Origin of the sequence: Undibacterium paludis, from assembly GCF_022568815.1 — a bacterium.
Classification (GTDB): domain Bacteria; phylum Pseudomonadota; class Gammaproteobacteria; order Burkholderiales; family Burkholderiaceae_D; genus Undibacterium.
Window position 1 is genome coordinate 346,029 of record NZ_JAKZHX010000001.1, and the last position, 115,343, is coordinate 461,371.

Genomic DNA, 115,343 nt, shown 5'->3' on the forward strand with positions numbered 1-115,343 from the left:
GTGCCTGGCATTGCCGATTTACGGGCAATCATGGCGGCGCTGGGCACAAGGGATGTACAAAGCATCCTGCGTAGCAATGAAGACGAATACAGCAGCCTGCAGTTACAGGATGCAGACATGGCAACTGCCCTGGCCGCCATCGTTTCTCACCCGCGTTTGCTGCAAAGACCAATAGTCACTTATCAGAACAAAGCGGCAATCGGACGTCCGCCAGAACACGTCCTTACCCTGTTCAAGAAAGACTGAGCCGCCATGTCAGAATTTAAACTTGCCGCTGGCAGCCATATCAAATTCGGCTGTATCTCCAGCCAGCTTTACCCCATCCTGCGCCAGGGTTTGGCACAAGACATACCGCGCCAGGGCTTTGAAGAAGAAAGCAAGTTACCCGCAAAAGGCATCATGGTCGGCGAGCTGATGGCGTATTTTTCTGCCTGTGCCGCCTTTTGCAAAGCAACCAGCAGCCTGCACCAGGAACACCAGCAAGTGCTGGCAGAATTCGTCAACGCCCTGCAAACCCAGTTGGGCGAAAAACCGCAAATGCCGGAACTGGAAAGCATTGCCGTAGCGGCCGGTTTGCCAGTGATACTCGAGATTGAACTGGCAGAAGATTGCACACTGCTTGCTGACAGCCACTTTGTCACTGACAGCGAGGCCGAAAAAAGCTGGAAGCTGTGGCGTAGCGGCGCTCTGCTACGCGAAGGTGGTATACCGGCATCCTGGATCAAGAAATTCTATTTCCCGCGCTTGCTTGATTATCGAGATGTCAGCAATTCCAGAAGCCAGCGCTCACTGGAGCAAACCACTGATACGGCACTGATGGTCGGTGGCCTCATGCAATCCTGGCACAAGGACACACCTGCCGACCTGCTGCATGCCTTCCGCAAGCAATATGGCAGAATCAATTTCTCCCAGCACAGCAGTTTTGATGAAACTGCGCTTGAACGTTTCTTCAATCTGAATCCCATGCTGGATCCGGCCACTCGCCTGCTCAATCAAATGACGATATGGCAAGATATTGACGCCCTGGCCAAGAAGCAGCAGATACCACTGACTTAGAACCTGTTGACGCTCTTACTGCGTTGGAGTGATCGTGGTTCATGCACAGCTCAACATTTATGTTACCCCGAATGTTACCTTGCCACCACTGACGCAAGTTGGCGACAGGTCATGAACAGGTTATTGGTTGTTTATGTCAGGAGCGCAATTGAAAACACCGCCAGGCAGGCGGTGTTTTTTCTATGTGATGCTGCTTTCAGTACATTTCGGTAAATTAATTCGCCGGGCTACGCTTGACAAAGAACAGGGCTGTACCTATCGCCATCAGAATGCCCCCAAAAAAGCGGTTCTGGCTCTTCAGCCATTTTGGGTCGCGAAAGTAGCGCTGCATGCTGGAAGCTGCAAAGGCATAACCATGCATGACCACCAGGTCAACAGCGCACATGGTGACGCCGAGTATCAATAACTGCGGCAACAAGGGGGCATCATGGGAAATAAACTGGGGTAACACGGCAACCATGAAGATGATTCCCTTTGGATTGGTGGCGTTCGTCATGAAACCGGTCAGAAAACGTCGTGACATCGCCGGCGCCTGGGTCGCTGCAGCAGTTGAGGTTTCCGCAGAGCTCACTACCTCGACCCTGGCACGCCACTGATTGATGCCAAGATAAATCAGGTACAGAGCGCCTATCGTCTTGACGACGCCAAATGCAAATTCTGATGCCATCAATATCGACCCCACACCCGCACCGGCGACAGCCAGTATCAGCAATAAACCAGCCTGCAAGCCCAAGATGGTGCCAGTCGTTTTTTTCAAGCCATAGTTCAGGCCATGGGACATCGACAGGACAGCACCCGAACCGGGTGAAACGGCAATCACACAGGCCGCAAAGAAGAAGGTAAGCCAGGTAGTAAAGTGCATACGTCACGCCTCCGTAAAAAGAGAATGAGGCATTGTAACCCGTCAGTTTAAAACCTGCCGTCAGTAGAATCCGCAATGACCTGCCATCAACAGAGGGCAAACAATAAACATTCAGCTGCGCATCATGGCAGCCAGCAACTGGCTCTTGAGGGTCTTGATGAGGGCAGTTTCATCAGGCGGCACACCTTCATCGGCATTAACAACGCGATCCGCATAAAACAGGCCCAGTGATTTCTTTTGTATCACCAGAGGCAGGATGATGAAGCTGCGGGCATCCGGCAAGATGGTTTTATGCCACTCTGGCAACAGATTTTTTATCTTGGGCACAGTGGCGTCAGAAATCATCAGGTCAACATTATTCGTCATCGCCAGATGAAACAGCGTTTGGTCAGGCTTACCGCTAAAAGCAAAGCCCTTTTGCCTTTCAGCATAGTTTTCACCGATTGCCAGTCTGGCGACATAGCGCACGGTTTGCAAATCACGCAAACAGACCGTCGCAAAGCGAAAGCCCATGCTGCTGTACAGGGTTTCGAGCACCAGCAGGATCAGGTCATTGAGCTTTAAGTTGTCGGAAGCCAGCATTTGGGTGACATCCTGCACACCTGCCAACAGCAAGTCACGGGCATGCTTGGGCTTGCCGCTGGGATGCCGTTCATCACCCTGAATTTCGCCAGCCTCATAATTCTTCAGCAAAAGCTCGTTTAACACGCCATCTGTACTATTGGGGTCTGTCTCACCGATATGGATGTCCGACATGGCGATATCCATGCTCTTGGCCAATTGCCTGGTCTCGGTCTCGACCCTGAGCAGCATGGCGTCAAGTACTGGCTGATCAAGGTCGAGCGCCTTGCCGTAGCGTTGCAATAGTGACTTGGATTTTTCGCTTAAATTACCGCCCCCTGAATTCATGATCATGGACGCCATCGCATCACTGAAACTGGCCACTTGTCGCAACCATTCTGCACGGGTATTGACTTTCTTTAACTCACCCGCTGGCAACGGAGCCAGGGACTGTATGATGGTGTCCGGGATCTTCCACTCCGTCAAGGCCATTTCCCCAAAACGCTCATAGCTACAGCCTAGCAGAGTGGAGCTGGCATCCTGGATGGTGGTCTGGCCGGTCTGCAGCATGCTTTGTATGCGCGAGTACAAGGAGTGATCAAAAGAAGCGACCAGTACCTTGCCTACATTTTTGAATAACGCAGCTACAGCCGCCTCTTCACCATCCTGGAAACGTCCCCGCTGCGCCATTTCTCGTCCGACTATACTGGCGCTCAATGCCTGTACAAGTTCGCGCCTGACACTGTTGGCATGACTTTTATCCTTGAAACAATCAACCAGGAGCATCGCCATGGCGCTGGTTTTGATACTGTTGAAGCCAAGCAGGAAAATCGCCCTGGAAATTGTCGTCACCGGCGCACCAGAACTGGTACGGTAATGAATGGTATTCGAGAGACGTAATATTTTTTGCGTCAGCGCCACATCCGCCAGTACAAAATGGGCCAGCTTGGCAACCGGGTCTTCACTCGATGACGTAATCTCCACCACCTTGGTAATCGACACCCCCAGCGTTGGCAAGCTGCTTTCTTCAGTAATCTGTTTCAGCAGCCGGTCGCGTGGCAATTCAGGTGCATGTTCATCTAAATGGACAGAAGGTTGGGTTGCCATGATCTCCGCGACTGATTATTTTGCTGCCATTCGCCCACCGGGAAACAGGCTAAGACTGATTTATTTTGCGACACGCATTGTATTGATACCGTACTTTTTCTGCAGTTCATCATACAGGCCACGGATCGCTTTCAAGCGCGGATTCATGGGATCAAGGCGACGGGCTGAATCGATCAACTGGCGCGCCAGTTCGCCGGTAGCATGATCCCAGCCCATGTTTTCCAGGCATTTCAGCGCTGCCAGGGCGGCATTCAGGACAACCTGGGGATTATCCGGTGACTTGCGTGCCGCTGCGGACATCAACTCAACTGAACCACGGAAATCGCCAGCCTTGGCTTTTTGCACGCCAAGCGCGACCAGGTCCATGACCTCTTTCTGGCTGCGTTGCGCCAGTTCTTTGGCGATATGCCCTTTGCCCGCACTTTCAAACACCCCCATGGCTTTGGTCATGACCTGCTGGTTGCTGGCGTTCTTCATGACGTCAAGAATGATCTCGGAGGCACTGCCTTCCTGGTCATTCTCTAGGCAGCTTTTTGCCAGGCCCAGCTTGGCGTCGGTAGACAAGCCTATATCTTCACGCGATGCGGCAACGGCATTTTCCAGTTCCGTGCTTAACCTGGTATCACCGGTCTTGGCATGCACCATGGCAGCAGAAATCGCCCTGACCGCTTCTGTCTTCTTCAGGCCAGACATATTCTTTTCGAGATCCCGTATCACCGACTTCGCCTGTTCGGTGTCACCTTTTTTGACCAGGGCATCCACCAGGTTCATGTGATCTTCAGGGTCGCGGAATTCAGAAAATTTGGCTTTACTGACAACTTTTTTAAACACATTCTCTGCAGTCTCGATATCACCGGTTTCCAATGAAATTTTACCAAGTTTCCGCAGGCGGCGAACCGCGTGCGGGGATACGCTGACAGCGACATCAAGCACTTCTTTTGCTTCGGGCAATTCACCAACGACTTCATGTGTCTTGGCAAGCCAGTCATAGGCATCCATGTACTTGCTATTTTCTGCAACCAGGTTTTTCAGTATGTCTTCTGCTTCCTGGTACTTGCCCTGCATGAACAGGGTCTTGGCCAGGCCCAGACGTGCCCAGGCAACTGCCTTTAATTCGAATAAATATTTATACAGTTCTTCCGCCTCGGCAGCCTCACCCTGTATTACATGCAGTTCTGCGCGCAGGCGCATGAAGTCGATCGCATACTTGGGATAATCGCGTTCACCATGATGGCAGGCCATGATAGCTTCCGGGATGGCGCCCTGTTCCATCAGATTGTAGACCTCCACGAAGGCCTTGCGTTTTTCCAGGGCACGAATGACACGCTCAAGCAGCATGTCGGCAGTAAACGGTTTGAGCAGGTAATCAGAAGGTGCAAGTTCGGCAGCACTGACAACCTTGGCATAAGAGCGCTCTGCCGTCACCATGATAAAGATGGTTGATAGTGGCGCCAGTTTGTGGTGACGTATGTCTTCCAGCAATTGCTGACCATCCTGGCCGACACCAAGATCATATTCACACAGGATCAGATCAAAGACCTTTGACTGGATGGTGCGAACTGCCGTACCTGCGGACAGCCCGTGTTCAATTTTGTTGATGCCACATAGATTAAGCATATTGTGCAAACTGACCCGCATGCCTGCATGCGGTTCAACGAGCAATGCCCGGATGTCGCTGAGTTCGCTCATGTTGACCTTTAGCCTAATTATTGTTGATCTCGCTACCAGCCAGGCTGACTTTTCTCCAGGGTCGGCATGGCCTTATCTGCCCAGACAGACAATTTCATTATATAAAGTGACGGCGTGATGATGTGAAAACTTTACCCCCAAGCAGCATCAATGTTGCAAGGCTTTAACAAATTTAACGCTTTATTTGAATATTCTGGACAGGACGAGAACGAATAAAGAGATCAATATCGTAGAAGCGAAGGGAAAAGAAAAGCTGCGACCAAACAATTTGAAGCGTAAATCCCCGGGTAACCGGCCTATGCCAAGCTTTTCCAGCCAGGGCAGCGCACTGGAAAAAACCACTACAACCAGAAAAATCGTTAATACCCAACGAAACAAAGTTTACTCCCGGATTCTTAGAACCTGTTTGCGATCTTACTGTAGTTGCGTAGCCGGGTTTACACGGCGCTCATGCGCTGCTCAACATGCTCATGTACTCAATTCCAGCTTTCAGGCTGCATTTTATGCGGTCCTGACAAAGTTGACGCACGCTCGCTACAAATTAAACAGGTTCTTGCGCCATTAAATTGCCCGGATGCAATTTCCTATGATGGTCACCCGGATACCTGGCCATCATAAGCGATGGCTGCGATCCAGTCGCAATAAATCTTCCGGCAGGTCCAACTGCTTGCCAACTATCAACACTTTGAATAACTCCCCCATCTCTGCCGGCGACACCAGTTTTTGCAGGGCATTTGCCTGCGGCAGGTAATGCATGACCTGCTCGGCAGAAGTCCGCGCCAGCAGGTCAGCTATGCCAGCCGACATCAGAAAGCTGGCCTGGCTGGTATAGGCCAGCAATTCCAGCCCCCCAAGCAGGGCAGCCCTTGCCATTGCCGTAAAATCAACATGAGCCGTAATATCCTGCAAGCCGGGCAGGTAAAAAGGATCAGGATGGGCATGATGGCGATAATGGCACATCAGGCTGCCTTGCAGGCGTTGCGGGTGATAATATTCGGCAGCCGGAAAGCCATAATCGATCAGGATAGCGGCCCCCGCCTGTGGCCCGGCCTGCAGCATGCTCGCCAGGCTGTGCATGAAGGCACTGGCTACCGCATGCACTTCTGTCATATAACCGACCGGCAAATCCTCATGCTGCGGGATTTGCGCAATCTTATCAGGATTACAATCAACACCGGTCTGTTCGCGATAAAGCAGCCTCGGTCCAGCCTCATCTTCCACAACTGCCACACCGATCTCACGCCAGCCCTCGGTGGTCTTGATCACCAGGTCCACGGGCATGGCGTCAAGTACTTCATTTCCCAGCACCAGACCGGAAAAAGATGCCGGCATGGCATCCAGCCAGCTCACCTGCGGGAAGTCTTTCAGCAATTCTTCCTGACGTGCACGCAATTCTCCGGACAATTCCACGATAAAATAGCGGTCCAGAGTGATTCCGGAAAATGTACATTCCGACAAAAAGTCATAGGCAAGCCGGCCTGTTCCCGCACCGAACTCCATGACCTGGGGTACAGTTTGACGCAACAACTGACTTGCCGTCCTCGCCAGGGTGGCGCCAAATAAGGGCGACATTTCGGGTGCGGTTGTAAAATCACCGTCTTTGCCTAATTTTGTGGCACCGCCGCTGTAGTAACCAAGATCAGGTGCATACAGAGCCAGTTCCATGTAGCGTGAAAACGGTATCCAGCCCTGTTGCCTGCGGATATCGTCGATGATCAGTTGCTGTAGCGTCGTGGAAGCGGCCAGCGCATCATCGCCCGGCACAGGTAGAGATAATTTATGCATAGCTGCATTGTATTAAAAACGCACTAACTTCTGTTAAGAATTTCCATGACCGATCTTATTGACAACAATCACAGTTCATCACCACCAGCGCGGATTGCGCTGGTCACCGGTGCCGCCAGGCGCATAGGGCGGCATATCGCCCTGTACATGGCGCAGCAGGGCTGGGATATAGTTGTCCATTATGGCACTTCAGCCCTGGAAGCAGACCAGGTCGTTGCTGACATCATCAAACTGGGACGCCGGGCCACGGCCTTGCAATGCAACCTCGCTGACGAACGAGCCACGCGTCAGTTATTGCCGGCCGCGCTTGCTGCTTTGGGCAGGGTTGATTGCATCGTCAACAATGCATCGCTGTTCGCCGAAGATGATGTCAAGAGCTTCAGTCAGCATAGCCTGGACGCCCACATGCATGCCAACCTGGCCGCGCCTGTCATCCTGGCGCAAGCCCTGCATGAAGCAACACCAGAGGGCCGACAAGCCTGCGTCATTAACCTGCTTGACCAGAAGCTGTACAACCTCAACCCCGATTTTTTGTCTTACACCCTGTCCAAGGCGGCCTTGCAATGCGCCACCACTACCCTGGCGCAAGCACTGGCGCCCAAGGTCCGGGTAGTCGGTGTGGCCCCCGGCATTACCATGGTCTCTGGCCATCAAAGCACGGCCGATTTTGCGCAGGCGCATCAGGTGACACCGCTGGGCCGTTCCAGCACACCTGAAGACATCGCACGCACCATCTGTTTTCTGGCTGACAGCCGCGCCGTGACAGGCACGACGGTATTGGTTGACGGTGGCCAGCATCTAGTTCCAACGCAGCGCGACATCATGTTTCTGGCGACTGCAAACGTATCCACTTCTTTTTAATGAATCAGGTCCACTATGTTATCCATCCTGCACCATCCCCAGCTCGCTGACTGCCGCCGCCTGTTTTTGCGCAACTACGAAATCTCCATCAATATTGGCGTGCATGAATTCGAGAAAAAAGGCGAACAGCGGGTATTGATCAATGTCGACCTGTATATACCGCTGGCGTTGTCCACGCCAAAAGAGGATCATCTCAATGAAGTCGTTGATTATGACTTCATGCGCTGCACGATTGCCGACCGCATCGCCCAGGGCCATGTGCACTTGCAGGAAACCCTGTGCGACGATGTCGCCCGCATCATGCTGGCGCACCCCCGTGTGCGTGCTGTACGCGTATCCACCATGAAACCGGATGTCTATCCCGATTGCGAAGGCGTGGGTGTAGAAGTATTCCAGATCAAAAACGAAATCTAAATCCTGAGCACGAATTAAAAGCATATCATGCAAGCACTGAATGAAACACTGATGGAGGCAACACCGGCCATCGCGACCTCAAAGCAGGACAGCCCAGGCAAGTCGCAAGAAAAAATCACTTATGAAAACAATAAGCTGCACAAGCGCCTGTGTCGCCTGGTCGGCCAGGCCATAGGTGATTTCAATATGATAGAAGAAGGCGACAAGGTGATGGTCTGCCTGTCAGGCGGCAAAGACAGCTATGCCCTGCTCGACATATTGATGACCTTGCGTGAACGGGCGCCGATCAATTTTGACATCATTGCCGTCAACCTTGACCAGAAGCAGCCCAACTTCCCGGACCATGTACTGCCAGCTTACCTGGAAAAACTGGGGATTCCCTATCACATCGAGAACCAGGATACCTATAGCATCGTCAAGCGCCTGATCCCGGAAGGGAAAACCACCTGCTCACTGTGTTCGCGCCTGCGTCGCGGCATCCTGTACCGGGTTGCCGATGAACTTGGCGCCACCAAGATTGCCCTTGGCCATCATCGTGACGACATTCTGGAAACTTTCTTCTTGAACATGTTCTTTGGTGGCAAGCTCAAGGGCATGCCCGCCAAATTGCAATCAGACGATGGCAGGCACATCGTCATCCGCCCTTTGGCCTATGTGAAAGAAAGCGATACGGGGCGCTATGCCGAGGTCAAGCAATTCCCCATCATCCCCTGTGATCTTTGCGGCTCACAAGAGAATTTGCAGCGCAAGCAAATCAAGGGGCTGATGCGTGAATGGGAGAAGAAATTCCCCGGGCGTGTGGACAATATTTTTGCATCATTGTCCACCGTTGCACCATCACATCTGATGGACAGGAATTTGTTCAATTTCACTGATTTACAGATCAGCGGCGAGGCCAATCCCAATGGTGATATCGCCTTTGATGATGAACCTTGTGCGACACCTGCGGCAGGTGTCATTTCCCTGCATCTGGATCAGGATTAAACCATATACTGCAAAGCAAAGGCTGCCAACGAGCAGCCTTTGCCTTATTCACATTTTACCCGAAGCAGTCAGGCAATCTGCACGCCCGCCTTCCAGACACCAAGCACCACCGGTATTCCCTGCACCACACGTACCCGCAAGAAGTCCGCACGCAAACCAACAGCCAGTTCGCCCCTGTCATGCAAGCCTATCATGCGGGCCGGATTACGGCTAACGGTTGCCATGGCCTTGGGCAGGTCGAAACCCTGATCCTGCAGCAGGAAAGCAGCATGCAAAAGACTGGCCGGCACATAATCGGATGACAAGACGTCAAGCAAGTCTGCCCTGGCCAGTTCAGCTGCCGAGACATTGCCGGAATGCGAACCGCCACGCACCATATTCGGCGCCCCCATGATGATGCCCAACTGCTGTTCGCGTGCAGCGCGAGCGGCAGCAACCGTGGTCGGGAATTCGGAGATCGTTACGCCATCACCGACACCTTCACTCACATGTTCTATGGTTGTGTCATCATGAGTTGCTAGCGGTACCGGTCTATCAAGATTGCGACAACTGGCAACGATGCTGCGGCGGTTGGCTGCAGCATAGGTTTGCTGGCGCACCAGCAAACGCTCCAGCATGGATTCAACCTTGTCTTCACTCCAGCCACGCTTGCCCGACACATAAGTACGGTAATGGGTCAGGTCTGTCCACTGCCTTTGCCCCGGCGTATGGTCCATCAGCGAGACCAGTTTCAGTCTGTCGTCATTGAGGTATGGGGCAAACATGTCGAGCAGGTTTTCTTCTGCCAGTTCAAGTCGCATGTGCAAAAAATGGTCAGCGCGCAAGATGCCAGATTCTGCTGCCAGCCGCAAGCCTTGCGTGCAGGCCTCCAGCGTGTCATTGCGCATGCTGTCTGAATCAATATCACCGACAGAAATCGCATCAAGCACGGTCGTGATGCCGGATGCAGCGACCTGGGCGTCATGCGCCATGATGGCCGGCAAGGTGGGCCAGTTGACCTTGGGCCTGGGCATCAGATGTTTTTCAAGATTGTCAGTATGCAGTTCCACCATGCCGGGCAAGAGGTAATCACCATTCCAGTCATCGCCGCCAGGCAGGCTGGCAGGCGCACCAAGTGTAGCTATTGCACCGTTCTCTACAGTCATCTCACCTTGCAGGACCTGATCGGCCAGCACCAGTTGTGCATTCTTTATTCTGTTCATCATGCTGCCACCAGGTTAACGGATTGCGCTGCGGGTATGGAAAAAATCCGGGTCGCCAGAGCCTGGCGTACTGCTTCATCATGAAAGATGCCGACAATGGCTGCGCCACGCTCTCGCGCAGCATTGATCATGTTGATGACTGTGGCGCGGTTGGCTTCATCAAGCGAAGCAGTGGGTTCATCAAGCAAAAGTATGGGATAGTCATAGATCATGGTACGGGCGATATTGACACGCTGCTGCTCCCCGCCGGAAAAAGTCGCCGGCGGGATGTGCCACAGACGTTTTGGGATGCGCAGGTGCACCAGCAATTCTTCTGCTCTTTCATCTGCCTGCTGTTTTTCTACACCACGCATCACCAAGGGTTCTGCCACCAGGTCCACAGTGGAAATGCGCGGTATCACACGCAGGAACTGTGTGACAAAACCGAGTGTATCATGGCGTACTGCCAGCACCTGTTGTGCTGCTGCCGATTGCACGTCCACCCAGGCGTTGTCATGCCAGATATTGACGCTGCCGCTGCTGGCACGGTAGTTGGCGTACAGACAGCGCAGCAATGTCGATTTGCCTGCACCGGACGGCGCATGGATAACCACGCATTCGCCGGCATCCACCTGCATGTCTATGTTCTGCAAGATGGACATTTCCTGCCCGCCTTGCAGGTGCAGGGTAAAGTCCTTGGACAGGCCCTGTACTTCTATACGTCGCAACATAATCTTTCCTCAAGCCTGCAATACTGATGAGACCAGCAACTGTGTGTAAGGATGCTGAGGATCATCAAGCACCTGGTCCGTCAAGCCCTCTTCCACCACCTGTCCCTGGCGCATCACCATCAGACGGTGAGCCAGCAGACGCGCCACTGCCAGGTCATGGGTGACGATGATCGCCGCCACCTGCAATTGAGACACCAGTTGACGCAACAGGTCGAGCAGACGCGCCTGTACCGACACATCAAGACTGGCAGTCGGTTCATCCATAAAAATCAGGCGTGGCCTGGTGACCAGGTTACGTGCTATCTGCAAGCGCTGCTGCATGCCGCCGGAAAAATCACGCGGCAGGTCGTCGATACGGGCAATGTCAATTTCCACTCTTTGCAGCCAGTCAGATGCTTCTGCACGTATCTGCCCATAATGACGGGCGCCGACAGCCATCAGGCGTTCACCAACGTTAGCGCCAGCCGATACGTCACTGCGCAGACCATCCCTGGCGCTTTGATGGACAAAACCCCAGTCTGTACGTGACAGCAGGCGGCGGCGCGCCTCACTGATACTGAACAGATTTACCACGCCTTCATTGCGGGTGTGGAACAAGACCTCGCCCTGCTCTGGCACCAGTTGCCCGGCCAGGCAATTGAGCAGGGTCGATTTGCCGGACCCCGATTCGCCGACGATGCCCAGCACTTCACCCGGATACAGGCTGAGATTAACATTGCCGCAGGCGACTTTGCCGCCATATATCTTGCTGACATTGCGCGCTTCCAGCAAAGGCTGCGAAACTTGCTGATCTTGAGCACTCATGCATCCGCCTTCTGTTCCTGTTCGTCCCTCCGGGTACGGCAATAGTCCGTATCACTGCATACATACATCCGTGATCCCTGGTCATCAACGATCACTTCATCAAGGAAACTGTGGGCGGCATCACACATTGCGCAACGGTGGTCCCATTGTTCTATCTCGAAGGGGTGATCTTCAAAATCCAGGCTTTTGACCCGCGTATAAGGTGGCACGGCATAAATGCGCTTTTCACGCCCGGCACCGAATAATTGCAAGGCCGGGTTCATGTTCATCTTGGGATTATCGAATTTGGGAATAGGTGAAGGACGCATCAGGTAGCGCTCATTGACAATCACCGGATAATCGTAGGATGTTTCTATCTTGCCCAGGCGCGCGATGTCTTCATAGAGCTTGACGCTCATCAGGCCATAATCTGCCATCGCATGGTATTTGCGAGTCTCCGTCTCGCTGGGTTCCAGCCAGCGCAATGGCTCCGGGATGGGTACCTGATACACCATGATCTGTCCGGCAGACAAGGGAGTTTCAGGAATGCGATGACGTGTCTGTATCACCGTTGCCTGCGTGGTTCTTTCTGTCGTCGCCACACCGGTGGTGCGGCGGAAGAAGCGGCGTATGTTGACCGCATTGGTGGTATCGTCTGAGCCCTGGTCAATGACTTTCAATACATCATCCTGCCCGATGATGGCAGCAGTCACCTGTATGCCGCCCGTACCCCAGCCATACGGCAGAGGCATTTCACGCCCGCCAAACGGCACCTGATAACCGGGTATGGCAACAGCCTTCAGGATAGAGCGGCGTATCATGCGCTTGGTCTGCTCATCAAGATAGGCAAAGTTATAACCTGCTTCAGGTTGTGCAGTATGCTTCTGTGTTGCCTGTTGCAATTCTGCCGGCCTGGCAAGATCGGAGTTCGCTTCCATCATCACGCTGCCTTTTGACTGGTTGGTTCTGCGGCCTTTTCTTCCGCTCCGGTTTCGTTGCCCTGCTCTTCCAGCCTGGCATTGATGGCTGTGCGCAGGCTGCGCAAGACATTCAATTCTGACTGGAAGTCAACATAGTGCGGTAATTTCAGATGTTGCACAAAACCTGATGCCTCGACATTGTCGGCATGGTAGAGAACGAATTCTTCCATTTGCGCCGGTGCGGTAATTTCCTCCTTCAGCTCCGGCGCACGCAGCGCGCGATCAACGATGCCCATGGCCATGGCCTTGCGTTCACCATGACCAAAGCTCAGTCCATAGCCGCGGGTAAATTTCGGCGCTTCGGTTTGCGAACCGATAAACTGGTTAACCATCTGGCATTCAGTCAGTTCTATCTCGCCTATGTCGATGGCAAAACCAAGCTCTTCCGGCACGACTTCGACAGCCACCTTGCCATAACGGATTTCGCCTGCAAAAGGATGGTTGCGGGCATAGCCGCGCTGGGTCGAATACGCCAGCGCCAGCAGGAAGCCTTCATCGCCACGGGCCAGGCTTTGCAGCCGCAGGGCGCGACTGGCAGGGAATTGCAGAGGTTCGCGGGTCAGGTCGAAAGGCTCAGGATCGCCTTCCGGTATCAGCTCATGTTCGATCAAACCTTCCTGGTTAAGAAAATCCAGCACACGCGGGCAGGTTTCTGCCTCTTTACCATCGACGACCGACGCTGGCATGGATTCGGCCACATTCGTCATCGCCTGCGCCGCCAGGGAGAAATCGAGCAGGCGCTGGGTATAGTCATACGTGGCGCCAAGCACCTGACCACCTGGCACGTCCTTGAAAGTGGCTGAAATACGTCTTTGTATCAGCATTTTCGACGTATCGACAGGTACGGTCGCCAGCAGGCGCGGCAAAGTAGTGCGGTAAGCACGCAGCAAGAAAATCGCTTCTATCAAGTCACCACTGGCCTGCTTGATGGCGAGGGCAGCCAGGTCCTTGTCATACAGCGATGCCTCACTCATCACGCGGGCAACGGCCAGCGACATCTGTTCACGGATCTGGGCTATGCTCAATTCTGGTATACCGGTATCACCACGACGCATTTTTGCCAGCGCCAGATAGGATGCGGCGATCGCTTTTTCACCACCTTTTACAGCTACATACATAGAGGCTCCTGCACTTTTCCAGCCCGCAGTTCTTCCTGCAGGCGGCTGGTACGAGGCAAGCCGAGTACCCTGTCACCACAGCAGAAAATCACATCAACGCCTTGAGGGAAAGACTGGTGATTCTGGCGCCATTTGCTGACAAAGTCTGCCGGCAGGCCGCTCACACGAAAACTGGTTTTATCCTTGATACCGGGACCACTGAGCCAGCATTGCGGGCCATTATCCAGGTCATCGACCTGTATCAGCAAAGTCGCTGACTTGTCGGGGTAAGTCATGCTGCCCTGGGCGTAGACATCCAGGTCAAGGTGTTCAGGCATGCCGCGCAAGACAGCAAAATTCGCCTGTGACTTATCTCCCACCAGAGGCAAGCCACAATGGAAGCGCAGATAGGAACGTACCGCATCATTGTCGAGTTCGGGCGCCAGCCATGCCGTGGTTTCAAAGTCCATCAGGGCAAGACAACTGGCAGCCGTTGCCATATGCAGAGGGGGAGGCGCTTTCAGCTCAACCATAAGGCGTTGTATGCTACCCGGTTCAGACAAGGCCTTGAGCAAACTGCGAAACACCAGTTGCGCATCCTGCACAGTGTCGTTCCAGGCGGGTAACATATTTTTCAATCCCTGATCATGGGGGAAACTCATGTATCTTCTCCTCTTACCATGGTCATGAATTCGACCCTGGTCGCTTGTGCCTGTGCTCTTGAATAAGCTTCTTGCCTGTCCAGAAATTCTTTCAGCGGCTTGATGATTTTTTCTTCCACTCTTGCCCTGGCGTCGCCCTGCATCAAGGCATCAAAAATGGCTGCCCATTCAGCATGACGGGCGTCACGGCCCGCTACATAGGCAACACCGGTTTCACCGGTATCAAGCCGTAATGCACAACGTGTCAGCGACATTTCTCCAAGATTGAACTGGGCGCCGCTGCCACCAGCTCTCGCCCTGACCATGGCCAAGCCGGTTTCTGGTTTTCTCAACCACAGGTAACCTGGCAAATCACCAAACTCCTGCACACTGGCTGCCAGGTTTGCGGAAGGGATTTTAGCCAGGACAGACATCCAGCCAGCCCTTTCCTGCTGAGCGGGATTGGTGTCTTGAGTGGCACTTGACTTCGGACTTTGATCTGCGTTCATGGTGCAACATTACAGCAGCATTAAATGAAGTCTTGATGACATCCTTGTTGACATCAGGTGAAGTTTTCAACATGTCAATTTCCAGTCATATTTACTGTTTAAGATGAACTGACATCATCAGGAAAGCCGACAATGGAAACGCATATTTCAATTCAGGGTGGCAAACACTTGCGGCAAGACAGTCATGCGCTTCCATACTGGGCTGAAGACAGCATGCATCTGCACGCTGATGGCATCACCCATACCGGCAAGGCTGGTTTCTTGCACGCTGGCAAGAACCCGGTATTCGATGCCGAAGGTTTGCTGGTGTTGCCTGGCCTGGTTGATATCCATGGCGATGCCTTTGAGCGTCAGTTACAGCCGCGTCCAGCCACCAGCTTTGCCTATGATATTGCGTTTGCCGATACAGACAGGCAATTGATAACCAATGGCATTACCACCGCTTGCCATGGTCTGACATTTTCCTGGGAAGGCGGTTTGCGTGGCCGTGAAGCAGCACTGTCCACCATAGAACAGGTGGCAAGGCAAAAAGCCAGTGTACATGCTGATCACCGTATCCATCTGCGTTTTGAAAATCATCATATCGATGGTTTGCATGATGCCCTTTCCTGGATAGAGTCTGGCATCGTTGATTTTTTCGCCTTCAATGAGCACTTGCCATCGATATTGAAAAAAAGCACTGTGCCTGAGAAACTGGCCAGCTATGCTGAACGCGCCCGTTGCGATGTTGCCAGTTTTCTCGAGCGTCTGCACAGGGCACAGGCGCGCTCCACCAAAGTTGCGCAGGCAATCACACAACTGGCAGCTGCCTGCCGTACGCATGGCATCGCCATGGCTTCGCATGATGATGAAAGCCGTACTGACCGTGAACGCTTCCAGTCCCTGGGGGTCGATGTCAGTGAATTTCCCAAGACAGAGGAAGCATTGCAAGCCGCCGAAGCCCTGGGTAATCATGTGATCATGGGCGCGCCAAATATCCTGCTTGGTGGCAGCCATTGCGGTGGCTTGTCAGCCAGCGATGCCGTGCGCCGCGGCCTGTGCGACATACTGGCTTCAGATTACTACTACCCGGCAATGTTGCATGCGCCGTTTCGCCTGGAACAGGACGCTGTCTGCAGCCTGGAGCGCGCCTGGCAGCTGGTGTCTTATAACCCGGCACAGGTATTGGGTCTGCATGATCGCGGGCAGCTTGCCAGCAACCTGCGTGCCGATCTGATCATGGTGGAAAGACAAACCGATGGCAGCCCACGCCTGATTGCCACCATCGCTGCCGGTAAACTGGTATTTTGCGCTGAACCTGAGCGTTTGCGCTACATGCCACACCTGGAAATGGCTGCATAATGCGTTATGCCCTGTATTTCTCCCCCGCGCCCGATAGTCCATGGTGGCAAGCTGGCGCCAGCTGGCTGGGCCGCGACCCCATGCATGCCGGCAAAATCCAGCAGGGCCATATCCCCGGTGTGCCTGATATCCTGTTATCCGGGCTGACGGCTGAAGCGCGTCGTTATGGCTTCCATGCCACCCTGAAAGCACCATTCAATTTGCTCGAAGGTTTTCACGAAGCAGATCTGATCAGCATGGCGAATGCCTTTGCCAGACTCCAGCCTGTCATCAGCATCTCTGAATTGCAGATACGCATGATGGGTGATTTCCTGGCCTTGCGGCCACATGGCAATGAAGCTGAAATCAATGCCCTGGCCATGCGCTGCGTCAGCTTTTTTGACATGCTGCGCAGCGCCCCTGATGCTGCCTATCTGGCAAAGCGCCGCCATGCAGGCCTTAGCGCCAGACAGGAAAGCCTGTTGCAACAATGGGGTTACCCTTACACTGAAGAAGAATACCGCTTCCACCTGACGCTGAGCGACGACCTGAGCGACACCGATGCCGATCTGCACTATGCCTTGCGCAAGGCTGCCGAACATCAATTTGGCAAATTGATGGAAGTCGCACCATTGGCGATCGATGCATTGACGATATTCAGGGAAGAGCGTCCAGGCCTGCCATTCAATTTCTGGATGCGCTTCCCTTTCCAGGCAAAATTCCAGCAAAAGACCTTGCCTGCCAGCGGCCGCCTGTTCTTCGTGGTTGGCCCTTCCGGCGCCGGCAAGGATACGCTCTTGCAATGGGTCAGGGATAATCTGCCTGCCAATGCCGAACTGGACTTTGCGCAAAGGACAATTACCCGCCCTGCCCATGACAGCGAGGGACATGAAGCACTGAGCCAGGAAGCCTACTGGCAGGCCGCAGCCGCCGGTCATTTTTGCATGCAATGGCAGGCCAATGGGCTGTGTTACGGCATACGCCGGCATATCGAGGTCAAGCTGAAATGCGGCCATGATGTCATCGTCAATGGTTCACGCGAATACCTGCCCCAGTTGAAACAATTATTCCCTGACGCGAAAATCATCTGGATCATGGCAGACCCGGAACAGATCAGGCAAAGGATGGAAAAACGCCAGCGCGAATCGGGCGCCGCCTTACTGAATCGCATAGACAGGGGTTTGAAATTCTCTGTTCCTGAAGACCAGAACATCATCTGCATAGACAATAGCGGGGCAATCCATATAGCCGGCCAGAAACTGCTGAAGATACTGACTCAGGATTAAGCCGTTTTCCGACGTGTGGGAATGACTTCTCTCAAATAGCCTGGCTCTGGGCAATCTGAATTTGAATTAAATGTCACGCAGCTGCGGACTGTTCCGAGCGCACATGCCGGCTATATTTTTCCATCAAGGCAATCAGTGTATCAAGTGCTGGCATCTCTGCATCGACCAGTTTTGCAGCATCATCCCACAGACGCAGGCGTACGGCGTCTTCTGCATAATGCTGCTCCATGAATTCTGTTGCCTGTGCGACAGAGTAAGGGCCACCCTGCCAGATCAGGCTGCGCTGCGATGCCGGTGACAGACCTGACCAGTACAGGGGATCTGCCGCACACAGATAACGCTTGGCGTCCACATGCAGGCGTATTGGGCCGGTCACATCATGATCAAACAGGTCTGCCAGCAATTCTGCAGCGAATTCACCATGCGGGAAAGTCTCATCGGTCTCGCCATCCGCCAGATGCGCTATATCGTGCAGCAGGGCTGCAATGATCATGGCATCGGATGCCTGCTCTGCCATGGCCAGACCGGCGCATTGCAGGGCATGTTCAAGCTGGGTGATCGTTTCACCGCCATAACAACCGCCAGCCCGGGTTTGCAACCAGTCGATGACGGTAGGCAGATCAAGGCGCTGGACAGGATGGCGAGTATGCATGGCGATGTATTCAATAAAGATAATGATGAACTCAAATGAAGATTTTCCTGAGTCGGGAAGACAAGACGTCGATGATACTGACGGTCACGACTATCATCAACAAGACGGCGCAGGTTTGCGCATATTGGAAAGCGCGTATGACTTCCCACAGGATGACACCTATGCCGCCCGCACCGACCATGCCAACCACGGTAGCCGAGCGCACATTTGATTCGAAACGATACAGGGTGAAAGATATCCACAAAGGCATCACTTGTGGCAATACTCCATAGACAATTTCTTCCAGCGCATGGGCGCCGGTGGCGCGTATGCCTTCCACAGGCTGCGGGTCTATGGCCTCTACCGCTTCGGAAAACAATTTCGACAAAATGCCTGTAGTATGCACGAACAGGGCGAGCACACCGGCAAATGGCCCCAGGCCCACCGCCACCACGAACAGCATGGCAAACACCATTTCATTGATGGCACGAGCAGCATCCATCAGGCGACGCACAGGCTGACTGACCCAGGCTGGTGCGATATTGGAAGAACTGAGCAAACCCAGGGGGATCGCGCAAACCACCGCCAGGGCAGTACCCCAGGCGGCGATCTGCAAGGTCACCAGCAGCTCTTGCAGGTAAATACGCCATTCGTGGAAGTCTGGCGGAAAAAAGCTGGCCACATAAGTCACCATATTGCCGCTGTCACGTAACAATTCAAGAGGGCGCATATCTGCTCCCGTCCATGACATGGCGAGTATAGCCAGGACGATGCCCCAGACCAGTAATTTGCCGGTATCACGCCCGGGTGCTGCAGGCAAGTTCATGACGGTTTGCGGACGAGTTGCTGGTGTACTGTTCATGCTGTCAGGACTTGCCAATATCGTTCAGCTTGCGATTGATGTCGTCAAGCCTGGCTTTCTTTTCGTCAGCGTTCAAAGCCACATCTGCCTCGATCTTGATTTTTTCCTTGAACAATTCGAGCTGGCGTATCGGTTTTAACTGTGCATTGGAAGATTCCTGGAAACCACCCAAGGTCAGTTTTGCCAACTGCGTTTTTTCACGTGCGGCATCGGTGCCATTCTTGCCATAGCTGACAAAGAAATCCTTGATCTTGTTTTTCACGTCGGCAGGCAAGTCCTTGCGCCACACCAGTGGGTCAGCCGCGATCAGGGGAGATTTCCAGACCTGACGCAATTGGCTCGCCATTTCCGGCTGGCGTGCCTTGATGCGGTCAAGCACGTCAGAACTGTGCACCGCGGCGTCGACTTGTTTGTTGGCAACGGCCAGTATATTTGCCTCATGGTTGGCGCCACGAACTGTCTTGAAAGCAGTCTTGGGATTGATATTGTTTTGTGCAAACACATAATAACTGGGCACCAGGAAGCCAGATGTGGAGTTAGGATCGCCTATGCCAAAATTGAGATTCCTGGCATTTTTCAAAACGTCGTCCAGTGTCTGATAAGGACTATCTTTATGCACAGAGATCATGCTGTAGTAACCAAGCGTGCCATCCGCATTAACGGTTTGTGCAAATACTTCTGCACTGGAACGGTCAACAGCTTCAATGGCTGATTTGTTACCTACCCAGGCGAATTGCACTTTGTTGAAGCGCATGCCTTCGATCACGCCGGCATAGTCAGGGGCAAAGAAGGCATTGATCTTGATGCCGAGCTTTTTGCTCATGTCGTCGAGCACGGGCTGCCAGTCCTGTTTCAGGTTTTGTGATGATTCCGTGGAGATAATGCCAAAGTTCAGCGTCTTGACTGCCTCATCTGCCGTCACGCTTGCAGCAGATGCCGCCATCGCCAGACCCAGTGAGAAATTGAGCATGAATTGTCGAAACATGGGAATACTCCTGATGCGAAAAGAAAACTCAGGCGGCAGCCGCAAGAGTGGGGAGGGAAATGGTCTCGGCGGCAATGCTGTCGTGACCGGTTTTTACAGGTGCCGGGCTCAGTAGTTCTTCTGCTTCAGCACCATACAAGTCGCGCAGCATGGGTATGCTCAGTTCGCTGGACGGACCGTCATACACGACGCGCCCACGCGACAAGGCCACGGTACGCGGGCAAAAACGCAGGGCGATATCAACCTGGTGCAATGACACCAGTACTGTCGTACCATCCTGTCGGTTCAAATCAGCCAGGGTCTGCATGACACGACGTGCAGATTCAGGATCCAGCGAAGCGATCGGCTCATCCGCCAGTATCACCCTGGCTTGCTGGACGATGGTGCGGGCAATCGCCGCCCTTTGCTGCTGGCCGCCAGACAAGGCAGATGCACGTTTGTAGGCATGCTCGGCAATACCTACCCGTGCCAGTGCCGCCATGCCCAGGGCTTTTTCTTCACGGGTAAAAATGCGCAGGCAACTGCGCCACAGGGGGATGCGGGCGATGCCGCCTGTCAACACATTGGTCAGGACAGGCAGGCGTCCGACCAGGTTGAATTGCTGGAAAACAAAACCAATTTGCGAACGCAAGCGACGTATATGCTTGCCGGCAACACCGTTTGCCTGCACGATCTGTTCACCCACCCTGATGTCATTCTTATTGTTGTCTGCCGTGATCAGGGCAGAGATATGGCGCAACAGGGTAGATTTGCCAGAACCGGAAGCACCGATAAGGGCCACCATTTCACCGGGTGCAAACTGCAACTCAATATTGTCGAGCGCCTGATAGCCGCCTTTGAAGGTTTTGGAAATGCCATTGATTTCTATCTTCATTGCCTGCGCCCCATTTGTCCAGGATTGAACTCATCCACGGGAGTATTAGGCAGGAATATGTCAGGCGTATGAAAGCCAGATTACAGGATGATGAAACAGCATGTAAAGTTGAAATGGCGGGCAATCGTCTGACCGGTCCGCCATTTCTTTTCAAAACTTGATGATAAAAATCAACTCAGGCTTTTCTGCCATCGAGGCTCCAGCCACCGCTGCCATGTATCAATACATACAAAAGACCACCGGCCATGGAGATATTTTTCATGAAATGTATCATCTGGTTTTGCGCCTGCTCGGCAGGTACGCCCCAGAAATGATGAAAGATAAGAGCCGCAGCCAGGGTGAACAGGATCATGGCTGCAGCGGCCCAGCGTGCCCGCCAGCCAATAATCACCATGATGCCACCGCCTAGTTCAACCGCGATGGCGGCAATGGCTGCCAGCGCCGGCAATGGCAAACCCTTGCTGGCGATATAGCCTACCGTCTGTTCAAAACCGGCAATTTTGCCGGCACCGGATGCCACGAAGATCAGGGCGATCAGTACACGGGCGATGAAGGAGCCGAAGACGGGCCCTATGGTTTCTGCTTGTTTCATTTTGTCCCTCAAATGTAAATTTTGATTCTGCTTAATCGACATGCTCTTGTGATCGCTGAATGCGTGTGGCGAGCGACGCCAGTTTGAGACAGGACACGCAGTCGTACTGTAAGTACGACGAACATCGCAGGCTCAAAACCGCGCCGCGCAGCAACTCAATCAGCACTCACCAGCTTGCCTTCACGAAAATCGCTGATGGCCTTGAATATCTCTGCCTGGCTATTCATGACAAAGGGCCCGTACTGGACGATGGTTTCATTCAGGGGTTGACCGGCAATCAGCAGCAACCTGCTGTCTTTTACTGCATTGATGAACACACCATCGGCATCTGAGGCTTTTTTCAAGATCGCCATTCTCTGCTCCGGCACGGCACGTTCTGCAATCTGCACCTCACCCTCATAGACATAGGTGAAAGCATTCATGCTGGATGCCAGTTGCTGCGAGAAACTGCTGCCCGCCGGCATATGTACGTCCAGATACAGCGGTTCAGTCACCTGGCGCTGCACCGCACCGTCCACGCCATGACTGTGGCCAGCAATCACACGAACCTTGACGCCGGCATCAGTCACAAACTCGGGTATGGACTCGCTTTGTATATCGCGGTACCAGGGTTCTGTCATCTTGTCTTTGGCCGGCAGGTTCAGCCACAGCTGGAAACCTGCCATACGGCCTTCCTGTTGCTCGGGCATTTCGGAATGGATCACACCACGTCCGGCTGTCATCCATTGCACACCACCGTTTTGCAGCAAACCTTCGTTACCGGCACTGTCACGATGACGCATGCGGCCTGCCAGCATATAAGTGATGGTTTCAAAGCCACGATGCGGATGGCTGGGGAAGCCGGCAATATAATCACTGGCCTCATCACTGCCAAAAGCATCAAGCATGAGAAAAGGGTCCAGCCGGTATTGCAGTGGCTGCGTCAATACCCGCGTCAGCTTGACACCGGCACCGTCTGAAGTTGGCTGCCCTGCCACCAATTGCTCGACGACTCGTGATTGTGTGACGCTGTCAGTTGCCTGCGTCTGGACTTGAAGCAAAACTGTGTCTGTGGTTTCCATGATCCTCATTCCTGGTGATTTTCAAACTACTCCAATATCAGGCTGGCAATAAGTCATTCATTTGCTGATATGCTGAAGCCAGCGATGCTTTTTCAGCATCAGGGCCCATGGCCAGGCCTTCAGCATAGACAAACTCAACGTCAGTCATACCCAGAAAGCCAAAGAAAGTTTTCAGGTAAGGCATTTGCGTGTCATTTGGCGTATTGCGATACAGGCCTCCGCGTGTCAGCACCACATAGACCTTCTTGCCGGTCAGCAAACCTTCAGGACCATTGGCGGTATAACGGAAAGTCACCTGGGCGCGCGAAATCGCATCTATCCAGTTTTTGAGCTGTGCAGAAATACCAAAGTTGTACATCGGAGCACCGAGTACCACGACATTGGCAGCCTGGATCTCGGCAATCAGGGCATCGTCAAGAGCGACACGGGCTTGCTGTTCGGCATTGCGCTGGTCGGCCGGGGTAAACAGTGCCTGCAATGCTGTTTCATCAAGTATGGGATGTGGATTGCGGCCCAGGTCGCGTACCTTGACTTCAGCGCCAGAGGTGGTTTCGAGCAGGCGTTGCACCAGGGTGTTGGCCAGTTGAGTGGAATGGGAACCTTCGGCACGGGCGCTGGAGTTGATTTGCAGGATGTTCATTTTGAGTCCTTTTCAAAAAAGTGTTGATGGACGTACTTTAATCATTCCACAATCGATACAGAAGCCCATAAAATGGATATCATTGTTCCAAATTTGGAAAAATAAAACCAAGAAAGTTATCATGAGCATGGAAGCCAATGACTTGTTGCTATTTGCCCGTGTGGTGGAAGAAGGCAGCTTCAGCAAGGCGGCTGAACGCCTGGGCGTACCCAAGTCCACGCTGTCGCGCCGCATCTCTGCCCTGGAGGCCGAGCTCGGTGAGCGTCTGATCTTGCGTACGACGCGCAAGCTGAGCGTGACTGACCTGGGCCAGAATGTCTTGCTGCATGCCCAGCATGTGCAGGAAGAAGTCAATGCCGCCCTGGCCCTGACCCAGCACCGACAGGCAGAGCCGAATGGCCGTCTCAAGGTATCGATGCCGGCTGACTTTGCCAATCATGAAATGGCAGAGTTGCTGGCCAACTTCATCGCCCGCTACCCGGCGGTCAACCTGGAGCTCGACCTGTCGCCGAGACGGGTGGACTTGATAGGGGAAAATTTTGATGTCGCCATCCGCGTCGGTGATTTGCCCGACGATGCCTCGCTGGCTGCCCGCCGGCTGGTACGCTTCACCATAGGTCTGTATGCCTCACCTGCCTATCTGCAAAGCCACGGCCTGCCTGCTGAACCAGAAGCACTGATGGACCATGACTGCCTGCGCCTGCTGGCGCGCAACGGTGAAGCCTCACTGTGGCGCCTGCAAAAAGACGAGGCGGTGTGGGAAGGCATACCGCCGGGCAGGGCCAGTGCCAATTCACCGGAAATGCTGACCAGGCTGGCCGTGCACGGGCGTGGCATCATCATGCTGTCAGATCATTTTGCCGACCACCATGTCGCCAGCGGCGAATTGCTGCCGATACTGGAAGACTGGAAAATACCAGACATTGATGTCTGGGCAGTGTTCCCCGGCCGTCGCCTGATGCCGGCGCGCACCCGGGCCTTCCTCGACGCCTTGCAGGCTGAATTCAATCAATCACGCTGTGAAACGATCAAGGACCGGATCAATGCGACCAAAGCGGGAATGCTGAAGAAATAAAACAGGTTCTTACGACCCGGTCTCTGTACTGACCTTGTCCCAGTCATCTTCCTCTTCATACTGGCAGATCCAATTGACCGCCTGATGCCATTCACGCACAGCCACTGCATACAGGTTGCCAGGTGCTTCACGTGCGGTCAGGTGAGCATGGCGCACCGCCCAGTGCAGGCGATACAGGAGGTCAGACCAGTCCAGCAGTTCTGACTTGCGGCGCATTTTCAGGGCCGCCTGCAGGCGTTGCGGTGGCTCCATACCCTGCGGGAAGAGTTTCAGGCCCTGCTTCAGATTGGCCGCCTGGGTGGGCACCGCCAGCTTGTCCAGCAAGCCTGCAGCCCAGCACAGGAAATACAGGGACTCGGTGCGGTCTGTAAATGGCTGGCGCATCTCATCGCTGACTTCATCCGCATACAAAAACAGATGCTCCTGTGCAGACAGACAGGCTGTCAGCCCATGCGCATCGAGATAGGCACGATAATGTGCTGCATCGCCACCGGCGGCCACAGTGCTGACAGTCCACAGGGCCAGTAGGCGCTGCAATAATTGTTCAGGTGTTCGTAACACCACTTCGTCATCTGATTCAATCACATGCAATTGCACATTGATGCGTATGCCACGCTTGTGCAATATCAATTCCGATGCTTCCTTGCGCTGCTCTGGGCTCATTATTCTATTCAATCTTGTTAATCAAACTACGCGAGACTGCTCTTTCCTGTCGAGCAGATGGATTATCCCAGATTTCCCGGTCAGCAGGCGAATGAAGACACCAGGTAAGGTGTGGCATTAAAATGTCTGTCTGCTGGCTATAGTTAATTTTTTATGTCCGAACCTGTACCTTTCCCTTCACTCGAAACTGCAAGCTATCGACTGCGCCGCATCGTCGCTGCCGATATGCCCGCCATTTTTTCCGGTCTGTCCGACCCGCGTGTCACTGAGTACTACGGCATCAGTTATGACACGCTGGAATCGACCCAGGCACAAATGGATTATTACGAACTGGTCTGGCAAACCGGCATAGGCATATGGTGGGGCATATGCAGCAAAGAGAATCCGGACCAGCTGATAGGTAGTTGCGGCCTGCATGAATGGGAACAGGAACATCATTGCGCCGAAACCGGTTTCTGGATTTCCCCAGAATATTGGGGCAAAGCCGTCATGCGCGAATGCCTGGCTGTCATGTTTGCCCATTGCTTCGGTCACCTGGGCCTGCACCGGCTGCAAGCCATGGTAGAGCCAGAAAATATTCCCAGTTGGCGTCTGCTGGAAAAAATGGGCTTCCGGCTCGAAGGCGTATTACGCGAATGCGAATACAAGCATGGCCGTTATGTCGACCTTAAGTGTTATTCCATGCTGGCGACAGAATTTTGACTTTGCAAGAACGGCAGGCCACCAAGGCACGGGGAGTGAACATTGATGGCCCGCCGGTTTGCAAAAACGATCAGTGGACTATCACAGTGGAATCGAGAGTGAAAAACATGTGCACGGCGCATCAGGGCAAGGCAAGGTGTTGACAAATAAACACAGCGATAGCGGGACTATCGCGAGTATTTGCAACGCAGCCATGATCGTCGCGCACATGGCAGGCGCTCCGATTTTCACTGTGACAGTCCACCAGGATGTGAAGCCGCTAAGACTTCCCTCTCAAGCGCCCGACTATCCCCGTCGGGAAAAAATAAATCGACACCACAAATAATACCCCCAGCCACAGCATCCATCTGTCTTCGTGAAAAGCATTGGCCAGCAGGGGGATGCCAGACAATGAAGATGACGTTGCCGCCATCAGGGTCTTCAGGTAATTCTGCGCCAGCACAAACAGGGTTGCGCCAACAACAGCGCCATACATGGTTCCCATGCCGCCTATCACGACGATCAGCAAAATATCGGTCATGACTTCAAAACTCAACATGGTCTTGGGCCCGACATAGCGCAACCACAGGGCCATCAGGGCGCCAGCCAAAGCAGCCACCAGGGCAGCGATACAGTTTGCCAATATGCGGTAATGCACAGTGCGGTAACCCAGCGCTTCTGCACGAAAATCATTTTCACGGATGGCCTGCAAGACCCGGCCAAATGGAGAATTGACTACACGCAGCATGAACAGGAATAACAGCACACTTCCTGCAAAAACCAGGTAGTAAGTGATGATCTTGCCATCAACTACACGACCAAAAATCTCTGATTCAAACAGGCGGTAAGCTGGTGAAAGCAGAGCCGGCACACTGAAAGTCTTGCCATCTTCACCGCCGGTCAGGTCAGACATCTGCGAAGCCAGTACGGCAAAAGAAGATGCCACGGCCAGAGTGATCATGGCGTAAAAGATGGCGCGGACACGCAGGGCAAACAGGCCGACAACCAGGGCCAGCACCAACGTCAGTAACAGCGCGAGCAACAAGCCGGTGATCGCCACCCACCAGGATGGCGAGGCGCTGGCCAGTGACAAACCTATGCCATAGGCGCCTATGCCGAAGAACATGGTATGGGCAAATGAAACGATGCCGGTATAGCCAAGCAATAAATCATAGGAGGCGACCAGCACCACATAGACGCAGATGGTCGCCGCCGTATTCAGGGGGCGTGCGCCACTGGTGATGAAGGGTGCACCCGCCAGTCCAAGAAGAATCACCATCAGCATCAGCGCCAGCCAGCGGTTGCGTGGCAGGTCGTCTGATAATATCTGTTTCAGTAAGCTCATGATTGACTTGTCCTATCAGCGTCTGACTACGGTGTACAAACCTGTCGGCCGCCACAGCAATACGGCTATCATCAGCAGGATATTTGACACCAGGGCCAGCTTGGGCGCCAGGAAACCGGCATAGTTGGCCACCAGGGCCATCAGCAGGGCGCCGATAAAGCAGCCGCCGACAGAGCCAAGACCGCCAATGATGATGACGATAAACACCATCACCATGATGTCGCCACCCATGGCGGCAGTCAGGCTTTCCTTGTACAAACCCCACATGACACCACCCAGTCCAGCCAGGGCGGAACCGGCAGCAAATACCATGATGAACAGGCGGCGTATGCGATAGCCCAGGGCTTCCACCATTTCACCGTTTTCCACACCGGCGCGTATCAGCAAACCAATTTTTGTACGGTTCAGGATAAGGAACATGGCGACGAATACCAGCATCCCGACGACAACTGCAATCAGGCGGTATTTTTCTATGGCAGCGTCGCCCAGCAGGATAGAGCCACGCAGACTGGTCGGCAGCGGCAGCGGTATCTGTTCTGCCCCCCAGATCACGTTGATCATTTGTTCTGCGACGATCATGCCGCCCATGGTGATCAGGATTTGCTTCAGGTGCTGACCATATACCGGCATGATAATAAGGCGCTCAAAAGCCCAGCCCAGCAGGCCGGTTGCCAGCATGGCCAGGGCAACGGCCAAGCCAAGTACCGCCAGGTTCATCAGTAGAGAGTCAGCTTCCAGCCAGCCATGCATGGGCAGCAACACCAGGGTAGCGACGAAAGCACCGACAGAGACAAAAGCACCATGACCGAAATTGAGTACATCCATCAAGCCAAAGATCAGGGTCAGACCGCTGGCCATGATAAAAATCATCATGCCCATGGCCAGGCCAGCCACCGTCAGGGTAATCCAGGTTGGGAAGCTGCCGACAAGGGGCAGCATGAGCAAGGCCAGCACAGGCACCAGCAGCAAGGGCAGGATGTCGCGTGGCAATGCTGGCAAGGCCGTGTCGGCAGTTTTTACTAGTGTGATTTCAGTCATGGATATCCTCTTGCACTCATCCCTGCATCATTGATGCGCTGCCAGCGACAGGCCCAGCAATTGCTGTTGCAGGTCCTGATCATCAGCCAAGGCGCGCATGCTGCCGCCGTGGACGACACGGCCATCATCCATCACGGCAACGCTGTCACCCAGATTACGTACGAAATTGAAATTCTGCTCCACCAGCAGGATAGTGGTATCACTGGCCTTGAGTTCATTGAAGGCCGCCATCAGGCTGACGATGATGGCAGGCGCCAGCCCTTTGGTGGGTTCATCAACCAGTATCAGTTTGCGCGGTTCAACTATCGCACGGGCGATTGCCACCATCTGCTTCTGGCCGCCTGATAAATTACCAGCGGGGTAATTCCAGAATTTTTTCAGGGCAGGAAAAAAACTGCATATCCATTCCACCCTGTTCATATCAAGCGGGCCGCTGCGGGCCGCCAGCAAAAGGTTTTCTTTCACCGTCAGGTCAGAAAATATGGCCATGCTCTCAGGCACATAGGCAATGCCGAGTTGCGCGATATCGGGTGTCGCCATTTTGGTGATGTCGTGGCCGTCAAACTGTATCTGTCCCTGGCTGGCTTTCCACAAGCCCATGATGGTACGCAGGGTCGTCGTCTTACCGGCACCGTTACGTCCCAGCAGCACAGACAGGCCGCCACGCGGAACGACCAGATCAACGCCTTGCAGGATGTGGTATTCCCCTATATGGGTGTGCACGCCGGACAGGCTCAGCAGGGCTGACGCAGTTCTGGAAGCTGTATCAGGCATATCGCGCTCCTGCATTTTTTTCTGCATTCTTGTCTGCGGTCGTATCCTGTGGCACACCCAGATAGGCTTCCTGCACAATGGCAGAAGCCATGACTTCAACCGGGTCACCATCAGCCACCAGGGTGCCGTTATGCAGGACAATGATACGGTCCGCCAGTGAACGCACCACGTCCATCTTGTGTTCAACCAGCAGGATGGTTTTCTTGCCTTCTGCCTTGACCTGGTGGATCAGGTCCAGCACGACAGGCACTTCATCGACACTCATGCCTGCGGTCGGTTCGTCAAACATCAGGATGTCAGGTTCAAGCGCCAGCAGTATGGCAACTTCGAGCTTGCGCTTGTCACCATGTGACAGCGAAGCGACCTTGTCCATTTTTCTATCAATCAGTGCGACTTTTTCCAGGTAATGCCCTGCCCTATCCAGCAGTTCTGCATGTGAAGACCAGAGTGAGAAGATATTCAGGCCAAGTCCGGCCTTGCTCTGCACCGCCAGGCGCACATTTTCCATCACACTTAAATGCGGGAAAAGATTGGTCAACTGAAAAGCCCGGCCTATACCCTTGCGGGTACGGGCCGCCGCCCCCAGGGAAGTCACGTCCTTGCCAAACAGGTGTACGCTGCCTGATGTCGCGGGCAGTTGCCCTGACATCAGGTTGAAGTAAGTCGTTTTTCCCGCACCGTTTGGCCCAACAATGACAGTCAGCGTGCCCGGATAAAAATCAGCCGTCACCTGGTTGACGGCCACATGGCCGCCAAAGCGTATGCTGAGTTCACACGTAGATAAGGACGGGACACTACCCATTTGCCGGTCCGCCATCATCAGCGCTTGTTCTTGACCGGCAATGGCAACTCGGCAGCAGGAATTTCCCTGACCAGTTCCAGCAAATCCCACTCATTCTTCTGGTCTTTCTTGATACGGAAATGGTACATGGCCTGCATAGCCTGGTGGTCTTCCTTGCGGAAGCTCATCTTGCCTTTTGGTGTGTCAAATTCCATGCCTTCCATGGTAGCGATCAGCTTTTCCGTATCGCTGGACTTGGCCTTGTTGAGTGCAGTGAAAACCGCGCTGGCTGCGGAAAAACCACCAGCCGTAAAGAAATCAGGCGGCGCCTTGAAACGCTTGGTGTGCTCAGCCACCAGCCATTCATTCATCTTGTTTTTCGGAAAGTCGTAATAGTAGTAAATCGTGCCCTGGGTACCGACATAGGTTTTCCAGTTCTTCATCACCGGCAGGATATTGCCGCCCGGTGCCAGGGTGATGCCAAAACGCTCCGGCTTCATGTCTGCCAGCTTGTTCATGGGATTGGGACCAGCCCAGATGATTTGCAGTACGCGCGGCTCGGGCTTGTCTTTGAGCACATCAAAAATGCGCTGGGCCGCCGCAGTAAAGTCTGTCGTGTTTTGCGCCGCATATTCTTCATGAACGATCTTGGCCTTGGCGCCTACAGTCGCCAGGGCTTCCTTGGCGGCTTTTACACCGTCGCGGCCAAAGGCATAATCCTGCGCCAGGAAGGCGATACTGCCGCCCGCCTTGATGGTGCTGGCAGCGGCCAGGCCATCCTGCATGGAATTGCGGCTGGTACGAAAAATATAGCGGTTCCATTTCTCGCCGGTGATGGCGTCGGCCACGGCAGGTTCGACGACCAGTACCTTCTTGTATTCTTCTGCCACCGGCAACATGGCGATGGCAGAACCGGAAGAACTGGTGCCAACCGCGATATCCACCTTATCGTCGCCATAGGCCTCGGCCAGCATGGTGCGGCCCAGGTCTGGCTTGCTCTGGTCGTCCTTGACGATGACCTTGATCTTGCGACCATTGATTTCCATTTTGCCGCCTGTCAGGTATTCCAGACCCATCATGAAGCCGGTTTCTGTCTCTTTGGCATAGGCTTCCAGCGCACCGGTCTTGCCGGCGATCAGGGCAATTTTCAGGTCTTGCGCCAGGCTGCTGGCCGACGCAAAAACAGTGCCGAGCGCCAGGGTGATCAAGCTGAGTTGATGGCATATGCTGCTTTGTATCTTGCTTTGCATTGTGTCTCCTGCATATTGTTTGGTGTTCACTGGCTTCATTGAACAGATCGGCGGTCGGCGGCTTCTTGTTCTTCACGACTCTGCGTAAGCATACTGCACTTCTCAATCAACGGTGGCTAAAAATTCGCGAATGGCTGATTGCGCCTGCGCTTCCATCAGCATGGGCGCATGTCCCACCCCTGGCACTTCAGCATATTGCATCTCCGGTGCGACGGAGCGCATATAAGCGACCTGTTCGGGTTCTATCAGGTCAGACAGATCGCCACGTATCAGCAGAGTGGGACGCTGGCGGGCAAGCCGTCTGAAGGCGAAATTGGCAGTCCATGATTTCGACTTCAGCTTGCCGTTTTGCAGGGGCAAGGCAATATGCGGATCGTATTGCAGCTCCAGCTTGCCATCGGCATCTTCAACAAAAGCGCGCCTGGCCCATTTGGTCCATTCTTCCATACTGTTATCGGGGAAGGCGGTCAGGTTGATGCTGCGTATATATTGCGTTGCCCCATCCCAGTTGGCCACATCTGCCCCCTTGCCGGCATAGCTGGCAATACGCGCCAGGCCTTTGGCTGAAATCACCGGGCCGACGTCATTGAGTATGGCTGCTGCAATCAGCCCGGGCTTGCGCAAAGCCAGTGTCATGGTGATGATGCCGCCCATGGACGTACCGATGAACACCGCCCTGGCGATGCCCAGGTCTTGCGCCAGCTTGATGACATCATTGGCATATACCGCCGGGTTGTAATGTTCAGGGTCCGTATCATGCTGGGAACGGCCACGCCCCCTGACATCAACAGCAATCACGCGCCTGCCCTGCGCCGCTATCCACGGCGCCAGCTCTTCAAAGTCAGAAGAATTGCGGGTCAGGCCGTGGATGCAGATAACCGCACATTTTGCGCGGCCACCCCATGACGCATAATCACGTGCATACAGGCGCAAGCCATCGGTGCTGGTGAAACTGATGTCTGAATAGCTAGTCACTAAATGCTCCTCTCGCCAGGTATCTTCAGCACAGTTCAGAAACGGTATTCCACCGTTGCTGAAACGGTCCTTGGATTGCCATAGAAAGCGGTCGTGCTGCCTTCCAAACCCAGCGTGGGGAACAAATAACCAGCGACCTTGTACTTGGTATTGCCGAGGTTTTTGCCATGCAGACCGGCGCGCAGGCGCTTGTCCGTGCTGGTCCAGACCAGGCTGGCATCCCACAGGGAATAAGCATCCTGGTCCAGCAGTGCATTCGGTGTTTCAAACTGGTTAGTGGCGCCACGGTAAGAATAGCTGCCTATCAGCGACAGCGTGCCATTCTTGCTGGCGAAAGCCATGGGCCAGTCGTAAGTCGCTGTCAGGTTGGCAGATTGTTTGGGAGTATTCTGGAACACTTTCTGGCTGGCCACATCCACACCGGCAACGATGAACTGGGTGTACTTGGCGTCGATATAGCTGAACATGCCTGACAGGCGGAAAGCATCGGTGATACGTGCGGTCGCTTCGAGTTCAAAACCGCGTATGCGGGCCTTGCCTGCATTTGTCGTCACACCGGCGAAGTTATCGTCCTTGCCGTCACCATCGGTGTCGACTGCGACCGAACCAGGTATCTGTACATTTTTATAGTTACTGAAGAACAGTGCGGCATTGGTCATGATGCGACCTTTGTCAAACTGTGACTTCAGACCCAGTTCCAGCGTCTCGATTTCTTCCGGCTCATACCCAGACTTGGCCTTGGCCAGGCTGATCTTGGTGCCGACGACATTCAGGCGCGGATCAAAGCCACCGCCTTTGAAACCCTGCGACCAGGATGCATAGACATTGTTGTCAGCATTGGCTTTCCAGTTAAGTGACAGGCGCGGTGTGAATTTGGTATCGGTGCGATCAAGGTCTGCCTTACTCAGGTTCGTATCAGTACGGAACAGCACAGCGCCAGGGTTGCCCAGTTCAGGTGAACCCTTGGTACCAAGATACAACTGGCGCAGCACGGCCGCCTGGCGGGTATCGGAAGTATAACGACCACCGGCAGACACACTGACCGTATCAGACAGGTTCATGCTGCCATCGGCAAATATGGCCCAGGCCTTGGTGTCAACGTCACCCATGGTATACACGGACAGTGGCAATGCACCGTTGAGCAGGGTGTCGAATTTGTTATAGGCGTTGGCATCGATATAGTAGACGCCGGCTACACCCTGTATGGTCTTGCCGTTATAGCTGAGTTGCAGTTCCTGACTGAACTGACGGTTTTTATAGACGGCAGGTGCTTCCAGGTCAACCACCGGCAGCGAGTCAAAATCGATAGGCGCATATGATGTGTCACGGCGGCTGGCAGTAATCGATTTCAGGGTCAGTTCATTATTGATCTGCCATTCCACCAGGGCAGAGCCGCCGCTTTGTTTGACCTGCTGCAGATGTCCCAGGGCCGTAGTCAGGTTGGCGCGGGTATCAAAGACATTGTCGAGTATCGGCGCCTTGCTGGCATTACCTACGGTCAGGCGATAGCCGTTTTTGGGGCTGGAGTCATCCTGGGTGGTATCAGCTGAGAGACGGATGAACAGATTGGAATTCGGTGTAAATTCTGCACTGAGGCGGGCGGCAGCAACATCCTTGTCATAGTTGTCGCCACCTGTCACCAGGTTCTTGCCGAAGCCGTTACGTTTGAACTTGGCCAGGGTGGCGCCTATCCTGAAGGTATCGGATACCGGTGTGCTGGCAGTCAGCACTGCATCTGTCTGGCCATAAGTACCCACTGTGGCTTTGAGGCGTACATCGGTCTCCGGGGCCAGTTTGCGTGTCACATATTTGACGGCACCGCCTATGGTGTTGCGGCCATACAGGGTACCTTGCGGGCCACGCAGGACTTCTATGCGCTCGACATCATAGATGTCGGCCACCGCCCCCTGCGGGCGAGCAATATACACGTCGTCGAGATAAATACCGACACCCGCCTCAAAACCGGCCAGCGGGTCTTGCTGACCAACGCCGCGTATAAACGCAGTCAGTGTGGAATTGGTCGCGCGCGATGCCTTCATCGTGGTATTGGGCAGGGTCTGCACCAGGCCCACAATGTCAGGAACCGCGGTTTTGGAGAGTTGATCCGCAGAGAAAGCTGTTACCGATACCGGCACGTCCTGCAGGGATTCTTCACGGCGACGCGCCGTCACGACTACGGTGGCAGGCTCTGCTGCCTTGGCCGCTTCTGCATTATTTGTCGTACTGGCGGTTTGTGCATGACTGATGCCACTACCGGACAAGGCAATCAATGCCGCAGCCGACCGACGTAAGAATCTCTGCTTTCTCTTGCTCTGGTTCATCACTGTCTCCTGTATTTTTTTATCTGCGCCTGATACGTGGTGTATGTCGCATGACAGGAAGTGTGCCTTTAAAAAAAATCCTGAGAAAGTTCATTGCTGCCAACCCTTTGTGCATTAATGCACATGTGAATGAAAAACCTGGATTTAGCGGCATAAATTACTGCACAGAAATACAACAAAACCCGAAAAATGCTCGAATTTAGTGCGCAAGCAAGCCAGAAGATTGCCGCCCTATGTGCTTTGGTGCACAATTGGTCGTATGAATAACATGCCCGAATGGACTGACCTGCGTTACTTTCTGGAGCTTGCCCGCCTTGGTACGCTATCCGGTGCTTCGCGTCGTCTGGGCGTGGAACACACCACCGTCGCGCGCCGCATAGACAGGCTGGAAACCCAGTTGGGGTCCACCCTGTTCGACCGCAGCCGCGAAGGTTATGAGCTGACCGAGATGGGTCACGCCCTGCTACCACATGCCGAGTCCATGGAAAGCGCCGCCCTGACAGCCACTGAACAATTGGGCGCAGCCGGTGTATCAGCCCATGGCGTCGTACGTCTGGGTGTGCCGGAAATGTTTGGCACCCTGGTGATTGCCCCCTTGCTGGTCAGTCTGTTGAAAGATCATCCCGACCTCAGCGTCGACTTGCTGGTACAGCCACGCTTTGCCAACCTGGCCAACCGCGAAGCCGACCTTGGCGTCACACTGGACCCGCCCAATACCGGGCGCTATGTATTTACCAGGTTGGCGACCTTCCGCCTGAATCTGTACGCTTCGCCGTCTTATCTGGACAGCCATCCCCCGATACGCAGTGAAGCCGACCTGGCCCAACATGATTTTGTCGACTATGTACAAGACCGCCTGGCCAGCAGTGAATTGAATTTTCTTGACCGCCTGGGCTTTGCCCCGCGCCGTCGCCTGTGCTGTACCGGCATGATGGCGCAATGCGAAGCTGCGGCAGCAGGTATGGGCCTGATCATGGCACCGCCCTATGCCATCCCCGCCAGCGGCACTCTGGTTCCTGTCTTGAAAGACAGTTTCTTTACTGAACGCTCTTACTGGCTGGCAGCGCCCAGTGATTTGTACCGTCTGCAAAGGGTGCGCGTGGTATGGAATCTGTTGCGTGAATATGCAGAACAGAACCCGGCCCTGTTTGTCCATACAGATAACCATGCTGGCTGATTTGAAAATCGACTAAAATCTGCGCATCAGCCCATCTTTCTTATCAGACTGGATACACCATTGCCTATCGCCCCAGATAATAGCCAGCTACAGCAATGGCTGGCCGCCGTCGCCCGCAAAGATGCACAGGCATTCAAATGCCTGTATGACGCCACATCAGCGAAACTGTTTGGCTTTGCGCTGCGTATATTAATCAAGCACGAACTGGCTGAAGAAGTCTTGCAGGAAAGTTTTGTCAACATCTGGAACAATGCCGCCAGTTACCAGAGTGGCCTTGCTGCACCCATGACATGGATGACAACAATAGTACGCAATCGCGCTTTCGATCTCTTGCGTCGCCTTGATCATGATGTGGAAATCGATGCAGACAATTTTGATATGGGAATCATGCAAGCCATGGAAAGCAGCGAACCAACACCAGCACAATCACTGGAGCTGACACAGGATGCCAGGGCGCTGGCATCCTGCATGTCACGTCTGGAAGGTTTGCACAGGCAGGCGATGGCAATGGCTTTTTTCCATGACCTGTCACATAGTGAAGTGGCTGAACAGATGAAATTACCTATCGGCACCGTCAAGACCTGGATCAGGCGCGGGCTGGACAAACTGCGTACCTGCCTCACACGGCTGGAGGCATGATGAATTTACACCAGATAAAAAACAACCCCGCCCTCCAGGAAAAACTGGCATCTGAATACGTACTCGGCACCCTGCGTGGCGGCGCACGCCGCCGCTTTGAACAATGGCTGAAGCAGGACGCCGCCTTGCGCATGGTCGTCGGCAAATGGGAAGGGCATCTGCTGCCCATGGCCGAATTGACACCGGCGGTGACAGCACCAGCCTCTGTCTGGCCAGCACTGGAAAAACGCCTGAACCTGCATATTGCCAAAGATCCATGGGCCTACTGGCGCAACTGGGGCAAACTGCGTGAAGACCTGGCCTTCTGGCGTGGCCTGGGCATGTTTTCGACTACGGTAGCCGTGTTGCTGATTTCTGTCCTGCTCAGCAAGCAGGCAGAGCAACAGCAGGCGACTCCACAAACCAATTTTGTCGCCACTTTATCGGATGACAAAGCACAGGCTATCGCAGTCATTACCGGCGACAGCAAACGCGGCCAGTTACAGATACGCATGGTGACAGCGCAAAACATCGCCGCCGACAAGAGTCTGGAACTGTGGGCAGTGGGCAAGGATGGCAAAGTCAAATCCCTGGGTCTGGTGGCCGACAAGGGCATCATCACCCTGCCCATGCCTAAGGACATGACTGCAGACAGCGTGCCTTTGCTGGCAGTGACGCTGGAACCCAAAGGTGGTTCGGGCAATCCGGAAAAACCTTCTGGCCCGATTGTATTCAAGGGTAATTGGGTGCAGATTTAATATCCCCTTCACCTGATCCCCCGTTGCAACAGAAATGAATGACATGCCCCGACAGGCATGTCACTCTTCATTGCCATAATTCACTCACTATGTCCCGGTTTTAAAGGCAGTTGCGAAATTTAGACGGCTCGGAGCCCCTGACCAGGCGACGCCGGCGCAGGCAGTACTTTAGTATCGGGTTTTACGTTCGGGATGTACAACAACACCAGGTTAATTTCGCAATAGCCTCTCGGTCATTGCTGCAGACTGGCCATTGAGCCCGTGAATATCCTCATCCACATTTTTTAAACAAGATGTAGCGTCCGCTGTGCTCACAGATCAGGATACTTATCCGGCTTCCCACCACTTTGTGATGGGCTGCCGAAATACATCGGTGTATTTAAAATACCTTTGCACATCAATACAAAATTCTTTCCGTTTTGCTATTGACACTAAATATCAAGATTAAATTTCACTCTATTTAGTTTCTTTTTTATTATCATTAAATTTTGTGACGAATATCACAAAATTTAATGACGCCAACTGTTAGTATCCGGCCAGAGTTTGGAAGCAAGATGGCAGTGCTTCCGTTACAAATCTTCTCATTTCACGCTTTTTAGTGGAAAAATTCATGACCAATACAGCCTCAGATATACAAAAAATATACATCGCTTACTTCGGCCGGCCGGCAGACCCTGTAGGCCTCGACTACTGGATGAAGCAGCATCTTTCACTGACGCAGATCGCTGACACCTTTGCACAACAAATTGAATACAAAAGAAATTTTGACGGTCAAAATACAGAAAGCACACTCAATCTTATCTATAAAAACCTGTTCTCACATGATGCCGATGATGCAGGCCTGGCATATTGGAGCGGGCAGATTAATAAAGGCTTATTCAGCATAGGTCAGGCTGCCCTGGCGATTGCCAATGGCGCTATCGGTACTGATGCCGTCACGCTGGCTAGCAAAGCCAGTATGGCAGCATCATTTACCGCTGAGCTGACGGGAGTTGACCTACAGCTTGCTTACTATATCACCACAGCAAGTGGCTACAATGTTGGCAAAGAATGGCTGAGCCTGGTGAGCACCCCTGAGACAGCCAGCTTATTGAGCGGATATACGCACTCCGTCGTCACTGATATAGCCAATGTCCCTGGGGGTTACGGACGTGACCTGATTAATGCCCTTAACCTGGACTTTGCCCAAGGTTCACATTTTGCCAAAGGCGATGTGAACCTGATTGGTGGAGCGGGAGATGATGTCTTTCACATAAGCGACGCACAGTATGCGATGGGCACTACGATTGATGGCCGTGCTGGTGTCGATACACTGGATCTGGGCGTATTGACTGGCAGCAGAAATCTCAACAGGGTCAGCAATATTGAAACCATTGTGGTCAGCGGCGGCAGCGCCGACTTTTTTGTCAATGCGGATGGTGCCGGAATCACACTCAATTTCACCAAAGATGTCAACCTCAGAGTTCTTCAACTTGGTAGTGGCGGACAAACTCTGAATCTGCTTGGCACAGGTAGCGGCTATGTCAACATCGTCGGCAGCACGTCTGCGGATACCATCAAACTGTCTGCCGTTGGGGCAGGTGTAGACAGAATCAAGGCCAGCGGTTCCTTGTTTGGCGATGGCACCCCGGACACCATCTTCAACTTCAAGGCTGCCGGGGCAGATGTGTTCTTGACAGGTATACAGGCCACCAGCCTGAACAAGATCACCATCTCTGCAGCTGATACCGCACAGTTAGCCAGCCTCATCAGCGATGCTGCCGCCAGTGCCGGTATTCCCTTGAATGCTGCCAGCCAGGCTCTTTATATCACCGTTCAATCAGGAACGGCCGCCGGCACCTATGCTTTTGAAAACATAGGCAGCAAACTCAATGCCGTCGATGCTGGAGATTTCATCGTCAAATTGATTGCCAATGGGTCTATTAATGTTACTGATTTTATAGGGTAATACTGTATTCGAAATAGCCTGGGCAAGCGTAAAAAACGGGACCAATAGTCCCGTTTTTTCTGATACAGCGGCGTTTCCTGCAGATGTAACAGGCAGCAGGCTTAGCTCCTGGCTGGCAACAAGGTTCCTGCAACTTCACCAAACCCAACCCGCGCACATCCTTCCTTATGCGCCCAGCCGCGCATGATGATGGTATCACCATCTTCCATGAAAATACGCTGCTCGCCATTGCTCAGGCTCAGGGCTTTCTTGCCACCCTCAGTCAACTCCAGCAAGGACCCGGCCTCTTCCGGCGCTGGTCCAGACTGCGTACCAGAACCAAGCAAATCACCGGGATTCAGGTTGCAACCATTCACGGTATGATGGGTGATCAGCTGCGCGATCGTCCAGTAAGAATGGCGGAAGTTCGACAGCGACAGACGTTCCGCTGGCAGACCTGCTGCACGCATTTTTTCTGTCTGCAACAGGACTTCGAGTTCGATATCGAAAGCGCCGCTTTCACGCAAATCCGGTGCATCGAGATAAGCCATGGGTTGCGGGTCTGCTGCATCGCGGGTCCAGGCACGGCGATATGGTGCCAGCGCTTCCAGCGTCACTACCCATGGTGAAATGGTGGTGGCAAAATTCTTGGCAAGAAAAGGACCTAAAGGCTGATATTCCCAGGCCTGTACATCACGTGCCGACCAGTCATTCAAGAGGCAGAGACCAAAGATATGTGATTCTGCCTTGTCCATAGTGATAACGTCACCAAGAGCATTGCCTGGTCCGACAAAGATACCGACTTCCGCCTCATAATCCATGCGCCTGGCCGGACCAAATACCGGTGTCTCGGATGTAGGTGGTTTGGTCTGTCCTACAGGGCGGCGGAATTGCTGACCAGATACGCCTACCGATGAGGCGCGGCCATGGTAACCAATAGGCACCCATTTGTAATTGGGTAACAAAGGCGCATCAGGACGGAATAATTTGCCCACCGCTGTCGCATGATGGACAGAAGTATAAAAATCAGTGTAATCACCGATATGCGCAGGCAAGGCAAATTCTGCCGCGCTTTGTGCCAGCAGACAGGCTTGCAAGGCGGCTTGCAGGCTTGCCCCTTCGCGCAGGACACGCGACAGGGCCAGGCGCAGTGCCGACCATACCGGTGCACCAAGCGCCATCAGCGCATTGAGGTTATTGGCATTGACGGCATTGGTGAAATGCCCACCCTGCAATTCGGTGTAACCGGCAAAGGCATGGGCTGCATGAGCGGCCGCCAGGTCCAGTATCTGGTCACCGATGGCAACACCGATGCGAAACGCCTGACTGCTGCCCTGGCGACGAAATACACCATACGGCAAATTCTGCAGCGGAAAGTCTGTACCAGACTGGTTGGCCGAAGCAACCCAGCTGCGCAAGTTGACATCATGGGTTTCGTTGAGTTGTACCGTCATTTTATTTTTGCTCCGGATTGAAATTTTTCTTGATACCTTGCCAGCATTGATAGTAATCGGCCTGCAATTGCGGTGCTTCCATCGCAACCCTGGTTGGCTTGATGATGTTACGCGTCTCTATCATGAAGGCCATCGTATCATCAACTTTATGTGGCGTCGTTGTATCTATCGTTGATGCCTTGTCAAATGTCGGTGCATCAGGGCCATGACCACTCATGCAATTATGCAGGCTGGCACCACCGGGGCGGAAGCCGGTGGACTTGGCATCATATTGACCATGGATAAGTCCCATGAACTCACTGGCAATATTGCGGTGGAACCAGGGCGGGCGGAAAGTATTTTCTGCGGCCAGCCAGCGCGGCGGAAAGATCACGAAGTCTATGGTATCGACACCCGGCGTATCACTGGCCGCCTGCAAAACCAGGAAGATCGAAGGATCGGGATGATCATAGCTGATCGAACCTATGGTGTTGAAGTGGCGCAGATCATATTTGTACGGTGCAAAATTGCCGTGCCAGGCCACCACGTCCAGCGGTGAATGGCCTATCTTTGCTGACCACAGATTACCGCTGAACTTGGCCAGCAATTCAAAATCACCTTCCCGGTCTTCATACCAGGCCACCGGCGTCTGGAAATCGCGCGGATTGGCCAGGCCATTGGAACCGATGACGCCCAGGTCGGGCAGTTTCAGCATGGAACCGAAGTTTTCACAGACGTAACCACGTGCCTCACCATCTGGCAATTGCACCTGGAAGCGCACACCACGCGGTATCACGGCGATTTCTTGCGGCTCTATATCGAGCAAGCCCATTTCAGTACGGATATGCAGGCGGCCTTGCTGGGGGATGATCAGCAGTTCGGCATCTGCATCATAAAAGAAACGCGTCGTCATATCGACATTCGCGGTATAGATATGGATGGCGCAACCTGTCTGGGCATCCGCCGAGCCATTGCCAGCCATGGTCATCCAGCCATCGATAAAATCCGTTGCAACATCCGGCATGGGCATGGGGTCCCAGCGCAATTGATTTGGTGTACTTGGTGTTGCTGCAAAATCATTCGTCATGCGGCCATTGCCAATTTGCTTGAACGGCTGGTGCATGGCGGCCGGGCGTATGCGGTAAAACCAGGAACGGCGATTGGCATGGCGCGGAGCGGTAAAAGCTGTTCCCGAAATTTGCTCTGCATACAGGCCATAGGCGCATTTTTGCGGGGAATTCTGGTTTTTTGGCAACGCATCTGGCAATGCCTCGGTTACGAACTCGTTGGCAAAGCCGGTCTGGTACTGCAATTGCACTTCTCTGGCGTCTAGCTTGCTCATGGTCAATCCTGCACTGTGGTTTTAACAGGGCAACTTTAATGCAAAGCTTGCCGTTTTACGATATAAATACAAAAATGTACTACATTCACAAAATCAATAATACAAAACAAGATGCTCGAACCCAAAGACATAGACCTGAACCTGCTGGTAGTTTTCCAGGAGGTATACCAGGAGCGGCAGATATCTGCCGTCGCACGCAAGCTTGCCTTGTCGCAACCTGCGATCAGCAACGCCCTGGCCAGGTTGAGGCGCAGTTTCGATGATGAATTATTTGTACGTACGACCACAGGCATGCAACCTACCGCCCTGGCTGAGCAACTGGCTGAGCCGGTGGCCCTGGCGCTGAACCACATCACTCAGGCACTGAACCGGCAAGAAAGCTTTGACCCGGCCAGCAGCAAACGCCATTTCACCATCGCCATGACCGACGTCGGTGAAGTGTATTTCATGCCCTTGCTGGCGGAACATCTGCACAAACTTGCGCCAAATATACAACTGGCGACCGTACGTGCCAGTGATATCGATTTAAAAACAGAAATGGAATCCGGCCGTGTCGATCTGGCAATCGGTGCCTTTGATCATCTGTCGGACGCCTGGTATCAGCGCCGCCTGTTCCGCCAAAACTATGTCTGCCTGTTCCGTCAAAGCCACCCTCTGGCTGCGGGCAAACTGGAACTGAAAGACTTCCTGACGGCGCGTCACCTGATTGTTGCTTCAAAAGAAAACCCTTATGCCAAGGTCAATCAGAGTCTGGAAAAAGCCGGCATTATCGCTGCTGCCCATCTGCGCGTGCCGCACTTCGTTGCAGTGCCTTATATCGTCAGCAATAATGATTTGCTGGTGACCGTGCCACAAAAACTGGCGGAGCGTGCTGCCCAGCCTTTTGGTTTGCGCTACGTCAAACCACCGCTACGCCTGCCAGCCCTGCAAACCAATATGTTCTGGCACAGGCGCTATAACCAGGATGCGGCCAATCAGTGGATGCGCAGTTTTATCTGCGAACGCTTCCTTGAAGAATAGGTTTTTTGCATGCTCAGCTGAAATTCCTTCACCTGAAGTCTGAAAGCTTTTCCGCCATGGGCCGGTGCTTATCCTCTACACTAGAAGTATTCAATATCTATATTTTCACTATCTTGCCGGAGTAAAAAATGCCTGTCATCACCTGTGTAGAAGATCTGCGCCTGCTGGCCAAAAGACGCGTACCCAAGGCATTTTATGATTATGCCGACAGTGGCTCTTACACAGAATCGACTTACCGGTCCAACACCAGCGACCTGGCAGCCATCCGGCTACGGCAGCGTGTCGCCATCAATGTAGAGCAGCGCTCCACCCGCACCACCATGATAGGCCAGGATGTCACCATGCCGGTGGCAATAGCGCCGACCGGTCTGACCGGCATGCAATGGGCGAACGGTGAAATGCTGGGTGCGATAGCGGCAGAAAAATTTGGTATTCCCTTCACACTGTCAACCATGAGTATCTGTTCAATAGAAGACGTGGCCAGCGTGACCAGCAAACCCTTCTGGTTCCAGCTGTATGTGATGCGTGACCGCGGCTTTGTCAGAGAGCTCATACAAAGGGCAAAGCAAGCCAAATGCTCTGCATTGGTACTGACACTGGATTTGCAGATACTGGGACAACGCCACAAGGACTTGAAGAATGGCATGTCGGTACCGCCCAAGCTAACCCTGGCCAACGTCATCGACCTTGCAACAAAGCCAGCGTGGGCGCTACGCGCACTGACAGGCCGTAAAACCTTTGGCAACCTGGCCGGTCACGTCAAAGGGGGGGACGGCATCGTTACGCTGAGCCAATGGACTGCCAGCCAGTTTGATCCCACCCTGTGCTGGGATGATGTTGCCTGGATCAAGAAGGAATGGGGTGGCAAACTGATACTGAAAGGCATCCTCGATGTTGAGGATGCCAGACTGGCCGTAGCCGCCGGGGCCGATGCGATAGTCGTCAGCAATCATGGTGGCCGCCAGCTTGACGGTGCAATGTCATCGATACAGGCACTGCCTGCGATCGTTGACGCGGTCGGTCACCAGACTGAAGTCTGGTTTGACGGTGGCATACGTACCGGGCAGGATATCCTGAAAGCCACAGCACTAGGCGCCAAGGGCAGCATGATAGGCCGCGCCTTTTTGTACAGCCTGGGTGCGATGGGTGAGGCTGGCGTCACCAAGATGCTGGAGATACTGCAAAAAGAACTCGATGTCAGCATGGCGCTGACCGGCACCAAAGACATACGCGAAGTTGGTCCTGCCAATGTCATCCTGCCCTGATTTCAGAAAGCGACTTCTGTCCGCAAGCTCACGACCCAGGCTTTTTTGAGATTGGCATCCATATTGGGATTGAAGACGCATTGCACCACAGGTTGCACGCTGAGCCAGGGGCGGACCTGCATTTTGTAGGTCGCCTCGACAATGGATTCAAAATTGTCTGACCTGTTCTGCAAACGGTATTTTTCACTGGCACGGGCATAGGTCATGCCCAGTGCCAGCTGATCATCGCTACGCCCGGCAAATGGCCCTACATAATTGAGTCCAAGGTTAACTGACCAGTCAGATTGATTGATATCTTTTTGCGCTGTACCAAAGCGGAAAAACCCCTGCAGACCCTGCCCGGGATGTCCTGCTTTGGGCAACAGGGTACGCTCGGTCAGGACATACCAGCCAAAATTCTTGCGCTGCACATGTCTGCCATTGGCGTACCGACTGATGAGATCATCAAAGCTGGCGCTGTAACGCCAAAAACCGATGGCTGTCTTGTTGAGCGCTTTCTCGTCGCCACCCGGTTTGTCGCCAAAAATACCCAGCTCTGCCATCAGCAGAACGCCATCGCCCTTGTCAAATTTAATATGGCTGCCGCGAGGATTGGCAGGGTCACCCGGGACACCATCAAGCAGGGCCAGTTGAGCATACGTATTCTTGTCAGCAGATCTGTAGCGCAGGCGCGTACCAAAAGAAGCCATGGGATAGATAGGAGGGCCATTCTTGCCAGTCTGTCCGACAGAGATATTCATGCCCATGGCTGGCTGCAGAAATACACCTGAACTGTCCGTCACATAGAACTCGGAATCAATTGCATACAGGCCGACCAGCACAGCCAGTCTGTCATCGAACATGCTTTTTTCCAGCCACAGTTCAGAGAACTGGGCTGTATTGGTTTTGACTTCGATATTATCGACGCCAATGAAACTGCCAATTTTTTGGATGTTCGGTTTGCCACCCAGTTCGCTATGGTACTGGGTATAAGCGGTCCAGCCTTCCCATCCCCATAATTTGTTGAGGTCAAGCCTTGCCCTGGCATCGGTATACGACAGCCATCTGGTACCCGTGGCCATGCCACCAGTTTGATTGCGCACGATGTCGCTACGATGTGTGAAATCCAGACTGACACCCTGGTCCAGCCAGGTCTGGCGCTGACCATTCCAGTCACCCGTCAGTGTATTCAGATTCAGGTCCGGACCATCATCAGCTGCAAACGCAGGAGAATAAATAGTACAGCTCAGACAAAGCAGCAAACCCATCGAGAAAATGCCAGACTTCGGGGTCTTTCTCATAGGAAGCTCGGTAGAATTAATGGGTCATCAGCATGTCACAAATCTGTGCTTGCCTGACCATGTGAAATGTAAGCTAAGGTATTGATTTTGGGCGCTATTTTAACCAAAACCACTATGCTTGCAAGTAAAATTTTTATAAACGCGGAGGTAATAAAAAAAGCATGGGCAAGCCCATGCTTTTTTTACATCCAGATAACCAGGGAACTCCAAGTCATCATGAGGTGGATTCAGTCATCAGGCAACCTGACGTTGCAATTGGTTTTGCATCTGATTTTGCTGTTCCACCAGTTGCAGATTCTCGGCATCGATCAGGATGCGGCGTGGTTTGTGCGCTTCCGGAATTTCACGCACCAGTTCGATATTGAGCAAACCGTTGTCAAGACGGGCACTGACAACCTTCACATGGTCAGCCAGACGGAAACGATGTTCAAAATCGCGTGATGCTATGCCACGGTGCAGGAAGTTGCGTGTGCCTTCGGCTTTTTGGCGGCGACCTACAATCTTGAGCGTATCGCGCTCGGTCTCAATATCAAGTTCGCTGCGGTCAAAGCCTGCTACAGCCATGGTAATGGCGTACTTGTCCTCTGCGATCAGTTCGATATTGTATGGGGGATAGCTCGGTGCATTTTCCGCACGCTGGGCATCATCAAATAACTGGGCAAGGCGGTCAAAACCGATAGCAGAACGGTACAGGGGAGCGAAGTCAAAATTGCGCATGATAATATCCTTATAAATTGAAGCGATATGAATTAAATTTTTTAAAACTGACTATTACTACTCATTGCGAAATTGCCATGTCCACCATGTGGTTCCCGGCAACTCTTGCAGACCTCAACTGCGAGCATCTGCTGAGTAGAAAATGGTACTGGTTCAAGAGGTTTCAAGACCCTGAAAAAAAATTTCTTCAATTATTTTTTATCATGGACGAGCTGTTGTTAACAACCATACATAAACAACAGCTATCAGAACAAACAGGAAACAGGCATGGCCAAGCTTTACTTCAGATATTCAGCAATGAACGCAGGAAAATCCACCGCACTTTTGCAAGTGGCGCACAACTATGAAGAGCAGGGGCAAAAGGTTCGACTGTACACGGCAGCGATAGACAACCGTTATGGCGCAGGCAAGGTCACCTCGCGTCTGGGACCACAAAGACAGGCGGAAGTCTTTGACAGTCATTTTAATTTCCTGGAAGAAACGCCCAAAGTCAGTTGCGTACTGGTTGATGAAGCACAATTCCTCTCTGCCAGCCAGGTCAGGCAATTGCATCAGCTGGCACAAGTACGTGGCGTACCTGTCATCTGCTATGGCTTGCGCAGCGATTTCCTGGGTGAACCATTTCCAGGGTCAACCTATTTGCTGGCACTGGCAGATGATATAGAAGAACTCAAGAATATCTGTACCTGTGGAAAGAAGGCGACGATGAATATCCGCGTTGATGAGAATGGCAGGCGCATGAAAAGTGGCGAGCAGATTGATATCGGCGGCAATGAACGCTACCAGCATGTCTGCGGCCGCTGTTTTTACGCTGAATAAAAAAATCTGCAGAACAGCTTGCACTATTCTGCAGACTTCGTTTGACTATCTATCCAGATTTCCTCAAAGCACTTTCAGGAACTCTGTCAGGTCGGCAATCTCCTGCGGTGTCAGGCCGATATTGAAACGTTTGTCATAGAATTTCACGACATCGGTCAGCTCCGCCGTTCCACCATTATGGAAATACGGTGAGCGTGATTCTATGGCACGCAGGCTGGGTACCTTGAAGCGGCCTATGTCTTTCCATTTACCGGTGTTCATGGCGGCACCGGGATCGGTGGTTTCGATAATCTCACCCGTCGCTTTATTCTTCAGTGTGTACAAGGGCATGTCAGGTGTACGCAGGCTGGCATCAGCAATCCCTGTGTTGAACAGACGCGGTACAGAATGCGATCCTGCGTTTGGTACGCTATGGCAGCTGGTGCAGGTAGCACGTTGCAAAGGCAGGCGCAATTCATCATTGAAACCAGCCACCCGCGTGATATTGAATGGCTTGTTATTGAATATCTGCTCCCCCCTGGCGATGGATGCCCTGGCCAGGTTTTGTGCAGTCGGCGGCTGGGGTGGTTGCGGTGGTCTGCCCTGCACTGGCGGATTAGGTGGTGCAGGTCTGTCGAGCCCACGCCAGCTGCCGAACATGTTCATGACATTGCGATCAAATGCAGCACCAGTCTGGTAATCACCGGCTTCAAGGTCATTGATGCCGAAATAAAAATTATTACGCATCAGTTCAAGCGGCCCGCCTTTCGCGCCGGCATCGGTCAGGCTGCCAGCAGCATTGCTGCTGGCCTGCGCTGTGAAAAGGGTTTTTTCAAAATCGACGATGCTGCGCTGCTCTGCTGCGGTCAGCCCTTGCGCCGCCTGGGCATGGCCGGTCACTGCACTATTGGACTGGTGCAGCAAATCAAAATCAACCGCGGCAAAACATTGCAATGGCCGGGTATTGCGTATGCACAGATTCGACTTCGCATCAGTGAATGTTTCGCGTGCATCCCACATAACGGTGCTGGCAAATTTCAAATTCGTCGTTGGCAATGGTCTGCGGAAAAGGGACAATTCTTTGGCACTGGCATAACCATAGGGATCATCAACCTTTACCAGAGTGAACTCGGCATCTGCCGGCACCGGCAAACCCACCCGTATCACCCCCTTGGTCAGCAGCATGCTGTAGGCCAGGCGTTTCTGGTCGATGGTGCCGATCAGGGCGTTGGGCGAATTGGCCCCGTCATTCAAGCGGAAAATCGGGTCACTGCCATTTGACTGGGCAAACCTGTCCTGTATCAGTGGTGGTCGCACGCTCCAGCCCTGGCTCTCCTGATGGCAGGTAGCGCAACTGCGGCCATTGCCAAATGCCTTGAAGAAGGGATTGTTCTTGTCCAGGCTACCTGTAGTGCTGACTGTCAGTGCACTGCCCTCTTCATTGGCGATAGGCACCAGTGAGGGCGGGTCGGCCGGTGGTGGCGCCAGGTTTGCCACTGGTGCGGCCGCCGGTACTGCTGCCGGCACCGTCGCCGTGCTGGCCTGGCCCAGGCTGGCAGAGTCACCGCCACAGGCGCTAAGGCCAACCAAAGTCATTGTCAGCAAACTCATATGCATGCCTGTTTGCCAACCCGCTTGCACCCGATGCGTGATCATTTTTTTCGTATCCTGTCCTGTTTTCATTGAAAGTCTCCCTCGAGATTGTTCATTTTTGGCTACTCGTCAAACCCGGCGTGCACCGCTCAAAGTTTTGAGACTGGGTGAAGGATGAACTCTGAATGTGGAGAAAAAATGGAGAATAAGAATATTTTGACTGTGGCAAAATCACACAAAAGATGTCTGAATATTTATTGCCTTGATACTCCATGATTCCTCCATCATTGGCTGGCATCATGGCAAATCAATACTATCTGCAGGAGCCCTGACGTATGCGCCTCACCATTGCCCGCAAGCTTGCCGTGGCGACGACTGCCGTCGTCATACTCAGCATAGGCACGCTGGCCTGGGTTACCAGCCAGAACCTGAAGAGCGGATTTATCGCTTATCTTGGCGACCTGGAAAAACAGGACCTGGTCAGGCTCAGCAAAATGCTGGCGGAAGACTATCGCCAGAATGGCAATTTTGACCGCTTCCGCGAAAACCGTCGCCCCATGCGCGACCTGCTGGACCAGATACGCACGCAGCCACGTCCGGCCAATGAAGATGCTGCTCCACCACCGCCCAGGAGGGGACCGCGACAGGATGGTGATGACCGCCCGCCACCTCCGCCGTCGCGCGCCCACGACAGGCCGCCACGCGATGCCCCGCCAGAGCAGCGCCCCCCCATAGACCCGATGGGCTTTGGTCAACGCCTGTCATTGATAGACAAGGATGGCAATGCCCTGATAGGCCCCGCCGACGCACCCGGCGGCACGGTCTACCCCATCATGCTGGGCCAGGAAAAAGTGGGCAGCGTCAGACTGGCGCCACTGAGGCAATTGTCCAATGCCAGCGCCATCGACTTTGTCAGCGTACAGATACGGCATACCTTGTGGGTGGCGGCTGCCCTGATACTGGTCGCCCTGATATTTTCCATCTGGCTTTCGCGACACTTGCTGCGCCCCTTGAAGTCCCTGCATCAGGTGGCGGCGCAAATATCCAAGGGTAAGCTTGATGCACGCGCTGTCATCATCAGCCGGGACGAGCTCGGTGACCTGGCCAAAGACATCAATGTGATGGCGCAAAACCTGGAACGCAATGAGCGGCAGCGCAGCAAGATGCTGGCCGATGTATCACATGAATTGCGCACACCGCTGACCGTGATACAGGGCGAGATTGAGGCGCTGATAGATGGAGTGCGCCCGACAACCCCGGCGTCGCTGGAATCCCTGCATGCGGAAGTCCGTCACCTGAACAAGCTGGTGGATGACATACGCCAGTTGACGCTGGCAGATGCGGGGGACCTGCACTACCAGTATCAACGTATGGATTTCCCGCCTTTTCTTGACGAGATATTACAGCGCTTCAGTCTGCGCATAGAACATGCCGGCCTGCGCCTGGAAAGTGTGTTTCACGATTCGCACATCTGGCTGCAAGGGGATAGCCTGCGTCTGACCCAGGTGCTCAGCAATTTGCTGGAAAACAGCATACGCTATACCGACAAGGGCGGGAAGATACTCTGTACCCTGAAACGCAACGGCGCCCTGCTGGAACTGAGCATAGAAGACAGCGCACCTGGCGTACCTGCAGGCAGCCACGAACTCCTGTTCGACCGGCTGTACCGGGCCGACAGCGCGCGCAGCCGCGCCAGCGGCGGCAGCGGTCTGGGGCTGTCTATCTGCAAGGTCATCATGGAAGCACATGGCGGGCGCATCAGCGCATCACCATCACGACTGGGTGGGATCAGTATCTTGCTACAATTACCCTGTCTGCCCGGTTCAGGAGAATGAGCAAGATCATGGAAACCACCAATGCCCGCATTTTGATTGTTGAAGACGACCTGAAGATCGCTGCCCTGCTCAGGGATTACCTGCTGGCCGCCGGTTACCGGGTGGAGCATGAAGCCAATGGCAAACTGGCCCTGGACAAATTGAGGCAGGAACAACCCGACTTGATCTTGCTTGACCTGATGTTGCCAGGACTGGACGGTCTCAGCATCTGCACTGAAGTACGCAGGTTCAGCCAGGTCCCCATCATCATGCTGACCGCCAAGGTAGAAGAAGTTGACAGGCTGGTCGGCCTGGAAAGCGGCGCCGATGATTATGTCTGCAAGCCCTTCAGTCCGCGTGAGGTTGTGGCACGTGCCAGGGTGCACTTGCGTCGCACCATGACGACACAGCAGCCTGGCGGGCAAGCGCGCTTTTTCATCGACAGGGAACAATTGCGCATACTCGTTGATGGTATTGCCCTGAGTCTGACGCCAGTGGAATTTCGTTTGCTGGCCGAATTGATCAGCCATCCGGAACGGGTATTTTCACGCCAGCAACTGCTCGACTTTGCCCATGAAGACCAGCGCGACATCAATGACAGGACGGTGGATTCGCATATCAAGAACATACGCAAGAAAATCCAGTCCCGTCTGCCGGATCATGAGTGCCTGCACTCCGTGTATGGTGTTGGTTATCGTTTTGAATTACCGCATTAATATCGCCCTCTGCGGCAGGGTTGTTTTTTGCGCCTGACGGCTTTTTTCAAGAAAATAAGCTGCCTGACGACAGACTGCTGCGCTGATAATGGTATTTTCTTCTTTGTCTCGACTGTCCATGATCTTGCACATCGCCACACTGAAAAGACTATTCCATATCGACCCAGTCAGCACTGACGCCGTTTGCCATCCGCTCAGTTCCCTGCTTTACCAGACACTGATACGCATCAACCGCTCTGGTGATGCCGCCACTGCCGAACTGGCTGCAGACTGGATAATCAGTGCTGATTACCGCCGGTTTTCTTTCACGCTGGCAGAGAATTTTTTCCATGACGGGCGCCCGGTATTGGCATCCCATGTCGCCCATAGCCTTGCCCGCCATGTCTGGCCTGATTCGCCATCCATCTTTGCTGAATTATTGCGTGAGCTGATCGTCGGTGCCAATGAATGCGTCACGGGTGAGATACCAGCTGGCCTGTATGCCGACGACGAAAAAAACCATCTGCTGATCCACTTGAAACAGTCTTACTGCCCTTTTCTGGAGGTGCTGGCGCATCCGGCCATGGGTATCAGTCTGCAGTTGAATACAGGACAGATACTGGGATCAGGCCCCATGTGTCTGTCTTCAGAAGTCCATCAAACCGACGATGATGCCGGACACTGGCAACTAAGCAGGCACACGGCCTATGCGGGCCAGCGTCACCTGCCTGAACAGATCAGCATTTTACGTTATGCACATTTTGATGAACTGGCACTGGCTTACCAAGGCGGACAGCTTGACGCCGTCCTGCTTGAGCGCAAACACCAGCTCAGGCTGGATGCCATGCCTGGTGCCCATTCCAGTCATTTGCGCGATCGCTGGGCTGGCATGCTGATCATGAATGCTGCCGGCATTTTTGATCAGCGTGAACTGCGCAGGGATTTTCATGCGCTGGTACAAAAGCAGGCTCACCAGGACCTGGGAGCGGCTTACCACGCCGACTTCATTCCGGTAGATATACTCAGGCCGACAGTATTACCGGTACATGACATCAGTCCCGGAGATTTTCAGATACGCTGGGCGCGACATTTCCTGTCCGGCCCGGTGCGCATCATTTATGCTGCCGGCCGCGGCCCGCTCAGCGCAGGCCTCGATTGCGCCATCACGGTATTGCAGGCATGCGGCATAGCTTATGAACTGATCATGACCGAAAATCCGGCGCAGGTTTATGAAGTCGTGGCGACCGGTAATTTTGATCTGGTCGCCCGTGGCTGGATACAGGATTATGACGATGCAGATCAGTATGTCGGTATGTATGAAAAACAGGCCCCGCAGGCACAGGCACGCTCAGCCTATCTGGAATTTTACGCCGCCATCGCCGCAGCCAGATTTTTACCCGATCCACAGCAAAGATTATCGGCCTACGCCACGGCGACCGATCAATTGAACGCGCAATATTTGTACATCACGATTAGCCGCGATCATCACAGGATATTCCATCGAGAGAACCTCAGGCTGCAAACAGGATGTCGCGACCCTTTTGACCTTTAAAGACATGCATACATGACTCTCCAAAAACATTTCATGTACACTTGACTTAGAGTTGACTCTAAGTTCTACCATTTCAACGTGACCAATAAACTCATCACCATAGGCGAACTTGCCACACTGACTGGCCTGTCTGCACATACCCTGCGGTTTTATGAAAAAGCCGGAGTATTGCAAGCGGCCAAACGTGCCGACAGTGGACATAGACGTTATAACAGTCAGGACATGGTCTTGCTGCAGTTTGTATTAAGGCTCAAGCAGACCGGTATGCCACTGACTGAAATTCGCGATTATGTGCAGCTAATGGCGGATGGTGATATGAGTTTGGAAGAGCGCCTGACGATGCTGAAGCTCCATCGTCAGCGCCTGGCCATCAAAATGTCTGAGCTTGCAGAAAACGCCAGCGCCCTCGATGACAAGATCCGGATTTATCAGCAAAGGATAAGGAAGGCTGGCAAAAAACAGAAAGTCTGATCATGAATCACAATACGAAAATTCTGGACGACACACTGCGCTTTGAACGCGGCTGGGAAAAACTGAAGGAAGTCGATGGCACAGCAGGCGAAAAGGTTGTGTCAGCCATGGCCGATATTGCGCCCGATTTTGCCCGCCACCTGGTAGGGTGCTTTGGTGATATTTATTCACGGCCACAACTGGATCTGAAGTCACGTGAAATTGCTGTCGTGGCAGCCCTGACGGCGCTGGGCAATGCCACACCGCAATTGAAAGTACATTTGCATGCGGCATTGAATGTTGGTTGCAGCAGGGAAGAAATCACCGAAGTCATCATGCAGATGTCGCTGTACGCCGGCTTTCCGGCGGCGCTCAATGGTTTGTTTGCAGCTAAGGAGGTCTTCGCTGAATATCAACAGCCAGCCTGAAAATTGAATCAGATAGGCAGGCAATAACTCTGCTTGACGGTATCCATCACCACCGTGGTGCGGAACTTGACGATATTTTCATTGACGAAAAATACGGCACGGGTGAACCGCTCATAGGCAGCCATATCACTGGCCTGCACGATGAGCATGAAATCAAAATCACCGGCCAGGTAAAAGCATTGCTGCACCTCGGCCAGGGACTGCATGTCTTGTTTGAAGGTGTCGATAACGTCTGCCAGGCCCTGTTTAAAGGCAATTTCAACCACGATGCTGAGGGGATATCCGACGGCCTGGGGGGCAACAATGGCAACCTCAGCCTTGATCACGTTCTCTTCGCGCAATTTGCGTATGCGTCTTTGCACGGCCGTGGCAGACAAACCTATGTCTGCACCGATCAACTCGGCCGAATGACGGCAATTCTGTTGCAGGTAGCGCAAGATGGCGAGGTCAAAACCGTCTAGTATCATTGCTTCTGATGGAAGAGTTCATAGTCGGGTGCTTATTATGGACCGCAATGATGAACTCTATGTTGCTTTCAGGCACTGAAAACTGTAACAGTTGGAAACAGACCGCCCCTGACCAGGAACACCTGAGTTGCCACTTCTACGACGATAAACTGTGCTGAGAGTCTATCGTCATGAGAAGTCCGGCATCAATTAGCTTTATAGAAATTGTAAGTTGCCTTGTATTGCACACGTGACTCTGCACCAATCTGGAAATCAGAGCAGCCTTTGACTGGCGCCTTGCCGCCCACGGTAGCCACGCGCTGTATGCTGGTCACACCTGCAAATTTACCCGAACCAGTGGTTGACTTGGCTTTCAATAACAACCAGGGGATGGCGTTTGCATCCGGGCCGTCATTTTTGGCAACGACTTCACCAACTACTTTGCTCCCGTCCCTGGCTTCCCAGGTCGGGCCGGCGTAATGTTTGCCGATCTTGGCGCCGCTGCTGTCCAGTAAATCAGCCTCTGGTGCACGGAATACCCATTCAAACTTTTTGGCCTCATCCTTGCTGGCTTTGCAATCATAGATTTGCACACCATTTGCCGCCATTTCAAAAGCCAGTACCTGACCAGCCGGCGCCTTCAAATTGTCTGCAGAGAAGGTGGTCGGCGCAGGCAGCAAAGGCGGAAATTTGGGCGTCGGGGTACTGGTCACAGTAGGAGCCGTAGAGCATGCAGCCAGCAAGCCAGCAGCAAGCGCGATAAGCAAGAATTGATTCTTCATTTGTATTACCTTTTTATAACGAGCATAGGGTCAGAGGCGGATTTGCCAGGATTTGCAGTACCATCGTTCTCTTTTTTGCCTGAGCGGTGCTTCAAACACCATTCAGCTTTGCCCCATACATCCAGGCTAGATTAAGTGGGCAAATTTTAGCAATGGCGCTTGAAGATTAATAAAACACTTACCGAATTTTACAACCTGCAAATGTGGTTTTATATAGCCATATACTTAGGTATGCCTAAAAATACCTGGCCCTGCTTTAGTCAGCCAGCAATACATTTGCCTGGATACCTCCTGTCTTTTGCACGCCCGCCGGATAACAGGCATCAACTCGTGGGACAATAACTGTCTTCGCATCAGACACGGGTCTGGAATATAAAGTGGAAAATATAGTGGGAAATACAGCTTCATGAGCAATCAAAGCAAAAGCAGGCAAAAGAAAGCTGCCCCGACTTCCGCAATGCATCCACGTAATCGCCACCAGGGTCATTATGATTTTGCCGCGCTGATCAAAATAGAGCCCGCACTGGGCAAATTGCTCACTGATAATCCCATGGGACAAACAAGCATGGATTTCTCGAACCCATTGTCTGTCAAATTGCTCAACAAAGCTTTGCTGCATAGCTGTTATGGCATCCACGGCTGGGACTTGCCTGCGCACAATCTTTGCCCACCCGTACCAGGCAGGGCGGATTACCTGCACTATCTGGCTGATTTGCTGGCAACCGGCAATATGGGCCGGATACCAACAGGCGAGAATGTGCATGCCCTCGACATCGGCACCGGCGCCAGTTGCATTTACCCACTGATAGGCAGCAGTGAATATGGCTGGCGGTTCACCGCAACCGACATCAATACGGATTCGCTGGGCAACGCACGCCAGATACTGGCGCACAACCCTGAGCTGGAAAAACGTATCGACTTACGCCTGCAGGAGCAGGCTGATAGCATATTCAATCATATTATTGCATCGGACGACTGGTTTGATGTCAGCCTGTGCAATCCACCTTTCCACCGCTCGGCGGCAGAAGCCAGGGCTGGCAGCCTGCGCAAATGGGAAAACCTCGGGAAAACCACCCGTGACCAGCAAGGTCAGCCCGTGCTGAATTTCAGCGGCCGCGATGCCGAACTCTGGTGTAAGGGCGGTGAACTGGCATTTATCCAGAACATGATCAGGGAAAGTGCGGGCATACCCACAAAAATTTTATGGTTTTCCAGCCTGGTATCAAAGTCGTCCAATATGCCTGGAATACTCGACACCTTGAAGCAGGTCAAGGTCTGCTCACATAAAACCATTATCATGAGCCAGGGCAATAAAGAGAGCCGCCTGATTGCCTGGACCTTCCTGAATCCCGCACAACATACGGCCTGGGCCAAATTACGTTGGTCAAATAACAAGAGATGAGACGCCTCTCCTGCCTATTTACAGGCTGACGGGAATATAATCTTAGCCATGCAGGCATGGCCTGGCTTACAATCTCGTTCGTCTTCTGGATTGCAATGCAAAAACAGGGCAAGTCCAGTGCAGCATTACCCTTAAGTGATTTACTTTTGAGCAAAATGTGTCAAGGATAACAATGAAACGTGTAGATGATTTCCGCCTGAAGCTGGGCAAAGATGAACTGGTTCCTATCATGATCGGTGGCATGGGTGTCGATATTTCCACTGCTGAGCTGGCTCTGGTCGCTGCACGTCTCGGTGGCATAGGTCATATTTCTGACGCGATGGTGCAGGATGTCTCTGACCGCCGTTTTGACACCAGCTTCGTCAAGGATAAAACCAAACTCTACAAATACAATATCAACAATTCTGACAAGACCGACGTCAAGTTCAACCTCGATCAACTGGCAGAAGCAACCCGCCTGCATATAGGCAAAACAATGGAAGCCAAGCAGGGCAAGGGCATGATCTTTGTCAATTGCATGGAAAAGCTGACCATGAATGGCCCCCGCGAAACACTGAAGGTGCGCCTGGAGTCTTCACTTGACGCCGGCATTGACGGTATCACCATGAGTGCAGGCTTGCATCTCGGCTCATTTGGCCTGATTGCCGATCATCCGCGCTTCCGCGATGCCAAACTCGGCATCATCGTGTCCTCGGTACGTGCGCTGCAATTATTCCTGCGCAAAAACTCGCGCCTGAACCGTCTGCCTGACTATGTCATCGTTGAAGGCCCGCTGGCGGGTGGCCATCTCGGCTTTGGCATGGATTGGGCTGAATATGACCTGCAAACCATCATCACCGAAATCGTACAGTTCCTCAAGGCTGAAAACCTCGATATCCCGCTGATCGCAGCCGGTGGCATTTTCACCGGTAGTGACGCTGTATCCTTCCTGGAAAACGGTGCATCCGGTGTGCAAGTGGCGACCCGCTTCACGGTAACCAAAGAATGCGGCTTGCCAGACAAGGTCAAGCAGGAATACTTCAAAGCCAGTGAGGACGATATCGAAGTCAATAATATCTCGCCTACCGGCTACCCCATGCGCATGCTGAAAAACACGCCTGCTATCGGCGACGGCATACGCCCAGGTTGCGAATCTTATGGTTACCTGCTTGACGGCAGCGGTAACTGCGCCTACATCACGTCCTATAACCGTGAAGTGGCGGCCAACCCGGATGCAAAAAAAATCGTTGTCATGGACAAGACCTGTCTGTGCACCCATATGCGCAATTTCAATTGCTGGACTTGCGGGCATATGACCTACCGCCTTAAAGACACTACCCGCAAACTGCCTGACGGTACGTATGAATTGCTGAGTGCAGAGCATGTGTTCCGCGACTATCAGTTCAGCGTCGACCACCAGATCGCCTTGCCTGTCTGAGAAACAGGTCTCAATATGGAAAAAACCGCAACGCTTCAAACGCTGCGGTTTTTTTCAAACAAAAACTGATCACAGTTCCGACGGTTTTTTGCTGGCGATTTTTTTCCAGTTGGTTTTCGCCAGGTCGATATTGCCCGGGATGTCTTTGGCCCAGATAGCACGGATCTTGGTATCGAGATTGAAGTAGAGCTTGTTATCGATGATGTCGTACACGTCCGGGTCTGCAACGAACTTTTTGCCTATCGAAGCACCATAGGCGCAATAGCCACCGAAGGCTGGCAGGTATTTTTCAGGATTTGCCAGAAAAGTCTTTTTGTTTTCTTCGCTGGTAAACAGGTAATCCACGCCGTCTATCGTTGCCACATGATGACCAGTGCCATGTGCAGGTTTTTCACTCGTGAAGAAGGTGGTCAGGTCATAGCCACGTGCGCCAATGACGCTATTGGCGACGGTGTCGGCAGCACTGATGCCAGGCACTGCCGCCAGCGACAGGGCGGCGATTGCCGATAACAGGATAAATTTGATTTTGCTGACCAGATTGGCAGTCAGGCTGTTGGATGCGCGTGTCATGAGAGTTTTCCTTTCAGGGAATGATGAAGTCCAGATTTCACTTTGCACGGTGCAGAGCGAAGGCCTTCACTTTAATTAATTCCATGAAATTACAGAATCCTCTTAAATAGCAATTAATTATTCCAATAAACGGAATAAATGTTGAGTAAAGAGATTCGTCTCTTCTGCGCCGTGACAACCAAGTCCATGCACAATGTTTCACCATCTGGAGAAGTGGTCCTCAGTCACGCCCACGAGCTTATCGACTTCACGTTTGGGAGCATCCGGATTGGCGCGTACCCAGCCTTTAAATGTGCCTATGGGCTGTACATAACGGCTGACAGCAATCAACAGGTTTTTGTTCTCTGCCCGCAAACCTTCGGGATGGAAATGCAGATCAAGCAAACCATCAACAGTACTGATATGCCAGGCTTGCATGGGATCGTCAGGATTGAAATCAAATCTGGCCTCGGCCAGGCTGATCAGTTTGCCATCCAGCCACAAGACATTTTCATGATTGCCAAAGTAACCTGCCTGCAAATTGAAACCCATATCCCGTCCATGTGCTGAAGCCCAGCGCCAGCCTGTCTCTCGCGCCAGGAAGCCATTGCTATGGTCATAGCTGGCAACACCGTGTTGCAGTTTGAAACTCTGTTGCCCGATACGGACTTCCCCGCTCACAGCCATGCCTGCAGATTTGACGGTCGCATGTACGGTACCGCCTTGCACTTCACCTATCGCCAGCAGGGGTGGCGCTGATTCATGGCCATCAAGTACGGCATTGATATGAAAATCCCCGCAATTAAGCAGCAGTTGAAACTGTTGGGTACCGGCCAGGTGCCTGAAGCTGATTTGCTTGCCAAAAAACTGAAAACGGGAAGCCGCACCGCTGGCCGGATGCGCATTCAATCTGGCGCTGATGCCTGGTATGCCGTCCCGGGAGTAACTGGCAATCAGTTTTCTTTCAGTCCTGTCGAATACATAGGCAAATGCAGTATTGGTCCAGCCCACATCAACGATGGCGATACCGCAGAATAATTCATCTGTCGCCAGCGCCACATAATGCCAATGCTTGTGATGGAATTTTTGCCAGAGCGCACCGCGCCGGTGTGGTGCCCCCAGGGCAGACCAGTCTATGATCTCAGGTGCACCGGCAAATTTGCCGAATTGCACCTGCGCGTCTGGATTCAGTACGTGAGCCGGGGCCGGGAGCAGGTTCATGATGCTGACGAAAGTATGGGGGAAACTGATTCTGCCGCATCTTGTCTAGAGCGTCTATTTCAAAGTAGGCGTCTTCTGTTCTTCGACTTCAGTTACAGTCATTGGCGACTGTATTCATTTCCATGCGTTTCTGACTTGTTACCAACCTCAGCAAGGCATAAGACCACAACATCACGCCAACACCAAAACAGCCGTAAGGATCAGTCGGTCCAGAGAGAATGAAAGGATAGGTAATCGCAAACACGCTGATCGTCAGGCCCAGGTAGAAATGCGCCCTGATCCGGAACAGCCTGGCCAAAGGCAGGAAATGCAAACCAACCACCAGGATAGCCATGGGGATAACCCAGTCTGACAGCCCCAGATTGATGAGCACATTACTGCCTACAAAAATAGTGATCCATTGCGCTACGTTGACAAGATGAAACAGCCTTGTCACCCTGCGTTGCTCCGGTGTATTGGCCTCATCCTCTGCATAGATCTTGAACTGGCGGTAACGACTGAGCGCCAAGCTGAATATGCGGTGACCGATAACCGCAATCAGCAATAAAACCAGATAATTGCCATGCAGGGCGCGCTGATTCCACAATACCAACCAGGCAGCGCCAAATATTGAGAAAAACATGGCGCCCTTGGCGCGGCTGGCAAATGTTGACAATTCAGTATTGGAGAAGTGAGTCATGGCAGGCAATCCCGTTTGTGGTTGAAGTGCGGCCAGTGTCACCGATTCGCCGTACCAGAAACAGAGCAAAGTGTCAGGACTTGCAGGTGACAAATGTCACCTGCGGTCAACACTCTCTCATGGAAAAAACAATCGCCGTCGTTTGTGCGGCGGGCGCTCACTGATATGCTTGAATGCATAATATCGCTTTGCCATTTGTGCTATTGATGGGTACGATTTGCCTGTGCCATTAAATTCAGGGGAAACATCAGGTGCATATACTCATCATCATCGTCGTCTTGCTGGCCCTGGCTTATATAGTCAACCAGGTCATGCAACAAAAGAATTCAGCTCAGGATAGCGCCTCACAGTCAGGTCAGGCAGGCAATGGAAACCATCCCGTACACCAGGCCAATCTTGACAGGGAAGCCGCTGCCACGGCGCTTGCCTTTATCGCGGAAGGCAAATTGTTTTACCGCCCTGCCCATGGCGAGATACGTCAGATACACAGCCCCTATGTGCAGGAAATGCTGGACAAGCTGGAAAAACACCAGGAACGCAATGCCTGGAAACAAAATACCAGCTTCGGTGTATCTGCCTCTGGCGGCTTGCGCCAGTTTGATAAAAAAAATGTCCAGATCAATACCAGTTCCATGCAATTTGATGAGCAGGGCCGGATACTGTATTTTTTGCAGGACCAGGGCATAGGCGGCCTGTTTTCTTACCATCTCGACAGCGGTGAAGAAAGACGCATCATACACAGGCAAAATCTGTCACTGGCTGATTTGAACCTGGACGCCGCCAGCGGCAAGGTCCTGGCCACTTCCACTGACAAGTCCGGCGCCAGCAACCTGGTCATGCTCAATCGCGAAGGCGAACAGATGCGTGCACTGACCGGTGGCGATACGCTCGATACGGCGCCCTGCCGCATCCCTGGCGCAGATACACAGATCCTGTTCCAGTCCACCGGTATCGCGCGTGACCAGAGTGGCATGCTGGTGGCTTATGGCAATGCCAGCATACAGATGCTGGACACGAAGAATGGTTCCATTTCAGCCGTACTTGACGACCCGCAGTATGATTACCTGCATCCCCGTGTTTGCCCCAGGGGGAATCTGCACTTCATACGCAGGCCCTATGAAATACCGAAATATGAAACCAAAAACGCCTTGCTTGATACCCTGTTTTTCCCTTTCCGCCTGTTGCGGGCAATATTTCATTACCTGAATTTTTTCTCCCTGATGTATAGCCGCAAGCCACTGACCAGTGCATCCGGCCCTACGGTAAGTGCCGACCTGAAAGAAATCATATTAAAGGGCAAACGGATTGATGCAGAAAAGGCTCTGCAAACAGAAAACAAGGTCAACGGAGTGCCTTCGCTGGTGCCTGCTTCATGGCAATTGATCAGTCGTGACCGCCAGGGCAAGGAAACCGTGCTGGCAGCCAATGTAGTGTCCTATGATATGCGCGCAGATGGCAGCATCATTTACTCCAATGGCCGGGGCATATTCTTGCTGGGTGGTCCCGGGCAGTCCAGCCTGATCATCAAGAGTGACCTGGTGGCTGACGTGATTGTGCAATAAGCTTGAGAACAGCTCCCATATTCATCAGTCATCATACATCAATTGACGGGTTTTTGAGTTAAAATCAATTTTGTATATACTTTTTACTTGTTTAACACCCAACACCTTACGCTGACTTATGGAAACTCAAGACTTTGCCACCACCCTGCCGTCCAAAAGACGGCATAAGAGCCTGTCCCAGGGACTGGTGGAAAGTATCAGCAATAACATCAAGAACGGTATCCTCAAGCCTGGTGAAAAACTGCCCACCGAATCGGCCATCATGGCCTTATATGATGTCAGCCGCACCGTCGTGCGTGAAGCAATTTCGCATTTACAGGCAGCCGGCCTGGTGCAGACCCGGCATGGCATAGGTACGTTTATCCTGGAGCCCGGCCAGAATAACCTTGGCGTCTTGCGTGAAGCCATCGTCACTGTCAGGGATGTGCTCGACATACTCGAACTGCGGATCAGCCTGGAAACCGAAGCAGCCTGGCTGGCAGCCGCACGCCGCACCGAAGAGCAGGCGACCGAACTGGGCAAGGCACTGGAAGACATACTTGCCAGCAAAGAAACCAGCAATGCTTCAGTCAATGCAGACGTACGCTTCCACCTGCTGATTGCCCAGGCTACCGGCAATCGTTATTTTGTTGACATTCTCAGCAATCTTGGCAATACCATCATCCCGCGCGCCAGGCTTAATTCCGCCATGCTGAGCCTGGATGCAACCCATAGCTATCTGGAGCGCGTCAATCGCGAGCACGAAGATATCTACACCGCCATCCTGCGCCAGGACCAGGAAGCGGCCAGGGCCGCCATGCGCACCCACCTCAGCAACAGCAGGGAAAGATTGCGGCAGGCACAACAGCGCATGGAAGCATCGCCAGCCTGAAACCGGAAAACCATGAAAAGATGAAAGTGTGCTTGCAGACTTATATTTTAAGTTGTACGATGACGTATGACTTAGTTATTTGAGCCCAATTTTCACAAACCCTTGCCTGACTTTCCGACTTTGCCAGACAGCAATCAAACCAGGCTTCCCATTTTGGAGACAAACATGCATCCACAAGAACTCAAACAAATCCTGTCGTCCGGTCTGCTGTCCTTCCCTTTGACGGATTTTGATGCAGCCGGCGACTTCAATGCCAGGACTTACGCGGCACGTCTTGAGTGGCTCGCGCCGTATGGCGCCAGCGCCCTGTTTGCCGCTGGCGGCACGGGTGAATTCTTTTCCCTGACGCCCAATGAGTATTCGGACGTGATCCGCGTGGCTGTTGACACCTGCCGTGGCAAGGTGCCCATCCTGGCTGGCGCCGGTGGCCCAACCCGCACGGCAATCGCCTATGCCCGCGAAGCAGAACGCCTGGGCGCCCACGGCATCCTGCTGTTGCCACATTACCTGACAGAAGCCAGCCAGGACGGCCTGATCGCCCACGTCCAGGAAGTCTGCCGTTCAGTCAAGTTTGGCGTAGTGGTGTACAACCGTGGTATCTGCCGCCTGACAGCCGATTCACTGGAAATACTGGCCGCCACCTGCCCCAACCTGATCGGCTTCAAGGACGGTATCGGTGATATAGAACTGATGGTGTCGATCTGGCGCCGCCTCGGCGACCGCTTCAGTTATCTCGGCGGCTTGCCGACTGCAGAAGTCTACGCTGCAGCCTACAAGGCACTCGGCGTGCCGGTATATTCATCCGCCGTATTCAATTTCATGCCCAGACTGGCGATGGATTTTTACCATGCCGTCGCGGCTGATGACCATGCGACTACAAATCGCCTGATCGACCAGTTCTTCCTGCCTTACCTGGAAATCCGTAATCGCAAGGCCGGTTACGCAGTCAGTATCGTGAAAGCAGGCGCACGCCTGGTCGGTCACAGCGCCGGTCCGGTACGCGCACCGCTGACCGACCTGACTGCTGCTGAAGATGACATGCTGGGCAAGCTGATCCTGGCACAGGGTCCGCAATAAGCTGCGCCTGAACGCCACAAAAATATCGCAAGAAGGAGCTGGAAATGCACATCACCGGGCAAATGCTGATCGGTAAAAAAGCAGTCTTTGGTCTGGCTGGCAATATCAAGGCCACAGACCCGTCCACCAATCAGGAAATTGAACCTGTATTTGGCTATGCCACATCGACTGAAGTAGAGCAGGCCTGCGGACTGGCTGAGCAGGCATTTGATACCTACCGTAACACCACGCTGGAACAGCGTGCACGTTTTCTGGAAGCCATTGCCGCCGGCATACTCGATCTTGGCCCTGCCCTGATCGAACGCGCAGCACAGGAAACCGGCCTGCCGGTCGCCAGACTGGAAGGCGAACGCGGCCGCACCGTCAATCAATTACGACTGTTTGCCAAAGTTGTGCGTGATGGTCACTGGCTGGCCGCCACCATTGATGCCGCCTTACCAGATCGGGCCCCCTCACGCCCCGACCTGCGCCTGCAAAAAATTGCTCTGGGCCCGGTGGCTGTATTTGGCGCCAGCAATTTCCCGCTGGCGTTTTCTGTTGCCGGTGGTGACACGGCTTCTGCCCTGGCGGCTGGCTGCCCGGTTGTTGTCAAGGCGCACAATGCTCACCTTGGCACTTCAGAACTGGTTGGTCGGGTGATACAGCGGGCAGTCGCCGATTACAACCTGCCGGAAGGCGTGTTCTCCATGCTGATCGGCGCCGGCAGTCAGGTCGGCCAGCAACTGGTCAGCCATCCAGCCATCAAAGCAGTAGGCTTCACCGGGTCCCGCACGGGTGGCCTGGCTCTCGTCCATACTGCCAGCCAGAGAAAAGAACCCATCCCTGTCTATGCAGAGATGAGCAGCATCAATCCGGTATTCCTGCTGGAACATGCCCTGGTTACACAAGGTGAACAACTGGCCAGGAACTTCATTGATTCCCTGACCCTGGGTGCAGGTCAGTTCTGCACCAATCCCGGCCTGGTGATTGCGATCGAGAGCGAAGCCAGTCAGGCTTTCCTGCATCAGGCAGCCCAGGCGCTGGAAGACAAGCATGCCTCGACCATGCTGACGCCAGGCATACACCAGGCCTATGTCAAAGGGAGTTCACGCCTGGCTGATATCGCCGGCCTGCGACTGGCAGGCAAGGGGCAGGCGGCAGGTTCGCCCTGTGCGGCGCAGGCCATGCTGTCAGTATGTTCGGGCAGTACCTTCCTGAATACACCGGCTTTGCAGGAAGAAATCTTTGGCCCTTCTTCCATCGCCATCCTGTGCAAAGACTTCACTGAGGTTCTGCAAGTAGCGGCTTCCCTTGAAGGACAACTGACTGCGACCGTACATGCAACGTCAGAAGATCATGCACAGGCACGCAAGCTCCTGCCTGTACTCGAAAGAAAAGCGGGCCGCATTCTGTTCAATGGTTTCCCTACCGGGGTCGAAGTCGCTCACGCCATGGTACATGGCGGACCTTTTCCGGCCACTTCAGACAGTCGTACCACATCGGTAGGCGCGACGGCCATAGAGCGTTTCTTGCGCCCGGTCTGCTACCAGGGCATACCGGCAGCTTTGTTGCCAACTGCACTGCAAGATGACAATCCATGGCAAGTGACACGTATGATAGATGGCAAACTGACGCCGGCATGAAACCGTTCTGATCAGGGAGGCATTTCCTGACCAGAACAAGAGAGCAGCAGCAAGAAAACAGGTCCAGTCAAGCACACAGCCAAGATGTGCAAAAAAGGCCGTTGCAAACAAAAAACAAGGAGACGCTCGAATGAGCCAGCAAACCATAGGAAAATACCGGTGGACGATATGCGGCCTGCTATTTTTTGCCACAACCGTCAACTACCTCGACAGGCAGGTACTGAGCCTGCTGGCGCCAGACCTGTCCAGGGAATTTGGATGGAGTAATACCGACTACGCCAATATTACGGCCGTGTTTCAGTTCGTGTATGCGATTTCAATGCTGTTTGTCGGTCGCCTGATCGACAGGATAGGCACTAAAAAAGCCTTTATCTGGGCTATTTCCATCTGGTCTCTGGGCGCCATCATGCATGCGTTTTCCGTGCCCATGGGTGAAGGTTTTTCCGGCATCATGACGACGCTGGGCTTTGCGGCGGTACCGGTATCGATAGCGGGCTTCATGATTTCTCGCGCTGTGCTGGCAATAGGTGAAGCTGGCAACTTCCCGGCGGCGATCAAGGCAACGGCAGAATACTTCCCCAAAAACGAACGTTCATTTGCCACCGGCATTTTCAATTCTGGTGCCAATATAGGCGCCATCCTGGCACCGCTGACCGTTCCCTGGATAGCGGCGACCTGGGGCTGGCAAACGGCTTTCATTTCTATCGGTGCAGTCGGCTTTGTCTGGATGCTGTTCTGGATCATGCTTTATGACAAACCTGAACAGCAAAAGCGCCTGTCCGCTGCCGAACTCGCTTACATCAATAGTGGCACCGCCGAAGTCGCCCAGGCTGAAACGGAGACTGTGACAGAAAAGAAAGTCTCGTGGTTCAAGTTGCTGACCTACAAGCAAACCTGGGCCTTTGTCATCGGCAAGTTCATGACAGACGGTGTCTGGTGGTTTTTCCTGTTCTGGCTGCCCAAATACCTGCAGGCGCAGTACCAGATGCAAAAAACCGATATCGTCATCCCGCTGGCTGTCCTGTACAGCATGACCATGGTCGGCAGCATAGGTGGCGGCTGGTTCCCCAGCTATTTCATGAAGCAGGGTCATAGTCCATACAATGGCCGCATGAAAGCCATGCTGGTGATTGCCCTGTTCCCGCTGGCGGTCCTGCTGGCCCAGCCGCTCGGTTACCTGGGCCCCTGGATACCGGTGGTCTTCATCGGCATAGGTGCTTCTGCCCACCAGGCCTGGTCAGCAAACATCTTCACGACCGTGTCAGACATGTTCCCGAAAAAATCAGTGGCATCCGTGGTTGGTATAGGCGGCATGGCAGGCGGACTTGGCGGCGTGCTGATATCAAAGACGGGGGGCTGGCTGTTTGATTATTATGGAGCTCTTGGCCATATACAGACTGGCTACTCCATCATGTTTGCATTCTGTGCGATGGCTTACCTGATCGCCTGGAGCCTGATGAAACTGCTGGTACCGACCCATAAAGATATTACTGACCTGTAAGACAATCTGGCCACATGACAGCACATTCACATATAGAAGCCATACCGGCAGTCAATTGCACTGTCGGTGAAAGCCCCCTCTGGCATGCGGAGCAGACGGCCTGGTACTGGGTAGACATACCGGCAAAAACCATCTGGAAACTCGATGCACGCTCTGGAAAGTTGCAGTCCTGGCAAACCACGGAAATGGTCGCCTGTATTGCCCTGAAAGACGATGGCGATTTTATCGCCGGCATGGAAACAGGTATCTTCAATCTGCATCTCGGCGACGGTCTGCGCGCCCTGCAAACCCGTCTGGCAGCCCCGCCTGAGCTCGGCAACGGCATGCGTTTTAATGATGGTCGCTGCGATCGTCAGGGGCGTTTCTGGAGTGGCACCATGTTCATGGACATGGCAGCAGCCAAAGCCCTGGGCCGCCTTTATCGTTATACCAAAAAGCAAGGTCTGTCAGGCCCGGTCGTCAGCGAATTGCTGACGCAAAACGGCCTGGCCTGGTCGCCGGATGGCAAGACCATGTATCTGTCTGACTCCCATCCGGCCAGCCAGACTATCTGGGCGTATGATTATGACACCGACGAAGGCATGCCGCATACACGCCGGGTATTTGTCGACATGAAACCGCTGGCTGGCCGGCCTGACGGCGCCGCCATGGATATCGATGGCTGTTACTGGATATGCGGCAATGACGGCAGTTGCGTCCTGCGTTTCACACCACAGGGCAAACTTGACCGCAGCATTGCCCTGCCCATGATCAAGCCGGCCATGTGCACATTTGGCGGACCTGACATGAGTACCCTGCTGATCAGCTCGATCGGTGCGGGCAAGGCAGAGGGTGATCAATGGGCAGGCAGTCTGGTGCTGGTCAGACCAGGAATTGCCGGCGTACCCGAAACAAGATTTTCTCAGTGACAGTCAAAAGTAAAAGAGCAGTTCTGCCTCATCCGTTTGCAGCAGCGCTTTGCAATGCGCACTCGGGATTTGTTTGTCCCGGTGCGCATCTTTTTGCCGCACGTATGTTCTTGCGTGAACATCATTCATCTGTGTTATTGAACTCTGCAAGAAATATGTTGTCTGGTATCCGGTTTTTGTCGAAAGGGCCGCTGTAGCCCAATTGTCTTACAGGATCAATTTTTGCCGCCAGCAAATTGGCCCAATACTCATCCGCATTGAATTGCGCCGGACGATAAGACAAGGTACCACTTCTATTCCAGTCTGACCAGGGTTGGGATTTATTGATATGACTGCCTATCATTGAATTCATCACTACCATCTTGCCCACGGTTTCCAGGGCCTTGCGGGTAATCGTGCCGTTCGGCGCCGTATATTGATCCGTATCACCGACCTGGCAGCTATAACCGGGAACAGCCATGCTACCGTAAGGTGTACAACGTGAATTATGGAACCATTGTCTGAGCAGGTAAAACTTGCCTGCCTTCGCGTTCTGGCTGCCATCGTGAGTGAAGCGGCTATGATCAAAAACAAAGCCATATCGTGACCTGATATTGGTATTGGGTGCGGCGGCATAGGATGTCGTCCTGTCGCCCAGCGATTTGATTTCTGACTGATAGAAAAAGGCTGTCGCATCGCCAAAGATGAAATCCACATCGCCTTCTATGTAGGAGCGATTGAAGAAATACCTTGCTGTCTCAGCATTCCGGCCATTCTTCAAAAACAAAGTATCCTGGAACCCCAGCAAACGCACACCATCAAAATGGGTTTTATCTGCACCATCCAGCATTACGGCCAGCGCCTGATGGTGGACAACAGGTGCAATACTCGGTTCAGCAGGCTCGCGTGCATTGCCTGTGTCTTTGTTAAAGGCATTTTCCACGCTGATATTCCTGAGCTGGAAACCCGGGCTTTTTACCCATAGCACGGCAGTGCCAAAGGTCCCCAGTACCGGCCTGTCTTTCAGGCTGTCATACATGGCGCTGATGGCAGGGTGGACTTTTTCAAACTGTGTCGAAAACTGCCTGATATAGCTGTTTCCCGTTACTGCCGCATCAAGATTGGCTGTGATACGGGTATTGGCGGCATCGCTGCCGTATACCGTGATGGCTGTATCGGTCGCCGGTATGTAGACCAGTTCCCTGTATATGCCTGGTTTGACCTGAATGTAGATGCGCGCTTTTTTTGTCTGTGTTTTTGCCAGATCAGAAACTGCCTTGCTGACTGCGGTCTGCACTTTTTTGAAAGTCCGCTGACCGTCTTCAGGCGCACTGGCATCGACCACATAGTCGGCTTGCAAACCTGCTTGCATCGCGATCGGTTCTGACAAAGGGTCCCAGGGATCAGGTTTTTCTTCGCCGGGCAAACCGGCATACTTCAGGACTTCGGCATAAGAAAACATTTGCGCCATCGCAGCATCAAGTTGCGGCCTCTTGTCAGCCAGTTGAGCAACTGAAGGAAATACCGGGAAGGCCTGGTCACATTGACTGGCATTGAGCGGCTCCCTGGCAAAACCTGTCATTACATCCGGATTGCCGTCTATGCCATCATCTGCTTTAGTTGAAAGCAGCTGCACATGTGCTATTTCGCGAGCGCCACCGGCACTGACCACCACATCCTGCAAACGCAGACTGAGGGGGTGCGCAGCATCATAGGCTCTCAGAGTAATCCGGCCTGGCGTCAGTGACTGTACATGTTCCAGCCGTATATCGCGATATACCGGTATCAGGTCACCTGTGGCATTTTTTGTATACCTGGTATCAATATCAATAGGCGCCCTGACATTGCGTATGCAGACATGGCGATAGCTGACATTCTGCACCAGACCACCACGTGAAATATCGCTCTTGATACGCAGGCCCGATGTGGTGCCATCCATACTGAGGTTTTCCACCAAAATATTTTTTAGCCCCCCGTTGGTTTCGCTACCTATGGACATGCCATGGCCAGAATAGAAATGGCTGTCACGCACGGTGATATTTTCTGTCGGTCCATTGTTGCCCGCCTTGATCGCCACATTGTCATCACCGGTACGTATATAGCTATGGGCTATCGTGACATTGCGAGAGGAGATGGGGTCTATGCCATCGGTATTACGGGCATCTGCCGGTGTATCTATGCGTACACCCCATGCGGTAAAACCGTCCACCTGGTTCAGGGTGACATGGAAGTTGGGTGAATTCTTCAATGTGACGCGGTGCAGGGTGAAATTGCGGGACTGCGTAACTTCGAGCAAACGTGGCACATTCTGGCGACTGTTTTCTTTTTGCGCGCGACGTGCGATTTGCCACCAGCTTTCCGGTTTGCCCTGTATGCGCTGACCACCCTGACCATCAATGACACCCTCACCATAAATGCCGCTGGATTGAGTATGATCAGCCGTCATGAAAGGTTTGCAAGCCCTGCCTTTGTCATCATTGCTGCCACAGGCCCCGCTGCCCTTGTCATAGTCTTGCGGATTGGTCGATGCAAAGACCGTCACGCCAGCATCGATCAGCAGGGATACGCCATCTGGCAAATTCAGTGCTCCAGCAATAAAGGCCGTTTTACCATTCTTGCTGATGAGTCGCAATGCCTGGCCAGGCTTGCATAAGCCCAGTGCTGCCTGCAAACGCCCGGTATCGGGGGCTCTTGCATAGGCTTGCTCATTGCCTGGCACGTCTTCCTGTGCACTGAGTACGGTACAAACCGGCGGCGCCTGTGGTTCTTTCACCTGACGTGTGTCCTGTGCCATGGCTGTGCCGGCATACAGCGTCGTAACACTCAGCATAACTGCAAGAAACTGGCGAGTTGACGGTGTTTGCAAGTGCTTCATTGCCCGCCCTCTTTCTTCAGCTTGTCATTGATTTCGGGAACAGCCTTGCGCAATTCTGCTATGACCATGCCGGAAAAAAACATGGCCCCCTTGCTACCGAGGTGGGTGCGGTCAAATGCTGGCCTGGCAGCACCAGCCCGCTCGGTCTTGATCGTATCGGCAACTGGCATCGTGCTGGTGACAATCTCTGCAGACGTGGGTGGTGGCGCCATCGCCATGGTATCGGCCTGGGCTTCGCCCATGGCTTGCACAGCGCGATAACTGATGGCATTGAGGTCTATGGCCGGGACATGTTGGGTGGCAGCGACTGCCAGGCTGGCTTCTGCCCAGGGACGCAAATCATTCTGCAATTGTCCGGCCTTGAATGTACGCCTGGTCAATGGTGTCACCAGCACGGCCTGGGCACCGGCCGCTTTCAATTCTTCGACATAGCGTGTCATATTGACCGGGAATTCTGTCACCAGGTCAGTGGAGCGGCCCGGTTTGCCGGGCTGGTCATTATGACCAAACTGTATCAATACCAGGGTCCTGCTGTATCTGGCATTGTCTTTCAGCAGCGTCTGCACCACATCCCATGATCCCTCTGCGCGGTAGCTGCCTGAGCTACGGCCACCCTTGGCCAGGTTCAGGCAAACCACATCAGGCTGAAAATTCTGGCAAAAGGCATCGCCATATCCACTGCGGCTGGCCATGGTCGAATCGCCAACCAGTATCAGACGTACCGGCCTGGTATTGTCAGGTTGTGCAACCTGATTATGACTGACACTGGTGCAAGATGATAATAAACCGGCAGCCAGCAGGCCGAGTACCGCCGGGTAGTGTAACAGTCGCATGCCATCCTCGCTAAAATCAAAAAAGAGGCTATAAAAGCCCCTGTCAAAATAATGCATATCCTGCCCCGGTAAAATACCGGGGCAGGATATGTTCCATCAGAAGTTGTATGTCAGGCGTACATTGAACGCGCGACCGATAGGGCTGGCTGCACTGCTCAGGTAACCATAGGTATAAGCATTGTGATTGGTCACTGGCGGCCTGGCATTGAGCAGGTTGGTGATACCGGCAGCAATCGTGGTATTTTTGAAGCCGCGATAAGTTGCGGTCCAGTTCCACAGAGTGTAGGGCTCAATATCCCTGAAATACTCTGCTGCCACCAGGTTCTGGTCGTGATAGCCGGTATTGTAGTTTTGCGTCAGTTGCGAACTCCAGTTACCCTGGTTCCAGGACATGGTCAGTGTATGTTTCCAGCGGAAGGTGATGATGGGGAAGCTACTGGTCGTACCGTTGCTGGCCAGGCCAAAACGACCGATATTGGACGCATAGGCACTATCTTTTTCCAGCTGGTTGTCAAACTGCGTCAGATAAGTGCCATTGAGTTCAAACTTGAAATTCCCGAGTGAAGTCTTGGGAATGGAATAAGCCAGGCCAACGTCTATGCCTGATGCCTTCTGGCCACCCAGATTCATCGTGATGTTCTTGATATAAGCGAGTGAACCATCAGGGTTACGTACGAACAGGTCTGCATATTTGGCCGGGTTGAGGAAGTACACTTGCTCCGGCAGATTAGCCAGCATATCCTTCATCTCTATATGCCAGTAATCGGCAGATACTGTCAGATTCTGCACTGGTTCAGTCACCACACCCAGGGTAAAGCCACGTGAAGTTTCTGGTGTCAGGTCAGGATTGCTGCCGGTCTGGCGTGGCAGCGCCACATTACAGACTGTTGACGCCACCAGGCCAGGCAAGGCTTTGCCTGTACCTGCCACACCAGGTGTGCCGCCCGGGCATTGCAGGGGGTCATCCCATTTCGAGGCTGTCGTGGTATTCGCGCCCGGAACACGGTAACCATAGCGATCAAACAGAGTCGGAGCACGGAAACCGGTATTGGCAGAACCTCGGAACATCAATGATTTCATCGGCTGATAGCGGAAGCTGGCCTTGGGATTGATGGTATTGCCAAAGTCACTGAAATGATCATCACGCACTGCCACGTTGAAATTCAATTCTTTGGTGACCGGGATTTCCATTTCAGCATACGCTGCAGCGACATTACGCGCCCCCTGACCATGTGCCGGACCAGATGCTGCATAAGTCACCAGCGATGTGATATCGGTCTTGGTGTCTTCTGTCGTATCGCGATGGAAATCAGTCCCCAGGGCCAGGGTCAGCGGGCCGCCGGCCAAAGTTGTCAGTTCAGTCGACGCAGTCAGGTCAACGCCAGTGTAGGTACTGATGGAGTGTCGGTTCAATGCGCCATCAACACCTATGCTTTTCAGGTAAGCCTGACCGGCAGTATCCTGCAAGCCAAACGGGTTCAGTGTGCCATTGGCTATGCCGGTCAGCAGTGCCGGGCCATTCACATAACCGGACTCATAATAATTGTCGCGCTGGCTGTGTCCATAGACAAAACCGAGTTTGTAATCCCAGTTGCCAAAACGGCCTTCGTCATTGACAGTGATGCGCTGGTTGACCTGCACGTCCTTGGTGGTGGCTTCCGCCAGGTCAGCAACACTCCAGGTTACCGTCAGCGGTTCACCTTTCAGACCGGCCACTGCAGGCACGCCGCCGCTGCCGCCCGGATACCATTTGCTGGTCGATGGCAGCAAGGCGCTGACGCCGTTGGCTGCCAGGCTGGTGGTCGGGTTCTTGGTGCCCAGTATGTATTCCTGGCCACGCATGTAATCGACAGTCAGGATGTGGTCATCACTGAATTTCTTGGTACCTTTGGCATAGAAAGTGACCTGCTCATTGCCATACAGGGCCGTACCGTAGTAGGTGGCATTGAGAATGCAGGTATTCTTTGCCCCCTGTATGGAATAAGGACCTACGCATCCACTGTTGTAATAGGGATTGGCGGCATTCTTGTTGGTCGCCGTCGTGAAGTTGGCCGGCATGGCATAACCGCCACTGCCAAGAGTAGGCGCACGACCTATGCTGGTCAATAATTCGGGGGTGCTCAGTTCGGCACGATCCGATGCCAGCAACCTGCTGCGGCGATGTGCGTCAATGGTGCCGTAGAAATTCCAGCCATCTTTTTGCAGATCACCGGTACCGAAAGTGGCGCTCAGACGCTGTTCATCGCCGCCGCCGGATTTCTGTGGTTTGACCAGTTGTGCAGAAACACTGGTGCCGTTGAATGTACGTTTGGTAATGAAGTTGACCACACCACCGATTGCATCAGAACCATAGATGGAAGATGCACCATCACGCAAAATCTCCACCCTGGCAATCGCGCTCATGGGTATCACATCAAGATTGGCGTAACCGTCAGCAATCGCTTCATTCGCCAGACGGCGACCATTGAGCAATACCAGAGTACGGTTGACACCCAGACCACGCAAATTGATATTGGTGCCGGACCCGGCATTGGATGGCGCCAGCGAAGCAGATTCAGGCAGGGCCATCATCAGATCGGCCAGGGTGGTCATGCCGCGTTTTTCCAGCTCTTCACCGCTCACCATGGTGACTGGCAGTGACGCCTCGGTCGCCAGGCGCTTGATGGAAGAACCTGTCACTTCCACTTTTTGCACTTCGTCCGCCTGCGCCTGACCAAGCATCGTCAGCACTGCCACCGCGATCGATGACAAGACGAATACCTGCCTGGGGGTTTTCTTTTCGTGTTTCATTACTATGTCTCCGTCTGATTTTTTTACATGAATTTCTTACTCCAGCGCAGGGCATGGGGCAATGATGGAGTACCTCGCGTACCCTGTGCCACTGCAACGAGGATGGGTGCTATTGCCCCAACGAGGTCGCAGCCGGTCAAAAATCGTCAATTCATTTGTCGCAAATGTTGTTCTTTGCTTTGACTGCCTGTCTTGCGAAACCACTGATTGCAATCACACGATACAAGCAGTGCAGCCACCAGCTCCATGGCACTGATTCACTATGCAAATCAGCTTTTTTATCAAGGCCGCATCAGCAGATCGGGAAAAGCAAGTTTCTCACATTTCGGTCAGACCATTTTAATGTGGCTGGACCAAATATGCAATGTGGACTAGCCAAATAATTTGAACGGTGGCATACTCGCCACAGTGATTGATACATCACCCTGCTCACTGCGCGTTGAGGAGCGCGTGAAACTGGCTCGCATTCTCATAGTAAACAAGGCGTATTGACAGATTGAACAGGTTGATCATGCCCTGACAGCACGGTAAGCAAGCAGGACAGGGGCTGGATGCAGTCAGTAGATTTTGGTAAGACCACATGCATGGGTGACTGGTCTTTCCTCATGGAATTTGCATAAACAAGACAATGAGCAAAAGCAAGAAGGAAAAATGATGAATACTTCCAGCCCCAAGCTGCCACTTTATATACGCATGCATGACAACGACAACGTTGCCATCGTTGCCAATGATGGCGGCCTGCTGGCAGACACGGTCTTTTCCTGTGGCCTGACTTTACTCGACAATATCCCGCAGGGTCATAAAGTAGCCTTGCATGATATTGCCCAGGCCCAGCCCATCACCCGTTACAACGTCACCATAGGCTATGCGGTCAGGGACATACCCAAAGGCAGTTGGGTAGAAGAGTCGCTGATACGCATGCCTGACGCCAGGCAATTGCTGGATCTCCCCATTGCCACTCGCGCCGCCCCCAAAACAGAACCGCTGGAAGGCTATAGTTTTCTTGGCTATAGAAATGCCGACGGCAGCGTTGGCACCCGCAATATACTGGCCATTACCACGACTGTGCAATGCGTGTCCGGTGTGGTTGAATTTGCCGTTGCCCGCATCAAGGCTGAATTGCTTCCCCGGTTCCCGCATGTCGATGATGTCATTGGACTGGAACACACCTATGGTTGCGGCGTCGCCATTGATGCGCCCAATGCCAATATCCCCATACGCACCGTACGCAATATCAGCCTGAATCCCAATTTTGGCGGCCAGGCCATGGTCGTCAGCCTGGGTTGTGAAAAACTGCAACCGACCAGGCTTTTTCCCAAAGGCAGCATACCGATACAGCATGGTGGCGAACCGCCCCACATCTGTCTGCAAGACCAGGCGCATGTCGGCTTTGACAGCATGATCAGCTCCATCATGGCCAGTGCTGAAAAACAGTTGACGGAACTGAACAAGCGCCGCCGCGAACCCTGTCCGGCATCCGAGCTGGTAGTCGGCGTGCAATGTGGCGGCAGTGATGCTTTCTCTGGCGTGACAGCCAATCCGGCAGTTGGCTTTGCCACTGACCTGCTGGTCAGGGCCGGCGCCACCGTCATGTTTTCTGAAGTAACTGAAGTGCGTGATGGCATAGACCAGTTGACCTCGCGCGCAGCCAATGCCGATGTGGCTGCCGCCATGATCAGGGAAATGGCCTGGTATGACGAATATCTGAAGCGTGGCGGCGTCGACCGCAGCGCCAACACCACGCCTGGCAATAAAAAAGGCGGACTGTCGAATATCGTTGAGAAAGCCATGGGCTCCATCGTCAAATCAGGTACGTCAACCATTTCCGGCGTATTATCACCCGGTGAAAAGCTCAGCCAGAAAGGCCTGATCTATGCAGCGACACCCGCCAGCGACTTCGTCTGCGGCACCTTGCAACTGGCAGCCGGCATGAACCTGCATGTTTTCACCACTGGCCGTGGCACTCCCTATGGCCTGGCTGCGGTACCCGTCATCAAGGTCGCCACCAGGGATGACCTGGCAAGGCGCTGGCATGACCTGATGGATATCAACGCCGGCAAGATCGCCAGCGGCGAGGCCACCATAGAAGATATAGGATGGGAGCTGTTCCAGATGCTGCTCGATGTCGCCAGCGGCAAGAAAACCTGGGCCGAACACTGGAAACTGCATAATGCCCTGGTGCTGTTCAATCCCGCCCCGATTACCTGAACCCAAGGCAAGTTGCCACACAAAACAACAAACTATCGAGATCGAGAAGGAATATTCATGAATGCAAATTTATCTGAAAAGCCGTTTAACCGCATTCTGCTGACGGGCGCTGCAGGTGGTCTGGGCAAGGTTTTGCGCGAACGTATCAAAGCCTGGGCCAATATCGTCAGGCTCAGCGACATCAGTAACATGGGTGAGGCCGGGGAAGGTGAAGAGATTGTGCAATGCGACCTGGCCGACAAGAGTGCGGTGCTGGCCATGATGGAAGGTGTGGATGCGGTACTGCATTTTGGCGGCATCTCTACCGAAGCTGATTTTGAATCCATCATGCATGCGAATATCCAGGGCACTTACAATATCTATGAGGCGGTACACAGATGCGGCGTCAAGCGCGTCATCTTTGCCAGTTCAAACCACACTCTCGGCTATTACCGTACCACTGATTATGTCGATGCCGATATGCCCACCCGCCCGGACGGCATGTATGGCATCAGCAAATGCTTTGGTGAATCGCTGTCACGTTACTACTACGACCGCTTTGGCATAGAAACCGTCTGCATACGCATAGGATCATCCTTCCCGGTGCCGACCACACGGCGTATGCTGACTACGTATTTCAGTTACGATGACCTGGTGGAAATGCTGCGCTGCTCTTTGTTTGCGCCACGGGTAGGTCACACCATCAGTTTCGGGGTATCGGACAATCCGGGCAAGTGGTGGGACAATAAAAAAGCAGCCCATCTTGGCTACAAAGCCAAGGACAGTTCCAGCGTATTTGCTCACCTCTTCCCTGACACCGTCGAATACCCGCCGGCAGATGACGTGACGACAATTTACCAGGGTGGCGGCTTTTTGCTGACAACGCCTCAATACAAATAAATCACCCCGGAGCGCATGTCCAACCTGTCATCCAGCGTATTGAAAACCAGATGACAAGATGGTTTTACTCGTCTGCAGTCAACATCAGGAATTGATCGAGGATGTGGAAGTGGTCATCAAAGAAGGCCTCTTCCATGGCTGTGATTTTGTCAATCGATACCCAGGCCGCCTGTGCTGCGTCGTCAGCAGCGCGGATGTCTGGCAGGTGGTCTGTCTGCAAATCAAAGAAATGCGCGTGGGTAATCGTGCGGCCGCGCAAGCTGCGGCCAGGGTGATCGAACACCTTCACGTCCTGTAAGGCATTTTCCAGCGTGGTGCTGAGTACGGCCAGGTTGGTTTCTTCAAACAATTCCCGTATTGCCCCCTGAAACAGGCGTTCATTCTGATCCAGAAAGCCCCCAGGTATTGCCCACAGCCCCTTGCCGGGGAAGCCACCACGCTGCACCAGCAAGACATGATCGGCCGCCTTGACGACCGCATCAACAGTGGAAAAAATGGGGGGATAAGGAGCAGGCTTCCACGCTGCCTGATAAGCCTGCAGTTGCGCATGCTCTCTCACCAGATCGGCATACTGGGGCAATATGCTCCAGGCCTTCAGGTACTGACGTATGCTGGCTGGCAGGTAATGTGTGATCACATCCAGTGAGACGCGCATGTCTTCCGCCTCGAACAGAACCTTGCGTATGATGGTGGCGTCGATAGCCAGTAATTGTTCGGCTGCCACCAGTTGCCATTGCGGAAAGCGGTTCAGATAATAGCTTGATGCATCCTTGAAATGCCCGATCAGCGCCACGCGTTTTGCATAAGGGCAGAGATGCTCAACCTTGGCGCGTACTGCCCTTGCCCAGCGTGCATCGTCATAATAATCGCGTACGGCAACAAAACTGATCCTGTCGCGCTCGGACTGGGACAGGGTGGCACGTATCATGTCTGCCCGCTCCTGCCAGGTAAACGGGTTCTTGGTACTGCGCGCATGGAAAGAAGAACCAAGCACAATCACGACTTCTTCTGCCGTTTCCAGTGCCAGTTGCAAGAGCGTGGCATGACCATTATGAAAAGGCTGGAAACGTCCTATCAGTACTGCAACATCAATTTGCGTGGAAGAGTTCATAAATCATTCATCACTATAAGGTCAGGCTTTTCAATGGGTATATTTTGCCGCAATTGGCATCTGCCGGCCACTACCGAAAGCCCGCGCCCTGACCCGTATGATAGGGGGCGCCTGGCGACGTTTGTATTCATTGCGCGCCACCATGCCCAGAATGCGGCTCAGGGTTTTCATACCAACCTCGGTTGCCTGCAATTGCTCTACAAAAGCCTGGGCCCTGGCGAATTCTTCTGACGGCAGGCGCCTGCCTTCTATGTGCCATTTCAATATTTCATCGAGTTCTTCATAGGGCGGCAGGCTGTCTGTATCCAGCTGGTCAGGCGCCAGCTCTGCTGAGGGTGGCTTGGTCAGCACATCATGAGGAATGATTTCACAACCAGCCCGCTCGTTGATATGGTGCGCCAGTGCATACACCTCGGTTTTGTACAAATCGCCGATCAAACCCAGGCCGCCATTTGTATCACCATACAGCGTGCAGTAACCGACCGAGATTTCACTCTTATTGCCTGTGGTCAGCAGCAGTGCGCCAAAGGCGTTCGAGTATTCCATCAGTATCGTGCCGCGTATGCGGGCTTGCAGGTTTTCCTGTGTCAGGCCCTGCAATTTACTGGAGAAGGCGTCGGCAAAGCCTTGGGCGTATTGTTCCACCAGGCTCAGGATGGGATGGGTATGCAGTTTGACCTTAAGATTATCACAAAGCTTGACAGAATCACTGACAGAACCGGAACTGGAATAAGCTGACGGCATGGTAATGGCGATGACGTTTTCCGCGCCCAATGCTTCAACCGCCAATGCGATCGTCAGGGCAGAATCTATGCCGCCAGATGAACCGACAACAACTTGCCTGAAACCGCAGCGGCGGGCATAGTCTTGCAAACCCAGCACAATCTGGCGGCGGGTAAAGTCGGGCACTGCCAGTCCAGTCAAGTCCGGCCTGACCAGGGGCCTGCCATTTGCTTGAGAAAACTTCTTGTCATCGAAAGCAATCAACTGAAAATCTTCACGGAAGCGCCCTGCTTCAAACACGACACCTTCTGCTGGTGTTACCGCAAATGAAGCGCCGTCAAACACCAGTTGATCCTGCCCCCCGACCTGGTTCACGTATAGCAATGGCAGTTGATGATGGGCAGATGCGTTGCTAAACATCGCATGCCTTTGCTTGCGCTTGCCTATGTCGGAAGGGCTGGCATTGATACTGATGACCAGGTCGACCTTGGCTTTGGTCAGGGCATTGAAGGGATTGACCTGGTAATCCTGTTCGTCATCATTCCAGCCATCTTCACAAACCATGAAGCCAATTTTTTGACCTTTGACATCTATCGTACTGGCGACTTCGCGGCCGGGCTCAAAGTGCCGACGCTCATCGAATATACCGTATGTGGGCAGCAATTGCTTGTAATATTCTGCGATGATGGCGCCATCCCTGACAGCCAGCAGGGCATTATGCAAGGCTTTGCCCTGACCCGGATTTCTGCGCACGGTGCCAATCACGCTGACCAGCGTCGGGTAATCCTTTGAAGCCTGCAGGATCGCTGCCAATGCTACGTCAGCCTTTTGCAAAAAAACCGTATCTTCAAGCAAGTCGCCAGGATAATAACCACAAATGCACAACTCACTGAAGACGGCGATATCAGCCTTGCCGACCACAGCTTTTTGCATGTGATTGATGATGGCAGCCGTATTGCCTGCAAAATCGCCCACCGTATAATTCAACTGTACTACCGCTACATTCAACATGAAGATATTCCTGCTCGTTACGTTACGCGATTACATGATGGGGTGATTGAAAACCTGACGCAGATAGGCGAGAAAGGTTTCATCAGTACACAGGGTCTTGCCTGCCGAATCAGACAGTTTTGCCACAGGCTGACCATTGCATGACTTGAGCTTCATGACAATATTCAGCGCCTTGATGCCAGTATCGTTTGTCAGGTTGGTCCCTATGCCGAAACCTGTCATTGTGCGGTCAGCAAAATGGCGGTACAGGCTGAATGCTGTATCCAGGTCAAGTCCATCAGAAAATACCAGGCGTTTGGTATGCGCATCGATACGCAATTTTGCATAGTGCGCCAGCGCCTTTTCACCCCAGACTACCGGGTCGCCTGAATCATGGCGCAAGCCATCAAACAGCTTGGCAAAGTAGAGATCAAAGTCGGACAAAAACGCATCCATGCCAACCACATCAGTCAGCGCAGTACCAAGGTCGCCACGGTATTCCTGCACCCAGTCTTCCAATGCCGCTTTCTGGAAATCACGCAGACGCACACCAAAAGACTGGTAGCTTTGCAGATATTCATGTGCCATGGTACCTATCGGCACCAGCTTGTATTTTTTTGCCAGGTAGACATTTGATGTGCCTTTGAAGAATTGAGGTATTTCGCGGGCCAGCGTTGCCACCACTTCATCATGCCATGCTCCAGAGAAACGACGGCGCAGGCCAAAATCAAAAAATTCAAAGGGGTGAGCCTTGCCCGGGTCTTGTCCGAAAACTCGTAACTGTTCTATTTTTGCAGCCAGCCTGCTACGTGCTTCTGCCAAACTGCTAGCTGTCTGCAAACGACGGAAATACAGCTCATTGACGATATGCAGGACAAAGATTTCAAAACCCATGACATGCACTTGCGGGCCGGTTGCCACGATGTTGAGCGTGTCACCATCCGTACTGACCTTGATGAATTTGCGTTGGAAGTGGAATACGGTCAAAAAGTCGGTAAAATCACTTTTGATAAAGCGCAGCGAGCGCAGATAATCAAGTTCATCCTCAGTAAAATTGAGCGCACACAGTTGATCAAGTTCACGCTCGACATCGTTCTTCAGATCTGACAGCGGGTAAGCAGGCGTGTTGCGGCAGACAAAAGCATATTCAGTCTGTGCATTCGGGTGACTATGCAGCAATGCCTGCCACATCGTGAATTTATACAGGTCAGTCTCAAGCAGGCTTTGCACTACGGGTTTCATATTATTCTTCTCTATTTGTTTTGCATTATCTGTGTTTGCCTGTTCAGGCATTTTCCATCAGTTCAGGCAAGAGATCGGCCGCTTTGGCTATCTGCACACCTTTGGCTGCCATGGCGCTGACAAAACCCTGGAACTGTGCATCAAAACCAGTGACCGGACTCATGCAGTCAATCACCAGTACCAGTTTGTGCAGCTCTGCGGCGGCGAAATTTTCGACCAGGTGTTCTGTCGTTGCCTTGACGCAGTGGCTGCCTGCTTCACCGGTAATGTAGACCTTGTCGGCTTTGCGCAGGCTGGCGATCAATTCCTGGTTCAACTGGGTGCCGGGGTCTTCTGCATCTGGCACTTCTGCGCGTATCGCTGAATAGTGTTCAGTCCAGGGATTAGAACCCTTGCTGATCTTGTTGACGATACCCAGTTTGCTTTCTTCCCAGGCATTATAGGCGGCACGTACATCAGCATGGACATTTTGCCCCCATGAGCCGATTTCGCAGTGTACCGGCCAGATCATCAATTGATAGCGACCTTCAGCTTCCAGTGTATCCAGATAGGCGAGAGTACGCGGCAGGGCTGCCGCCTGGCGTGGCAGGTATTCACCGGCGCGCACTGCAGCAGCCGAAATGCTGGTGAATGGCGCAACGTCACCACCTTTGCCGTTGATCCAGAATGTAGGATGGGCAATATCATAACGATGATGGGCATCCAGGGTAATGCTGATGCCGCTCAAACCATTTGCACCCTGCCTGATCAACTGAGCAACACGTTGCATGTCGGCATGGGCACCCGGCACCGGCAAAGCCGGTGCAAGCTTTTCGCCGCTGCGCGCATCGGCCATCAGATAATCTGGTGGCAAATCACAGAAATCATTTTGCGGATCAATGATGAGAAGTTGCAAATCGCGTTTCATGATATTTTCCTTTTTCTTGTGAGGCTGATTGCATTGTAGGGCACTTAGTTTTATTTTTCAACTAAGTATTAGTGCTTGTCATCCAAAACAACCGACGGCGTATCCCGTCGCCATCAATTAATGGCTTCGCATATGACCCGACTACCTAAACATGCCAGAATAACTGATGAAAGGTCATGTCGTGCAAGCGCTGATTACATTTGGTTGCAAATTCCAGCCACACTGCTGACGCGCCTCTTCATGCCTATCCATAACAGGTCCATAACTTGCGAAGCATGTCCACTACAAGGCTGAGGAGTATTGGTGATGATGCAAGGCAGCGCTGACAAGGTCTGCGCAAAAAGAAAGTTGAATATCATCTTGCCAGGCCTAAAGCCGTTCGAATAACCTTTTTGACAAGTAAGTTGCCCGTACTCACTTTAGTCTGTACTTTAACTGAAACAACTTCATTCTGTTCCCTTTACCACACGCGCAAAAAAATCCTGACGTAGAGTCGAATCAAGCAAGTCAATATTTCAGGGACAAAGAAACCAAATACTTTCAATTGAACTTCCGGCTCCTGATTTTCCGCCTGCTTTCAGATTATTGAGGCTAGGCCACAATTAGTTAAAATTGACAACTATCTTAGTTGCATTTTGAATTTAACTGTTTTATAGTTGACACACTGACGCTGCGTTGAAGATAAAAAAGATGAAAATGAAAACTACACAAGCAAACAGAAGCCAAAGAGCACTTATTGCACAAGAAACTCTGACCATCCTGGAAAATGGCACCTACAACAGCGCTCAAAATCGCTGCGTGACTATCAAGGATGAGTTAAGGCAGGCAGTGTCAAACAGCATCCACTATGCTGCCGACAGTCTCGATGAATTGCGCTCATCAGTAAAAATCGAACCTCACTACGATACGGTAGTAAATGTCCGCAATGAAAGCTGTCTTTCAGCAGCAAGACGCTTGACAGAACAATTAGCTTGCAGCCCTCTTTGTCTGAATTTTGCTTCTGCAAAAAATCCCGGCGGCGGCTTTCTAGGCGGATCAGAAGCGCAGGAAGAAAATCTGGCCAAGTCGTCGGGATTGTATGCTTGCATTGTCCAAAAAACGGAGATGTATGAAAAAAATCGCGCTTTCCCGTCATGTAGCTATCTTGATGACATGATTTACTCACCTGACGTACCAGTCTTCAGGGACGACGATTATGCATTGCTAGAGCAGAATTATCTGGTCTCTTTCATTACCTGCCCGGCAGTTAATCTTGGGGCAATGAAGAAAAATAAGGAAAAGCACATAGACCGGATAGCGGAAATCATGCAGAACAGGATCAATCTTGTGCTAGCCGTCGCCTACAAACACGGCCATAAAAACCTGGTTTTGGGTGCCTGGGGCTGCGGTGTGTTCGCGAATGATCCGTCTGATGTCGCAAAGTATTTCTTCAATGCTGTTAAACCCGGGTCGCAGTTCCACGGAGCATTTGAAAGAATTGACTTTGCTGTGTTGGACAAAAATAACACAGGCAGTTTTGCAGCTTTTGAGGCTGCCTTTAAAGAATTAAGAAAACAATAAAAATGAATACGAATAAAAAAGACTTCAGCAAATTCCTCAGTTTTGTACTGAGACACCAGCCAGAAACGATAGGCATCAAGCTTGATGAACATGGCTGGACTGATATACAGATATTGATCAAGAATGCCCGCGCACGCGGCAAGCATATGACACTGGAAGCCATACAGGAAGCAGTACGTATATCCGACAAACAGCGTTTTGCCATCAGTGAAGATGGCCTGCGCATACGTGCCAACCAGGGACATTCGGTCAAGGTGGACCTGGCCTTGCCTGTGGTGACGCCGCCTGACATTTTGTTCCATGGCACGGCCAGCCGTTTCATGCAATCCATCATGAAAGAAGGTTTGCGTCCTGGTTCCAGGCATCATGTGCATCTGTCGGCAACGCTGCAAACCGCCATCACCGTAGGGGCTCGCCATGGCGTACCAATAGTACTGAGAGTGATGGCCAGGGAAATGCATGAAGCTGGTCACAAGTTCTTTTTGTCTGCCAACGGTGTCTGGTTATGTGACCAGGTGCCGCCCCGCTACCTGATCAGGAATCATGATGACAAGCAGACCAAATAACAATACCTACTGGGTTCAGGAGGGACGCTTGCTGGCTGGGGAATATCCTGGTGCAGCGAATGAAGCGCAAGCTGCAATCAAACTGGAACAATTCCTTGATTCCGGCATTGATTACTTCATAGACCTGACAGAGGAAGGTGAGCTCCATCCTTATGCAAATCAGTTGCAGGCTATCGCAGAACAGCGTAGGAAGAAAGTAGTTCACAGGCGTTTTTCCATACCGGATGAAAGCATACCGGCATCTGCTGCACAGATGCATGACATACTGCATTGCCTGCGGCAGGCGCTGACTGAAGGTCATGTCGTGTATGTGCATTGTTACGGTGGCATAGGTCGTACCGGCACCGTCACAGGTTGTTACCTGCAGGAAGAACTGGGTAGTACTGAAGCAGCATTGAAGGAGCTGGCGTTACTCTGGCAACAGATGGAAAAGAAAACACGCTGGCCGGCAACACCAGAAACCAGTGAGCAATTGGACTGGATAAAAGCGTGGCCGCAATCATCAATAACAAAAATAGAAAAATAAAATGAAAACAAATCACCTCGAAGAATTGATCAGGCAGGTCGAACAGGGCCAGGCATTCAGCTACCTCTGTTTCTGGGGGCACAGGCAGACCGGCCATCAGATCAGCAAGTCCTGCTTCAGTCAATGGTTCCCTGCGCCATTTGTCGTCGATGGCATCAGCTATCCAACGGCCGAACATTACATGATGGCAGGTAAGGCCAGGGTGTTCAATGACGAACAGGTACTGGCACAGATATTGAAGGCAGATCACCCTGATGCCGTCAAGCGCCTGGGCAGGAAGGTCAGAAATTATGACGAACAGACCTGGGTGGAAAGTCGCTTCCAGGTCGTGGTCGATGGTAATTTTGCGAAATTTTCTCAACACCCTGATATGGCTGCTTTCTTACTCAAGACTACTGACAGTGTCATCGTCGAAGCCAGCCCTGTCGACCGTATCTGGGGCATAGGCATGGCAAAGGATGATCCTGCCTGCCAGGACCCCAGACAATGGCAGGGCCTGAACCTGCTGGGCTTTGCCCTGATGCAAGTCAGGCAAAGATTGAGAGAGCAATAGAACATGCATTTTCAACGCTATTCTGAACAATTGAAAAGTTGGCCGCTAGAGGGGCGTCATATCATGGCGCAGTTTTTTCGATGAAATCCTGAGTTATGCTGTGGTTTCCAGCTATGACGCTACTGCATATCCAGACCAGCCAGCGTGGAAACAGGCGATAGAAACCTCAGACGTGCGCCTGCAATAGGACCCTGACCATGACCCTGCCGGCAACTGCGCCGAACGCAGGGCAGTGCAACTGGGCCTGCGTGGCGAAACGCTGCGCCGCTACGGCAAGGAAGCGATACTGGAAATCAGCAACATGACTGCATTTGTCCGGGAACAGTATCGGCATCCTGCATCCACCGAACAGATGCAGGATAACTTGCTGCTTCCAACAGAAATGGTCTATCGCAGTTGCTGATCTTCACATTCCCGGCACGCATGCAAGACTTGCATAAATGTCGTTTGCAGACAGGCCGATAAGACGTTTCAATATCCATGAGCGAAACAAACTGCTGACATGTGTCAACACTGTCCGTTTCGTTTCTACTAATGGAGTCAACATGTCAACCATGCCTGAAGCAACGAGCATTTCAGCCCTGCCCCAGCCAGCGCTTTTCAACGACAGCAGCGTAATGGCTCACATGAGCTATGTGCAGCCATCAGCGATACGCCCCTGTAGTTATACTTTTGAACCGCCGCCTGGTGAGCCCTGGGAAAACGCCATCTACGATGACAGGGAAATCTGTATCCATGACGCACGGCTCGCTTCGACCGAGCCCGCACTTGAACGCGAAGGTTTTGAGCTATGGGATGTACCGACTGTAATGCGGGATTTCAGGGACGTCGATGAAGTCAGGTCAGTGTACTACCAGGAAGCACGCGAATTGGCCCTGGCCGTGACCGGCGCCCGCAGAGCCTATGTGTTTGATCACTTGCTCAGGCAGCGTGAACCCAGTCATATCGCCCTGTCCTTTGGCAAGCGCGTCAAGGGTAGCATGGCTGCAGCCAATGGTCGCATACACAATGACTATACCGACATATCAGGTCAAAAACGGCTGGCCATGGTCATTCCAGCCCTCGATGAACTGATTGAAGTAAGACGTTACAGCATCATCAATATCTGGCGGCCAGTCCACGGTACTGTACTGGATACCCCGCTGGCATTGTGCGATGCCAGGACGGTAAGCGCGCATGAGTTGATCGCCTGCGATGTCAAATACCCGCACCGCACCGGTGAAATTTACCTGGCCAGCCACGCTGACAGTCATCGCTGGTCGTATTTCTCGCAGATGGAAAAACATGAAGCCCTGATCTTCAAGCAATATGATTCACAGTTCAGCGGCACCAGCCGTTTTACCCTGCATGCCGCATTTGATCTGCCATATATCCCTGCCAACACGCCTGCACGCACCAGCATAGAACTGCGTTGCCTGGTCACTTACTGAAGGATGAACATGGATACACCTATCGCCCCTCTGCCAGTGATCGATTTCTGGTTTGAATTCGGTAGCAACTACAGCTATCTCAGCGTCATGCGTATAGAGCAGGAAGCGGCAAGGCACGGCGTCCGCGTGCGCTGGCAGCCATTTTTGCTTGGCCCCATCTTTAAATCATATGGCTGGTCAACTTCGCCGTTTGTATTACAGGAACAGAAGGGACGCTATGTCTGGCAGGATATGGAAAGGGAATGCAGCAAATACCGTCTTCCATGGAAAAAACCAGCCAATTTCCCGCGCTCTGCCATCTTGCCATTGCGCGTAGCTGTGCTGGCAGCGGACCAGGCATGGATGGCCGACTATTGTCGGCGGATGATGCAAATGAATTTTGTCCATGACCGCGAAATCGACAAGCAGGAACTGGTCGAAGAAGTCCTGACCGGCATGGGTTTGCCAGCTGCCCACATTCTTGCACAGGCCACGACAGATGAAAACAAACTGAAATTACGCCGACAGACTGAGCTGGCCATCAGCAAAGGTATTTTTGGCGCACCGACTTTTTTTGTCGGTGAACAGATGTTCTGGGGAAATGACAGGCTGGACGATGCGCTCGCGTATTGCAGGGCTGGCCAGGTATGAGCTTCATGCCTGACCTGCTGATTTTGCTTGCGGACTGAATGGTAACCTGTCGGATTTTCTTCTAGCGTAAGAACAGGTGCAGGAAATTCACCCACCAGACTGGCTTAGTCAAGAACAGATACATGGCCACGGCCTGGGAAATCATCAGCAAAGGCAAACCGTAGCGATATACCAGGTGAAACTGGCGAATGACGAGCAGGTCGCGCAATATGCCCAGCAATACCAGTGCGTCGACGTAAGCGTACCACCATAGACTGGGGACCAGACTGCGGGGGAAGCGTGCGAAGGCAGCCACGGTCAGGCTGGCGGAGGCAATCAGCATCAGCCGGCGATGATATTCCGGCTTGCGCCGCCAGTAGATTGCCAGGCCAAACGCCACAGCAAATGTCAGCATGTCATTGAGCGACACACTGAAAAAAGCGGGGCTGCCTGTTGCACGTTCACTATGCCAGTTATGCATGACGATTGCGGTCGCAATGCCAATGACGGGCAAAGATGCACCGATGACCGCAGCGCTCACACCCAGCCGCCTATGCCAGTTAATATTGGCCGAACTGACCAGACCAGACTGAATAATGAACAACAGTGGCCAGGCCGTGAACACCACGGCATGCAGATATAAGATGGCAGGAGGAATCAATTCAGGATGCAGTAACCTGTGTTCTATGTTACGGCCAAAACCATAAGCCACGATCAAGGCAATCAGTATGGCCATACCAAGGTAAAAATAATTATCCAGACCGCGCCGGGTAAATCTGCTCACTTCTCACTCCTGTTCTCATTTCAGTTTCATAGACTAAAAACAGTAGCACTTGGGTGCATACTCGCCGACAAGTATGCATACAAGGGCCTTTTTGAGGACTGATTAAGTGACAGAAGCTGGGTCTGCTGGGATGAGTGTGAACTGCCATTGGGCGACGCAATGGCATGTCCAGCCCGCCGAAGGGCGGGGGACATAAACAATAAATAAAACTAGGCTTTTGCCAAGGCCTGTTCCAGATCAGCGATCAGGTCGTCGATATGCTCTATGCCTATGGACAGGCGTACCGTATCTTCCGTCACGCCAGCCTTGGCCAGCTCTTGCGGATTAAGCTGTCTGTGGGTAGTCGTGGCCGGGTGACAGGCCAGTGACTTGGCATCGCCTATATTGACCAGACGGGTGAATAGCTGCATGGCATCCTGGAAACGGGCGCCGGCTGCCAGGCCGCCAGCAAGACCGAATGTGAGTATGCCTGACGGTTTGCCACCCAGGTATTTCTGCGCCAGTACATGATCACGATGCTCTGGCAGACCCGCGTAATTGACCCATTTCACTTTCGCATGCCTGCTCAGGTAAGTGGCAATCTTGCTGGTGTTGTCAGTAATCCTGTCCATGCGCAAGGCCAGGGTTTCTATACCCTGCAGTATCAGGAAGGCATTGAAGGGCGACAAGGCAGCACCGGTATTGCGCAAAGGTACGACACGGGCGCGGCCAATGAAAGCCGCCGGTCCCAGCGCCTCGGTATAGACGACCCCATGATAGGACACGTCAGGCTCATTCAAGCGCTTGAAACGCTCCTTGTGTTCAGCCCAGGGAAACTTGCCGGAATCGACAATCAGGCCACCGATGGAATTGCCATGGCCCCCAAGATATTTGGTCAGCGAATGGACAACGATATCGGCACCGAATTCTATGGGGCGCAGCAGATACGGTGAAGGTACGGTGTTATCAACAATCAGCGGCACCCCGTGCCTGTGGGCAATCGCGGCGATTGCTTCTATGTCGGTGATATTACCGAGCGGGTTGCCTATCGATTCCACATACACAGCCTTGGTCCTGGCGTCGATAAGACGACCAAAAGACTCTGGTTCGCGATAATCGGCAAAGCGGGTTTCTATGCCAAATTGCGGGAAGGTATGGGCAAACAGGTTGTAGGTACCGCCATACAGGGTGGAAGCAGAAACGATATTGTCACCGGCCTCGGCAATGGTCTGTATGGCATAAGTGATGGCGGACTGGCCAGATGCCAAAGCCAGCCCGGCAATACCGCCTTCGAGTTCGGCCACGCGTTTTTCCAGCACATCATTGGTCGGGTTCATGATGCGCGAATAAATATTGCCCTGCACCTTCAGGTCAAACAGGTCCGCGCCATGCTGGGTATCGTCAAAGGCATAGGCGACGGTCTGGTAGATCGGTACGGCGACGGCGCGCGTAGTCGGGTCGGGATTGTAGCCGCCGTGTACGGCTATGGTTTCCAGCTTCATCAAATCTTCCTTTCTTTGGTTAGTGCATCTGATCATAAAAATGCAGCAGCCAAATCACAAGGAAGCAATTCGTCTGTGCTTATCTGAAAATCGACTAGTGGACTGTAACAGTAGGAACAGGAGTGAAAAACGCTTGCCCGGCGCATCAGGGCAAGGCAGGGTTTTGACAAATAAGCATAGCGATAGTGAGCTATCGCGAGCATTTGCAACGCAGCCATGATCGTCGCACAAGCAAAAAGCACTCTGTTTTCTACTGTTACGGTCCACTTGTGTCCGGCAAAAAACCCGGAAATGATCTGGGAATGCAGGCGTGGCCAAAACAACATGTAGACTATTTTACAATAACCTTTGCCCTGCCATACCCCTCTATTCCAATTTTGAAATACAAACTTACAATAAAAATCGGGGTATCTTTCCAGTTTGATATTTATAATCATAAAAATGCAATTAATACGTTTCCATGAACCAATGAGTCAACGATGAATCAACTATGAGGCTGCGTTTATCAATGAAAAAATACCTAGCACTGGCACTAATATTAGTTGCAAGCTCTGCCTGCACCACAGCCCAGACAAATGGCGAGCCCCGCAATATCAGGGCAGGCGGCTTCCAGGATCAGCAAACCGGCGATCTGGGCGAGATCCACGACATGCGCAGGATCACAGTACAAAAACCAGGCAGGGTCGGTGCAACCGGCGCAGTGGTGGGCGCCGTGACCGGTGCCGCACTGGGTAACCAGATCGGCAAAGGCAATGGTAAAAAGGTCAGTACGGTACTTGGTGGCGTGGTGGGCGGCGTGGTGGGCAACGCTGTCGCCGAACAGAATTCCATGGTGAATGTCGCCGGACTGGAAATCGTGGTACGCCTGCGCAACACCGGCAGCCTGGTCACCGTCACCCAGGAACAGGGCCGTGATTCATTTTACATAGGCCAACCAGTGAGGATCGTCTATAACCAGAATATCGCCCAGGTTCTGCCTTACTGAAGACAGACAGCTTCTTCAGTGCCTTACTCCTGAAGAGGGCACTGACACCCTGTTTATTTATGCGGTACGTCAGGCAGGCTTAATGCCAGTCTGGCGATCTCATCCTTGCGCATCACTATTACGCCGGGATGCTGCAAGGCGTACTGTAAAAATTCTCCCAGCACCTTCACACGTGCCGGTGTGCCGGCGATGCGGTCATGTGTGGACAATGACATCATACGGCGCCGATAGCCCGCTTCCAGATAGAGCTGATCAAACTCATCGCGTAATTCCTGCCCGAACGCCTGTGCCGTCATCGGCCCTTCTGCACCGAAACGGGCAATATCATTGTTGCGCAAGGTATAAGGCACAATCGCAAACGGCTGCCCATTGACTGTCGTCGTCAGCGGCTCATCGGCACTGAGATCATCAATATGATAAAAAAATCCCAGGGACTGCAAGATACCGAGAGTGCGTGGCGTGCCACGCAACCAGAAGGCGTTGAAACCTGCAGGCCGTGTAGCTGTCGCCCCCAATATGGCGTCGATGTTTGCCTGGTAGGAGGCGCGCTCCCGCGCTTCATCCATGGTCCAGTGCGGCGTCCAGGTGTGGCCATGTGCTGCGGCTTCATGACCACGTTCAACTATTTCTTTTGCCAGTGCAGGCCTTTGCAATACCGCTTCACCCACCATGTGAGAAGTGACCGGTATCCGGAACCTGTCCCACAGATCAAGCAAGCGCGGTATGCCTTCACGCGCACCATATTCAAACCAGGTGCGCGCCGGTAAATCCGGCAAATCGGTATCAGTCATGGCTGGAAAAGGCGAGCCATTGCCATGCTCGCTTTGTGCCCCGGCTTCAAACTGCATCGAAATTGAGATCACCAGGCGTATGCCATCGGGCCAGTACTGCCCCTGGGGCAGATTGATTTTGTCATGCATATTGCGTCCTTCATCAGGTCTGATTGACATCAGAATTGGGCTTGCGAATCTACAGTAAATACTTACTTTACTTTTACTTGACCACACCCAGTTGCTGCAACAGGGTCAGGTTATCTTCGAGGTGCCAGTTGTCCGTGATCTTGCCTTGTGCTATGCGGTAGATGTCAGTGGCAATAAAATCGACCTTGCGTCCATCGCCCTGCCTGCCATGAAAACTGCCACTGTAATGCCCGCTAAAGTGCAAGCGGCCGATGACACGGTCGCCAACCAGCAGCATTTCTTCCACCTCCAGTTGCAGGTCAGGGACGGCGGCGCGAAAGTTTTTAGAGGCGAACAAGGGACCTTCCGGGCCTTGTGGTCGGCCTGCCGGCAAGTTCCTGTCCATGAAATCATTTGCCAGGGCTGCCTGCATGTAGCGACTTTCACCGGTATGCCAAAAGGCGTAATAGCGACGAGCGGCCAGGGCCATTTCCTGACGCTGCGCTTCCGGAATGGACATGTCTGCGACGATGTTCTTCGGTAGCGGTAACTGCTCTTCAGGCGTTGCCGCCAGAGCCTGGCCACAGGCCGCCAAAATGACGAGACCGGGCAAGATTTTGGTGATCATGAGTTTTCCTTATTAGTTTGTCTGAACTGAAATTGCGCGGGATTTGCGCTCACCGTTACTGTGCTACCATTCCAATAATTTGAAAATATGCTTACAGATACAAGTATCTGTTCCAAATTGGAATAGATAAACAGGAAAGTGCAAGATGATAGAACTGGCCGACATGAAACTGTTTGTCCAAGCTGTGCTCAGCGGCAGCCTGTCTGCTGCCGGTCGCGAGCTTGGTTTTTCACCGGCAGTAGGCAGCAAGCGCCTGAGCAGGCTGGAAGCTCAACTCGGCATACGCCTGTTGCAACGTAGCTCACGACAACTGAGCCTGACAGAAGAAGGAGCGCTGTATTTTGAACGTTGCCAAAGCATACTGGGTGACATCGCCAATGCCGAAGCCGAACTGGGCCAAGGACTGGCGGAGCCGCGTGGCCTGCTGCGCGTGTCTTCTCCGGTTGCCCTGGGCAGGCATTACATAGGGCCAGCGCTGGAGAAATTTGCCCGCCGCCACCCAGGTCTGCAAGTACAGCTTTCCCTCAATGACCATGTCGTTGACCTGATCGCGTCCGGTTTTGATTGCGCCATCAGGATAGGAGCCAATACAGATTCACGCCTGGTCGCCCGCAAGCTGGCAGACAACCGCCGGGTGGTCTGCGCCTCACCCGCCTACCTCGGTGGGAACGGTGCACCTCAGACCCCGGCAGATTTATTGCAGCACAGCTGCATACTGATGCAAGGCACAGGCGCCATGCATGCAGACTGGCATTTTACTGCCGCCGATTCCGGTGAGGAACAGAGCATACGGGTACGCGGCAACTGGCTCACCGATAACGGTGAACAGGCGCACGACTGGGCCATTGCCGGACTGGGCCTGGTCAGGCGCTCCATCTGGGATGTCAGATCTGCACTGGCACAGGGGCAATTAATTGAAGTCTTGCCAGAGTGGAGCAGCAACAGTGCCCCCATACAGGCCATCTACCCAACCCGCCGCTACCTGCCCTTGCGCACACGCTTGTTTATCGATTTGCTGGTGCAGGAATTCAGCGTATGAGCTTGCGCTGCGGCGAGTAATCGGTCAGTTCCAGGGTACGGTCTTCCATCTCACCCAGCAAAGGTGAGCCTGCCTGGTTGGTGGCACGCTTGATGTCTGCCCATTCCTGGTCCGCCTTGAACTTGCCCCAGCGATCATTCATGGTCTGCTTGTCCGGCCATTCCAGCAGGTAGACAAATTCCGTACGCTCGCCACGCCTGGTTTCCCACATGCTGACGATCTTGAAGTCATAGCGCGCCATGATACGCATGGCATGGTCACGAAAACGGTCATGAAAGAGCTTCTTGTTGCCATCGAAGATTTCGTAGATGCGCAACTGGTGCAAGGTCGTGTCCGGCCTGGCGGCATCAGTTGCCTGGACACTGCTGCCAACTGACATCAAGGCAATACCCAGACACAGGGTGCGCAAGATATTATTGAGATGCCTGGTTAAAAACATGTTTTATTCCCATCAGCAAAAGTGAACAGGACCAGCTCTTTCATGGCATCTGAACACAGGAACCTGAATTAGTTCCGTCGTCGCGAGCAAGCAGACATTCAGGCAAAGCTCAGTCGCCAAGGTCGAACAGGGCAGACAGCGGTATGCCCGCCGGCTCTTCATACATGGCCAGCACCCAGGCCCTGGCGGGGTCACCGGCATATTGCCCGAGTGTTTGCACGACAAACTGTATGGATGTCTTGTCCAGCGCAGAAAATGGGTCGTCAAGCAAGGTGAGCCTGGCGTTGGCGGCAAAAGCTGCCGCCAGCCAGACTTTGCGCTTGCTGCCTGTCGACAGCATGAACAATTGCTTGTGCAAATGTGGCGTCAGGCCCAGACCTTCCGTCAGGGCTGGCAAGAGGCTGGCATCAAAATCCGGATAACTGGCTGGCAGCGACGCAAAATATTCAGGCACGCTCATCTGATCAAAATTTTCAGTACGCGGATCTATCCAGAATACCTCTCTTGCATAGCGTTCCGGCTGCTCATGCAGTGTTACGCCCTGCAATCTCAACTGCCCTGCCTGCGCTGGCAACATCCCGGCGAATAATTGCAGCAGGCTGCTCTTGCCGCGACCATCACCACCACGTACCAGTGTGATGCCAGGCTGTATGCGGGCTGACCAGTCCTGGAACAAGGGGGCGTCCCCATAACCAAAGCTGAGATTGTCGACTTCCAGAATAGCGGGCCGTTCAGTATTCATTTTGTATTCCCCAATTTGATGTGAAGAGTATACAAAAAGAATGACTGCTGTCTGCAGGAATATTTCCTGACCAGGCAGCACAGGGCTACAATTTCCAGACGGGACTGCTGATCAGCAGTCCCGTCTTCCGATTCCTACTATGGATCAGCCAGGATGGTGCAGGGCTTGCACCTGATCAATAACGGCCTTCTCATCATTGCGATGTACCAGTCGGTATAACAACGGCAGCACCAGCAGGGTCAGAACCGTCGACGACAAAATGCCGCCGATGACCACGGTAGCCAGAGGACGCTGTACTTCAGCCCCGGTGCCGGTCGCCAGCGCCATCGGCACGAAACCCAGCGAAGCCACCAGCGCAGTCATCAACACCGGACGCAACCGGGTGAGCGCTCCGGTGGTCACCGCCTCGTCCAGACGCATGCCCTCTTCACGCAGGGAGCGGATATACGAAATCATCACCAGGCCGTTGAGCACGGCCACCCCGGACAAGGCGATAAAACCCACCGCCGCCGAGATCGACATGGGGATACCACGCATGGACAGCGCCATGACGCCACCCGTCAATGCAAATGGAATACCGGTGAACACCAGCAAGCCATCTTTCACATTGTTAAACATGACGAACAACAAGGTGAAGACCAGCAACAGCGCCAAGGGTACAACGACCTGCAAACGGCCGGTAGCCGACTGGAGCTGCTCGAAGGTGCCACCCCAACTGGTCCAGTAACCAGGCGGAATCTTGACACTCTTTGCAAGAGCCTGCTCAGCCTCCATGACGAAGCTGCCAATGTCCCTCCCTGTCACGTTGGTACTGACCACGATGCGACGTTTGCCGTTTTCGCGACTGATCTGGTTGGGCCCCGGTGCAAAGTCCAGCGTCGCCACCTCACCCAGCGGAATGAACGAAGTCACCGCGCCGGCTTGCAACGGCAACGGGATTGGCAGGCGTCGCAAGGCATTCAGGTCGCTGCGCAGGTTTTCTGGCAGGCGCACCACGATATCAAAACGGCGATCGCCTTCGAACATGGTGCCGGCTTCACGACCACCGGTGGCGATGGCCAGGGCCTCCTGCACATCACCAATGTTGAGCCCGTAACGTGCGGTCTTCTCACGGTCAATCCGCACGGTCAACACGGGCAGGCCGCCAGTCTGCTCCACCTTGACTTCCACTGCGCCAGGAATTCCTTGCAGTACATCGGCGATCTTCTTGCCGATTCCAGCCAGGACATCCATGTCATCGCCATACAACTTGACGGCAACGTCGCTGCGCACGCCAGAAATCAATTCGTTGAAGCGTAACTGTATCGGTTGCGAAAACTCATAACCGTTACCGGCATATTGACTTGCTTCTTCCTTGATTGCTGCGATCAGTTCGTCGCGGCTCTTCTTCGGCGCAGGCCAGTCTGCCTCCGGCCTGAACATGATGTAGCCGTCCGAGATATTCGGTGGCATCGGGTCTGATGCGATCTCCGCCGTACCGGTACGTGCAAACACGCGATCAATTTCTGGAAATCTTGCCTTCAGGCCGGCTTCCAGTTTCTTTTGCATATCCAGCGACTGGCTCAGACTGGTGCCGGGTACGCGCAAGGCCTGGATAGAAATATCCCCTTCGTTGAGATTGGGAACAAATTCGCTACCCATGCGGCTTGCCAGCAAGCCGCACAATACGATCAGCACAACAGCAGCAGTCAGCACCGGTGCTGTGTTGTTCATGACTTTTTCCAGCAGCGGCTGGTAGGCGCTGCGGGCCATCAGCATCAGGCGATTTTCTTTCTCGGCGACACGTTTGCCGATGAACAGCGCCACGGCAGCCGGGATGAAAGTCATCGACAGTATCATTGCCCCCAGCAAAGCGATGACAACGGCAAATGCCATGGGATGGAACATCTTGCCTTCAACACCAGACAATGCAAAGATAGGCAGGTAGACCACCATGATGATCAACTGGCCAAATAACAGCGGACGACGGGCTTCCCGCGCTGCGGCGAACACTTCATGAAAGCGTTCACTCAGACTCAACTCGCGCTTGACACGTTCCTGGGCATGAGCAAGGCGGCGCACGCAATTTTCTACAATCACGACAGCGCCGTCGATGATGATGCCAAAGTCCAGTGCACCAAGACTCATGAGATTAGCGCTGACCTTGTAAGTCACCATGCCGGTAAAAGTGAACAGCATCGCCAATGGAATGACCATGGCGGTAATGATCGCCGCCCGGATATTACCGAGAAAGAGGAAAAGGACAGCGATGACCAGGATTGCACCTTCGAGCAGATTTTTCCTGACGGTGTTGATGGCTTTATCAACCAGCACTGTCCGGTCATAGACGGTCACAGCTTTCACGCCGGCCGGCAATGAGCGGTTGATTTCCACCATGCGCTTCGCTACCGCCTGTGATACCACACGGCTGTTTTCACCGATCAGCATGAAGACCGTACCCAGCACCACTTCGCGGCCGTTTTCTGTCGCAGCGCCGGTGCGCAATTCCCGCCCTATCGCCACATCAGCCACATCGCGTATGCGAATTGGCACACCCTGTACATTATTGAGGATGGTGTTGCGGATATCCTCCAGCGTGCTCACCTGGCCCGGCGCACGGATCAGAAATTGTTCACCATTGCGTTCTATATAGCCAGCGCCGACATTGCTGTTATTGCGGTCAATCGCCGTCACCACATCCCTGAGCGTCAAACCGTAGGAACTGAGCTTCACAGGGTCAGGCGTGACGTGATACTCCTTGGCATAGCCGCCAATCGAGTTGATCTCGGTGACACCTTGCACCTGACGCAATTGCGGCTTGATGATCCAGTCCTGGATTTCGCGCAGGTCAGTCGGGGTGTAGGCAGTGCCATCCGGCTTTCTCGCACTGGGCTCACTCTCTACAGTCCACAGGTAGATTTCACCGAGGCCGGTCGAGATTGGCCCCATTACCGGCACCACACCTGAAGGCAGGTTTTCCCTCGCCTCTTGCAGGCGCTGGTTGACCAGCTGGCGTGCGAAGTAGATGTCAGTACCATCCCTGAATATCACCGTTACCTGTGACAGGCCATAGCGCGACAGCGACCGCGTCTGTTCCAGGTTTGGCAAACCGGCCATCACCGTTTCGACAGGAAAGGTCACCCTTTGCTCCGTCTCCAGCGGCGAATAGCCAGGCGCACTGGTATTGATCTGCACCTGCACATTGGTGATATCCGGTACCGCATCAATCGGCAGTCTCTGGTAGCTGTAGATACCAATACCTGCCATGGCAATTACAGCCAGCATGACCAGCCATCGATGGGTGATAGCGAATTGAATGATTCGTTCAAACATGATTTATTCCCCTGTCAGTCTTCATGACCAGCACTGCCTTTGCCCTGCTCGGCTTTCACCACAAAACTGCCACTGGCAGCATACGGTGTACCTGCCTGCAGGCCGTCGACTATTTCCACCAGTTTGTCGCTGCTGATACCGGTCCTGACTGTCTGTGCTCTAAATCCCTTATCGACTTTGACGAAGACCACGGTTTTGCCATCCACCGTCTGCACGGCATCCGATGCCACTGCCACAGGAACATTTTTTTCCCCGCGCACCATGGCCGCATTGACGAACAGACCCGGTCGCCATGCCAGGTCGGGATTGGCAATCACGACGCGCGCCTTGGCGGTACGGGTCTGTTCCCCCAGCAGGCTGCCGACATAGCTGAGCTTGCCAGTGGCGGTGGAACCAGTAGCGGTGGATGTGATTTTTACTGTTTTGCCGATACGCAGACTTTCAAGGTCCCTGGGTGTGACCACCATTTCCACCCAGACACTGGACAAATCAGACAGCAGGAACACATTGGCGTCTTCCTTCACGGCCTCGCCTTGAGCAATGTGTTTTTCAACAACGACACCATTGAACGGCGCACGCAGCACATAGCGGTTGAGTGCACCATCGGCATCATTCACACCATCAGCACCCAGCGCCTGCAATTTGGACCTGGCAGACTGCGCTTCTATCTCAGCTTCACGCAAGGCAGTCTGCGCCTGTAGATAATCCTGCTCGGCAGATATCTTGTTTTCCCATAATTTTTTTTCACGCTGATAGCTTGTTTGCGCCAGGCCCAGTCGCTTTTGCGCAGCCAGCGACGCGCTGCGCAGGTCGGCCAGAGAGGCGCTTGAAATCACCGCCATGACCTGCCCCTTCTTGACGCTCTGCCCCAGGTCAGCCGATACAGACTCCGCCACACCTGGTGTACGCGGAACGATGTGGGCTGTCAGGTCTTCGTTAAAACGTACTTCGCCGGGCAATTGCACGATATTTCCCATGGTGGCGGACTCCGCTTTGGCGATAGTGATGCCGGCAGTTTCTATCTGCCGGGCATTCATGACGATGACCCCTTCTTCACCGGCATGATGGCCGCCTTCCTTGATCTCTTCGCTGGCATCATGGGCTTTTGCTGTCGCTGTACCGCTGTCTTTTTTCCAGAGCAGGATGATTACTCCCAGCACAATGCCTGTCAGCACAATCACGACCGTGGACATGTGAGATTTTTTATCGATATTGAATTTCATTTTGTATTCCTGTCTGCCGGCAAATTACCAGCCTTGTCTTCAACGACCACATAACGTTCAAGTTCTGCCAGCGCGCGATAGCGGGCAGAGAGCGTGGAAAGATACTGGGCCCGGCTCTGGAACAGCGTACGCTGGGCATCAAGCACATCAATAAAACCGAACTTGCCCAGCTCAAAGCCGGTGACTGCCGCATCAAAGGCACGCTGGGCAGCCGGCAGGATTTCCTTGCGCATGCTCTCAAGCTGTTCCTGCAAAACCAGGGTGCGCTGATGGGTCTCTGCCAGAGCCTGCGTCGCCTTCAGATACTCAACTTCCGCATCGGTTTTAGCCTTGTCAACACGGCGTAATGCAGCAAGCAGGTTGCCCTGGTTGCGATTGAACAGGGGCAAAGGAATGGAGAGCCCGACGATAGTCTGCGAGGTATTACTCTGACTCTCTTTCTTGTTGCCCACCGTGAGGGTAAGGTCCGGTATACCATCTGCCCTGGCCAGCCTGACTTGCGCCTCTTCGCGGGCAATCTGCATCCGTGCGCGCTGCATTTGCGGCGAGATGTCAAGACGCGCCTGTAATGCAGACAGCGCAGGAATGGCAGCCAGATTGATATCGGGCGTGACCAGAGAGCGCTCATCCAGTTGTGTGCTGCCCCAGAAGGCTGCCAGACGGCGTCTTGCCAACGCCGCATCAGACAATGCCTGCGACAACTCCAGCCTTGCACCGGCTTCAGCAACGCTGGAACGGGTATGCTCCAGCGGTGATATCTTGCCGGCCGCCACCCGGCGTCCGGCCGCATTGGCAGCCTTGCCGGCAAGACTCAGGGATTCCTGGGCGAGCGTGACGTGCTCCTGTGCCGTCAGTGCATCCAGGTAAGCCGCTGTCACACCGGCACGCAATTCGGCGCGTGTGACAGCGACCTCAGCTTGCGCCAGCGCATGGTCCCGATCGGCCAGCCGTATGCGTGCGCCACGCTTGCCACCTGTTTCCAGCGCCTGGCTGATCTGGACAGTGTCAGTACGATTTGCTGCCGACATGCCTTCGCGCAGCATGGACAACTCGGGATTGGGGGCAAGGCCAGCCTGCTCGCGCGTCGCCTCTGCAATGAGCAGCCCCTGAACTGCTGAACGTAGCTCAGGACTGGTCAGCAGGGTCATGCTGATCGCCTGTTCCAGTGTTAAAGGGGCAGTACTGGTATCGCTTGAACGCATCTGCCTGTCAACGGCAAACGGCGCGCCTTGTGGCTCGCTTGCCAGGGTATGCAAGGGGAATAACTGCGCCAATAGCACAGCCGCCCCCATGACAAAATGTCTGGATTGCATGGATAACTCCGATAAAATTAAAGGACGAAGAAATCCGGCGGCATGCAGCAACCGCAAGCTGTCAGCAGGTGTCGGTTACACTTTTATAAAAATGCAGGATACAAGCGCCGGAGTTAGGCGGCGAATGTCCACTTGGGACGTTCCGGAGGAACAACGTAATAAGAAGAGAGGATGACTTTGGCGGACACAGGCGCTGCTTCAGCGACCTGCAAAGGCGAAATACAGTCCAGGCAGCTGATCGACAAGGTATCATGTGCACAAGACGAGCAGTGTGAATGTGCCGAGGCTTTTTTTATATCGCCTGATTTTTCTTTCAATACAGATGCGCCATCGTTCTGCGTATCGCTGTCTGAGTGATGTCCCAGATGCTGTGCTGCCTTGCCGGTCTCATGCAGGCAATAAGCAGCCACCGGCCCCCAGCTGAACTGGAGTGCAAGCAGTGCAATCAACATGAAAAGAATTCGGCGAGTCATGGCCCGGATTATATCACCACCGATGAATCTGGATTTTTCTGTCAGGGGGGAAATTTATATGTCCTGACAATCTCCCCATCATTGATGCGGCTGGCGATTATTTCCTCATCATGATTTCAGGCATGCACGGGTCTGATCTCATGCAAATACCCGGTAAAAGTATCCCTGGGCGAAGACCCGGTCAATCGCGTCAGCAACTGCCCCACCTCACCGCGATGATAGGCGCCATGCCCCAGCACATGACCCAGCATTTCTTCGCGCGACATGCGGCCAGGTTTGCCATCGGTAAACGTGAAATCCATCATCTCGCGCAAGGCAGCGACATCCAGGTCAGTCACATAGTCGATATACCAGCGGTCGATGGAGCGAACAGCGCTGAACAATTCTTCCAGCGGCGGCGTAAGCTCTGGCGCAGTCGTCAATATGCCATGTGCCTGCCCTTGAAGATTGGCAGCAAAGATATCATCGACGACATAATTGTGATGAAGAATAAGCATGGCAGCATGCTCATCCTCCTTCGCGATCTTGCCACACTGAGCCATCAATCCCTGATAAAGCCCTTCGTTAGCCCAGGCTTTGTATTCAAACATCGATCTTAACAATGACATGGTTACACTTTCGGATAAAAAATACTGTTTGCAAGAAGTTGACTCAGCCGGAAAGTCTGGACAACATTCTGCTCCACAGCTAACAGCTTGACTACTCGCGTTTTTCCTTGAAGGATCAGGTTTGCGATATCACTCTCAGTTACAAGAAAAGTCTGATAAGCAAGCAATATGATCATGTTGCAAGCTCACGTTTCCGCGTTGTCCGGCTTTATATCTGACGTGCCTGGCCCGAGCACTGGTTCAGGCATTAAGGGCAATCAAGCCATTGGGCTGTGTAATACATTAAGCAGTGTAATACTCGCGCCGATCAAGATCAGCAAGCAGACTCGGGCTGGTCGGTGCCCAGCCCAGGATGTCGCGGGTCTTCTGGCTGGAGACAGTCATGTCCGCACCGGCGAAGTGGGCGAACCAGCCAAAATGCTCACGTCCACGAGATTCAACAGGCAGCCCCAGTTGACGGCCAATGACTTCGGCGATCGCCTTGAATGGAACAGCCTCGTCTGCCACGGCATGATAAACCGGCTGCGTCACGCCCTCCTCCAGCGCCAGCCGGTACACGCGCGCTGCGTCCAGCCTGTGCACGCCTGACCAGCAGTTCTCAACACCATCCAGGTAAGCTGATACACCCTTCTCGCACGCCAGCCTGACCAGCATGGGGATAAAGCCATAGTCACCGATACCATGAACCGACGGGGCCAGACGCACGGTGGCGGCCTTTACCCCTCGTCGGGCGACCGACCTTGCAGCCGCCTCGGACAGACGCGGTGAGCCGGGATGGGGCAGATCATCCTCCGTCGCACCGCGCTGCATGCCAAGCAGGCCGGAAGTAACGAGTAGCGGACGTGTTGAACCGGCGAGTGCCTCCCCCAGCGCTTCGATGACGTGCTTGTCCTGAGCGCAACTGGCCTGGAAGTTGGTGAAGTCGTGATTGAATGCGGTATGTATCACCGCATCAGCCGACTTGGCTGCTGCAGTGAGTGTACTGATGTCTTCCAGCGTGGCGTGCAGGACGCGGGCGCCGGCAGCGCTCAGTTGTGCTGCTTTGCTCTCTGAGCGCGCAAGACCGGTCACTTCGTGGCCAGCACTGACAAGTTCATGGACTACGGCAGAACCGACCCAGCCGGTAGCTCCGGTAACAAATACATGCATGATTTTCCCTTTCTTCAGGATAAACGAATGGAGAGTTCGACGTCGTCACCGTATGGCATGGACATATAACCACCACTGGAAGAACGGATACGCTCCAGGTATTGAGGGCAATAGTCGACGTTGTCGGCAACTATCAGCGCCCCTGGCCGCAAATAGGGTTCGATCAGATCAAGTACGTCACCATACAGTGCCTTCGCGCCGTCCAGCAGTAACAGGTCAATCGATTCAGGAAGATCGACGGCCAGCGTCTTGAGGGCATCGCCTTCCCGGAACTCCACCAGGTCGATCAAGCCACCTTCGGCCAGGTGCGCCTTTGCACGGGCGACCTTGGAGGGTTCGAACTCGCTGGTAATCAGATAACCACCGCCGTTATCACGCAAGGCAGCGGCGATGTATAGCGTCGAAATACCAAAGGAGGTGCCAAACTCAACAGCGGTGCGGACATTGGCGTTCCTGGCCAGCATGTAGAGCAGTTTCCCTGTTTCCGGGGACACAGGCAGCCAGAGGTCTTTGAGGCGCCCGTACAAATCCAGATATTCAGTCTTGCTGCGCATGAGACGTTCCTGCTCGTCGCGGGGAATCGTCGCCAGTAGCGGACTTGTCGTCGCAGCAGCCTGTTCAAAAAGACGGGCCAACAATGGCGCCAGAGGGGGTGTATTTAATGTATTCATGATCATTGATAAAGTGTGGTAAGAGCCTGATGCTCAAAAGGTAATGCGAATAATTCGTCGCGTTTTTACAAGACGCGCTGCTATAATACGACTGATTAGTCGCATTTTCTATTCGCATTCCTGGACAGGCTTTCAGACCATCATGAGCGCACGCAAACCACCCCAAATCTCCTCTAGAAAGCTACCTCAGCAGGCACGTTCCAGCGGGCTCGTCGCCGCCATACTCGAAGCAGCTATTCAGGTTTTGGCAAAAGAAGGCGCTGCCCGCTTCACCACGGCGCGCGTTGCAGAGAGGGCAGGTGTCAGCGTGGGTTCGGTTTATCAATACTTCCCGAACAAGGCTGCAATCCTGTTCAGGCTGCAGACAGAAGAATGGCGCAGGACGGCCGAAACACTCAGCCGCATACTCGAAGACCACAAGAAGCCGCCGCTGGAGCGCTTGCGTGTGCTGGTGCATACCTTCATCAAATCAGAGTGTGAAGAAGCTGACATGCGTGTGGCACTCAATGATGCGGCACCGCTGTACCGCGACGCACCAGAAGCGCGGGAAGCCAAGGCCTCAGTGACCCTGACCATGGAAGGCTTCATGCGTGAAGCAGCCCCTGATGCATCCGACGCAGCAAGGGCGCTGGCCGGCGATCTGGTGCTCACTACGCTGGGCGTGGTCGGTCATGATTTTTCGGCGAGTCCGCGATCAGCGGCAGAGATCAAAGCCTATTCCACGGCGCTGGCAGACATGTTTTGTGCTTACATCAGCAGTCTTGGTTCTTCCGGCAGTAGCGCTGCGAAGAAGTCAAAACCCAGGCGTCAGCGAGCAGCATAAATTCGATGCAGGGCATTGCGTCATCTCAACCCCAGGCGCACAGGTATGCTGCCAGAAGCACCGATGTTGAAATAGGCCCGGGTCGCCAGTTGTAATCCACGAGCTGCCTGCCCATTGGCAAAAGTCCCTGGTTTAAGTTCAATGTCCACATCCGGCCCCTTGATCTGCAATGACTTGATATGATCGGCAGGGATGACTTTCCCATCGGCCCGTTTGAGCAACACATCTCCCTTGCTCAAGCGGCTACGCTGGCGGATGAACCAGTTTTCTTCACCCGTCATTGACTCTATGTCAGTCGTAAAATGCAAATGACTCAGCTTGTACAAACGCGCATTTGCCAGTGTGATTCTCCGGGCCAGCGGTGCACTGCCACGCTTGATGATGCTAATGGATGCCGTGTCATCTTCCGTGTAGCTGTCGCCTGCTTTCGATGCCTCAGTGTTGTTCCCGACACGAGCTATCCGGATTGTTACTCCCGTTGCCGGGTCAGAAAAGACATCACCGGCCTGCCAGGTGGCGCCTGGTCCGTAACCATCCAGGCTTTTGTCGACAGGGCGCCAGACACCCGTCAGGTTTCTTTCCCCACCCACGTCGGGGCGATGGTAATACTGCCTGGAAATGATCTGCAGTACAGGTTTATCGCCGCTTTCCGGCAAGGTGGTATCAACACGATACAACAACACGCCTGCATGTTTTACCCGCTGGTCGTCACTGTTAACGCCTTGCCCGGTACGGAATTCAGCAACATAAGCGCTGGACAAGCCAGTGCGTATCACCACCATCTTGCTGCCACCCGGTGTTTCAACCGGGCTGATGACATGATGGCTGGGCTGTTCGCTGGACTGGCTGACGACATCAACCTGGTCATCGCGTATCCAGTGCATTTTCCATTTATGCCAGGCAAGAAAGTCATTGGATTGCCCACCGATATTGCCCATCATGTCCCAGCCTCCAACATAGAAGAATCTGTCGACCTCCTCGTCTTTGATTTTGGGCTGGTACATGTATAAGTCTGGCAGGCCGAAGGTGTGACCAGTCTCATGGATCAGCCAGCGATATCCCCACCGGAACAGGTCATTCCCGGCAGTGACGAAGGTGTCCAGAGTGTGTGCTTTGCCATCGCTGTCGACCAGCACTACACGCGAAGGTACTTCTGCCTGGCCCATATACTGATCATTGATCGTTGCCGGACCATTCGGCAGTCCTGACTTGCCTTGCGCGGGTATGATCAGCAGCAGGTCGTAGGCATCAACACGTATGCCGTAACGATCATAGGCAAGCTGTGCAACCTCGTGGCAGTAGTGGAACATGTCGCCGGTGTCTTCTGCACTGCCTCCCCATTTGTAATCCTTTGCCTTCTTGCCCAACATCAGCCAGTCCAGTTTGCGATGATGCTGCGGCGCGACCAGTTTAAGCTGCAACTGCCCGTATGACGAAGTATTGAACCAGGCGGCTGCGGGCTGCAAATAATTGAGGTAGGGTGCAAACTGACTGAACTGGCGATACTGTGCTTCTGCGTCGGCCGCTTTGCGGTCAGGGAATTCCACGAACAGCACCAGCATTGTTTTGGTACGCGAGGATGGCTGGCTTGTGATACTGCCTCTTTTTGCAAGCGGGCGACCGGCAAGATCACGATCCGGCGTCGTATCGCTGAAACGGTACAGGCCACGTTGCCCGGTCAGCGTATCAACATAGGATGGATCGCTGACGATGGTATTCCAGCCTTCATCCGTCCAGCCGCTGGTACCGATCAGGTGACCGTTCTCCGCAGGCTCACCTTTTCTGTGTACCAAGACAGGTTGGCTTGCCTTGAATTGTCCAAATGCGCGGGTTGCCACAGTAGTTCCCTCAGAACCGGTGCGGGCAAAAACTGAGGTACTGAGCAAGATCAACAGTTCATCGCCTTTGCTCTTGACGTCAAGAATATCGTTTGCAGCAACGACCAGACCGTCAGGGCGCGTGACCAGAATATCAGCAGCGGCTATGCCGGTCAGTGGCACACTGCTGCGCAAACTGATGCCGGTCAATCCCTGGAATATGGCGTGATCCAGTTTCACATGCAAACCCGATTGTGCAAATGCTACCGACGACAAACACAGCCACAACACCAGTATGTGTTTCACTGTTTGAAAAATCCTGCTCATACCACGACCTCATCTGATTTCATATACTTTTCAAACCACGCAATACGACGCAACCAGCTGTCTATCCGGTGCGCCCGTTCGCGAAAACTGCCATGGCCTTCACGCGGATAAATCGCCAACTCCGAAGTAACACCACGTTCGCGCAAGGCTGCGTAAAATTGCTGCGCCTCAATGACCGGCGTGCAGCGATCATCACGGCCGTGGATGAATAAGGTAGGGGTCACCGGATCATGCAACTGCAGCAGTGGCGAGCGTTCAACAGCGATACGCATATTGGCAAGCTCCGTCAATGGTCCGCCATTGATGAAGGCATGAAAATCATGGTCGCAGGCATAATGACAGCTGACATGGCTGGAAATAGACGATACAGACACGGCTGCCTTGAAGCGTTTGGTAGTCGCTACCGCCCAATTGGTCAGATAGCCGCCATAACTGCTGCCGGTGACGCCCAGCCGTTCGCCGTCGGCAAACCCGAGGGCGACACAGTGATCGATGCCAGCCAGGATGTCATCAAATTCAGCACCTGCGGGATCACCAAGATTCATGCGGGCAAAATCCTGCCCCCAACCGGTATTACCGCGATAATTGGGCAGGAAAACAGCAAAACCAGCCAATGCATACGGTAAGGCATTACCGGGGTTAAAACTGTATTTGCTTGCATAGCTGGGGCCGCCATGGATATCGACGATCATCGGCAATGGCGACGGGCTGCGATGGTGCGGCAACAAAAGCAAACCCTCAAGTACGAGGCCGTCCTTGCCATGCCATGTTAAATGACGCACTTCCGGATAACCGGAGAGCAAGGAAACGACATGCTGATTCAGCTCACTGATGCGCGTCCACTCCAGATCATGCAATCGCTTCCAGCAGATTTCCGGCGGTGTGCCTGTTGACTCACGCACGGTCGCCATCATCTTGCCGTCGGCCGATACGGCAACCCTGGCCGTATACCCGCTTTCGCCAAGAGCGGCATCTTCCCGTTGTTGCCACTCTATCTGGCCATCGAGCGACATCACACCAAACACGGTGCCCAGCCTATCCCAGCCGCTAAACCACAGCCGGCTGCTGCTCAGCCATTGAATACAGGTCAGGTTGGATTGCCGGTCACGGCCAGGGACTGACACTGCCCCGGTCACAAGATCAAGCATGCTCAAATCACCGGCGACGAGGCCATGGTCGCTGGCCCATGCCTCCACAAAAGCGAGCTTGCCGCCGTCAGGGCTGACGGCCAGGCCCTGCAATTGCCAGGCTGGTGTATGCAACACCGTCACTACGCGACTATCGAAGTCGACACGGATCAGTTGCGCACGATGCCAGCCCCGCTCGCTGGCATCGTGCGATGCGATGGCGACTGCGCCATCGGGTAGCAGGTCAAATTCCCATACGCTATGTTCGCGCGGCCCGACTTCTTCAGTCATACCAGAGGCAAGCCAAATCCGGAACAGCCGGCGACGTATCGTAAGGTCTGGTGTCATTTCTGGTTCTTGTGCATCACCCCACCAGATCCTGGTGGCGGCATGTGTTGCACCTCCGCTCAGGCCACGGTCAGCAGCAAGCACAACGATGGATTCGCCATCTGCAGACCAGCGTATATCCTCAATCGTACCGGGGATCTGGCCCACACCATGTGCTTGACCGAAAGCATCCAGCAGGAAAAGTGCAAACTTCCCCGGACAGTCACGATCCGAAGCAAAGACAAGCCTGTCGTCGCAAGGTGATGGCCGGACAAGTATGTCTGCCTGCGGGCCATCGCTGAGTTGCCGCGCGCCAGCCGCATCGAAGCGCCAGATACGGCTTGGGTTTGGCGACCCTGCTTCACTCGTTGCGTTTCGAATGGCGGCGAACACGGCATCGCCATCACGGTTGAAACAGAGGTCGGAAGCAAAGCGCAAACTGGCAAGTGCACCGAGAGCAGCTTCTATAGTCATTGAATTATTTTCCTGAAAGTTGCGTAATGTAGTTACGTGATGGCAAGAGCAGATCACTTGCCCGCAGCCAAATGCGGCAAAGTTAACCACCGGACATAAAAAATGGCTTGATGTTTGTGCCTGCCTGTTTGTTTGAAATCGGCACAATCACCTGATCATTGCCACCTGGCATGCCATTGTGCTGATTTCGGCATGCCAACTATCGGGAATCATCAAGACCGCGCGACAATACTTCTGCAATACTGGTCCAGCTCATGGGGAAATGGCAAAGAGCCAATGAAGGCCAAGGCAGCCCGCAGCATGCCAATTTCTTCATCGAGTGCTGTCGAAATGATCAGCCTTGCCGCCATTGATACCTGGGAGGATTTCAACATGTCCGAACCAACTCTTGATAGTCCCGAAGGTCTGGTCGACTGGTTTCGGCGTGGCGGCGTCACTGGCCCCTTGCGTCACTGCACAGGGCCTCTGCCCCTGTCCAGGGCATCCATCGTACGCTGGTCTTCCGACAAGCCGGATACGACGATACAGACCATCGGTACACATGCAGACAATTATCGTATTGCCGTCTTGCTGGAGCCCCTGGAGTCACAGATCTGGAATGGCGAAAGCCCGGTCTGCGGCGGCATGATAGGGGCAAACCGTTTTCGTATCTGCCCGCCTGGTTCACAAGGGCGCTGGCGGCGCATGAGCAGCTGCGACATCGTCAATATCTTCATTCCCACGGCCACCATCAACACACTGGGGCGCTTGCGCGATGCCGAAACCCCGTCCTTGCTGGCCGACACCTCGTACACGCCAGACCGCGTGGTGCTGGACCTGGTCGGGAAGCTGCTCAATGCCCAGCTACTTGCCGGGTCCCTCGCACAGCAGTTCTGCGACAGCATGATCACCGCCCTGGCAAGCTACCTGCTGGAGAATTATTCGCAATCCGTCCCCGGACAAAAGCCAAGCAGCCTTTGCGGCACACGGCTGCAAAAAGTGCTTGCCCATATTTCAGAATGTGTGGCCGAAGACGTATCGATTGCCGCCCTGGCCGACTCCTGCGCAATGAGCGAATCACATTTCTCCCGCGAGTTCCGCAAAGCGGTAGGCTTGCCGCCTCATCAGTATGTGATGAAATTGCGCCTTGAGCGCGCCAGCCTGGCCCTGCTGGAAGGTGATGCCCGCATCATCGATATCGCTGTTTCCCTGGGCTTCAATAATGTCAGCCACTTTTCGCGCGCATTTGCCATGCGCTACGGCTTGCCACCGGCCATCTTCAGGCGCAATCGCCACAACTGTGCCTGAGTGGCATTCACTGGCATTGATCACAACAGGATTTTGCAATTTTGGCAGGATTTGCAGTGCCATGGCGGCATCGATCCCGCAAAATACGGCATGCTGTACACTCGGACAGGTGTTCTTGTATGATCGCGCCAGCCATTTCCCTGCCACACTCGCGGCGTGGCCCGCCCTGCCAATCCAGCCTGAAAAAAGGATGATCCCCATGCACCGTCGTTTGCCAATTCAGTATATTGCTGCGCAAGCATTACGCGCCGTCTTGTGCCTCCATGCTGCGGCAGCCCTGATTTCCCTTTCCGGCTGCGCGTCCTTAACAGCTACCGCAGACAAATCCAGCCAGCCCGAAACCGACAGCTTACGCGCCGAATGCCCTGCCGAAGTCCGCTATGCCGCAATAGCCTCGCCGGGTGCGACACTGGCTGAGCTGAAAAGCGTGAGTGAAACCCGTCTGGCAGCCCTGCATTTGACAGCAACATGGAGCGTTCCCGAAGGCGAAGCCTTCGTCGACAGTGAAGCCGACCGCCTGCGCCTGCAACGCCTGCTCAGTGTCGTGCTGCCGGCGCTGGAACGTTATCCGGTGGTCCTGTTCGAGCGCATGCGCTTGAGCCATATCGCCCTGGTCAAGAACCTCACTGTGGCCGGCCAGCGGCGAAAAGCCATGCCGGCGCCAGACACAGCCAGCCTTGTCTATGCCGACAACGATGAAAACATCTGCCTGGCAGGTATGGAGTTGCGCACACATCACGAGTTCTACCACTTTATCGAACACCGCACATTCGGCGACTTTTATTATCGCGATCCGCTCTGGTTGTCACTGAACCCGGCGGCTGTGTCCTATGGCAGTGGCGGTGCAGCGGCCTATGGCACAGGCTTTGTCAACCTGGGGCATCCTGCTGCCGCCATGGTGAGCCGCTATGCATTCTATGGCCCGGAAGAAGATAAGGCAGAAATGTTCGGCTGGATGATGACGCCGGGCTACGCCCGCCGCGTACTGCAATGGTCGGCAGATGACATGGCCCTGGCTGCCAAACGTGGCTTCATGATCCGCTTTTTCCAGGAGCAGAGCGGCGGCGTAATGGGGCCAGAATATTTCATGCAACGGGCACAAGCTGTTACGGCTGCGGTACAGCAGTCAATGAGCAATCAATGAAATGAGCCAGTCAATAAATCAACCATCACTTTTCTGAGCAGGTTTCGCCAACTTCAGCAAGAAATGTGAAGCAGCGAGCTTTTCCCAGGGTAATACTCGACTCCATCGTATCTGCGTGATCGATGTCTGATGGATGTTTGAGCCTTGCCTCCAATAGGCAAACAGAACAGGCGCGAGCAGAAAGGAGCGTTCAGACGCACCCCAATCTGCCCCCGCAAACCTCATTAGCACAAGCATCGTCTTCATCAGCGCAGCGATATCCCGGCACACCCATCAGTGCCGGTGATTCACTCAAATAGCAAGAAGATTGGAGACGTGGTGATTAACAAAAGCATGAGTTATGGCAGTGCAATTCTGCTGTTGGGCGGCATGACCATAGGCGCATCAGCCCAGGAAGCCGACAAGACAAAAGAAGTGGAAAAAGTGGAACGCGTTACGATCACGGGATCGTCCATCAAGCGCATTGACGCCGAGACCGCACTCCCCGTGACGGTCATCAAGGCCGATGAATTGATTAAAAAGGGAATGACAACGATAGAAGAGGCGATGACCTCACTATCCATGAACCAGCAAACCACCGTGGCGGCAGGCAATGTCGGCGCGGAAACCGGCGGCAAATCCTCTGCCAACCTGCGCGGCCTGGGCGACGGGCGCACCCTGATACTGCTGGATGGCCACCGCCTGCCCAACCACCCCTATGACGGCAGCAGTGCTGATCTGTACAGCATCCCTTTTGCCGCCATCGACAGGATAGAAGTCCTGCGCGACGGCGCCTCACATATCTATGGCACCGACGCCATTGCCGGTGTCATCAACTTCATCACCAAACGCTCGGTCAAGGACACCACCGTCACGCTGGAAGCGGTCACGCCGCAGCAGAGCGGCGCCAGGGAAAAACGTTTCAGCCTCACCACTGGCTTTGGTGATCTCGATAAAGATGGCTACAATATTTTTGGCGCCATCGATCATCATGAACAATCCAGGCTGATGGCGACAGAACGCGCGTTTTCGGCGACCGGTATCCTGCCCGACAAGGGCATCAGCAAGACCAGCGGCACGACCTTCCCGGCCAATTTCTTTTCCTCCGCAGGCATCACCGGCAACCCCAGCTTTGCATCCGGCTGCCTGCTGCCCGACGCCATCAAGAGTACAAGCAACCAGACCTGCCGCGAAGACTATGCACGCTTTGTCGACGATATTCCAGAAACCAGACAGAGCAGTTTTCTCGGCAAGGCCTCTCTGAAAATCGGTGCAGATGGCCTTGCCGGACTGGAGCTGCTGCATAGCGAAAGCACCAATATCAACCGTATTGCACCGCCACCGATGACGGGCCTGATCATGCACTCCAGCAGCAAATGGTACCCGGGCGGCACAGGTGGCACACCGGCCGTGGCTGGCCTGACCGGTGAAGACCTGACGATCAGCTGGCGTACGGTCGAAGGTGGCCGCCGTGAAGCGACCAATCTCGGTATCTCTGACCGCCTGGTGGCGTCCTTGTCAGGCACGGTGGCTGGATGGGAACTCAACGGCAGCATCACCACCGCACGCACCAGGGTAACCGAGGATTTGACAGCAGGCTACCTGAACGACGTGGCGATACAGAACGGTATCAACAGCGGCGTACTGAATCCGTTTGGCCCGCAGGATGCGACCGGCGCCAGCCTGCTGGCCAGCTCACAGGTGCGCGGCCAGGTCGTTGCGGCGACTGCCCGCAATACCGGTTTTGACATGCGTGCAACACGTGACCTGATGCAATTACCCGCCGGGCCACTGGGCTTTTCCATAGGGGCAGAGGGTCGGCGCGAAACTTCAGAATTCATCATCAAGCGCGGCCCGCTGGACCAGATGATGATATCGCGTGCCAGCGGCCTGGTATCAGCCAAGGACAACAGCGGGTCACGCAATCTTTCTGCGGTCTTTGCAGAAGTCAATATTCCCGTCACCCGTGAACTTGAAACGCAGGTAGCTGCACGTTATGACCGTTACAGCGATGCCGGCAACAGCTTCAATCCCAAAATCGGCTTTCGCTATCAACCCGTCAAGCGGTGGCTGTTGCGCGGCTCCTTCAATACCGGCTTCCGTGCACCCACGCTGTATGAGCTGAACGGCCCCATCGTCAGCAGCCTGACTTCGACACAATATAACGACCCCTTGCTGTGTCCCGGCGGCGTACCTAAAGCTGGTGTGAACCCCAATATCTCCTGCAACATGAATTTGCCAACCCATGTGGGCGGCAACCGCGATCTCAAGCCAGAGCGTGCCAAGTCCTACTCGCTGGGCATGGTAGTTGAACCCAATTCAATACTGACGGTATCACTGGACTATGCCAATATCTCGATACGTGATCAAATCGGCGAAGTGCTGTACGAGCAGATCATCATGAACGACTTCGACAAGTACCGTGATCGCTTTCACTACAATGCTGCCGGCACGGCGCTGGACTATATCAATGTGTCATCGCTGGGCAATTCGGGCGAAGTCACGACGCAGGTCATCGATATGACAGCGCAATGGCGTCTGCCGGCCTTTTCCTTCGGCACTATCGATGGCTGGTTCAATGGCTCTTATGTGTTGAAGGATACGTATACGACCATAGATGGCGACACGCCTGACAACATCGGTGTCTATAACGGGGTGGTGCGCTGGCGCCACAATGCCGCCATACGCTGGTCGCAGGGTCCATGGTCTGCGACCTTGTCACAGCGTTACTCTGGCGGTTATACCGATCAAAACCTGGTGGAAGACAAGTTCAAGCGCAATGTGTCAGCCAATTCCATCTGGACCCTGGCAGGCAGTTATACTGGCTTCAAGAACCTGACACTGTCGGCAGGCATCAAGAACCTGCTCAACACCAACCCGCCGTTCTCGAACCAGGCGCCGAATGCGCAAACCGGCTATGACCCACGATTTGCAGACCCAATAGGCCGTTCGTTCTATCTGCGGGCTAGCTATAAATTATAAGTGTTGAGGGGAATTCCTTCCCCTTGAAGGGGAAGGAATTTAAACATCAACTTAACTGGCCACAGCCTTACTCCGCGCCACATGCAATTTCCTGTAACTGTCAATCAGACGTGCATGCCTGTCCAGCCCTTCCAGTTTCATGCTCGTCGGCGTCAGGCCATAGAAACGCACGCTGCCATCAACTGAGCCCAGCACCGCATCCATACGCTCATTGCCAAACATGCGGCGGAAGTTGACGACATAATCATCAAGCTCCAGCTCATCATCCAGCGTCACTTCCAGCACCACATTCAGGGCCTGATAAAACAGGCCGCGGTCAACCGTATTGTCGTTGTACTGCAAGAAGGTTTCGACCAGCTCTTTGGCTTCTTCAAACTGCTGCAAGGCGAGATTGATGAGCAGCTTCAACTCCACAACCGTGAGCTGGCCCCAAACCGTATTCTCATCAAACTCTATGCCGATCAGGGTAGCGATGTCGCTGTATTCGTCCAGCTCATTGTTCTCAAGGCGATCAAGCAAGTCTTCCAGTTGCTCATCATTGAGCTTATGCAGATTCAGGATATCTTCGCGGAACAGCAAGGCCTTGTTGGTGTTGTCCCAGATCAAATCCTCAACGGGATACACTTCAGAATAACCGGGCACCAGAATACGGCAGGCAGTTGCCCCCAGGTGATCATACACGGCCATATAGACTTCGCTACCCATTTCCCTGAGTATGCCAAACAGGGTCGCGGCTTCATCAGCGTTAGAGTTTTCACCCTGACCAGAAAAATCCCATTCCACAAATTCAAAATCCGATTTGGCACTGAAAAAGCGCCATGACACTACACCGCTGGAATCGATGAAATGCTCAACAAAATTATTTGGCTCAGTCACCGCATTGCTGACAAAGGTAGGCTGAGGCAGATCATTGAGGCCTTCAAAACTGCGGCCTTGCAGCAATTCTGTCAGGCTGCGCTCCAGCGCCACCTCAAAGCTAGGGTGCGCACCGAAGGAGGCAAACACACCACCTGTGCGCGGGTTCATCAGCGTCACGCACATGACCGGGTACATACCACCGAGCGAAGCATCCTTCACCAGCACGGGGAAGCCCTGCTCTTCCAGCCCCTGTATGCCAGCCACAATGCCAGGATATTTCGCCAATACCTCTTGCGGCACATCCGGCAAGGCCGTCTCCCCTTCCAGAATTTGACGTTTGACGGCACGCTCAAAGATTTCAGACAGACACTGCACCTGCGCTTCCGCCAGGGTATTACCGGCACTCATGCCATTGCTGGCGAACAGGTTTTCTATCAGGTTGGAGGGGAAGTAAACGACCTTGCCGTCTGACTGCCGCACATAAGGCAGCGAACAGATACCACGCTCTGCATTGCCGGAATTGGTATCGATCAGGTGCGAGCCGCGCAGCTCACCATCAGGGTCATAAACTTCCAGGCAATATTCATCGAGTATCTCCTTAGGCAGCGCATCTTTCTTGCCAGGCTTGAACCAGCGCTCTTCCGGGTAATGCACAAAGGCTGCATTGGCAATATCCTCGCCCCAGAACGAACCCGCATAAAAATGGTTACAACTCAGACGTTCGATATACTCCCCCAGGGCAGAAGCCAGCGCGCTCTCTTTAGTCGCGCCCTTGCCATTGGTAAAACACATGGGCGAATGCGCGTCGCGTATATGCAGCGACCACACATTAGGGATGATGTTGCGCCACGAAGCAATCTCTATCTTGATACCCAGCCCCGCCAGCAAGCCAGACATATTGGCAATGGTCTGCTCCAGCGGCAAATCCTTGCCCAGGATGTAGGTTGCCGCATCGGCAGAAGGATTCAATGTCAGCAAAGCCTGCGCATCGGCATCGAGGTTTTCAACCTCTTCAATCACAAACTCCGGCCCCGCCTGCACCACTTTTTTGACCGTGCAACGGTCAATCGAGCGCAAGATACCTTCACGGTCCCGGGCAGAAATATCCGCAGGCAACTCCACCTGTATCTTGAAAATCTGCGCGTAACGGTTTTCAGGATCAACAATATTATTCTGCGACAGCCGGATATTCTCAGTAGGGATATTGCGCGTATTGCAATACAGCTTCACAAAATAGGCCGCGCACAAGGCCGACGAAGCCAAAAAGTAATCAAAAGGACCAGGCGCAGAACCATCCCCCTTATAACGGATAGGCTGATCCGCTATCACCGTAAAATCATCGAACTTGGCCTCAAGACGAAGCTTGTCGAGA

The 115,343-nt window shown here is 53.5% G+C and carries 104 protein-coding genes and 1 pseudogene (2 of these 105 cut by a window edge); 44 read left to right on the forward strand and 61 right to left on the reverse strand.

What is annotated here, in order from left to right:
* Together LZ463_RS01620 and LZ463_RS01625 are read left to right on the forward strand one after the other, a co-directional pair.
* Positions 1-246: the 3' portion of an ArsC/Spx/MgsR family protein gene (locus tag LZ463_RS01620; protein ID WP_241453171.1), read on the forward strand. Its footprint begins 117 nt before the window's first position; the window shows 246 of its 363 coding nt (coding positions 118-363); its start codon lies off the left edge, out of view; it ends in the stop codon at positions 244-246.
* A 6-nt stretch (positions 247-252) separates the two neighbouring features.
* Positions 253-1,056 (forward strand): hypothetical protein, encoded by an 804-nt coding sequence (locus LZ463_RS01625; RefSeq protein WP_241453173.1) that lies wholly within the window; start codon positions 253-255, stop codon positions 1,054-1,056.
* A 214-nt stretch (positions 1,057-1,270) separates the two neighbouring features.
* On the opposite strand, the gene LZ463_RS01630 is transcribed toward LZ463_RS01625, so the two are convergent.
* The 5 genes from LZ463_RS01630 to LZ463_RS01650 all read right to left on the reverse strand — a co-directional run bounded on the left by LZ463_RS01630 (position 1,271) and on the right by LZ463_RS01650 (position 7,060).
* Positions 1,271-1,918, reverse strand: a complete 648-nt coding sequence (locus LZ463_RS01630) for a LysE family transporter (protein WP_241453175.1) — start codon at positions 1,916-1,918, stop codon at positions 1,271-1,273.
* A 111-nt stretch (positions 1,919-2,029) separates the two neighbouring features.
* Positions 2,030-3,586 carry an HDOD domain-containing protein gene (locus LZ463_RS01635; RefSeq protein ID WP_241453176.1) on the reverse strand — a complete coding sequence of 519 codons (1,557 nt, stop codon included), beginning with the start codon at positions 3,584-3,586 and terminating at the stop codon, positions 2,030-2,032.
* A gap of 60 nt (positions 3,587-3,646) precedes the next feature.
* Positions 3,647-5,275 carry a tetratricopeptide repeat-containing response regulator gene (locus LZ463_RS01640; RefSeq protein ID WP_241453177.1) on the reverse strand — a complete coding sequence of 543 codons (1,629 nt, stop codon included), beginning with the start codon at positions 5,273-5,275 and terminating at the stop codon, positions 3,647-3,649.
* A 180-nt stretch (positions 5,276-5,455) separates the two neighbouring features.
* Positions 5,456-5,653, reverse strand: a complete 198-nt coding sequence (locus LZ463_RS01645; protein WP_241453178.1) for a DUF2905 domain-containing protein — start codon at positions 5,651-5,653, stop codon at positions 5,456-5,458.
* Between the two features lie 234 nt (positions 5,654-5,887).
* Positions 5,888-7,060, reverse strand: coding sequence for a class I SAM-dependent methyltransferase (locus tag LZ463_RS01650; protein ID WP_241453179.1), 1,173 nt, complete (start codon positions 7,058-7,060; stop codon positions 5,888-5,890).
* A 45-nt stretch (positions 7,061-7,105) separates the two neighbouring features.
* On the opposite strand from LZ463_RS01650, the gene LZ463_RS01655 reads away from it, so the two are divergent.
* Genes LZ463_RS01655 through ttcA form a run of 3 tightly spaced genes read left to right on the forward strand, consistent with a single transcriptional unit; the run spans position 7,106 to position 9,319 of the window.
* On the forward strand, positions 7,106-7,921 hold the full coding sequence (locus tag LZ463_RS01655) for an SDR family oxidoreductase (protein WP_241453180.1): 816 nt from the start codon (positions 7,106-7,108) through the stop codon (positions 7,919-7,921).
* A 15-nt stretch (positions 7,922-7,936) separates the two neighbouring features.
* Positions 7,937-8,335 (forward strand): dihydroneopterin aldolase, encoded by a 399-nt coding sequence (locus LZ463_RS01660; protein ID WP_241453182.1) that lies wholly within the window; start codon positions 7,937-7,939, stop codon positions 8,333-8,335.
* Positions 8,336-8,386: 51 nt separating this feature from the next.
* Complete coding sequence (gene ttcA, locus LZ463_RS01665) at positions 8,387-9,319, forward strand: tRNA 2-thiocytidine(32) synthetase TtcA (protein WP_241454265.1); 933 nt, start codon at positions 8,387-8,389, stop codon at positions 9,317-9,319.
* A 68-nt stretch (positions 9,320-9,387) separates the two neighbouring features.
* On the opposite strand, the gene LZ463_RS01670 is transcribed toward ttcA, so the two are convergent.
* Genes LZ463_RS01670 through phnG form a run of 7 tightly spaced genes read right to left on the reverse strand, consistent with a single transcriptional unit; the run spans position 9,388 to position 15,241 of the window.
* On the reverse strand, positions 9,388-10,524 hold the full coding sequence (locus tag LZ463_RS01670) for an alpha-D-ribose 1-methylphosphonate 5-triphosphate diphosphatase (RefSeq protein ID WP_347176236.1): 1,137 nt from the start codon (positions 10,522-10,524) through the stop codon (positions 9,388-9,390).
* Complete coding sequence (phnL, locus tag LZ463_RS01675; RefSeq protein WP_241453185.1) at positions 10,521-11,231, reverse strand: phosphonate C-P lyase system protein PhnL; 711 nt, start codon at positions 11,229-11,231, stop codon at positions 10,521-10,523. The genes LZ463_RS01670 and phnL overlap by 4 nt, the downstream gene beginning before the upstream one ends.
* Positions 11,232-11,240: 9 nt before the next feature.
* Entirely contained in the window at positions 11,241-12,035 is a 795-nt protein-coding gene (gene phnK / locus LZ463_RS01680) for a phosphonate C-P lyase system protein PhnK (protein WP_241453187.1), read from the reverse strand.
* Entirely contained in the window at positions 12,032-12,952 is a 921-nt protein-coding gene (locus LZ463_RS01685) for an alpha-D-ribose 1-methylphosphonate 5-phosphate C-P-lyase PhnJ (RefSeq protein ID WP_489686078.1), read from the reverse strand. Before LZ463_RS01685 ends, phnK begins: the two co-directional genes overlap by 4 nt.
* A gap of 2 nt (positions 12,953-12,954) precedes the next feature.
* Positions 12,955-14,112 carry a carbon-phosphorus lyase complex subunit gene (locus LZ463_RS01690; RefSeq protein ID WP_241453188.1) on the reverse strand — a complete coding sequence of 386 codons (1,158 nt, stop codon included), beginning with the start codon at positions 14,110-14,112 and terminating at the stop codon, positions 12,955-12,957.
* Complete coding sequence (gene phnH, locus LZ463_RS01695; RefSeq protein WP_241453191.1) at positions 14,103-14,753, reverse strand: phosphonate C-P lyase system protein PhnH; 651 nt, start codon at positions 14,751-14,753, stop codon at positions 14,103-14,105. The genes LZ463_RS01690 and phnH overlap by 10 nt, the downstream gene beginning before the upstream one ends.
* A complete protein-coding gene (gene phnG, locus LZ463_RS01700) occupies positions 14,750-15,241 on the reverse strand; it encodes a phosphonate C-P lyase system protein PhnG (RefSeq protein WP_241453193.1) in 492 nt (163 codons plus the stop codon). The genes phnH and phnG overlap by 4 nt, the downstream gene beginning before the upstream one ends.
* Positions 15,242-15,373: 132 nt before the next feature.
* Here phnG and LZ463_RS01705 point away from each other — a divergent pair, with 132 nt between their 5' ends.
* Both LZ463_RS01705 and phnN read left to right on the forward strand, forming a co-directional pair.
* The gene (locus LZ463_RS01705) at positions 15,374-16,582 is read left to right on the forward strand and encodes an alpha-D-ribose 1-methylphosphonate 5-triphosphate diphosphatase (RefSeq protein WP_241453195.1); all 1,209 of its coding nucleotides are present in this window, start codon (positions 15,374-15,376) and stop codon (positions 16,580-16,582) included.
* A complete protein-coding gene (gene phnN, locus LZ463_RS01710; RefSeq protein ID WP_241453197.1) occupies positions 16,582-17,847 on the forward strand; it encodes a phosphonate metabolism protein/1,5-bisphosphokinase (PRPP-forming) PhnN in 1,266 nt (421 codons plus the stop codon). Before LZ463_RS01705 ends, phnN begins: the two co-directional genes overlap by 1 nt.
* Before the next feature lie 73 nt (positions 17,848-17,920).
* Here phnN and LZ463_RS01715 read toward each other — a convergent pair whose 3' ends face one another.
* The 7 genes from LZ463_RS01715 to LZ463_RS01745 form a co-directional block, all read right to left on the reverse strand.
* On the reverse strand, positions 17,921-18,499 hold the full coding sequence (locus tag LZ463_RS01715) for an HD domain-containing protein (RefSeq protein WP_241453198.1): 579 nt from the start codon (positions 18,497-18,499) through the stop codon (positions 17,921-17,923).
* A 31-nt stretch (positions 18,500-18,530) separates the two neighbouring features.
* A complete protein-coding gene (phnE, locus tag LZ463_RS01720) occupies positions 18,531-19,304 on the reverse strand; it encodes a phosphonate ABC transporter, permease protein PhnE (RefSeq protein ID WP_241454269.1) in 774 nt (257 codons plus the stop codon).
* A gap of 40 nt (positions 19,305-19,344) precedes the next feature.
* Positions 19,345-20,325 (reverse strand): phosphonate ABC transporter substrate-binding protein, encoded by a 981-nt coding sequence (gene phnD / locus LZ463_RS01725; RefSeq protein WP_241453199.1) that lies wholly within the window; start codon positions 20,323-20,325, stop codon positions 19,345-19,347.
* Positions 20,326-20,353: 28 nt separating this feature from the next.
* Positions 20,354-21,199 (reverse strand): phosphonate ABC transporter ATP-binding protein, encoded by an 846-nt coding sequence (phnC, locus tag LZ463_RS01730; protein ID WP_241453200.1) that lies wholly within the window; start codon positions 21,197-21,199, stop codon positions 20,354-20,356.
* Positions 21,200-21,374: 175 nt separating this feature from the next.
* Positions 21,375-21,791 carry a DoxX family protein gene (locus LZ463_RS01735; protein WP_241453201.1) on the reverse strand — a complete coding sequence of 139 codons (417 nt, stop codon included), beginning with the start codon at positions 21,789-21,791 and terminating at the stop codon, positions 21,375-21,377.
* A 155-nt stretch (positions 21,792-21,946) separates the two neighbouring features.
* Entirely contained in the window at positions 21,947-22,852 is a 906-nt protein-coding gene (locus tag LZ463_RS01740; RefSeq protein ID WP_241453203.1) for a pirin family protein, read from the reverse strand.
* A gap of 37 nt (positions 22,853-22,889) precedes the next feature.
* Positions 22,890-23,492 carry an FMN-dependent NADH-azoreductase gene (locus LZ463_RS01745; protein WP_241453205.1) on the reverse strand — a complete coding sequence of 201 codons (603 nt, stop codon included), beginning with the start codon at positions 23,490-23,492 and terminating at the stop codon, positions 22,890-22,892.
* 121 nt (positions 23,493-23,613) lie between these two features.
* Here LZ463_RS01745 and LZ463_RS01750 point away from each other — a divergent pair, with 121 nt between their 5' ends.
* The gene (locus LZ463_RS01750; protein WP_241453207.1) at positions 23,614-24,567 is read left to right on the forward strand and encodes a LysR family transcriptional regulator; all 954 of its coding nucleotides are present in this window, start codon (positions 23,614-23,616) and stop codon (positions 24,565-24,567) included.
* Positions 24,568-24,576: 9 nt separating this feature from the next.
* On the opposite strand, the gene LZ463_RS01755 is transcribed toward LZ463_RS01750, so the two are convergent.
* Positions 24,577-25,230, reverse strand: a complete 654-nt coding sequence (locus LZ463_RS01755) for a DUF4272 domain-containing protein (protein ID WP_241453209.1) — start codon at positions 25,228-25,230, stop codon at positions 24,577-24,579.
* A gap of 153 nt (positions 25,231-25,383) precedes the next feature.
* Between LZ463_RS01755 and LZ463_RS01760 the strand changes: the two genes are divergently transcribed.
* Entirely contained in the window at positions 25,384-25,932 is a 549-nt protein-coding gene (locus LZ463_RS01760) for a GNAT family N-acetyltransferase (RefSeq protein ID WP_241453211.1), read from the forward strand.
* Positions 25,933-26,191: 259 nt separating this feature from the next.
* Here LZ463_RS01760 and LZ463_RS01765 read toward each other — a convergent pair whose 3' ends face one another.
* The 7 genes from LZ463_RS01765 to LZ463_RS01795 all read right to left on the reverse strand — a co-directional run bounded on the left by LZ463_RS01765 (position 26,192) and on the right by LZ463_RS01795 (position 34,395).
* Positions 26,192-27,256, reverse strand: coding sequence for a branched-chain amino acid ABC transporter permease (locus LZ463_RS01765; protein WP_241453213.1), 1,065 nt, complete (start codon positions 27,254-27,256; stop codon positions 26,192-26,194).
* A 15-nt stretch (positions 27,257-27,271) separates the two neighbouring features.
* Positions 27,272-28,294 carry a branched-chain amino acid ABC transporter permease gene (locus LZ463_RS01770; RefSeq protein WP_241453215.1) on the reverse strand — a complete coding sequence of 341 codons (1,023 nt, stop codon included), beginning with the start codon at positions 28,292-28,294 and terminating at the stop codon, positions 27,272-27,274.
* A gap of 27 nt (positions 28,295-28,321) precedes the next feature.
* Positions 28,322-29,068, reverse strand: coding sequence for a branched-chain amino acid ABC transporter ATP-binding protein (locus LZ463_RS01775; RefSeq protein ID WP_241453217.1), 747 nt, complete (start codon positions 29,066-29,068; stop codon positions 28,322-28,324).
* On the reverse strand, positions 29,061-29,870 hold the full coding sequence (locus LZ463_RS01780; RefSeq protein WP_241453218.1) for an ABC transporter ATP-binding protein: 810 nt from the start codon (positions 29,868-29,870) through the stop codon (positions 29,061-29,063). Before LZ463_RS01780 ends, LZ463_RS01775 begins: the two co-directional genes overlap by 8 nt.
* 17 nt (positions 29,871-29,887) lie before the next feature.
* The gene (locus tag LZ463_RS01785; RefSeq protein ID WP_241453221.1) at positions 29,888-31,099 is read right to left on the reverse strand and encodes a substrate-binding domain-containing protein; all 1,212 of its coding nucleotides are present in this window, start codon (positions 31,097-31,099) and stop codon (positions 29,888-29,890) included.
* 102 nt (positions 31,100-31,201) lie between these two features.
* Positions 31,202-32,074: an alpha/beta fold hydrolase gene (locus LZ463_RS01790; protein ID WP_241453223.1), complete on the reverse strand. Its 873-nt coding sequence runs from the start codon at positions 32,072-32,074 to the stop codon at positions 31,202-31,204.
* A 35-nt stretch (positions 32,075-32,109) separates the two neighbouring features.
* Entirely contained in the window at positions 32,110-34,395 is a 2,286-nt protein-coding gene (locus LZ463_RS01795) for a TonB-dependent receptor (protein ID WP_241453225.1), read from the reverse strand.
* Positions 34,396-34,654: 259 nt separating this feature from the next.
* Between LZ463_RS01795 and LZ463_RS01800 the strand changes: the two genes are divergently transcribed.
* The 4 genes from LZ463_RS01800 (at position 34,655) to LZ463_RS01815 (ending at position 38,896) form a co-directional block, all read left to right on the forward strand.
* Positions 34,655-35,572, forward strand: a complete 918-nt coding sequence (locus LZ463_RS01800) for a LysR family transcriptional regulator (RefSeq protein WP_241453226.1) — start codon at positions 34,655-34,657, stop codon at positions 35,570-35,572.
* A gap of 60 nt (positions 35,573-35,632) precedes the next feature.
* Complete coding sequence (locus LZ463_RS01805) at positions 35,633-36,211, forward strand: RNA polymerase sigma factor (protein ID WP_241453228.1); 579 nt, start codon at positions 35,633-35,635, stop codon at positions 36,209-36,211.
* Positions 36,208-36,948 (forward strand): anti-sigma factor, encoded by a 741-nt coding sequence (locus tag LZ463_RS01810; protein WP_241453230.1) that lies wholly within the window; start codon positions 36,208-36,210, stop codon positions 36,946-36,948. The genes LZ463_RS01805 and LZ463_RS01810 overlap by 4 nt, the downstream gene beginning before the upstream one ends.
* Positions 36,949-37,558: 610 nt before the next feature.
* On the forward strand, positions 37,559-38,896 hold the full coding sequence (locus LZ463_RS01815; RefSeq protein WP_241453232.1) for a DUF4214 domain-containing protein: 1,338 nt from the start codon (positions 37,559-37,561) through the stop codon (positions 38,894-38,896).
* A 101-nt stretch (positions 38,897-38,997) separates the two neighbouring features.
* On the opposite strand, the gene fahA is transcribed toward LZ463_RS01815, so the two are convergent.
* Complete coding sequence (gene fahA, locus LZ463_RS01820; protein WP_241453241.1) at positions 38,998-40,329, reverse strand: fumarylacetoacetase; 1,332 nt, start codon at positions 40,327-40,329, stop codon at positions 38,998-39,000.
* 1 nt (position 40,330) lies between these two features.
* Positions 40,331-41,650, reverse strand: coding sequence for a homogentisate 1,2-dioxygenase (hmgA, locus tag LZ463_RS01825; protein ID WP_241453243.1), 1,320 nt, complete (start codon positions 41,648-41,650; stop codon positions 40,331-40,333).
* Positions 41,651-41,761: 111 nt separating this feature from the next.
* Here hmgA and LZ463_RS01830 point away from each other — a divergent pair, with 111 nt between their 5' ends.
* Entirely contained in the window at positions 41,762-42,670 is a 909-nt protein-coding gene (locus LZ463_RS01830; RefSeq protein WP_241453245.1) for a LysR family transcriptional regulator, read from the forward strand.
* Positions 42,671-42,798: 128 nt separating this feature from the next.
* On the forward strand, positions 42,799-43,935 hold the full coding sequence (locus LZ463_RS01835; protein WP_241453247.1) for an alpha-hydroxy acid oxidase: 1,137 nt from the start codon (positions 42,799-42,801) through the stop codon (positions 43,933-43,935).
* Between the two features lie 2 nt (positions 43,936-43,937).
* On the opposite strand, the gene LZ463_RS01840 is transcribed toward LZ463_RS01835, so the two are convergent.
* On the reverse strand, positions 43,938-45,215 hold the full coding sequence (locus LZ463_RS01840; protein ID WP_241453248.1) for a carbohydrate porin: 1,278 nt from the start codon (positions 45,213-45,215) through the stop codon (positions 43,938-43,940).
* Between the two features lie 234 nt (positions 45,216-45,449).
* Positions 45,450-45,932: an Hsp20 family protein gene (locus LZ463_RS01845; RefSeq protein ID WP_241453249.1), complete on the reverse strand. Its 483-nt coding sequence runs from the start codon at positions 45,930-45,932 to the stop codon at positions 45,450-45,452.
* A 267-nt stretch (positions 45,933-46,199) separates the two neighbouring features.
* Here LZ463_RS01845 and LZ463_RS01850 point away from each other — a divergent pair, with 267 nt between their 5' ends.
* The gene (locus tag LZ463_RS01850; protein ID WP_241453250.1) at positions 46,200-46,751 is read left to right on the forward strand and encodes a thymidine kinase; all 552 of its coding nucleotides are present in this window, start codon (positions 46,200-46,202) and stop codon (positions 46,749-46,751) included.
* A gap of 63 nt (positions 46,752-46,814) precedes the next feature.
* Here the strand turns inward: LZ463_RS01850 and LZ463_RS01855 are convergent, their stop codons facing one another.
* Positions 46,815-48,341 carry a cytochrome C gene (locus tag LZ463_RS01855; protein ID WP_241453252.1) on the reverse strand — a complete coding sequence of 509 codons (1,527 nt, stop codon included), beginning with the start codon at positions 48,339-48,341 and terminating at the stop codon, positions 46,815-46,817.
* A gap of 317 nt (positions 48,342-48,658) precedes the next feature.
* On the opposite strand from LZ463_RS01855, the gene LZ463_RS01860 reads away from it, so the two are divergent.
* The 5 genes from LZ463_RS01860 (at position 48,659) to LZ463_RS01880 (ending at position 53,262) form a co-directional block, all read left to right on the forward strand.
* Positions 48,659-50,158 carry an ATP-binding protein gene (locus LZ463_RS01860; protein ID WP_241453255.1) on the forward strand — a complete coding sequence of 500 codons (1,500 nt, stop codon included), beginning with the start codon at positions 48,659-48,661 and terminating at the stop codon, positions 50,156-50,158.
* Between the two features lie 8 nt (positions 50,159-50,166).
* A complete protein-coding gene (locus LZ463_RS01865; protein ID WP_241453258.1) occupies positions 50,167-50,853 on the forward strand; it encodes a response regulator in 687 nt (228 codons plus the stop codon).
* Between the two features lie 118 nt (positions 50,854-50,971).
* Complete coding sequence (locus LZ463_RS01870) at positions 50,972-52,384, forward strand: ABC transporter substrate-binding protein (protein ID WP_241453261.1); 1,413 nt, start codon at positions 50,972-50,974, stop codon at positions 52,382-52,384.
* A gap of 78 nt (positions 52,385-52,462) precedes the next feature.
* Entirely contained in the window at positions 52,463-52,855 is a 393-nt protein-coding gene (locus tag LZ463_RS01875; RefSeq protein WP_241453262.1) for a MerR family transcriptional regulator, read from the forward strand.
* Between the two features lie 2 nt (positions 52,856-52,857).
* Positions 52,858-53,262, forward strand: coding sequence for a carboxymuconolactone decarboxylase family protein (locus LZ463_RS01880; protein ID WP_241453263.1), 405 nt, complete (start codon positions 52,858-52,860; stop codon positions 53,260-53,262).
* Positions 53,263-53,270: 8 nt separating this feature from the next.
* On the opposite strand, the gene LZ463_RS01885 is transcribed toward LZ463_RS01880, so the two are convergent.
* Both LZ463_RS01885 and LZ463_RS01890 read right to left on the reverse strand, forming a co-directional pair.
* The gene (locus tag LZ463_RS01885) at positions 53,271-53,729 is read right to left on the reverse strand and encodes an Lrp/AsnC family transcriptional regulator (protein ID WP_241453266.1); all 459 of its coding nucleotides are present in this window, start codon (positions 53,727-53,729) and stop codon (positions 53,271-53,273) included.
* Positions 53,730-53,914: 185 nt separating this feature from the next.
* The gene (locus LZ463_RS01890) at positions 53,915-54,490 is read right to left on the reverse strand and encodes a DUF3455 domain-containing protein (RefSeq protein WP_241453269.1); all 576 of its coding nucleotides are present in this window, start codon (positions 54,488-54,490) and stop codon (positions 53,915-53,917) included.
* 406 nt (positions 54,491-54,896) lie between these two features.
* Between LZ463_RS01890 and rlmF the strand changes: the two genes are divergently transcribed.
* Both rlmF and LZ463_RS01900 read left to right on the forward strand, forming a co-directional pair.
* Entirely contained in the window at positions 54,897-55,892 is a 996-nt protein-coding gene (gene rlmF / locus LZ463_RS01895; protein ID WP_241453280.1) for a 23S rRNA (adenine(1618)-N(6))-methyltransferase RlmF, read from the forward strand.
* A gap of 172 nt (positions 55,893-56,064) precedes the next feature.
* Positions 56,065-57,309 (forward strand): nitronate monooxygenase, encoded by a 1,245-nt coding sequence (locus LZ463_RS01900; protein ID WP_241453281.1) that lies wholly within the window; start codon positions 56,065-56,067, stop codon positions 57,307-57,309.
* A gap of 69 nt (positions 57,310-57,378) precedes the next feature.
* Here LZ463_RS01900 and LZ463_RS01905 read toward each other — a convergent pair whose 3' ends face one another.
* The 3 genes from LZ463_RS01905 to LZ463_RS01915 all read right to left on the reverse strand — a co-directional run bounded on the left by LZ463_RS01905 (position 57,379) and on the right by LZ463_RS01915 (position 59,758).
* On the reverse strand, positions 57,379-57,879 hold the full coding sequence (locus tag LZ463_RS01905; protein WP_241453298.1) for a YHS domain-containing (seleno)protein: 501 nt from the start codon (positions 57,877-57,879) through the stop codon (positions 57,379-57,381).
* 198 nt (positions 57,880-58,077) lie between these two features.
* The gene (locus LZ463_RS01910) at positions 58,078-59,079 is read right to left on the reverse strand and encodes a DUF2804 domain-containing protein (RefSeq protein WP_241453301.1); all 1,002 of its coding nucleotides are present in this window, start codon (positions 59,077-59,079) and stop codon (positions 58,078-58,080) included.
* Positions 59,080-59,167: 88 nt separating this feature from the next.
* A complete protein-coding gene (locus tag LZ463_RS01915; RefSeq protein ID WP_241453305.1) occupies positions 59,168-59,758 on the reverse strand; it encodes a hypothetical protein in 591 nt (196 codons plus the stop codon).
* A gap of 251 nt (positions 59,759-60,009) precedes the next feature.
* Here LZ463_RS01915 and LZ463_RS01920 point away from each other — a divergent pair, with 251 nt between their 5' ends.
* The 6 genes from LZ463_RS01920 (at position 60,010) to LZ463_RS01945 (ending at position 67,299) form a co-directional block, all read left to right on the forward strand.
* Complete coding sequence (locus LZ463_RS01920) at positions 60,010-61,320, forward strand: TolB-like translocation protein (protein WP_241453309.1); 1,311 nt, start codon at positions 60,010-60,012, stop codon at positions 61,318-61,320.
* Positions 61,321-61,438: 118 nt separating this feature from the next.
* Complete coding sequence (locus LZ463_RS01925) at positions 61,439-62,191, forward strand: FadR/GntR family transcriptional regulator (RefSeq protein WP_241453310.1); 753 nt, start codon at positions 61,439-61,441, stop codon at positions 62,189-62,191.
* A gap of 165 nt (positions 62,192-62,356) precedes the next feature.
* Entirely contained in the window at positions 62,357-63,268 is a 912-nt protein-coding gene (gene kdgD / locus LZ463_RS01930) for a 5-dehydro-4-deoxyglucarate dehydratase (RefSeq protein ID WP_241453312.1), read from the forward strand.
* Positions 63,269-63,312: 44 nt separating this feature from the next.
* Positions 63,313-64,890: an aldehyde dehydrogenase (NADP(+)) gene (locus LZ463_RS01935; protein WP_241453313.1), complete on the forward strand. Its 1,578-nt coding sequence runs from the start codon at positions 63,313-63,315 to the stop codon at positions 64,888-64,890.
* A gap of 130 nt (positions 64,891-65,020) precedes the next feature.
* On the forward strand, positions 65,021-66,391 hold the full coding sequence (locus LZ463_RS01940) for an MFS transporter (protein WP_241453315.1): 1,371 nt from the start codon (positions 65,021-65,023) through the stop codon (positions 66,389-66,391).
* Between the two features lie 14 nt (positions 66,392-66,405).
* Positions 66,406-67,299 carry an SMP-30/gluconolactonase/LRE family protein gene (locus LZ463_RS01945; RefSeq protein WP_241453317.1) on the forward strand — a complete coding sequence of 298 codons (894 nt, stop codon included), beginning with the start codon at positions 66,406-66,408 and terminating at the stop codon, positions 67,297-67,299.
* Positions 67,300-67,420: 121 nt separating this feature from the next.
* Here the strand turns inward: LZ463_RS01945 and LZ463_RS01950 are convergent, their stop codons facing one another.
* The 3 genes from LZ463_RS01950 to LZ463_RS01960 form a co-directional block, all read right to left on the reverse strand.
* Positions 67,421-70,153: a pectinesterase family protein gene (locus LZ463_RS01950; RefSeq protein ID WP_241453319.1), complete on the reverse strand. Its 2,733-nt coding sequence runs from the start codon at positions 70,151-70,153 to the stop codon at positions 67,421-67,423.
* Entirely contained in the window at positions 70,150-70,986 is an 837-nt protein-coding gene (locus LZ463_RS01955; protein WP_241453321.1) for a rhamnogalacturonan acetylesterase, read from the reverse strand. The genes LZ463_RS01950 and LZ463_RS01955 overlap by 4 nt, the downstream gene beginning before the upstream one ends.
* Positions 70,987-71,082: 96 nt before the next feature.
* A complete protein-coding gene (locus LZ463_RS01960; protein WP_241453323.1) occupies positions 71,083-73,776 on the reverse strand; it encodes a TonB-dependent receptor plug domain-containing protein in 2,694 nt (897 codons plus the stop codon).
* 651 nt (positions 73,777-74,427) lie between these two features.
* On the opposite strand from LZ463_RS01960, the gene garD reads away from it, so the two are divergent.
* Both garD and LZ463_RS01970 read left to right on the forward strand, forming a co-directional pair.
* Complete coding sequence (gene garD, locus LZ463_RS01965) at positions 74,428-75,984, forward strand: galactarate dehydratase (RefSeq protein ID WP_241453327.1); 1,557 nt, start codon at positions 74,428-74,430, stop codon at positions 75,982-75,984.
* A 57-nt stretch (positions 75,985-76,041) separates the two neighbouring features.
* On the forward strand, positions 76,042-76,863 hold the full coding sequence (locus LZ463_RS01970; RefSeq protein WP_241453328.1) for an NAD-dependent epimerase/dehydratase family protein: 822 nt from the start codon (positions 76,042-76,044) through the stop codon (positions 76,861-76,863).
* Positions 76,864-76,927: 64 nt separating this feature from the next.
* Here LZ463_RS01970 and LZ463_RS01975 read toward each other — a convergent pair whose 3' ends face one another.
* From LZ463_RS01975 to LZ463_RS01990, 4 genes are read right to left on the reverse strand one after another with little or no spacing between them, the layout of a single operon-like run.
* A complete protein-coding gene (locus LZ463_RS01975; RefSeq protein ID WP_241453330.1) occupies positions 76,928-77,974 on the reverse strand; it encodes a bifunctional nicotinamide-nucleotide adenylyltransferase/Nudix hydroxylase in 1,047 nt (348 codons plus the stop codon).
* 30 nt (positions 77,975-78,004) lie between these two features.
* Positions 78,005-79,708, reverse strand: coding sequence for an NAD+ synthase (locus LZ463_RS01980; RefSeq protein ID WP_241453332.1), 1,704 nt, complete (start codon positions 79,706-79,708; stop codon positions 78,005-78,007).
* Between the two features lie 30 nt (positions 79,709-79,738).
* Complete coding sequence (gene pncB, locus LZ463_RS01985; RefSeq protein ID WP_241453335.1) at positions 79,739-80,929, reverse strand: nicotinate phosphoribosyltransferase; 1,191 nt, start codon at positions 80,927-80,929, stop codon at positions 79,739-79,741.
* Positions 80,930-80,972: 43 nt separating this feature from the next.
* Positions 80,973-81,836 carry a cysteine hydrolase family protein gene (locus LZ463_RS01990; RefSeq protein WP_241453336.1) on the reverse strand — a complete coding sequence of 288 codons (864 nt, stop codon included), beginning with the start codon at positions 81,834-81,836 and terminating at the stop codon, positions 80,973-80,975.
* Positions 81,837-82,532: 696 nt separating this feature from the next.
* On the opposite strand from LZ463_RS01990, the gene LZ463_RS01995 reads away from it, so the two are divergent.
* From LZ463_RS01995 to LZ463_RS02025, 7 genes and pseudogenes are all read left to right on the forward strand, one after another.
* Positions 82,533-83,396 carry a TIGR02452 family protein gene (locus LZ463_RS01995; RefSeq protein ID WP_241453338.1) on the forward strand — a complete coding sequence of 288 codons (864 nt, stop codon included), beginning with the start codon at positions 82,533-82,535 and terminating at the stop codon, positions 83,394-83,396.
* 2 nt (positions 83,397-83,398) lie between these two features.
* On the forward strand, positions 83,399-83,962 hold the full coding sequence (locus LZ463_RS02000) for an RNA 2'-phosphotransferase (protein ID WP_241453340.1): 564 nt from the start codon (positions 83,399-83,401) through the stop codon (positions 83,960-83,962).
* Complete coding sequence (locus tag LZ463_RS02005) at positions 83,940-84,488, forward strand: protein-tyrosine phosphatase family protein (protein ID WP_241453341.1); 549 nt, start codon at positions 83,940-83,942, stop codon at positions 84,486-84,488. Before LZ463_RS02000 ends, LZ463_RS02005 begins: the two co-directional genes overlap by 23 nt.
* Position 84,489: 1 nt before the next feature.
* Positions 84,490-85,041 carry a riboflavin biosynthesis intermediates N-glycosidase gene (gene ybiA, locus LZ463_RS02010; protein WP_241453342.1) on the forward strand — a complete coding sequence of 184 codons (552 nt, stop codon included), beginning with the start codon at positions 84,490-84,492 and terminating at the stop codon, positions 85,039-85,041.
* Between the two features lie 199 nt (positions 85,042-85,240).
* A pseudogene (locus LZ463_RS02015) lies at positions 85,241-85,444 on the forward strand (DUF4291 family protein); the annotation flags it as partial.
* A gap of 142 nt (positions 85,445-85,586) precedes the next feature.
* Entirely contained in the window at positions 85,587-86,471 is an 885-nt protein-coding gene (locus LZ463_RS02020) for a CmcJ/NvfI family oxidoreductase (protein WP_241453345.1), read from the forward strand.
* 9 nt (positions 86,472-86,480) lie between these two features.
* A complete protein-coding gene (locus tag LZ463_RS02025; RefSeq protein ID WP_241453347.1) occupies positions 86,481-87,101 on the forward strand; it encodes a 2-hydroxychromene-2-carboxylate isomerase in 621 nt (206 codons plus the stop codon).
* 61 nt (positions 87,102-87,162) lie between these two features.
* Here the strand turns inward: LZ463_RS02025 and LZ463_RS02030 are convergent, their stop codons facing one another.
* Both LZ463_RS02030 and LZ463_RS02035 read right to left on the reverse strand, forming a co-directional pair.
* Positions 87,163-87,864: a hypothetical protein gene (locus tag LZ463_RS02030; RefSeq protein WP_241453349.1), complete on the reverse strand. Its 702-nt coding sequence runs from the start codon at positions 87,862-87,864 to the stop codon at positions 87,163-87,165.
* A 209-nt stretch (positions 87,865-88,073) separates the two neighbouring features.
* The gene (locus LZ463_RS02035; RefSeq protein WP_241453351.1) at positions 88,074-89,345 is read right to left on the reverse strand and encodes an O-acetylhomoserine aminocarboxypropyltransferase/cysteine synthase family protein; all 1,272 of its coding nucleotides are present in this window, start codon (positions 89,343-89,345) and stop codon (positions 88,074-88,076) included.
* A 508-nt stretch (positions 89,346-89,853) separates the two neighbouring features.
* Here LZ463_RS02035 and LZ463_RS02040 point away from each other — a divergent pair.
* Positions 89,854-90,330 carry an outer membrane lipoprotein gene (locus LZ463_RS02040; protein ID WP_241453354.1) on the forward strand — a complete coding sequence of 159 codons (477 nt, stop codon included), beginning with the start codon at positions 89,854-89,856 and terminating at the stop codon, positions 90,328-90,330.
* 53 nt (positions 90,331-90,383) lie between these two features.
* Here LZ463_RS02040 and LZ463_RS02045 read toward each other — a convergent pair whose 3' ends face one another.
* Both LZ463_RS02045 and LZ463_RS02050 read right to left on the reverse strand, forming a co-directional pair.
* A complete protein-coding gene (locus LZ463_RS02045; protein WP_241453356.1) occupies positions 90,384-91,250 on the reverse strand; it encodes a polysaccharide deacetylase family protein in 867 nt (288 codons plus the stop codon).
* Between the two features lie 73 nt (positions 91,251-91,323).
* On the reverse strand, positions 91,324-91,857 hold the full coding sequence (locus LZ463_RS02050; RefSeq protein ID WP_241453357.1) for an ester cyclase: 534 nt from the start codon (positions 91,855-91,857) through the stop codon (positions 91,324-91,326).
* A gap of 145 nt (positions 91,858-92,002) precedes the next feature.
* Here LZ463_RS02050 and LZ463_RS02055 point away from each other — a divergent pair, with 145 nt between their 5' ends.
* Positions 92,003-92,896 carry a LysR family transcriptional regulator gene (locus LZ463_RS02055; protein WP_241453358.1) on the forward strand — a complete coding sequence of 298 codons (894 nt, stop codon included), beginning with the start codon at positions 92,003-92,005 and terminating at the stop codon, positions 92,894-92,896.
* Here LZ463_RS02055 and LZ463_RS02060 read toward each other — a convergent pair.
* From LZ463_RS02060 to LZ463_RS02100, 9 genes are all read right to left on the reverse strand, one after another.
* A complete protein-coding gene (locus tag LZ463_RS02060; RefSeq protein ID WP_241453359.1) occupies positions 92,886-93,335 on the reverse strand; it encodes an NIPSNAP family protein in 450 nt (149 codons plus the stop codon). The genes LZ463_RS02055 and LZ463_RS02060 overlap by 11 nt on opposite strands.
* A gap of 109 nt (positions 93,336-93,444) precedes the next feature.
* Positions 93,445-94,077, reverse strand: a complete 633-nt coding sequence (locus tag LZ463_RS02065) for an ABC transporter ATP-binding protein (protein ID WP_241453361.1) — start codon at positions 94,075-94,077, stop codon at positions 93,445-93,447.
* 144 nt (positions 94,078-94,221) lie between these two features.
* The gene (locus tag LZ463_RS02070) at positions 94,222-97,389 is read right to left on the reverse strand and encodes a CusA/CzcA family heavy metal efflux RND transporter (RefSeq protein ID WP_241453362.1); all 3,168 of its coding nucleotides are present in this window, start codon (positions 97,387-97,389) and stop codon (positions 94,222-94,224) included.
* A gap of 14 nt (positions 97,390-97,403) precedes the next feature.
* Positions 97,404-98,612, reverse strand: coding sequence for an efflux RND transporter periplasmic adaptor subunit (locus LZ463_RS02075; RefSeq protein WP_241453363.1), 1,209 nt, complete (start codon positions 98,610-98,612; stop codon positions 97,404-97,406).
* A complete protein-coding gene (locus LZ463_RS02080; RefSeq protein ID WP_241453365.1) occupies positions 98,609-99,925 on the reverse strand; it encodes a TolC family protein in 1,317 nt (438 codons plus the stop codon). The genes LZ463_RS02075 and LZ463_RS02080 overlap by 4 nt, the downstream gene beginning before the upstream one ends.
* Positions 99,926-100,038: 113 nt before the next feature.
* On the reverse strand, positions 100,039-100,377 hold the full coding sequence (locus tag LZ463_RS02085; RefSeq protein WP_241453366.1) for a hypothetical protein: 339 nt from the start codon (positions 100,375-100,377) through the stop codon (positions 100,039-100,041).
* Positions 100,378-100,514: 137 nt separating this feature from the next.
* Positions 100,515-101,006 carry a DinB family protein gene (locus tag LZ463_RS02090; RefSeq protein WP_241453367.1) on the reverse strand — a complete coding sequence of 164 codons (492 nt, stop codon included), beginning with the start codon at positions 101,004-101,006 and terminating at the stop codon, positions 100,515-100,517.
* Positions 101,007-101,288: 282 nt separating this feature from the next.
* Positions 101,289-102,155 carry an SDR family oxidoreductase gene (locus LZ463_RS02095; protein WP_241453368.1) on the reverse strand — a complete coding sequence of 289 codons (867 nt, stop codon included), beginning with the start codon at positions 102,153-102,155 and terminating at the stop codon, positions 101,289-101,291.
* A 14-nt stretch (positions 102,156-102,169) separates the two neighbouring features.
* Entirely contained in the window at positions 102,170-102,826 is a 657-nt protein-coding gene (locus LZ463_RS02100; protein ID WP_241453369.1) for an O-methyltransferase, read from the reverse strand.
* 142 nt (positions 102,827-102,968) lie between these two features.
* Between LZ463_RS02100 and LZ463_RS02105 the strand changes: the two genes are divergently transcribed.
* Complete coding sequence (locus tag LZ463_RS02105; RefSeq protein ID WP_241453370.1) at positions 102,969-103,649, forward strand: TetR/AcrR family transcriptional regulator; 681 nt, start codon at positions 102,969-102,971, stop codon at positions 103,647-103,649.
* A gap of 20 nt (positions 103,650-103,669) precedes the next feature.
* On the opposite strand, the gene LZ463_RS02110 is transcribed toward LZ463_RS02105, so the two are convergent.
* The 3 genes from LZ463_RS02110 to LZ463_RS02120 form a co-directional block, all read right to left on the reverse strand.
* Positions 103,670-105,793: a metallopeptidase domain-containing protein gene (locus tag LZ463_RS02110; protein ID WP_241453371.1), complete on the reverse strand. Its 2,124-nt coding sequence runs from the start codon at positions 105,791-105,793 to the stop codon at positions 103,670-103,672.
* A complete protein-coding gene (locus tag LZ463_RS02115) occupies positions 105,790-107,721 on the reverse strand; it encodes a S9 family peptidase (RefSeq protein ID WP_241453372.1) in 1,932 nt (643 codons plus the stop codon). The genes LZ463_RS02110 and LZ463_RS02115 overlap by 4 nt, the downstream gene beginning before the upstream one ends.
* A gap of 212 nt (positions 107,722-107,933) precedes the next feature.
* Positions 107,934-108,095 (reverse strand): hypothetical protein, encoded by a 162-nt coding sequence (locus LZ463_RS02120; protein ID WP_241453373.1) that lies wholly within the window; start codon positions 108,093-108,095, stop codon positions 107,934-107,936.
* Between LZ463_RS02120 and LZ463_RS02125 the strand changes: the two genes are divergently transcribed.
* The 3 genes from LZ463_RS02125 to LZ463_RS02135 all read left to right on the forward strand — a co-directional run bounded on the left by LZ463_RS02125 (position 108,094) and on the right by LZ463_RS02135 (position 113,113).
* Positions 108,094-109,008 (forward strand): helix-turn-helix domain-containing protein, encoded by a 915-nt coding sequence (locus LZ463_RS02125; protein ID WP_241453374.1) that lies wholly within the window; start codon positions 108,094-108,096, stop codon positions 109,006-109,008. The two genes, LZ463_RS02120 and LZ463_RS02125, sit on opposite strands and share 2 nt — an antisense overlap.
* 61 nt (positions 109,009-109,069) lie before the next feature.
* Positions 109,070-110,152, forward strand: coding sequence for a hypothetical protein (locus tag LZ463_RS02130; RefSeq protein ID WP_241453375.1), 1,083 nt, complete (start codon positions 109,070-109,072; stop codon positions 110,150-110,152).
* A 318-nt stretch (positions 110,153-110,470) separates the two neighbouring features.
* The gene (locus tag LZ463_RS02135; RefSeq protein ID WP_241453377.1) at positions 110,471-113,113 is read left to right on the forward strand and encodes a TonB-dependent receptor plug domain-containing protein; all 2,643 of its coding nucleotides are present in this window, start codon (positions 110,471-110,473) and stop codon (positions 113,111-113,113) included.
* A 51-nt stretch (positions 113,114-113,164) separates the two neighbouring features.
* On the opposite strand, the gene LZ463_RS02140 is transcribed toward LZ463_RS02135, so the two are convergent.
* On the reverse strand, positions 113,165-115,343 hold the 3' portion of the coding sequence (locus LZ463_RS02140) for an OsmC domain/YcaO domain-containing protein (RefSeq protein ID WP_241453378.1). The gene runs 20 nt beyond the window's last position; 2,179 of the gene's 2,199 nt are visible here — the last part of the coding sequence; the start codon falls outside the window, past its right edge; the stop codon is at positions 113,165-113,167.

Bases quoted from the DNA above. Each gene is read 5' to 3' on its own strand.
- LZ463_RS01940 (WP_241453315.1), top strand. From the start codon at position 65,021: ATGAGCCAGCAAACCATAGGAAAATACCGGTGGACGATATGCGGCCTG.
- LZ463_RS01885 (WP_241453266.1), bottom strand. From the start codon at position 53,729: ATGATACTAGACGGTTTTGACCTCGCCATCTTGCGCTACCTGCAACAG.
- LZ463_RS01880 (WP_241453263.1), top strand. From the start codon at position 52,858: ATGAATCACAATACGAAAATTCTGGACGACACACTGCGCTTTGAACGC.
- phnG (WP_241453193.1), bottom strand. From the start codon at position 15,241: ATGAACGCAGATCAAAGTCCGAAGTCAAGTGCCACTCAAGACACCAAT.
- LZ463_RS01835 (WP_241453247.1), top strand. From the start codon at position 42,799: ATGCCTGTCATCACCTGTGTAGAAGATCTGCGCCTGCTGGCCAAAAGA.
- LZ463_RS01650 (WP_241453179.1), bottom strand. From the start codon at position 7,060: ATGCATAAATTATCTCTACCTGTGCCGGGCGATGATGCGCTGGCCGCT.
- LZ463_RS02005 (WP_241453341.1), top strand. From the start codon at position 83,940: ATGATGACAAGCAGACCAAATAACAATACCTACTGGGTTCAGGAGGGA.
- LZ463_RS01910 (WP_241453301.1), bottom strand. From the start codon at position 59,079: ATGAACCTGCTCCCGGCCCCGGCTCACGTACTGAATCCAGACGCGCAG.
- LZ463_RS01980 (WP_241453332.1), bottom strand. From the start codon at position 79,708: ATGTTGAATGTAGCGGTAGTACAGTTGAATTATACGGTGGGCGATTTT.
- phnD (WP_241453199.1), bottom strand. From the start codon at position 20,325: ATGTTTCGACAATTCATGCTCAATTTCTCACTGGGTCTGGCGATGGCG.
- LZ463_RS02120 (WP_241453373.1), bottom strand. From the start codon at position 108,095: ATGTTGAAATCCTCCCAGGTATCAATGGCGGCAAGGCTGATCATTTCG.
- phnE (WP_241454269.1), bottom strand. From the start codon at position 19,304: ATGAACTTGCCTGCAGCACCCGGGCGTGATACCGGCAAATTACTGGTC.
- LZ463_RS01785 (WP_241453221.1), bottom strand. From the start codon at position 31,099: ATGCAAAGCAAGATACAAAGCAGCATATGCCATCAACTCAGCTTGATC.
- LZ463_RS02090 (WP_241453367.1), bottom strand. From the start codon at position 101,006: ATGTCATTGTTAAGATCGATGTTTGAATACAAAGCCTGGGCTAACGAA.
- LZ463_RS01990 (WP_241453336.1), bottom strand. From the start codon at position 81,836: ATGAAACGCGATTTGCAACTTCTCATCATTGATCCGCAAAATGATTTC.
- LZ463_RS02035 (WP_241453351.1), bottom strand. From the start codon at position 89,345: ATGAAGCTGGAAACCATAGCCGTACACGGCGGCTACAATCCCGACCCG.
- LZ463_RS01855 (WP_241453252.1), bottom strand. From the start codon at position 48,341: ATGAGTTTGCTGACAATGACTTTGGTTGGCCTTAGCGCCTGTGGCGGT.
- garD (WP_241453327.1), top strand. From the start codon at position 74,428: ATGATGAATACTTCCAGCCCCAAGCTGCCACTTTATATACGCATGCAT.
- LZ463_RS01955 (WP_241453321.1), bottom strand. From the start codon at position 70,986: ATGCGACTGTTACACTACCCGGCGGTACTCGGCCTGCTGGCTGCCGGT.
- LZ463_RS01810 (WP_241453230.1), top strand. From the start codon at position 36,208: ATGATGAATTTACACCAGATAAAAAACAACCCCGCCCTCCAGGAAAAA.
- LZ463_RS01890 (WP_241453269.1), bottom strand. From the start codon at position 54,490: ATGAAGAATCAATTCTTGCTTATCGCGCTTGCTGCTGGCTTGCTGGCT.
- LZ463_RS01745 (WP_241453205.1), bottom strand. From the start codon at position 23,492: ATGAACATCCTGCAAATCAACTCCAGCGCCCGTGCCGAAGGTTCCCAT.
- LZ463_RS01775 (WP_241453217.1), bottom strand. From the start codon at position 29,068: ATGCCTGATACAGCTTCCAGAACTGCGTCAGCCCTGCTGAGCCTGTCC.
- LZ463_RS01690 (WP_241453188.1), bottom strand. From the start codon at position 14,112: ATGTATGTAGCTGTAAAAGGTGGTGAAAAAGCGATCGCCGCATCCTAT.
- LZ463_RS01795 (WP_241453225.1), bottom strand. From the start codon at position 34,395: ATGAACCAGAGCAAGAGAAAGCAGAGATTCTTACGTCGGTCGGCTGCG.
- LZ463_RS01945 (WP_241453317.1), top strand. From the start codon at position 66,406: ATGACAGCACATTCACATATAGAAGCCATACCGGCAGTCAATTGCACT.
- LZ463_RS01705 (WP_241453195.1), top strand. From the start codon at position 15,374: ATGGAAACGCATATTTCAATTCAGGGTGGCAAACACTTGCGGCAAGAC.
- ttcA (WP_241454265.1), top strand. From the start codon at position 8,387: ATGGAGGCAACACCGGCCATCGCGACCTCAAAGCAGGACAGCCCAGGC.
- LZ463_RS02115 (WP_241453372.1), bottom strand. From the start codon at position 107,721: ATGACTATAGAAGCTGCTCTCGGTGCACTTGCCAGTTTGCGCTTTGCT.
- phnL (WP_241453185.1), bottom strand. From the start codon at position 11,231: ATGTTGCGACGTATAGAAGTACAGGGCCTGTCCAAGGACTTTACCCTG.
- LZ463_RS01850 (WP_241453250.1), top strand. From the start codon at position 46,200: ATGGCCAAGCTTTACTTCAGATATTCAGCAATGAACGCAGGAAAATCC.
- LZ463_RS01765 (WP_241453213.1), bottom strand. From the start codon at position 27,256: ATGAGCTTACTGAAACAGATATTATCAGACGACCTGCCACGCAACCGC.
- LZ463_RS01630 (WP_241453175.1), bottom strand. From the start codon at position 1,918: ATGCACTTTACTACCTGGCTTACCTTCTTCTTTGCGGCCTGTGTGATT.
- LZ463_RS02040 (WP_241453354.1), top strand. From the start codon at position 89,854: ATGAAAAAATACCTAGCACTGGCACTAATATTAGTTGCAAGCTCTGCC.
- LZ463_RS01770 (WP_241453215.1), bottom strand. From the start codon at position 28,294: ATGACTGAAATCACACTAGTAAAAACTGCCGACACGGCCTTGCCAGCA.
- hmgA (WP_241453243.1), bottom strand. From the start codon at position 41,650: ATGAGCAAGCTAGACGCCAGAGAAGTGCAATTGCAGTACCAGACCGGC.
- LZ463_RS01740 (WP_241453203.1), bottom strand. From the start codon at position 22,852: ATGGAAACCACAGACACAGTTTTGCTTCAAGTCCAGACGCAGGCAACT.
- LZ463_RS01935 (WP_241453313.1), top strand. From the start codon at position 63,313: ATGCACATCACCGGGCAAATGCTGATCGGTAAAAAAGCAGTCTTTGGT.
- LZ463_RS02055 (WP_241453358.1), top strand. From the start codon at position 92,003: ATGATAGAACTGGCCGACATGAAACTGTTTGTCCAAGCTGTGCTCAGC.
- LZ463_RS01655 (WP_241453180.1), top strand. From the start codon at position 7,106: ATGACCGATCTTATTGACAACAATCACAGTTCATCACCACCAGCGCGG.
- LZ463_RS01840 (WP_241453248.1), bottom strand. From the start codon at position 45,215: ATGAGAAAGACCCCGAAGTCTGGCATTTTCTCGATGGGTTTGCTGCTT.
- phnH (WP_241453191.1), bottom strand. From the start codon at position 14,753: ATGAGTTTCCCCCATGATCAGGGATTGAAAAATATGTTACCCGCCTGG.
- LZ463_RS01845 (WP_241453249.1), bottom strand. From the start codon at position 45,932: ATGCGCAATTTTGACTTCGCTCCCCTGTACCGTTCTGCTATCGGTTTT.
- LZ463_RS01760 (WP_241453211.1), top strand. From the start codon at position 25,384: ATGTCCGAACCTGTACCTTTCCCTTCACTCGAAACTGCAAGCTATCGA.
- LZ463_RS02070 (WP_241453362.1), bottom strand. From the start codon at position 97,389: ATGTTTGAACGAATCATTCAATTCGCTATCACCCATCGATGGCTGGTC.
- LZ463_RS01670 (WP_347176236.1), bottom strand. From the start codon at position 10,524: ATGATGAACAGAATAAAGAATGCACAACTGGTGCTGGCCGATCAGGTC.
- LZ463_RS01715 (WP_241453198.1), bottom strand. From the start codon at position 18,499: ATGCATACTCGCCATCCTGTCCAGCGCCTTGATCTGCCTACCGTCATC.
- fahA (WP_241453241.1), bottom strand. From the start codon at position 40,329: ATGACGGTACAACTCAACGAAACCCATGATGTCAACTTGCGCAGCTGG.
- LZ463_RS02065 (WP_241453361.1), bottom strand. From the start codon at position 94,077: ATGAATACTGAACGGCCCGCTATTCTGGAAGTCGACAATCTCAGCTTT.
- LZ463_RS01625 (WP_241453173.1), top strand. From the start codon at position 253: ATGTCAGAATTTAAACTTGCCGCTGGCAGCCATATCAAATTCGGCTGT.
- LZ463_RS01640 (WP_241453177.1), bottom strand. From the start codon at position 5,275: ATGAGCGAACTCAGCGACATCCGGGCATTGCTCGTTGAACCGCATGCA.
- LZ463_RS02020 (WP_241453345.1), top strand. From the start codon at position 85,587: ATGTCAACCATGCCTGAAGCAACGAGCATTTCAGCCCTGCCCCAGCCA.
- LZ463_RS02050 (WP_241453357.1), bottom strand. From the start codon at position 91,857: ATGATCACCAAAATCTTGCCCGGTCTCGTCATTTTGGCGGCCTGTGGC.
- LZ463_RS02075 (WP_241453363.1), bottom strand. From the start codon at position 98,612: ATGAAATTCAATATCGATAAAAAATCTCACATGTCCACGGTCGTGATT.
- ybiA (WP_241453342.1), top strand. From the start codon at position 84,490: ATGAAAACAAATCACCTCGAAGAATTGATCAGGCAGGTCGAACAGGGC.
- phnN (WP_241453197.1), top strand. From the start codon at position 16,582: ATGCGTTATGCCCTGTATTTCTCCCCCGCGCCCGATAGTCCATGGTGG.
- LZ463_RS01870 (WP_241453261.1), top strand. From the start codon at position 50,972: ATGATCTTGCACATCGCCACACTGAAAAGACTATTCCATATCGACCCA.
- pncB (WP_241453335.1), bottom strand. From the start codon at position 80,929: ATGAAACCCGTAGTGCAAAGCCTGCTTGAGACTGACCTGTATAAATTC.
- LZ463_RS02095 (WP_241453368.1), bottom strand. From the start codon at position 102,155: ATGCATGTATTTGTTACCGGAGCTACCGGCTGGGTCGGTTCTGCCGTA.
- LZ463_RS01755 (WP_241453209.1), bottom strand. From the start codon at position 25,230: ATGAGCCCAGAGCAGCGCAAGGAAGCATCGGAATTGATATTGCACAAG.
- LZ463_RS01830 (WP_241453245.1), top strand. From the start codon at position 41,762: ATGCTCGAACCCAAAGACATAGACCTGAACCTGCTGGTAGTTTTCCAG.
- LZ463_RS01800 (WP_241453226.1), top strand. From the start codon at position 34,655: ATGAATAACATGCCCGAATGGACTGACCTGCGTTACTTTCTGGAGCTT.
- LZ463_RS02105 (WP_241453370.1), top strand. From the start codon at position 102,969: ATGAGCGCACGCAAACCACCCCAAATCTCCTCTAGAAAGCTACCTCAG.
- LZ463_RS01975 (WP_241453330.1), bottom strand. From the start codon at position 77,974: ATGAACTCTTCCACGCAAATTGATGTTGCAGTACTGATAGGACGTTTC.
- LZ463_RS02080 (WP_241453365.1), bottom strand. From the start codon at position 99,925: ATGCAATCCAGACATTTTGTCATGGGGGCGGCTGTGCTATTGGCGCAG.
- LZ463_RS01905 (WP_241453298.1), bottom strand. From the start codon at position 57,879: ATGACACGCGCATCCAACAGCCTGACTGCCAATCTGGTCAGCAAAATC.
- LZ463_RS01925 (WP_241453310.1), top strand. From the start codon at position 61,439: ATGGAAACTCAAGACTTTGCCACCACCCTGCCGTCCAAAAGACGGCAT.
- kdgD (WP_241453312.1), top strand. From the start codon at position 62,357: ATGCATCCACAAGAACTCAAACAAATCCTGTCGTCCGGTCTGCTGTCC.
- LZ463_RS02000 (WP_241453340.1), top strand. From the start codon at position 83,399: ATGAATACGAATAAAAAAGACTTCAGCAAATTCCTCAGTTTTGTACTG.
- LZ463_RS01815 (WP_241453232.1), top strand. From the start codon at position 37,559: ATGACCAATACAGCCTCAGATATACAAAAAATATACATCGCTTACTTC.
- phnC (WP_241453200.1), bottom strand. From the start codon at position 21,199: ATGAAGATAGAAATCAATGGCATTTCCAAAACCTTCAAAGGCGGCTAT.
- LZ463_RS01950 (WP_241453319.1), bottom strand. From the start codon at position 70,153: ATGAAGCACTTGCAAACACCGTCAACTCGCCAGTTTCTTGCAGTTATG.
- LZ463_RS01750 (WP_241453207.1), top strand. From the start codon at position 23,614: ATGAGCATGGAAGCCAATGACTTGTTGCTATTTGCCCGTGTGGTGGAA.
- LZ463_RS01900 (WP_241453281.1), top strand. From the start codon at position 56,065: ATGAAACGTGTAGATGATTTCCGCCTGAAGCTGGGCAAAGATGAACTG.
- LZ463_RS01915 (WP_241453305.1), bottom strand. From the start codon at position 59,758: ATGACTCACTTCTCCAATACTGAATTGTCAACATTTGCCAGCCGCGCC.
- LZ463_RS02025 (WP_241453347.1), top strand. From the start codon at position 86,481: ATGGATACACCTATCGCCCCTCTGCCAGTGATCGATTTCTGGTTTGAA.
- LZ463_RS02085 (WP_241453366.1), bottom strand. From the start codon at position 100,377: ATGTTGATTGCACTGCTTGCACTCCAGTTCAGCTGGGGGCCGGTGGCT.
- LZ463_RS02060 (WP_241453359.1), bottom strand. From the start codon at position 93,335: ATGTTTTTAACCAGGCATCTCAATAATATCTTGCGCACCCTGTGTCTG.
- LZ463_RS01865 (WP_241453258.1), top strand. From the start codon at position 50,167: ATGGAAACCACCAATGCCCGCATTTTGATTGTTGAAGACGACCTGAAG.
- LZ463_RS01960 (WP_241453323.1), bottom strand. From the start codon at position 73,776: ATGAAACACGAAAAGAAAACCCCCAGGCAGGTATTCGTCTTGTCATCG.
- LZ463_RS02110 (WP_241453371.1), bottom strand. From the start codon at position 105,793: ATGAGCAGGATTTTTCAAACAGTGAAACACATACTGGTGTTGTGGCTG.
- LZ463_RS01660 (WP_241453182.1), top strand. From the start codon at position 7,937: ATGTTATCCATCCTGCACCATCCCCAGCTCGCTGACTGCCGCCGCCTG.
- LZ463_RS01780 (WP_241453218.1), bottom strand. From the start codon at position 29,870: ATGGGTAGTGTCCCGTCCTTATCTACGTGTGAACTCAGCATACGCTTT.
- LZ463_RS01635 (WP_241453176.1), bottom strand. From the start codon at position 3,586: ATGGCAACCCAACCTTCTGTCCATTTAGATGAACATGCACCTGAATTG.
- LZ463_RS01860 (WP_241453255.1), top strand. From the start codon at position 48,659: ATGCGCCTCACCATTGCCCGCAAGCTTGCCGTGGCGACGACTGCCGTC.
- rlmF (WP_241453280.1), top strand. From the start codon at position 54,897: ATGAGCAATCAAAGCAAAAGCAGGCAAAAGAAAGCTGCCCCGACTTCC.
- phnK (WP_241453187.1), bottom strand. From the start codon at position 12,035: ATGAGTGCTCAAGATCAGCAAGTTTCGCAGCCTTTGCTGGAAGCGCGC.
- LZ463_RS01735 (WP_241453201.1), bottom strand. From the start codon at position 21,791: ATGAAACAAGCAGAAACCATAGGGCCCGTCTTCGGCTCCTTCATCGCC.
- LZ463_RS01970 (WP_241453328.1), top strand. From the start codon at position 76,042: ATGAATGCAAATTTATCTGAAAAGCCGTTTAACCGCATTCTGCTGACG.
- LZ463_RS02125 (WP_241453374.1), top strand. From the start codon at position 108,094: ATGTCCGAACCAACTCTTGATAGTCCCGAAGGTCTGGTCGACTGGTTT.
- LZ463_RS02130 (WP_241453375.1), top strand. From the start codon at position 109,070: ATGGCGGCATCGATCCCGCAAAATACGGCATGCTGTACACTCGGACAG.
- LZ463_RS01995 (WP_241453338.1), top strand. From the start codon at position 82,533: ATGAAAACTACACAAGCAAACAGAAGCCAAAGAGCACTTATTGCACAA.
- LZ463_RS02045 (WP_241453356.1), bottom strand. From the start codon at position 91,250: ATGCATGACAAAATCAATCTGCCCCAGGGGCAGTACTGGCCCGATGGC.
- LZ463_RS01685 (WP_489686078.1), bottom strand. From the start codon at position 12,952: ATGGAAGCGAACTCCGATCTTGCCAGGCCGGCAGAATTGCAACAGGCA.
- LZ463_RS02100 (WP_241453369.1), bottom strand. From the start codon at position 102,826: ATGAATACATTAAATACACCCCCTCTGGCGCCATTGTTGGCCCGTCTT.